Raw genomic sequence first — 102,601 nt, 5'->3', positions numbered from 1 at the left:
GCTTCGAGAACCTCGATCATCAGGGTCCGTGCCCGCTTTCATCAAGACTCTGCGAAAATCACACCGGCCACGCCCCAGGCCGACAAACTCGTACCACCAGACGAGAACGCAGAAGCCCTGTCGGCGGCACTGTAGGCAAAGCCCTGCCGACGTGACCGAGGGGAACGAACCAAAACCTCGGGAGAGGATTGAAGGTCTCGGGGGTGGTGGGTTCTAGTTCGTGCCCTGATGGTTGCGGGGCACGCTGGGAGAAGCTCGGTGTGAAATTTTGTTCTGATACTGAGGGTATGAATACCCTTATGTCCTGGTCTGGGGAGATGTTGGTCGCTCGGCTGCGGGAGTTGGTCGAGCTGGAGACGCCGGTGGGTTCGGCTGCGCATCTGGTGGTGGGGGCGGAGGTGCTGGCTGAGTGGGGGGCTGGTGTTTTGGGGCGGGTGCCGGAGTGGGTGGTGGTGGACGGGTTGCCGCATCTGGTGTGGCCGGCGGTGGAGCAGCGGGTGTTGTTGCTCGGGCACTTCGACACCGTGTGGCCGGCGGGGACGTTGGGGGAGTGGCCGTTCGAGGTGGCGGGGGCGGTGGCTACTGGGCCGGGGGTCGTTGATATGAAGTCGGGGATTGTGGTGATGATGGCGGCCATGGCGCTGGTGGCGGATACGTCGCGGGTTGGGCTTCTTCTCACGTGTGATGAGGAGAGTGGGTCGGTGGGGTCGCGGGCGCTTATTGAGCGGGAGGCGCGGCGGAGTGGGGCGGTGTTGGTGGGGGAGCCGGCCAATCCTGATGGGGCGTTGAAGGTTGCGCGTAAGGGTGGGTCGGCGTATCGGCTCACGGTGCATGGGCGGGCGGCGCATGCGGGGGTGGAGCCGCATCTGGGGGTGAATGCCAGTGTGGAGGCTGCGCATCAGGTGTTGGCGGTGAAGGCGTTCGCGGATGAGGGGGCGCAGACCACGGTGACGCCTACGGCTTTGACTTCGGGTACGACGTCGAACACTGTGCCGGAGACTGCGACGTTGGCGATTGATGTCCGGGCGTGGAGTACCGCGGAGTTGGCGCGGGTGGATGGGCTCATCAGGGCCCTGTCGGCGCGGGTGGAGGGGGCTTCGTTGAGTCTGGACGGGGGCTTCAGTCGGCATCCGCTCTCGGTGGAGTCCTCTCGGGGGTTGTTCGAGGTGGCGCGGGGGGCGGCGGCGGAGTTGGGGATGGTGCTGCCGGCGGGGGCTTGGGCGCCGGGGGCTTCGGATGCGAACTTCGCCGCGGCGGTGGGGGCGCCGACGCTTGATGGGCTGGGCGGGGTCGGTGGTGGGTCGCACAGCCGGGGTGAGTATGTCGACGTGGGGCAGCTGGCTCCGCGGGCGCGGTTGGTGGCTCGCATGGTGGAGCGGTTGACGGGGGAGCCATTCGGGCGGAGTTCCGGCGCGGAGGCCGGGCTCATCAGTACCCTGTGATGACGCCGCGCGCCCGCGCGGCTGTCGTCGTTTCGGGCGCTGAGAGGCTCATCGATGAGTGTGGGATCCGGACCGCGGTTCGGTATCGAGGAAGAGTTCCTGGTGGTGGACCGGCGGAGCCGGGCGGTGGTGCCGCGGGCCGGGGTGGTGATCGGGCGGGCCAAGGAGGTGTTGGGAGAGCGGATCGGCGGGGAGATCACCAAGCTTCAGATCGAGGCGCGGACCGATCCTTGTCGGACCGTGGCGGAGGCGGTGGGGCAGCTCGAACAGGCGCGGGGGGTGCTGGCCGAGGCGGCTGACCGGGACGGGTTGGCGGTGGTGGCCACGGGGACGCCGGTGCTCGGGGACTTCGTGCCGCCGGCCATGACCACCGGGCCGCGTCAGGATCGGGGCAATGAGACGTTCCGGGGGTTGCACGACGAGCTGGCGATCTGTGCGCTGCACGTCCATGTGGAGATCCCGGATCGGGAGCAGGCGGTGCTGGCGGGCAATCATCTGCGGCCGTGGTTGCCGACTCTGATCGCGCTGGGGGCGAACTCGCCGTTCTGGGCCGAGCGGGACACCGGGTACGCGAGTTGGCGCACGATGATCTGGACCCGGTGGCCGGTCGCGGGTCCGCCGCCGTTCTTCAGTTCGGCGGAGCACTACGACCGGACTGTGGAGATGCTGCACGAGGTGGGTTCGGTCGTGGACGTTGGCACGATCTTCTGGGATCTGCGGCCCTCGGCGCATGTGCCGACGCTGGAGGTGCGGGTCAGCGACGTGCCGATGACAGCGCGGGACTCGGTGATGACGGCTGCTTTGATCAGGGCACTGACCGTGGACGCGCTGGCGAAGGTCGCGGCGGGTGATCCGGGGCCGCAGGTGGGCGCCGAGGTGCTGCGTCTGGCGTATTGGCGGGCGGCTCGGGACGGGCTCACCGGCTCCGGGATCGATCCGGTGACCGGACGGCTGGTCCCAGCAGCCGCCCTGGTCGAGTCGTTGGTGGCGGTGGCGCGTCCGGCGTTGGAGGACGGCGGGGAGGCGGACGCGGTCGCGAGCTGGCTCAAGGAGCTGATTCACGGCGGGGACGGCGCCGCGCGGCAGCGGGCCGCGGCGGCCGACCGGGGTTCGCTCGGTGACGTCGTCGATGTGCTCATCGAGCAGACCGCCGGGGCACATTGAGCATTCAGAAGTAAGTCAGCGGTATTCGTGGCATATCAGACTGGAGGTTGCCTGAGGGGAGAGAACCTTGACCGCCTCCAGTACTGATCATGTTTTCGCCGACGGCTCGGACGCGTCGGTGCGGACGGTTCCCGTGGACGCCCGGAGCTTGCCGCCGGAGGCCATGCGGGCTGCCGCGATGGATTTCGCGGAGCTGATGGCCTCCCGGCGCTCGGTGCGCGAGTTCTCCCGGGATCCGGTCCCGGACGGTGTCATCGAGCAGGCCGTGCGGACGGCGGCCAGCGCGCCGAGCGGCGCGCATGTGCAGCCGTGGCGGTTCGTCGTCATCACCGATCCGCAGCGCAAGCGGCGGCTGCGGGAGGCGGCCGAGGCCGAGGAGTACGAGTTCTACCATCGGCGGGCCTCGGCGCAGTGGCTGGACGCGATCGCCCGGTTCGGCACCGACTGGCACAAGCCGTTCCTGACCGACGCCCCGGCCGTGATCGTCGTCTTCGAGGTGCATCAGGGCCCGAACAGCCCCAAGCCCTACTACGTCAAGGAGTCCGTCGGCATCGCGGTCGGGTTCCTGCTGGCCGCGCTGCACCATGCCGGACTGGCCACGCTGACCCACACGCCGAGCCCGATGCGCTTCCTGAACGAGGTGTGCGAACGGCCGCCCGAGGAGCGGCCGTACCTGGTCGTCCCGGTGGGCTATCCCGCGGTCGGGACGCGGGTCCCGGACCTCGTCCGCAAGCCGCTGGAGGAGGTCATGGTCCGCTACTGAGCCTCGGATCCCAGCTGCTCGGCGAAGAACTCCCGCAGCGGTGTCACGTGGCGGTCGGGCCGGCGCCACTCGGCGAGCAGGTCCTCCAGCAGGTGCCGTTCGGCGAGCTGCCGGCCGCGGTGGTGGCGCCGGACCACGGGATGGATGAAGGCGCTCTCGCGGGCCCGTCCGGGTTCCGGGTGCCGTTCGATGGCGAAGACGTCGGCGTAGTCGTCGCGGCCCCAGCGCAGGGTCACGGTGTAGAGGTGGGCCTCGTCGGCGAAGCGCTGCACGGCGTAGTCCTCCGGCAGGTCCCGGTAGAGCTTGACGCGGCCGGTCGTCTCGTCGACGACGATCGCGTCGCAGAGGTATTCGAACTGGGTCCACAGGGCGGAGCTCCAGTTGACCCGGTCCAGTACCAGCGCCGTCAGTTCTTCGGGATCGGCCTTGGCCTCGCCGTACTCCAGCGGGACACCTTCATAGCGCTCCCGCAGCAGCGTGCACAGGGTCCGCAGGTTGTAGCGGAAGCCGTCGATGAAGGCCGAGGACGCCCGCTTGAAATCGTGGGCCTGGGCCAGTGTCCCGGCGAAGTACAGGCCCTCCACGCCGGCCGACTGCCAGTCCGGGCCGGTCGAGGGCAGGCGGCCGTCGCGCTCGGTCGGCGGGACGCAGCCCTCGGCGTAGATGGAGGTGTCCATGCGGAAGCCGGTGCAGCGCAGGACGGATTCGTATTCCAGCGTCGCGGTCTCGCCGTCGGCGTGCGTGTAGGTGATGTCGACTTCGAAGCCTGAGCCGGTCTTGCGGATCCGGTCGATCGTGCAGTCCAGGACCGAGTGCAGGGTCTTGAACTGATAGCTGTCCAGGATGGCGCCGTACTGGCCGCGCACGTCGCCGGGGTGCTTGCTGGTCCAGGTCAGCCGCAGCGGCCGGCGGCTGGCCAGGTGCACCATCGCGGCGTGGCCGAGCATGGCGTGGGCGGTCTCGAACGCCGAGTTGCCCTTGCCGATCACCAGGACCCGCTGGTCGGTGTAGGCGGCCGGGTCCACGTCCATGTCCTCGTACCCGGTCGCGTGTTCGATGCCCGGGATGTCCGGGACGAAGGGCGCGGCCCAGCCGGTCGCGGCGATGACGCACTCGGCGCGCACGGCGCCGCGCGAGGTGCGGACGAGGAATCCGGTGCCGTCGCGCTCGACGCCGACGACCTCGGTGCCGTACTCGACGGTGAGGTCGTGGCGCTGCTGGAAGGCGGCGAGGTAGCGCACCATGTCGTCCGCAGAGGGCAGATACTCCTGGCTGAAGCGCGGGAACAGCATCTCCGGGTCGTCGTTGAGCAGCGTGTTCCAGTCCCAGCGCAGGCGGATCTCCGGGTCCTCGGACCGGACGTGCACCTTGTTCAGGGAGATGAGACGGCGGTGGCGCGGGAAGCGGCGGAAGAAGCTGCCCGGGGCCGCGTGCCGTTCCAGGGTCAGATAGTCGGAGCCGGCCTGCTGGAGGTAGTAGCTCAGTTGCAGGCCGGCCGGTCCTGCGCCGATGACGAGGTACCGGATGCTGCGGGGCTCTGCTTCGGACACAGGCCGGCTCCCTATTGTGTTAGCGGACCGCTGCCTGCGCCTGGTGTGCGCGGGCAGCGGCGACGGTGGGCAGATAACCCTCGGCGACCAGGGCTTTGGCACGTTCCGCCAGTCCGCTGAGATCGTCCGGCATGACGGTCGCCAGGCCGTCCACGTACCGGTTGAACATGCAGAACGCGGCGGCTATCAGGACCGTGTCATGGATCTCCGGGTCGTCGGCCCCGGCCGCGCGCGCCGCGTCGACCAGCTCCGTGGTGACCTGCCGTCCGCCGCGCTGCACCGCGGCGGCGACGTCCAGCAGGGCTTTGAGCTTGTCGCTGATCGGCGCGGAGCCGACGTCGGCCCGGATGACGTCCAGCTCCAACCCCTCGGGCAGCTGCGCGGCGGTGAACGCGGCGTGGGTGGTGGTGCAGAACCGGCACTCGTTGAGCCCGGAGACGTGAGTGGCGATCAGTTCGCGTTCCCAGCGCTCCAGGGTGCTGGGACCGCGCAGCAGGATCTCGGCCAGCTCGCTCAGCGGTGCGGCGGTCTCGGGGCGGTAGAAGAACAGGGAACGTATACCGGGCTGGTCGTTGCCCAGGTCGATGTGCGGCAAGGTGTCACACTCCCAGCTGTTCCGCGGCGAGCGCGGTGCCCTCGACGCGGGCGCGGATCTTGGCGAAAGCGGTGTCGCGCGAGGTGGAGACGTCGTCGGCGAACGGCGAGAAGCCGCAGTCGTCGCAGGTGCCGAGCCGGTCCACCGGCAGGTGGCGGGCGGCGGCGAGCACCCGGTCGCGGACCTGTTCGGGGGTCTCCACCGCGGGGTCGATCGGGTCGGTGACGCCGACGAAGACCCGGGCGGTCGCCGGCAGGTGGTCGGCGGCCACGCCCAGGACCCGGTCCGGGTCGGACTCGCTGGCCAGCTGGAGGTAGAAGGCGCCGGCGTTGAGGCGGAACAGCTGGGGCAGCAGCTGGGCGTAGTCGACATCGAGGCTGTGGGTGGAGTCCTGGTCGCCGCCGGGGCAGGTGTGCACGCCGATCCGGGCGCGCTCGGCGTCGCTGAACCGGTCGAGCACCTGGTTGTTCAGGGCGATGAAGTCGTCCAGGACGCCGCCGCTGGGGTCGAGCTTGAGCGACAGGCGGCCTTCGGTGAAGTCCAGCTGCACGCTGTGGGCGCCGGCGTCCAGGCAGCCGCGGATGTCGGCCTCGGCCTGGTCGGCCAGGTCGGCGAGGAACTGCTCGCGGGGGTAGCCGTCGATGCCGCCGGCCGGGTAGAGCAGGCTCAGCGCCGAGGGGGCGATGACCGCCTGCTTGACCGGGACCTTGGCGTGCGGCAGCGCGGCCTTCAGATAGCTGTCGGCGTTCCGCCGGTACCGGAAGGGCCCGGCGTTGAGCGAGGGCAGCGTGCGCTGATGCCCGTCCGCGAACGGGATGGCCACGCCGTCCGGGTTCAGATGGTCGAGTCCGGCGATCGGGTAGGTCGCGAAGCTCGGCTTGCCCTGCTCGCCGTCGGTGACGACCGGCGAGCCGGCGGCCTCCATGGCCTCGATGGTCTCGGCGACCGCCCGGCTGACGGCGTCGGCGAGCGCCGCGGCGTCCAGCCGTCCTTCGTCGTGGGCTGATAACGCGGCGAGCAGCTCGGGGGAACGCGGAACGGAGCCGATCGGCTCGGTGGGGATAGGCATGGGCCGCAACCTAATAATGGCCGGAGCAGATCGTCAATGACACATAGTAGCCAATTGGTGACGCCATGTGCTGGTCGGCGACCCGTTGAAGTCAGTTTGCCTCAGGTTTCCACCTCTGCCGATGCCCGGAATTGAGCATTCTCGAAGACGCCGTCCGGGCCGCGGGCGAAGACGATGTCCGCGTCGAATGCCCGCCTTCCGCGACCCGAGCCGGACCCCTTTGGAGGAGACCGCCTTGAGCGCTGCCACGCTCGCATCGTCCGACGCCCCGGAACGTACCTCGCTGTTCGTCGACGGCCGCTTCCCGCGCCGCCGTCTCCTGGTCCTGCTGCTGAGCCTGATCGGCGGCCTGTTCCTCACCTACGGCTGGAAGGCGAGCACCGCCGACGACGCCATCGGCTTCAACACCGCCAACGCCCTGCTGGGCCACGACGCGCACAGGACGCCGATCGCCGGCGTCGGCGCCGGGATCCTCTTCGCCTTCGTCACCGGCCTGGCCGGCTCCTTCACCGCCTGCAACGTGGCCGTGTTCGGCGCGGTCGGGCCGCTGGTCGGCCGGGCGGCGAGCCGCCGGGAGAAGCTGCGCGCGGCAGCCGCCCCACTCGGCTGGCTCGCGCTGGGCATGATCCCGGTCTCGGCGGCGTACGGAGCGGTCGTCGGCATCGTCGGCACCCGCATGCCGCAGTATTCGACGGCGCCGGCCAAGGGCATCTCGCCGCGCACCGCGCAGTCGATGATCACCTTCGGAAGCATCGGCCTGATCATGCTCCTGCTCGGGCTGGCGGCGCTGGGCCTGATCCCCGATCCGCTGGCCGCGGTCTCCCGCCGCTTCCCGCACGCGCCGCTGATCCTGATGGGCGCGCTGGTCGGCGCCTTCCTCATCGGCCGGCCCTACCCGCTGTTCCGCGACATGTTCCGGCACGCCGCCGGCACCCACAACCCGTTCTACGGCGCGCTCGCGTTCTCGTTGCAGTCGATCGGCAACATCATCGCGATGTCCGTGCTGTTCCTGCTGCTGTCCTGGGGCCTGGGCGGCCGGGTCCAGCGTTGGCTGGCGGCCCGGCCCGGCCGCACCGCGATCGTGACCGGCGCGGCCTTCGTCACGGCCGGCATGTTCATGCTCGGGTACTGGGAACTCCGGGTGCTGGGCCGCCTGGGCTACCTCTGGTTCCCGACCGCGCCCTGGGCCTGACGGCCGTAACCGGGCAGGTCGGAGTGGTCGACGCCGTGCGCGGTCCAGCTGTACAGGTGCACCTGGATGCCGTCGGGGTCGTCGAACACCAGCAGCCAGCCGATCGACGCCTCGATCACCGGCGAGTGCTCGACACCGGCGGTGTCGAGGTGGTCGGCCCAGGACTGGACGGCGGCCTGGTCGGCGACGGCGAAGCTGACCGGGTCGAAGCCGCGGCAGCCCTCGGCCGCCGCCGGGTTGACGCGCAGCGTCAGCAGCGTGTCGCCGAGGCCGGGCACCTCGCCGGCCACGCCGCGCACGACGCCGTCGGAGTCCGGGAACTCCATCGTCACGGCGAAGCCGAAGACCCGGCCGTACCAGTCGACGCTGCGAGCCAAGTCGGTGACCGGGATCTTCACGTGGTGGACGCCGGCCAAGATCGGGCGGTTCATGAGAGCCTCCAATTTAGCCGCAGTCTTACTGCGGTGAATACTTGTAGAATGCCCCTCATGGGCGACACAGTCAAGCGGAGCTACCGGTCACCGGCGCGCGCCGCCGCCGCGGCCGCCACGCGGGCGCGGATCCGGGCGGCGGCAGAGCGCTTGTTCGTCGAGCAGGGCTACGTCGCGACGACGGTGCGGCAGGTCGCGGCGGCGGCCGGGGTGGGGGAGCGGACCCTCTACGACGCCTTCCCGACCAAGGCGGCGCTGTTCGGCCACACGCTCGGCGTGGCGACGGTCGGCGACGAGGAACCGGTGCGCGTCCGGCAGCGGCCGGAGATCGCGGCGGCCTGCGCGCAGGCGGACCCGGTCGTGGCGGTGGGGCTGCTGGTGGACTACACGGCGGGGCTGCTGGAGCGGGCCGGAGATCTGATCATGGTCAGCATCGAGGCGGCCGGTGCCGATGCCGACATGCGCGCGGCGACGGCGGCGGGAGCGGCCGGGACGCATGAGGTCTATCTGGCTTTCACCGAGGGGTTGGCCGCGCACGGCACTTTGAGCCCGGAGCTGGATCCGGTCGGCGCGGCGGACATTCTCTATGTGCTCGGTTCACCGCACACGCATCAGTTGCTGCGTCGGCATCGGGGATGGAGCGTCGAGCGGTACCGCTCGTGGCTGTGCGGGGCGATTCTGCGCGAACTGACGAGAGAGAGCTCTGGGGGCTGAAAGCCCGCCTCAGCCGCGCCGCTCCAGCCAGGCCACGATGGCGCCGACGTACCCGTCGACACTCGCCAGCGGCTCGTTGCTGAACACCGCGTGCAGGTGCTCGACGCCGACGGCGTCGTCCCAGGCCCGGGCGCGTCGCCTCGTTCCGTCGCCGGCGTCGCGGAGCACGTCCCAGCCGTGCCAGGTCGCGACCAGGGCCGCGTCGATCGCCGGATCGGACAGGATCGCCAGGTCCCAGTCGAGGACGCCGACCGGTTCGCCGTCCGCGCCGAAGTGGACGTTGCCGCCGCCGAGGTCGCCGTGGACGAGCCGGGGCCGGACCTCGTCGAGCGCCAGCAGCGCGTCCAGGCGGCGGCGGACGTCGTCGCGCCACCGCGCGGGCAGGCGCGGAACGACCTCGCCGGTCAGGATCTCGGCCCAGCCCAGGCCGTCGGCGTAGCGGCGCGGCGTGCGCAGGACGGCCTTCAGTTCTGGCGAGACTTCGACCTGGCTAAGGGCCTCGAAGACCCGGCCGAACGCCGCCGGGTCCCCGACCCCTTCGGGCAGCGACTCGCCGTCGATCCACGAGATCGCCACCGCCGCGCGCTCCCCGAACGCGGTCACCGCGCTCAACGGCTCCGGCACGGCGAAGGGCAGGCCGGCCGCCGCGACGGCGCGGAGGATCCCGACCCGGCGGGGCAGCTCGGCGGCGGCGCTGGGGCGCTTGGAGATCCGGACCGCGGCGACGCCGGGGAGCAGGACGACGTGGTGCATGTTCCCCTGCGCGGCGAGGCGCGCGGTGCGGAGCGGGGCGTCGGGGACGAGCGCCTCGGTGATCTCCAACAGGTCGGCGGGGACGGCATGATCCATTTCGCCATTCTGCCGCACCCGCGCGGCCCTGCCTGGCCCTGTCCGGACCGGTCCGGGATGGCACCGATCAGCCGCATGGCCCACGATGGGGGAAAGCCGATCTTGGCGGGGCCGCGCCGGAGTTGCAGCTGGAGTCGCAGACGTGAACAGCGAGGACGGGACCTCGGTCTGGTCCGGGCCGCGGCTGGCGGTGTCCCGGCTGAACTGGGAAAGTCGCCACTCGGAGGCGATCGCCCTCGCGGACCGGCTGCTGGCCGACCTGCACGATCCTCAGGAGCGCCTCGGCGTCCTGCTCGCCAAGCTGTCCGCGCTGCTGAACACCGACCGGCTGCGCGAATGCCCGGCGGTCGTCGACGCGGCGTGGCACCTCGCGCAGGAGCACGGCGCCACCCCGGCCGACCTCGGCGAGTTCCACGCGCTGGCCGCGTTCTTCGCCCACCGCGAGGGCTCGCTGGAGCGCTGCGTCACCAACCTGGTCCGGGGCGCCCGCGCGCTGGAGGCGACGACGATCGACGTCCGTGCGCTGCGGCCGTGGCTGGCGATGGCCGTCACCTACTCCTACGTCGGCTTCCACCGGCACGCCGTGGTCGCGCAGGGCCAGGCCGTGAAGATCAGCAAGCACGGCACCGCGACCGACCGCAAGATCGCGGCGCACCCGGAGATCCCGCTGCGGTACGCGGTGTGGCTGGACCAGCGCGGCGAGACCGAGGCCGCGAAGGTCATGCTGCGCGACCTGCTGGCCGGGGTGAAGGCCGAGGACCTGATCGACCTGGAGCGCGGCTACCTCGGCTACGCGGCGGCCCGCTATGCCTCGATCGGCGGTCCCGGTTACTACGAGACCCGTGAGCTGCTGGCCGGCGGCTCGGACCCGTTCCCGGAGAACGTGGAGCTGCGCCGGCTGGGCCACGCCGCCATCGCGATCGCCGAGCACCGCCCGGCGGCGGCCCTGGACCTGCTGCGCGAGGCCGCCGCCACCCACACCCGCCTGGGCCTCGGCGAGGTGCCGCGGCTCAGGGCCCTGGCATACGCCGTCCAGGGCGACTACGCCGCGGCCTACGCCTGCGCGCGCGAGGTCACCAGCTGCATAGCCCGCGCCGCCGACCCGGTCTACGACCTGTTCGTCGACGGCATCACCGTCCGCCTGGACCTCGACGAGCTGCGCCGCACCGTCAGCCGCTACACCGACGAGGCCCACACCGACTCCCTCACCGGCCTGCCGAACCGCCGCCATCTCGAACGCCACGTCGGCGAGTTCGTCGAGGCCGGCGGCTCGGCGATGCTCGGGGTCGGCGACCTCGACCGGTTCAAGGACGTCAACACCGTGCACGGCCACCTCGTCGGCGACCAGGTCCTGGAACAGGTGGCCGCGATCCTGTCCCGCACCATGCGCGTCGACGACTTCCTGGCCCGCTACGGCGGCGACGAGTTCGTGATCGTCGTCCCCAACGTCACCCCGGCCGAGGCGCACGAGATCGGCGAGCGCCTCAGCGCGGCCGTCGAGGCCCATGACTGGAGCGACCTGGCGCCGGGGACGCCGGTGAGCCTGACGCTGGGCTTCGCGCCGCTGGACCCGGTCGGAGGGCTGGCGGCGGCCTTCCGGACGGCGGACCTGTCGATGCTGCGGGCGAAGCGGCAGAGCTCCTGAGGCCCGCGGGATTCCACGGGCCCTGAGACAGCGCGATGACTGTGCCGGGCAGGGGATGTCGGCTCATTCGGCGGTGCCGGGTTCGCGGGCTTCGCGTTCGGCGGAGGCGGAGGCGGTGTCCGTGGCCGGCGCGGTACCCGAATCCGTGCCCTGCGCGCGCAACGCCCGGACGGCGTGGCCGCGGCTGTAGCCGAAGTAGACGACCAGGCCGACCAGCATCCACAGGCCGAACCGGATCCAGGTCTCGGTCGGCAGGTTCAGCATCAGCCACAGGCTGGCCAGGATCGCCGCCGCCGGCACGTACGGCACGCCCGGGGTGCGGAAGGCCCGGGGCAGGTCCGGCCGGGTGCGTCGCAGGATCACGACACCGAGGGAGACCACGACGAACGCCGCCAGCGTGCCGATGTTCACCAGCTCGGCCAGCGCCTTGAGCGGGATGACGGCCGCGAACACCGCGACGACCAGGCCGAGCAGGATGGTGGCGCGGTAGGGGGTGCCGAACCGGGGGTGCACCCGGGAGAAGGAGCGCGGCAGCAGGCCGTCGCGGCTCATCGCGAAGAACACCCGGGACTGCGCCATGAGCAGCAGCAGCGTGACGGAGGTCAGGCCGGCGACCGCGCCGGCGCTGATGAAGCCGCTGAGCCAGTGCGCGCCGACGGACTGGAAGGCGTCGGCCAGCGGCGCCTTCTCGGACAGGTCGGTGTACTTCTGCATGCCGGTCACGACCAGCGTCACGCTCACGTACAGCACGGTGCACACCGCCAGCGAGGCCAGGATGCCGCGCGGCAGGTCGCGCTGCGGCTTCTTCACCTCCTCGGCGGCGGTGGCCACGACGTCGAAGCCGATGAAGGCGAAGAACACGACCGCGGCGGCGGTGAAGATGCCCATCACGCCGAACGCGCCCGGGGCGAACCCGAGGTGCTGGATGAGCGGCTGGGCCGCGCCGGACTTCGCCATCGACGGCTGATCGGTCTTCGGCGGGATGAACGGCTTGTAGTTCGAGGCCTTGACGAAGAACAGCCCGGCGCCGATGACCAGCAGCACCACCGTCACCTTGATCGCGACTATGACCGAGGTGAACCGCGCCGACAGCTTCACGCCGACCACCAGCAGCGTGGTCATCGCCAGCACCAGCAAAGCGGCCGGCAGGTTGACGCCCCAGTGCGCGTCGGTCCCGCCGCCGAGCGAGGTCGGGAAGTGGATGCCGACATCGGCCAGCAGGCTCTGGATGTAGCCGGACCAGCCGACCGCGACCACCGCCGCGCCCAGGGCCAGCTCCAGGATCAGGTCCCAGCCGATGAGCCACGCCGGGAACTCGCCGAGCGCCGCGTAGGAGAACGTGTACGCCGATCCCGCGACCGGCACGGTCGAGGCGAACTCGGCGTAGCAGAGTGCTGCCAGCGCGCAGACCACGCCGGCGGCCGCGAACGACAGCGCGACCGCCGGCCCGGCGTACTGCTTGGCGGCCGTTCCCGTCAGAACGAAGATCCCGGTCCCGATGATCACACCGATGCCGTAGACCGTGAGGTCCAGGGCCGACAACTCCCGCTTCAGGCGGTGCCGTGACGCGGTGGTGTCACGAATGGTGTCTTCGATGGTTTTCGTCCGGAACAGACTTTTCGTGTTGGTCTGCGTACCCATGACGCCCGGCTACCCCGAATTCTGGCGGACTATCACCCAGGAGTCCGGATCGGGAAGGCCGGTCGGTGTCGAGCGACAAGCACGGGGGCGCCGGTCCCAGCTCGACGCGCGGCCGGCTACCCGCCGCGGGATCCACGGCGGAGGCGATCATGGTGGAGGTGACGGCGGCCGCTCCGACCGCCAGGGCGATGGTGCGACGCCGCATGGCTGTCCCCGTCATGATCCTGCGAATTCATGTCCTGGGAACTCATAGTCCTGCGAAAGCGCCCGCCGGGACACAGGGCTGCCTGCGCTTTCGAGGTGGGGTTATCCACACCCCGGCGCCGATCCGCGACGCCGCTGTGTCGCCGATGAGACCTCGCGAAAAGCGCACGCCGACCTGCGATTCCGCTGCGCGGCCCAAGAGTCTTTTGCGAGGACCGCCGAATCGGTTCTCGGTCCTGGGCTGCTGGCCGACCGGTGCATAGCAGCGCTCGCATATGCGTACCCTGCGCATCAAGCAGCCCGGCCGCCGAAGCGCCCGGGCTGCCTGTCCGATCTGTCCCGCCACTACACTCCCAGCACCTTGGCCTTCGCCGCGGCGAATTCCTGGTCCGTCAGCATTCCGCTGTCCTTGAGCGCCGCCAGCTCCTTGATCTTCGCCACCGGGTCGTCCGCCGCCTGTCCGGCCGCTGCCTGCCCGGCCACCGCGCGGTTCGCCGCCGCGTCCATCGCCGCCTGCTGTTGGGCCTCCGCTTGCTGCTGCTCGGCCATCGCGGCCTGCTCGCGTTCCGCTTCGCGGTTGGCCTGTCGTCGCTGCATCCCGCCGGACACGGCGGTCGCGGTGCCGGCGACCACGGCGGTGCGCGCCACCGTGCCCAGCAGTCCCGGCCGTCCTGCACGCCTACGCAACATCTGTCCGCTCCTCAGCCCTGGTCCAGGGCTTTGATCGCCCGGATGACGTTCTCGCGGGGCACCCGCTCCATGAACATGACGCTCCCGCCGGAGTCCCGGATCGCCCCGGACACGCGGGCCGCCCAGGTGTGCTCCCAGGCGATCACCAGCGCCGAGGAGTCGCGGTCCAGGCCTTCGGCGACCATCGTCACGTCCTCGTCGCTGAGCAGGTCGAACTCCTGGCCGGTGAGATGCTCGAAGGAGTCGGCGATCGCGGAGTCGGCGATCTCCAGGACCGAGATCTCCCCGGCGGCGTCCTTCAGGACGAGCGTGGCGTCCAGGATCCGGATCGTTCCGGCGCGTTGCAGATCCGCCAGGGCCGGCGCCACGTCGCCGTTGAAGCGGTTCCCGTCGAAGGCGAAGACCGCCACGTCGACCGGGCCGACGGTGTCGGCCGTCAGACCACTCGGCACGACATCACCTCATCTCGTGCGAACGGATATTAGGTGCTTAACACGCTAACGGGCGCCGGGGGATTCGGCCTGCGGAGCGGTCCGGATGCCGCCGGCCGCCGCCGATTCCCGTCCGGATGCCGCTGACCTGCGGTGACCATATGCTTGGGCAATGTCGTCCCGGCGCCCGGATCAGGCGGTATGGCTGTTCGCCGGGCCCATGGTGGCGTTGGACGTCGTCTATCTGTTCGTCCCGTCGACCCACGACCCCATCCTGATCGTCCTGCCGGCGCTCGCCGCCGTCGCGGCGCTGATCGGCGTGCTGCGGCAGCGTCCGCGCCCGGGCTGGCCCTGGTGGCTGGTGGTCGGCGCGCTCGGCACCGCCGCGTTGTCCGGCTTGCTGCACATCGTGGGAGACGGCTGGTTCCTGCGCGGGCGGGCCTCGCCCGACCCCTACGGCGTCACTGTGCTCGCCACGCTGCTGCTGGCCGTCGCCGCGCTGGCGGCGTTCGCGTATCTGCGCCAGCCCGGCGCCCGGACCTGGATCATCGACACGGTGCTGATCGGCGGCATCGCGCTGCTGCTCGGCTGGCTGATCGTGGTCGTCCCGACGTTCGGCGCGGGCTTCACCGCCTGGCAGAAGACCATGCAGGTGGTGCTCCCGTTCTGCGGCGCGGTGCTGATCGCGCTGGCCGCCCCGCTGGTGCGGCGCCGGGGGACGGTGTCCGCCTCGGCCGTGCTGCTCGCCGCCGGGGCGGTGGCGGCGCTGGTGACGATCGCGTTGTTCGTGGTCGGCCAGGTCCGCGACATCTCGGCGGTGTCCCGGCCCTACTTCTGGTGGCACCTGTTCTGCATCGCCTGGGCGGCCGCGGCCCTGGACGGGTCCATGAAGGCGGTGGCCGTGCCGCTGCCGGCCCCGTCCCGGCAGCGGCATCCGATGCTGTGGGCCCTGGCCGTCGTGGTGCTGGGCTTCGCCGGGCCGATCATCGCCATCGCGCAGTACCTCCAGGAGGAGCCCGAGGACTACAACAACTGGCTGCTGCTGATCACCGTGGTGCTGTTCGTGCTGGTCCTGGGCCGGTTCGGGGCCACCGTGGCCAGTACCGCCCGGGAGCGGCACAGCCGCGTGGAGCGGGAGCTGGCCCGCGACGCCCGGGACGCGGTCCTGGTCGCCGACACCGCCGGGTTCATCGTCAGCGCCAGCGGTCCGGCCGCGCGGCTGCTCGGCGTCGAGGACCTGGTCGGCCATGTGGTCAGCGAGTTCCTGGAGCCCGGGCAGTCCAGCCGGGTGCTGGCCGCCATCCGGCGCACCTCGGCCGGCACCGACCTGGACGACTGGCCGATGCGGCTGCGGCTCACCGCGCCCGCCGCCGCGAACCCGCATCCGGACGTCGACGCGCTGTGCCGGATCCTGCCGCACCGCTCGCCGGTGCCCGGCGCGGTCGTGCTGACCCTGCGCGACGTCAGCGACGAGGCGCGCAGCGAGCAGGACCTCCGGCTGCTCAGCCGCTACGACCCGCTGACCGGCCTGTCCAACCTCAGCACCCTGCGGGACCGGCTGGACCGGGCCCTGCGCGAGGCCGGGACCGGCCCGGTCACGCTGGCGCTGCTGGAGGTGGAGGGGATGCGCGCGGTCAACGCCGGCCGGGGCCGGGCCGTGGGGGACCAGGTGCTGCGGGCCGTGGCCCGGCGCCTGGAGGTGGCCGCGCCCGGCGCGGCGGTGGCCCGGGTCGGCGGCGACGAGTTCGCGGTGCTGTGGGCGCCGCCGCTGCGCCGGACCGCGCCGGACGCCGTGTTGCCGGCCGTGCGCGCGGTCCTGACCCAGACCGTGCCGACCGACGGCGGCCCGGTCGACGTGCGGCTGTCCCTGGGCACCGCCTCCACCGAGCACGGGCCGGCCGACGGCGCCTACGCCCTGCTGGCCCGCGCCGACCAGGCGCTGGAGTCGGCGCGCGGCGCCGCCCGGCACCCGGCCGCCGCCGGGACAGCGCCCGGGCCGCCCACGGACCTGCGCTCGCGGCTGGACGCCGTGCTGGCCTCCGGCGAACTGGAGGTGCGCTACCAGCCGGTGGTGGACCTGCGGACCCGGCAGGTCCGCAGCTTCGAGGCGCTGGTGCGCTGGCCGGAGTCGGCCGGCGGCCCGATCGGCCCGGACGTGCTGATCCCGTTCGCCGAGGAGACCGGCCAGATCGTACAGATCGGCGCCTACATGCTGCGCGCGGCGCTGGCCAGCGTCACCGGGTGGAACCGGGACCGGGCCGCCGCCGACCGGGTCGGGGTGGCGGTGAACGTCTCGGCCCAGCAGCTCGGCGCCGGCTTCCCGGCGCTGGTCGAGAAGGCCCTGGCGGACAGCGGCGCCGAGCCGTCGGACCTGGTGCTGGAGGTCACCGAGAGCACGGTGGTCAGCCGGACCGACCTGGCCGCGCGCGAGAGCCTGGTCCGGATCCGGCAGGCCGGGGTGCGGGTGGCCATCGACGACTTCGGCACCGGCTACTCGGCGCTGCGCTATCTGGCCGAGCTGCCCGCCGACATCGTCAAGATCGACAAGTCGTTCACCGACCGGCTCCCGGAGTCCGCCCGGATGGCGGCGCTGGTGCAGGGCATCGTCCAGATCGCCGACCGGCTCGGACTGGACACGGTGGCCGAGGGGGTGGAGACCTCGGCGCAGGCCGCCGAGCTGCACCGCCTGGGCTGCCGCAAGGGGCAGGGGTACCTGTTCGCCAGGCCGCTGGTCCTTGATGCGGCCGTGGCGTTGCTGGCCGAGGCGTCCTGAGCGGACGGCGGCGGCGGACGGCAGGCGGCGACCGGCGCGGCGGTGACGGTGCGCGGCGACCGGCACGGCGGACGGCGCGTCGACTGGCGCGGCGCCCGGCGCGGCGCCCGTGGTGCGGGCCTGCCGCCGATCTCGGACAATTAGGGCATGGCAGGCACACGGCCGGTCGGCGATCCCCGGCTCCGCATGGAGCGCCGGATCGAGCACATCGAGGCGCTCGCCGCCGATATCGCCACCCAACAGCGGGTCGCCTTGAAGCTGCTCAGCTCCACGGTGCGGGTGTTCTACACCTTCTTCGTCCTGGCATGCCTGACGATCGGCGTCGCGGCGTTCCTCCGGGGCAACCACAACACCGCCGTGACCTGGGGCGGGACCGGGATCATCCTGGGGTTCGTCTGGGTCGTGGTCTTCGCCGGGAACAAGGTCTCCCGGCGCGCGTTCCGGCAGCTGAAGGCCGAGCTGACCGGGGACCCGTCGGATGCGTCGGATGCGGCGGATACCGAGGGCTCGGAGGAGCCGGTGGACTCCGAGTCCGAGCCCCAGCCCGAGCCGGTGGGCGCCGCGCCTACCAAGTAGGCACGTACCCGCCGTCGATCCGGAAGTCCGAGCCCGTGACGTTCCCGACCCGGTCCGCCGAGGCCAGCAGCACCACCAGGTTCGCCACCTCCTCCGGCCGCGAGAACCGGCCGGTCACCAGGGCGGCCGCGGCGCCGTTGACGACGTCCTCCGGACGGCCGCCGCTCGCCGCGCCGACGGTGTCGGCGAACCCTCCGGCCCCGAGCCAGATGTCGGTGGCGACCGGCCCCGGGCTGATCGTGTTCACCCGCACCCCGGCCGGTCCGACCTCCTTGGACAGGCCCTTGCTGAACGCGTGCAGCGCGGCCTTGGCGGCGCTGTAGTCCAGGACCAGCGCATCCGGGTGGACGGCGTTCACCGAGCCGATGTTCACGATCGACCCGCCGCCGCCGGCCAGCAGCGCCGGCAGCGCGGCCCGGGTGGTGCGGACCGCGGCGAGGAAGTTGAGGGTGAGGCTGTCGGCCCACTGCTCGTCGGTGATGCCGAGGAAGCCGTCGGTGCGGGCGTGGACGCCGCCGACGTTGTTGACCAGGACGTCGAGCCGGTCCCCGGCCGCCGCGACCAGCCGGTCCGGGGCGTCCGGCGCGGTCAGGTCCAGCGCCACCGGGACCACGCGGCCGTCAGCCGCGAGCGCCTCCAGGACGGCGCCGGGTCGGCGGGCGGCGGCCACCACCCGGGCGCCCTCGGCCACCAGGGCCTGCACGACGGCCAGGCCGATGCCGCGGCTGGCGCCGGTGACGATCGCGACGCGTCCTTCGAGGCCGAGATCCATGAGCTGCTCCATGTCTGTGAGAGGGGTGGGAGAAGAGGCTGGCTCGTCTTTCACGCTAGGGACCCCTGGGCTGGCCGGCCTTGGGTCAGCCGACTGCGGCGCGCAGCGGCCGTCCGCGCGGCAGTCGACTGACCCAAGAGCCGGGCCGGTCCGCGTTCCTACCGTTTCGGTGTCGGTCGCTGCGGCCGATCCGGCGACCGGCCGCCGCGCGGCCCGCCGACCAAGCACCCTTCCGAGATGAGCAGACATGTCCGAGCACCTGTCCGAGAACCTGTCCGAAACCCCCAGGTCCCAGCGGTGGCGCCGGCTCGGCGTCGTGACCGTCGTCGCGGCGTCCACGGTCGCCTCGGTCGGCGTGACGGCGGCCTCCGGTGCGGTTCCGGCCGCGTCGTCGTCCGCGTCGCCGGCGTCCCGGCCCGCGCCGGCCAAGCCCACGATCGTCTTCGTCCACGGCGCCTTCGCCGACTCCAGCGGTTTCGACAGCGAGATCAGGACCCTGCGCCGCCTCGGCTACCCGGTGCTCGCCGCGCCGGATCCGCTGCGCACCGTCTCCGGCGACGCGGACTCGGTGCGCGCGCTGCTGGCCACCGTCGCCGGACCGGTCGTCCTGGTCGGCCACTCCTACGGCGGGGCGGTCATCACGAACGCCGCGGTCGGCGCGCCCAATGTCAAGGCCCTGGTCTACCTCGGCGCCTTCATCCCCGACGCCGGGCAGAGCATCAACGACATCCAGGTGGCCACGCCCGGCTCGCTGCTCGGCCCGGCCACCACCCGGATCGTGCCGTTCGCGGACCCGTCGATGCCCGGCGGCCAGAACGCCGACATCTATGTCCAGGCCGACCAGTACCGCGCGGTGATCGCCGCCGACGTCGACGCCCGGACGGCGGCCGACATGGCGGTGACCCAGCGGCCGCTGGCCCTGAGCGCGCAGCTGGGGCCGTCGGGGCCGCCGGCGTGGAAGACCGTCCCCAGCTGGGACCTGATCACGCTGGACGACCGCGCGATCCCGGCCGCCGCGCAGCGGGCGATGGCCGCCCGGGCGGGTGCGCACGTGGAGACCGTGCACTCCTCGCACGCGGTGATGGTGTCGCACCCCAAGGCCGTGGTCGACATCATCCTCGACGCGGCGAAGGCAGCGGCCGGGCATTAAGTCACCGGCCGGGAATCGGCCCCGTCTGGTTCAGTCACCCGACGCAGGCGACGCCTTCACCGGCCTGAATACAGTCTCAGGAGTGACGAGCAGTACTGCGGGCCCGGCCCGCGCGGACGCCGCGGAGCCGCCGATCGGGCGGGCCGCCGAGGCCGCGCGGATCGCCGGGCACCTGCGCACCGTCGGACATCCGAGCACCGCCGGGCATCCGCGCACGACGCCGCCGGCGGAGCGCGGCCTCCTGGTCTCCGGCGCTGCCGGGATCGGCAAGTCCGTAGTGCTCCGCCACGCGGCCGACCAGGCCCGCGAGCGGTTCCGCGTGGTGGAGGCGGCGGGCTCGCCGGCCGAGCAGGCGATGCCGTTCGCCGGGCTGAACCAGGTGCTCCGCCCGCTGATGATGTCCGGGCTGCCGATCCCCGCCGCGCCGTCCGCCGCGCTGGCCGAACTGTTCGGCGAGAGCGACGGGACCGCGGACGGCGCGTCGTGCGTCCGCGCCGCCGACGCGACCGTCCGGGTCCTGGCCGGCGTCGCGGCGGCGCGGCCCGTCCTGCTGCTGATCGACGACGTCCACTGGCTGGACGAGGCGTCGCAGCGGGTGCTGATCGCGGCCTCGCGCGCCCTGACCGCCGAGCCGGTGGCGCTGATCGCGGCGGGCCGCACCGGCCGCGGCGGGCCGTTCTTCGAGGCGGGGCTGGCGCGGATCTGCCTGGAACCGCTGACGGAGACCGCATCACGCGCCGTCCTCCAGCAGGACGGCGGACTGCCCGCCGGGGCCCGGCTGGAGCGGGTCATCCGGATGGCGGCGGGCAATCCGCTGGCGCTCGTCGAGTTGGCGCGCGCCTGGGCCGCGCGGCCCGATCCGCTCGGGGGTCCGGCCGCCGCCGATCCGCTGACCGCGCGACTGCGCGCGGCCTTCGCCGACCGGCTCGCGGGCTTGTCCGGCCGGGCCCGGGACCTCTTGCTCGTCGCCGCTGTGCACGACGACGACCGGATCCCGGTGCTGGCCGAGATGGCGGCCGCACTGGCTTCGGGCGGAGACGATCGCGATCGGATCGGCGAGGCGGCCGGCGAGGCGATCGGTGACGTGATCAGTGAAATGATCGGCGACGCGATCAGGCCCGCCGAGGATCGCAGGATCTTGATCCGACTGACGGGTTCGCCGACGGCGAGTGGACCCGCTGCCGCTGCTCCGGAGCGGATCGTCTTCGCCGAGCCACTCCTCCGTTCGGTCGTTCTGGACTCCGAGCCGCTGGTCCGGATCCAGACCGCACATGCCGCCGTCGCCGCCTGCCTCGGTCCGGACGACGATCGCACCCTGTGGCATCACGCCCATGCCGTCGTCGGGCCCGACGAACCCGTGGCCGCCGCACTGGAGAGCGCGGCCGCCGAAGCCGCCGCCGGAATGGACTTCGCCGCCGCGGCCGTGCTGGCCGAACGTGCCGCCGAGCTCACCGCCGACCACAATGTGCGAGCCTCCAGGCTTCTGGCCGCCGCCGCGCACTGCGAGGAACTGGGCCGTCGTGACGTCGTCGGGCGGTTGCTCGCCGAGGCCGCGCGCGGGCCGTTGGGACTCGTGGATCGAGCGCGTGCGGAACTGCTGACCCTCGACCTCGGCGACGGCGCGGACGATCCCGCGGTCATCGGCCATCTCAGGGCCCTGGCCCTGGCGACGGCCTCGGTCGGCGAGGACGCCCTCGGCTGGGAGCTGCTGGCCGCGGCTGCCCTGCGCGCCTGGCGGGCCGACCCCGGGCCGGCCGAGCGCGGCCGGATCGTCGAGACCGCCGACCAGCTGAGCGTGCCCACGGGCGACCGGTCGCGGCCCGACCCGCGCCGGCTGTTCGTCATGGCCATGGCCGATCCGGTCGGACACGGCGCCGAGGTCCTCTCCGCCCTGGCCGCAATCAGCGCCGAGGACTTGGCGGCGGCCGAACCCCGCGCCGTGGCGGCGTGGGGGATGGCGGCGCGCGCCGTCGGCGACCATGCCCGTGCGGCAGAGCTGCTCGGCCGGGCCGGGGACGGACTCAGGGCCCAAGGCCGCCACGGAAGGCTCGCCCTGGTCTCCGCGATGCAGGCCGGCGCCCTGGTCGCCGACGGCGAATTCGTGCGGGCGCGGGCGGTCGCGGAGGAGACCTTGCGGCTCTCGGAAAGCACGGGTCAGCCGATGTGGCAGGCCGGGGCGCTGACCGTGCTGGGCCTCGTGGACGCCGTGCGCGGCGACTTCGCGGGCGCGACCAGGATTGCGGACGAACTCGCCCAGGATCCCGTCGCGTTCGGTCCGAGCCTGGTGCGCTCGTTGATCTGCCAGATTCGCGGCGTCGCGCTGATGGCTGCCGGACGGCATGCCGAGGCGTATCCGATCCTGCGTCAGGCCTTCGACACCGAATCCGCCGCCTACCACGTCAGTGGTCGGATATCAGCCCTGGGACACCTGGCCGAGACGGCCGTCCATTGCGGCGCGGTCCCCGACGCCCGGGCCGTGGTCGCGGCGATGGCAGAGGTCCACCGGTCGGCGCCGGCGCCTTCGCTGCGCGCGCAGATAGCGGTCGCCGAGGCGTTCCTGGCCGAGGAGGCACAGGGTGCGCAGGTCTGCGAAGCGGCCTTGGCCGTGACCGGCCTGCCGGTGTTCGCCCGGGCCCGGATCGAGCTGGTCCACGGCCGCTGGTCGCGGCGCAACCGCCTCGTGGCGGCCTCCCGGGAGCCGCTGGCGTCCGCGGCGGCGGCCTTCGACCGGCTCGGGGCCCGGTACTGGGCCGAGCGGGCGCTCGCGGAGCTCGGGGCGGCGGGCGAACGGGGTGCGGACGGCAGGCCGGTGTCGGGGCCGGGGACCGGGGCCGTGCGGAACGCCGCCCTGGAGTCGTTGTCGCCCCAGGAACGCCAGGTCGCGCTGCTGGCCGCGCAGGGGCTGACCAATCCGCAGATCGGCCGCCGCCTGAGCATCGCGCACCGCACGGTGAGCTCGCATCTGGCGCGGATCTTTCCCAAGCTGGGAATCACGTCGCGGGGCCAGTTGGCCGGCCGGATCGGCGGCGACGGGATGGACGGCGCCGCCGACCCGGCCGAGGTCGAGCCCTGACTCACCCCTGACTCACCCCGGACTCACCCTTGGCGCGCCACTCCGGCCTCGTCCGCGTGGTCGGCCAGGCCCGCCTCGTTCGCGGACAACCCGGCCTGGCGCAGCGTCACCGTGCGCTCCGCGCGGCCCCGGCCGACGAAGCTCACTGCCCAGTGCATCAGCACGCTGAGCCGGTTCCGGAAGCCGATCAGATACATCAGGTGCACGACCAGCCACAGGATCCAGGCCCAGAAGCCGGTGGTGCGGATCGGGCCGACGGAGGCCACGGCCCGGAAGCGGGAGATGGTCGCCAGCATCCCCTTGTCGTGGTAGCGGAAGGTGTCCGCGCCCGACCGGCCCCGCAGCCGGTCGCTGATCCGGCGGGCCGCGAACCGGCCGCCCTGGATCGCGACCTGCGCGACCGCCGGCTTGCCGGGCAGCTGCATCATGTCGCCGACGACGAAGACCTCCGGGTGGCCGCGCAGCGACAGGTCGGGCTCGACCGGCAGCTGGCCGGAGCGGTTCGTGCCCAGGCCGGTGGCGCCGGCGAGCAGGCCGCCCAGCGGCGAGGCCGCGACGCCCGCCGCCCACACCTTGGTCGCCGCCCGGACCCGCTCCGGGCTGCCGTCCGGCCGGTGCAGATCCACCCCGGCGGCGTCGACGCCGACCACCTTGGTGTCCAGCCGGACCTCCACGCCGAGCTTCTCCAAGGACTGCTTCGTCCGCGCCGACAGGCGCTCGCCGAAGCCGTTGAGCAGCGCCGGTCCGGCCTCGACGAGCAGGACGCGCGCGGACGCCGAGTCGAAGGACCGGAACTCGCCGCGCAGCCCGCGCCGCGCCAGCTCGGCCAGCTGCCCGGCCATCTCCACCCCGGTGGGGCCGCCGCCGACCACGACGAACGTCAGCAGCGCCGTGCGGGCGGCCTCATCCTCCTCCAGCTCGGCGAGTTCGTAGGCCCCGAAGATGCGGGCCCGCAGCCGCAGCGCGTCGTCGATGGACTTCATGCTGGGGGCGTACTCGGCGAAGCCGTCGTTGCCGAAGTAGGACTGCCCCGATCCGGCCGCGACGACCAGGCTGTCGTAGGGGGTCGTCCGGCTCCGGCCGAGCACCCGCGAGGTCACGGTCCGCGCGTCCAGGTCGATCCCGGTCACCTCCCCGACCAGCACCCGCGCGTTCTTCTGCCGGCGCAGCACCTCCCGCGTCGGCGGCGCTATCTCCCCCTCGGACAGGATCCCGGTGGCCAGCTGGTAGAGCAGCGGCTGGAACAGGTGGTGGCTCGTCCGGTCGATCAGCGTGACCTGGACGGGCGCCCGGCGCAGCGTCTTGGTCGCGAACAGGCCGCCGAAACCGGATCCGATGACGACGACGCGGTGTGGGGTGGTGGGCTCGGTCATGACCGCAATAGTGGACCCGACCGTGGCCGGCGCGCCTGCGTCACCCGACTGAATGTGGAACCGACTGCACGAGCGTCCTCAGTCGACTGACAGGCGAGCCGGCGGCCCCGGTGCGGCGAGCCTGGACAGGACCGACTTCGCACTGCGTTGTGCCGGAATCCCAAGGAGCCGTCCATGAAAGCCGTCCGCATCCACGAGCCCGGAGGACCGGAGACGCTGGTGGTGGAGGAGGTGCCGGACCCGTTCGCGGCGACCGGCGACGTCGTCGTCCGGGTCCGCGCCGCCGGGATCGTCCCCGACGAGCTGAGCTGGCCCGCCACCTGGACCACCCGGGCCGGGGCGGACCGCACCCCGGTCATCCCGACGCACGAGGTGGCCGGGACGGTCGCCGAGATCCGTTACGGCACCACGGGATTCGCGGTCGGGGACCGGGTCGTCGGGCTGACGGACTGGCACCGGGACGGCGCGGCGGCGGAGCTGGTGGCGGTCGAGGCCCGCAACCTGGTGCCGATCCCGGCCGGGCTCGACGATCTGACCGCGGCGGCGCTGCCGGTCTCCGGGCTGACCGCGTGGCAGGGCCTGTTCACCCACGGCGGGCTGCGCGCCGGCCAGACCGTGCTGGTGCACGGCGCGGTCGGGGCCACCGGCTCGATCGCCGTCCAGCTCGCCCGGTCCGCCGGGGCGCGGGTGCTCGGCACCGGCCTGCCCGCCGACGAGGAGCCGGCCCGCAAGGCCGGGGTCGACGTCTTCGTCGACGTCACCACGACCGCGCTGTCCGACCTCGACGAGCGCCCCGACCTGGTCTTCGACACGGTCGGCGGCGACGCGCTCGCCGCGTCGGCCGCGGTCGTCGCCGACGGGGGCGCGATCGTCTCGATCATCGCGCCGCCGCCGGATCCGCCGGCCGGCGGCCGGGCGGTGGTGTTCATCGTCGAGCCGGACCGCGCTCAGCTCGCCGAGCTGGTGCGGCTCGCGGCGGCCGGGGAGATCGGGACCAGGGTCGGCGCGGTCTTTCCGCTCGACGAGGCCCGGGACGCCTTCACCGCGAAGAAGCGGGGGATCGGCGGGAAGATCCTGCTCGTGCCCTGAGACCTCGTGCCCTGAGACCTCGGGTCCTGAGACCTCGGGTCCTGAGAGATCATTCGCCCTGCTCGCTCGGCGGCAGCAGGGCGTGGAGCTGCGACCGTGACGTGATGCCCAGCTTCGGGAAGATGCGATACAGGTGCGAACCGACAGTGCGGTGCGACAAGTACAGCTGTTGCCCGATGTCCCGGTTGCTCAAGCCCTTCGCGGCGAGCCGGGCGATCTGGAGCTCCTGGGGTGACAGCGAGGTGAGCTCGGAGATGACGGTGACCTGGTCCTTGACCCCGGCGGCGCGGAGTTCGCGCGCGGCGCGCTCCGCCCAGGCCACCGCCCCGAGGCTCTCGAAAACGGCATGCGCGGCTTGCAGCGGTATGCGCGCGCCCGTTCCCTTCCGCTTCCGGCGCAGCCAGGCCCCGTAGGCGAGGTCCAGGCGCGCGCGGTACCACGGGGGCGCGGTCCAGGCGAGTTCGTGGGCTGCCTCGTACGCGGCCTCGGCCTCGGCGTCCTCGGCCAGCAGCGCCTGCGCGAACCGCATCGCGCGCTGGTTGCCGATGCCCGGGGCGAGCGCCAGGGCCGGTTCCAGGGCCGTCACGAGTTCGCGGGCCCGGTCCACCTCCCCGGCGCCGACCGCCGCCTCGGCGAGGTAGTCCACGGCCCAGAGCTGCTGCACGGCGTGGTAGGCGTGGTCCCGCGGATCCAGCATGCGGCGCAGCTGCCAGAACGCCTCGGCCGGATTCTCGCGGCCCAGCTCGCGCAGCCCCTTGGAGAGTTGCGCGCCGTTCATCACGGACTCGTTGCCGGTGCTGACGGCCACGCGCTCGGGAACCGCCAGCAGCTCCGCTGACAGCCGGGCGGCGCCGCGCAGCCCGGCCAGGTTGGCCTTGGCCAGCCCGGAACAGGCCTCCCACACCGGTTGGCGGGTCTCCGAGCTGAGCCGCAGCGCCTCGTCGGCGGCGGTCTCCATCAGGTCCCAGCGGCCCAGGTACAGGGCGGCGAAGGTCCGCAGGACGAGGACGTTCGCCAGGACGCCGAGGCGGCCCTGGCGGCGCAGGCCGTCGGCGGCCGGGCGGCTGAACGTCAGGGTCCGTTCGAACTCGCCGCAGACGAAGGCGGCGCGGGCCAGCAGGGCGCCGGCGGCCGGATCGAGGTCGGGGGCGGAGCCGGGACCGGCGTCGGGGTCGGCGTCCCCGCCCGAGCGCTCGCTCCAGCGGGCCAGGGCCGCCACGACGTGCCGGTGCCGCTCCAGCCCGCCGCCGACCGCCCAGCCGGCGAGCAGGCGCGGGTCGTCCTGGGGCAGCGGCAGGCTGTCCGCCACCGCCAGCAGGCCGTCCCGGATCGGCTGGCCGGGGTCGCCCCACCAGCAGCGGATGGCCGCGCCCACCAGCAGGTTCGCCGCGACCTCGGGCTCGCCGTCGTCGCGGGCCCGGGCCGCGGAGTCGACGAGGCGCTGCACGCCCTGCGCGTCGCCGGGCGTGCCGTCGTCGAAGGCCCCTTCCAGGAACGCGAACAGGCCGCGCTCGGTCGGGTCGAGCTGGAGCGGCCGGGCCCGGGCCATGAAGCGGTGCACGTCGGCGGGATTGCCGATCTGGAACGCGACCTCGGCGGCGCGGAGCAGGCGGCGGCCCCGGGTGCCGTCGTGCTCCGACAGCTCGGCCGCCTTCTCGAACCAGGTCTCGGCCGACGACGGGGCGCCGTGCTCCAGCGCGCGGTCCGCGGCCTCCTCCACGATCCGGGCCACCGCCTCGTCCGGGCCCGGCGCGGCGGCGGCCCGGTGCCAGGCGTGCCGGTCGGGGTGGTCGGCCAGGGCGGCGGCCAGGGCCCGATGGGCGGAGCGGCGGGTCTCGGCGCCGGCGGACTGGAGCACGGCCGAGCGGACCAGCGGGTGGCGGAAGGTCAGCACGTCGCCGTCGGTCTTCAGCAGCGCCAGCTCGACCGCGCCGTCGATCTCGTCGGCCCGGACCGGACGCCCGACGGCGATGCCCGCGGCCCGCACCACCTCGGCCAGGCTCTGGCTGTCGTTGAGCGCGGCGAGCAGCACCAGCAGGCGCGGCAGCGCGCCGAGGTCGGGAAGCCGGTCGGCGAACGCGCGCTCCAGCCGGGTGGTGAGCGGCGCGATGTCCGGATGCGCGGCCGCGGGGGAGGAGCGCGGAGCGGCCAGCGGCAGTTCGAGCAGGGCCAGCGGATTGCCGGCGGCCTCGGTGAGGACGCGATCGCGATCGGCGGGCGAGATCTCCGGCGCGCGCCGCCGCAGGAGATCGTGCGAGGCGGCGTCGTCGAGCGCCCCGAGCGTCTCGACGACGACCCCCGGGGCGTTGCCGAGGTCCCACGACCGGCCGGGATCCGGCCGCGTCGCGACCACCAGCACGGCCGGCTCGGACGCCAGCCGGCGGCCGATGAACTCGATCACGTCGCGGCTGGCCGCGTCGACCCACTGGAGGTCGTCGACGCTGAGCAGGATCGGCCGCTCGGCGCACTGGTCGGCGACGAGTTCCAGGGCGGCCAGGGCCACGAAGAACAACTCGGGCCGCGAGTCGGCGACGGTCAGGCCGAACGCCCCCGACAACGCCTCCCGATGGCCGGGGGCCAGGGCGTCCAGATGGCGCAGGAGCGGCCGGATCAGATCGTGGAGAGTGGCGAAGGAGAGATGCCGCTCCGATTCGGCGCCGCGCGCACTCAGGACCCGGATTCCACGCGCCCGCGCATCCTCGGCGACGGCGCTGAGCAACGCGCTCTTGCCGATCCCGGGCTCGCCGATGACGACGCGCGTCTGGCCCCGGCCGCCGGCGGCGTCGAGGGCGGCGTCGAGCGCGTCGGCGACGGAGCGGAGTTCGCGGCTGCGGCCGATGAGCGTTCGGCCGGGGGCGGGCGGGACATCGCTGGGGTGGGGGTGGTGGTGAGGGCGGTGGGGGCGGTCAACCGACTCAACGCGATCACGTCGGTCGGGGTGTCCGGTGCGGTCCGCCGAGCGTTCGGGGTGAGCTGGGTCGTCCATCGTTGCCCTTGCCGGTCCGGGCCGTGCGGCCGCTGTGCGACCGAGAGTATCGCGCGCGGGTCGCGGCGGAGAAGCCGGACCGATCTTGGTCGGCGCCGACGGTTTCTCAACACCGATCTGAGCCTCGAACCGGAGCGCGGGTTCATCCGTTTCCGGGCTGGTCGCGGCGGTTGTCCGTCACGGTGCTGATCGTGCGCGCCCGCGTCAGGCGGAGCCCAGGCGCGGCGGGCGCCGTGCCGCACTTGTGCGGCATGGACAGGTTCGCCCCGCCCCGGGCAGTCTTGTATCAGAGAACTGCTATGCCGGGGGGAAGCCACCGGGCATGTTGTCAGGAAGGCCATGGCCATGACCGACCCTGTAATGCCTCAGAATCAGGATCCGTATCCGTACCGCTATTCACAGTCGTACCAGCTTCCCGGGCAGCAGCCGGAGCTGTCGCAGCAGCCTTATCCAGAGGGCGGGCCGGAGGCGCCGCAGGGCGCGCCGGCGTGGCGGCCGGGCGCCGCGGACCGTCTGCGCGCGCTCGCGGTCGGAGTGCTGAATCTCAGCGGACTGGGGCTGGGATACGTGGTGACGCGCCGCTGGGTGGCGGCGGTCGTGTGCTGGGCGGCGACCGGCGCGCTGCTGCTGGCGGTGCTGCCGGCGAGCCCCAAGGCGCCGCCGGCCTGGCTGCTGATCGGCTATCTGGGGTTCCTGGTGGTCGTCGCCGTGCACGGCGCCGTGCGGGCGCTGTTGCGGCCGTTGAAGTGGCCCCGGCAGACGTGGATCGCCGCCGCGATGGCGGTGGTGCTGCTGGTCGTCCCGGTCGGCGGGGTGGTGCTGTTCAACAACGCCCGGGCGAACGCGATCCAGACCATGCTGCTGGGCCGGCTGAAGGCGGCCGACGACATCGTCGCGGCGGCGAAGGGGGAACCGTTCGGCACCGCGCAGCCGACCTACGGCACCGCGCTGGTCGGCTACCGGGATCTGCTGGTCAACCACCGCGATTCCCGGGCCGGGAAGCTGGTGCCGGACCGGCTGGCGGCGTTCTACCGGACGATCGCCGCCGCCTACGACGGCGGCCAGTACTGCGACGCCATCGAGCCGTTGACCTATCTGCGCACCGTGCCGCAGACCATCGCCACCAGCGAGCTGGGGTCACTGGCCACTTGGCCCGACGACCGCCTGGCCACGGCGCTGCTGCGCTGCGGGACGACGAGCTTCAACGTCACCGACGGCGCGACGGGCACCACCTATTTCAATGAACTGATGGCGACCTTCCCGACCTCGCCGCAGGCGGCGCAGGTGCCGGTCACCGCCTCGGACGCGGTCACCACCACGGTGTCCGGGATCAGCGGACCGGATCCCTGCGGCGTGACAACGAAGCTGCGCACCCTCGATACCAAAGTCGCCGCGCTGACCAGCAACGACACCGGAGTGGAGGCGGCGCTGGCCAAGGCCCACTCCGCGGCGGACAACGGCGTGGCGACGGGGACGTTCGCCTGCGGCGCGGCCCAGTACAAGAGCGGCGACTTCATCAGCGCTCAGACAACCATGCAGAGCTTCGCGACCGACTACCCGAACGACCCCAACGCCGGTCTGGCGGCGAAGTACGTCATCGCCGCGCAGGTCGCGCAGAAGGACGCCGACGCCGGAAAGCAGCCGCCCACAATGGCCTCGGGCGGAAACGTGACGATCACCGTCGCCAACGACAGCCCCGACGCGGTGCACATCCTCTACACCGGCTCCGCCACCGGAACGTTCGACATCGCAGCCTGCGCCAAGTGCTCGGTCTACCAGACCGCGCAGGCCGCGAAGCTGAACGCGTGCGCCAGCCTGGCGATCACCTACCCGCAGGCCTCGATCACGGTCCCGGTGGGAACGGTGTACCTGCTGGAGGCGAACCAGCGGAGCGTGCTCAACCCGCCGAAGGTGATCACCGTACCGGCGACCGCCGGGGAGAGCCACGACTACTGCGCGTACGAGACGAGCCTGCTGGGGACGTACGTCCCGCCGGTGACACCGATCACGCCGCCGACGGTCACGGGGTGAGGCGGCTTCACTGATCGGGGGCGGTGGGTTCCGGCTGGGGCCGGTCGGCTGATGGCGGGCCGACCGGCGGCTGGTTGGGCGGGGGCTGGGTCTGGAAGGTTTCAGGCTGGCCGGGCTGGGTCTGGAAGGCCTGGGTGTGGAAGGCTTGAGGCTGGAAGGCCTGAGGCTGGCCGACCTGCTCCGTCCGGCGGCGTGATCTCCGCTGGACCACCACGCCGCGGATGGCGGCGATGAAGGCGACCGCGGCGGCGAGCACGGCGACAGCGCCGCCGGCCTGCATGGAGGGCGTGAACGCGCCGCCGTCGGAAAGCAGGCTGTTGAGTTCCGCCACCGCGCCGATCGCGCCGAAGAGGGCTACCGCACTCCCCAACAGGACCAGCCAGGCCAGCCGAACGGTGGGAGCCACGAGGCGGAGCAGCGACAACACCGCCACCACCCCGGCCGCGATCGTCATGACGTGGATGCCGGTGGTGACCTGGTCGATCCGGTCCGACAGATCGGTGGGCAAGTGGGAGATGTCCGTACCGGACCAGGACAGGTCACCGCTCTCGCCGCTGTATGCGGCCCAGGGCATGACCAGCGAGACAACGGTCAGCAGCGCGCCCAGCAGAGCTGCGGCGGCGTTGCCTCGGCCGGGCACGGGGAGCGGCTCCGGCGGCGGGTGAGCATCCATGGTGTGGATGGTTACCAGAATACGAGCTCTGATACAAGGTTCATGGCTTCGACCATTTTGCTGAACGGGGATCGCTGGTGGGGACGGTGGGGCGGCCTTCCTCGGCGCGGCCGGACCAGTCGGCGTACGGTGCCGGTCGGGCTCGGCAACCCGAACCTGGGCAACCAGCTTTTCGTGGTCCAACGCGGCGACATCAAGGTCGAGGACACACTCTGATCCAGTAGCGGAGTTCCATGGCGCGTTCCACTGGACCTTGGTTCGGCGGCGGGATGTCGGAGGACTCGGCGTCCCGCTGCCAATCTCGTAAGCCCCTGCTCCGGAATTGCGGTAAAACGGGCTTGCGATCCGATTGTCGTCAGCCGGGGGGCAGCTATGGGGACGTCGTTCGAAATACTGGGACCGCTGCGGGTCACTGTCGACGAAACACCGGTTTATGTGCTGGGAGCCGGCCAGCGGACGATCCTGGCCGCGCTGCTCCTGCACGCCAACGCCTCAGTGTCCTGCGACCGCCTCACCGACCGGGTGTGGGACGTCCCGCCCACCGGGGCGCGCGCGGCCCTGCACGCGCAAGTCAAACGTCTGCGAACCACGCTGGGACCCACCGTCGGCCCGCGCCTGCTCACCGTCGGCTCCAGCTACCTGATCGAGGTCGGCCCCGGCGAACTGGACGTCGACCGGTTCCGGGCCGAGCAGCGGCGCGGCCGGGACGCCGGCGCCGTCGGACGCTGGTCGGAGGCGGTCGACGCCTACACCGCGGCCCTGGCGCTGTGGCGCGGGGAGCCGCTGGCCGACGTGCCCGGGACCGGGCGGCGGGACGAGGACACCGCGGACCTTCTGGAGCTGCGCTGGCAGACGGTCGTCGACCGTGTCAGTGCCCTGCTGGACCTGGGCCGGCCCGGCGAGACCATTGCCGAGCTGCGGTCGCTCATCGCGGCCGAGCCGCTGCGCGAGACGCCTTATCGGCTGCTGATGACCGCGCTGTACCGGACCGGCCGGGCGGCGGAGTCCCTGCGGGTGTACCAGGACCTGCGGCGGCTGCTGATCGAGGAGCTCGGCGCCGAGCCGTCCGCCGACACCCGTGAGGTGCACGCGCGGATTCTGGACGGCGAGCCCCTGCCGCCGACTCAGCACCCGGAGACCGCGCTCGCGCTCGGCCACGCGACCGAGGCGCCGGCCCCCGCGCCCCGACAGCTCCCGGCCAAAGCCCGCAACTTCGTCGGCCGGCGACAGGAACTGGACCAGCTGCTCGAACTCGCGCACGCGGCCGCCGCCGAGGCCGCGAACAACGGCACCGTGGTGATCTCCGCGATCGACGGCATGGCCGGGGTCGGGAAGTCCACGCTCGCCGTGCACAGCACCCACGCCGCCGCCGAGCTGTTCCCCGACGGCCAGCTGTACCTGGACCTGCGCGGGCACACGCCCGGCGTCGAGCCGCTGGACGCCGAGACCGCCCTGGAACACCTGCTGCGCTCGCTCGGCGTCCCGCACTCCGGCATCCCCGGGGGCGCGGACGCGCGGGCCGCGCTGTTCCGCGAGCGGCTGGCCGGTACCAGGACCCTGATCCTCCTCGACGACGCCCGCAACTCCGCGCAGGTAAGGCCCCTGATTCCGGGCCACGCCGGCTGCCTGCTGCTGGTCACCAGCCGGCGCCGGCTGACCGGCCTGGACGACGCCCACCAGGTGGAGGTGGCCATCCTGCCCGAGGCGGAGGCCGTGGCACTGGTCCGCCAGGTGGCCGGCCCCGGCCGGATCGCCGAGGACCACCCCGGGCTGGCCGAGACGATCGCGCTGTGCGGGCGGCTGCCGTTGGCGCTGCGCATCATCGGCGCGCGCCTGCGGCACCATCCGCTGCTCGAACTCGACGACGTTCTTGCCGACCTGCGGAACGAGCGTGATCGGCTGGGCTTCCTGCACGACGACGACCGCGACATCCGGAGCGTCTTCCACTCCTCGTTCCGCTGGATGCCCGCCGCCGAGCAGCGCATGTTCACTCTGCTCGGCCTGGTTCCGGGGGTCGATGCCGACGCCTACGCGGCGGCGTCGCTCGCGGGCCTCGCGCTGCCCGCCGCGAGGGCGCTGCTGTGCTCCCTGGCGGAGTACAACCTGGTTGCTGAGGCGGCGCCGGGCCGGTTCCGCTTTCACGACTTGCTGGCCTTGCATGCGCGGGAGCTGGCGGAGGCGCTGGAGCCTGGCGAGCGGGACGATGCCGTGGATCGGCTGTTCGCGTATTACCGCACTGCGGCGCTCGGCGCCGATCAGCATGTGACGCGGAAGCGGCGTTCTATGGGTGTCGATGGCGCTGGGTCGTTGATGGGGGAGACGGCCTCGGCCGTTGGCCCGCGAGCTGCCTCGGTGCCGGTGCCGCTGCCGAGAGTCTCAGGGGTCACCGAAGCCATCGAATGGCTCCGTAAGGAACGGGTGAACCTGCTGGCCGCGGTCGACTACGCCGCCGAGCATTCGCGCACCCGCGACGTTGTCGCCCTGACCGCGGGCCTGGCCGGCCTGCTGCGCCGGGACGGCCCGCGCGAAATGGGGATGACCAGGCATCTGGCCGCCGCGCAGGCCGCCCACGACGACGGCGACCAGGCCGGCGAGGCCGACGCGCTCCTGGAGGCCTCGAAATCGGGCCAGCTGGCCGGCGACTTCGCCCGGTCGCAGCTGGTCGGGAGCCAGGCGCTGGCGCTGTACCGGGCGCTCGGCGACCCGTACGGCCAACTGGCCGCGCTGGCGCAGATCGGCAGGGCGGAGATCGTCAGCGGACGCGTGCGGCTGGCGGCCCACACGCTGCGGACCGCGCTGGCCGGCTTCGAGAAGCTGGGCGACGCCCAGGGCCAGGCCGACGCCCTGTGGAACCTCGCGCGGATCGGCCGCCTGTCGGGAACCTTCGCCGAGGCCGAACAACTCTGCCGCCGGGCGCTGGCATTATACGGCGAGGTCGGCGACCTCAACGGCAAGGCCCAGGCGACCCTCGAACTGGGACGCATCCGCGAATGCTTCGGCGACCTCGCCACCGCCGCCGAGCACTATCAGACGGCGGCGTCAGCCTTCCACGATACCGGCAGCCACAACACCGAGTCCTCAGCCCTGTTCGAACTCGGACGAATGCGCCGCGCCGCAGGCCGACGCGGCGAGGCCCGCGAGTACATGGAACGCGCGGTAACCCTGGCCCGGACCTACTGCACCCCGGTGAACGTATCCACCGCCCTGCGCGAACTCGCCGACCTGAGCCTGGCCGAGAACTCCATCCCGGAAGCAATCGGACTGCTGGAGCAGGCACTGTCGATCTGCCTCACCGCCCGCTACCCCAACGGCGAGGCCAACACCAGGCACGTCCTCGGCCGCGCCCTGATGGCAGCCGGAGAGATCCGAGCAGCCGACAGCCACCTGCGACAAGCACTCACCCTGGCCCGAAAAGTCGGATCCGCCTTCCTCGAAGCAGAGGTGCTGACCACACTCGGCACCCTCGCCATGACGACCGGCGACAACGACGAAGGACTGCGCCAGCTCAACGAATCCCTGACCATCGCGCGCGGGATGAACGCTCCGCATGTGGAGGCACGCGCACTGGAGGCACGCGGCGGCAGCCTGCTGAACAGCGGCGCCGCCGACGACCGCGCCGAAGGACTGGCCGACCTGCGGCAGGCAGTCGAGATCTTTCGACGGATCGGCTTTGTCGAGCGGGAACAGGCTGTTGACGCGCTGATCCGAGCTGCGGGCGGGGGAACAGCGGGCTAGCACCAGCACCAGCACAAAGACCAGCACCAAGACCAAGTCCAAGATCAAGACCAGGGTCAAGGCAGGGCCAGGACCCGGACCAGGACCCGGGCCCGGGCTGGGCCTGAATCTGGGCCTGAACCTGGCTTTGACCTGGGCTTGGGCCTTGACCAGAGCGAAAGTTTTCGGGGCGGTCACCTGCCCCGTCGGCTTGGTCAGGCTGGTGCTGGTGCTGCTTGGCCTAGCCCGGGCTCAGCGCCAGCACCGAGCGCCGATCCCCGATCAGCCCCGCGAGCGGCGGAGCCAAGAGAACCGGCGCTTCCCAACCGGCGAAGCCTGGTGTTCGTGTCCGGATATCGTCGGTGCGCTCGGCGGTTTCGGCGTCGGGGCAGCCACCGGCGTTGGCGGCGTCGGTGTGGCTGTCGGCACCGTCCCGTCTTCTTTTTCAGGCTCCTGATCCCAGAGCGTCGGCAGGCCCAGCGCCGCCCGCACCACGTCCTCGCGGGCGCGCGATCGTTCGACGTTCGCATGGTCGGCGCCCTGGACGCGGACCATCTCCGCGGTGGCGTGCATGTGGAGCTCCAGGGCGTGGGCCAGGTTTCCGGCTTTTTCGTGGACCTGGGCGACGCGGACTCGCATCACGAGGGTTCCGAATGCGTCCGGCTCCAGGAGGCGTTCGTGGTCGGCCAGTAGTTGTTCCAGTTCCGGCACGGCTGCGGAGAAGTCGGCTGTGGAGGTCAGTAGCAGGCAGGAGACGGCGTTGCGGGCGGCTGTGAGTCGGCGTTCGTCGTCGGTGCCGTGGAGGGTGGCGTGCAGTTCGGCTTCGCGGCGGTAGAGCGCGGCTGCTCGTTCCGGGTCGGGGAGGTTGTCGTGGGCCTTCGCCGCGCCGTTCAGGGAGGTGGCCAGCAGCGGGCTGTCGAGCGGCAGGGCCCGGTCGCAGTCGGCGACGCAGCGTTCCCATTCCTCGGCGGCGCCCTTTGCGTCCCCGACGCCGGTCAGGGCCGAGGCGAGGAGGACGCGGGTGGCGATCGTCTCGGGGTCGTCCGCGCTGCGCAGGCGGGTGCTGTCGGCCAGGCAGCGGCGGAACAGTTCCACGGCCGGGCCGGGCTCGCCGGTCCGGAGGTGGGCGGTGGCCAGCGCGGTTCGTGCCGCGGTCAGGTTCAGGGGATCGAAGTCGTCCCGGTGGTCGACGCGGTCGATCGCGTCGCGGAGCACGGGGATCGCGTCGGCGTGCCGCTCGCGGCCGGAATAGGCGACGGCCAGGTTGACGCGCATACGGAAGGCCGAGGCGTCCTCCACCTCGACGCGTTCCAGGACCGGCAGGTTGGCCTCGAAGGTCTGGATCGCCTCGTCCCATCGGCCGGCCCGCATGTGGGCGATGCCCAAGTCGTTCTGCGCGGTCAGGGTACGAATGCTGTCCGATCCCATGGACTCCGCCGACAAGGCTGACGCCTCTTCCAGCAGGGCGGCGGCGCGCTCGTGGTCGCCGGCCTTCGAATGCGCGTCCGCCAGGGATTGCAGGATCATCACCGTGTAGGCGTGGCCGGGGCCGAACTGGTCGTGGGAGAGCTGGTGGATCGGCTCCAGCAGAGTGATCGCCTCCGCCGCCTGCCCGGTGGCCGACAGCAACCGAGCCAGGGACCTGACACTGCCCCAGGTGGTCGGGTTGTTCTCGCCGAGGTTCTTGCGGTTGGTCTCGACCGCCGCCGTCAGGGCCCGGGTGGCGTCCTCGTTCCGGCCCATTTCGATATACGCGGTGCCGAGAGCGGTCTGCACGGCGAGGACGTCGCGGTGCTCCGAGCCGAGGTTCGGCTCGGCCCGGGCCACTGTGGCCTCCAGCAAGGCGATCGCGTCGACGACGTTGCCGCTCTGCATGTGCGCCTGGGCCAGTGCGAGGCTGATGCGGGTGTGCTCGGCGTGGTACTCCGGGTTGTCGGCGGTGTCGGTCTCGACGAAGATCAGGGCCCTGCGCAAGTAGGTGGTGGATTCGGTGCCGGCGCCTTGGAGGAGATGGAAGGAACCGATGATGCTGTAGAGCTCCGCCGCCGCGCGGTTGTCGTCGGCCGGCGTGGTCGCCGCCACCAGGGCATGGGCGTGGGGGAGTTGTCGGCGCAGGTTCGGCCAGTGCTCGAAGTCGACCGACGTGAGCAGCGGCGCCGTGCCGCGCAGGGCGGTCGCGGCGCGACGAGCGGCCTCGCGGGTGGCGCTTTCACGGGTGACGGTTTCGCGAGTGGCGGTTTCGCGAGTGCCGACCTCGCCGCCGACGTCATCGGCACCATCGCCACTCTCACCCCGCGCGGACGCCGTCCGTCCGACCAGCTGCACGAGTCGGTGAACACTGACATCGGTCCCGTTGCGCGAGACCAGGCTGTAGGCGCCGAGCCGGCCGACCGCCTCGTCGACCTCTTGCTGCCCGAGCCCGTCCCAGGCCAGCAGGTCCAGCGGAATCGCGTCCGGGGCGAGCCAACTCAGGACCCGCAGGATCCGGCCGGGCAGCGGCCCGTGGTCCTCGGTGATCCGGTCCAGGCTCACCTGCCACACCCGCGCGATGGTCTCGCGCGGATCGGCGCCGTCGGCCGTCCAGCCGAGCACGCCGCCGGTCAGGCGTTCGCGATAGACGGCGGCGGAGACCTGGTTCTGCTCCAGATATGCTCCGGCCTGCCGCAGCGCCAGCGGCAGATGGCCCAGGTCCTGGCACAGCTCCGGACCGCCGTCCGCGGTCAGGGCGCTCCCGGCGAACCCGGTGAGCACGGTCAGCGACTGGTCCGGGGACAGGACGTCCAGCCGGGTCGACTCCGCGATCGGCCCCCATCCGGTCGTGCGCCGGGTGGTGATGAGGAAGCGCCCGCGCGGCAGCGAGCCGCACAGGTCGGCGATGTCGTCGAGGGCTGAGACGTCGTCCAGGACGAGGAGCCAGTCGTCGTGGGTCGCGAGCCAGGCCCGGGCCCACTGCGCGGCCGCGGGGTCCGGGACCAGCGTGGTCTCGGCGAGCAGGCTGTGCGCCAGCGCGGCCAGCCCGGCCGCCAGACGCTCGGCGTTCTCCGCCGTGATCCACCAGACCAGGGCGCCGCTCGCGGCGTGCCGGCGGGCGTGCCGGTCGGCCAGCGAGGACTTGCCGATGCCGCCCAGGCCGGCCAGGACGTAGGCGTTGCCCGAGGTGTTCGGGACGTCCGAGGCTTCCGAGGAGTCAGGGGAGTCCGGGCCCAGGGCGCGGGCGATCGCCGCGAGTTCCTCCTCGCGGCCGATGAATCCTCGGCCGGCGCCTCCGCCGGGGGCGAACCGCGCGGTGCCCGGCGGACAGGGGGTTTCGGCGGCGGGCCGCAGGTCGTGGGTCAGGGCCGGGTAGATGGTGTTGACCGCGTTCGGGCCGGTGGAGATGATCCCGCGGTTCTCATGGACGAGGAGTTCCGGTGCGGTGGTCCTCGTCTCGTCGCTCACCAGCGGTCTCTCTCCCTCGGACGCTTCCCGGTCCGCGGCGGCGGGTCCGCGACCATCCTAGGGACTCCGGCAGTGTCTTAATACGAGTCCGTATTGGGGTTTCCACCGATGGAACACCGAATGCGGGTACGTACACAGGATCCTTATGATCTTTTGACGCGGGGTTCCCCGCGCCCGGGTGAAGGGGATCACATGGACTCCGAACTGCTCAGCTCGGTGATGGCGCAGCTGACGGCTGCGTTGTCGGCCGTCGGCCACAAGCTGCTGTCCACCGCCGGGGAGAAGACCGCCGACGAGAGCGTGCGGCTGGGCCGCCGCCTGCTCGACCGGCTGCGCCGCTCCAAGGACGGCACCCCGCGGCCCCGGCTGGAGGAGGCCGTCGGCGACCTCGCCGACAACCCGGAGGACGACGACTTCCGCGCGGCCCTGCGCGCGCAGCTCAAGCGTGCCCTGTCCGGCGCCGACAAGATCGACGACCCCGACCTGGCGGCGGACCTGGCCGGCCTGCTCCAGAGCGCGGGCATGACGGTGGAGGCCTCGGGCCAGGGCTCGATCGCGGTCGGCCGCAACGACGGGATCATCTCGATGGGTGACCGCGCCACAAACACGATCAACCACAACCGCTGACCGCGAACCGCCGATCACGTACCGGCCGACCGCGAACCACCAACCGCACCCGGCCGCGAAACGTCCTGCCTCGCGGCCGACCAAGCCGCCGCGCTCACAACAACCCGAAGTGCGGACCGAGCACCTGCGCCAGCAGCCGGGCCCGGTCCCACATCCCCAGCGTCACCGCGAGCCGCCGCACCGCGACGAAGTTGCCGAGTTCGGTCTCCAACAGGCGCTGGGCGTGCGCCGGGTCCTTGGCCCGCTTCACCGGTCTGGTTTCGAGCCCTGAATACGTTTCCGTGTGCTGCGATACCGTACCGGCGCCGTTGGCGGCCCCGTCGCCGGTGAGCGCCGCGCACCACTGGATCGCGCAGCGCAGGAAGTGGTCCACGAGCCGCTCGGTGGCGTCGACCTGGTCCTCGGCCTGGCCGTGCGCGGTCTGCAACTCGGCGGCGCAGTCGTGGACGAGGTCGTGCAGGTGGTAGCGGCCCGGCGAGCGCTCCTGGAGCAGGTTGGCCTCGAAGAGGTGTTCCAGCGCCGATTCGGCGTCGGGCAGCGGGGTCTGGCTCAGGGCGGCGGCGGTGTGGGCGTCGAAATCAGGGCCCGGATGCAGGCTCAGCAGCCGGAACAGGTGCTTCTCCGGCGCCGCCAGGTGGTGGTAGGACCAGGCCAGGATCGCGGTGACGTCGCGGTCCCCGGCCACCAGGAACCGGGTGCGGTGGTCGGACAGCTGGCTGGTGACGCGCTCCACCGGCCAGGTGGCGCGGTCGCGCAGCCGTGCGGCGGCCACCTGGATCGCCAGCGGCAGCCGTCCGCACAGCTCCACCGCCGAGGCCACGGCCTCCGGTTCGGCGTCCGCCCGCGCGGTGCCGATGATGCGGCTGAACAGCGCGATCGCCGAGTCCGGCCCCATCACCTCCAGCGGTACCGGCACCGCGCCTTCCAGTGACGGCATGCGCTTGCGGCTGGTGATCAGGACGAACGTCTCGCCGGTGCCCGGCAGCAGAGGCCTGATCTGCGCGGCGTCGCGCGCGTTGTCCAGCAGCACCAACGCGCGCCGGCCGGCCAGCCGGGCCCGCCACAGCGCGCTGCGCTCGTCCAGCCCCTCCGGTAGCGAGTCCGGATCAAGCCCGCTGGCCCGCAGCAGTGCCTCCAACGCCTGCGTGGGCTCGACCGGTTCGGTGACGGCGCAGAAGCCTGACAGGTCGACGAAGTAGTGGCCGTCGGGGAACCGCGGGGCGAGGCGGTGCGCGACGTGCACGGCCAGCGTCGATTTGCCCACGCCGCCCATGCCGTCGATCACCGCGACCTGCGGTGCCGGACCGCCGAGGCCGGCCTGCGCGACGAGCGCGCGGATGTGGTGCTCGCGGCCGATGAACTCGGTGAGGTCGCGAGGGAGGAAAGAGCGGTCGATACGGGGTGCGGGGACGACGCCGGGAGTGGTGAAGGCCGGTTCGGTCAAGGTCAGCGTCGGGGCGACGGTACCCGGCCGGCCCGGCGGGTGGTTGACGAGGCGGGCGTTCTGCGCCCGGGTCATCGAGGCGGCCGCGGCGGCCGGCAGCGCGTAGCGCTCGGGCTTCTCAGGTTTCTGCTGCGCGGGGGTGGGAGGGGCGGCGATCGGGTCTTGGGATGCGGTGGTTTCGGGCGCCGGGTCGATTGGCGGAGCCGCATTCGGAGTCGTATTCGGACTTTTTATCGGATTAGTCGGGTCGGTTGGTTCCGTCGGTTCCGTCAAAGGCGTCGGGGCCGATGCCTGAGCCGCTGCCGGGATGACGCCCTCGCCACGGAGCACTCCCTCATGCGCTTTTCGTAACTGGGGACCCGGATCCAGGCCCAGCTCGTCGGCGAGCAGCCGCCGTCCCTCCTCGTACGCGGCCAGCGCGTCCGCCTGCCGGCCCGCCGCCAGCAGCGCGCGCATCAGCAGGGCTCGCAGCGACTCGCGGAACGGATGCTCGGCGACCAGCGCACCCAGCTCGCCGAGGGTCGCGGCGGCCGCGCCGAGCCGCAGGCGGATGCCGGTGGCCGCCTCGACCGCGTCCAGCCGCTGCTCGTCGAGCACCGCGGCGGCGTTGGCCAGCCGGGAGTCGCGCAGCCCGGACAGGGCCGGGCCGCGCCAGAGCGTCAGGCCTTTGTTGAGGACGGCGAGCGCCTGTTCGTCGTGGCCGTCGGCCAGTGCCTGTCGAGCACTGCCCGCCGCGGCCTGGAACCGGTACGCGTCCACCGCCGCCAGCGGCACCGCCAGCCGGTAGCCCGGGCCCTCGGTGACCACCAGGGTGGTGCCGTCGGGGCGGGCCAGCGCCCGGCGCAGCGCGCCCACGACGTTGTGGACCTGCTGGCGGGCCGACTCCGGCGGGTCGTCCCACAGCACGTCGACGATGCGCTCGTAGGGGACCACCGCGTCGGCGTTCACGCTGAGCAGGGCCGCCAACCGGGCGATGCGCGTGCCGCGCAGCGCCGCCTCCCGGCCGCCGACGCTGATGCGCAGCGGACCCAGGATCCAGATGTCGATGTCGGATGGTGCGGGCTCGGGTCCACGCCGCCGCGGCTGATGGACGTACACGCCCACGCTTCCCCCTCATATCGATAGACATTCTAGACATTCACCGGCTACCACGGGCCTCGGGAGAGCCGGCTTCCGATTATCCAGGGTAGCCGAGGAGTAGCGCTGTGGCAGGAGCCCTTTCGTCCGGCGGGCGCGCGGGGGTAGCCGCGAGGTCGTGGCGTGGTAGTCCGAGCCCTGACGATCTCTCTGGAGCGATTCACCAAATGGACGCCGGCCGGGGAGGCAGCGATGTGGGAGACCGGGATCAGCGGTCGGCGGGACGACACCGTCGCGGTCGTCGACGGGGCACGCTCGTGGAGCTATGCCGACCTTGCCGAGCGGGTTGCGCTGCATCGCGACGGGTTCGAGCGGGACGGCGTGCGCCCCGGCCACACGGTCGCGCTGCTGGCCGAGAAGTCGGCGCAGGCGATCGCCGCGACGCTGGCCCTGGCCGAGATCGGGGCGACGGTCTTCATCCCGCCGCGCGCCCTCGGCGCGGAGCTGCGGGCCGATCTGCTGGCCCGGGCCGCCGCCGACTACACGGTCGAGGCGGACGCCGTGGCTCAGGACCCTGTGGCGCTGCGGGCCACGGCGGTCGAGCCGGTGCATCCCGCGTACGCGGCGTCCCGGGCCGGCAGCGCGCCGGAGAACCGGGCCGCGCTGGTGCTGAGTACCTCCGGCTCCACCGGCGTCCCGAAACTGGTCCCGCTGCCCTCGCCGCTCCTGGAGCGTTTCGCGGGCTGGGCGGCCGACGCCTTCGGGATCGGCCCCGGTGTCCGGGTGCTGAGCTACGCCCCGCTGAACTTCGACCTGTCGCTGCTCGATGTGTGGGGCACCCTCAGCCACGGCGGCACCACCGTTCTGGTCCCGCCGGACGACGCCGCGCGCCCCGAGCGGATCGCCCGGATCCTGGTGAATCAAAGCCCGGACATCATCCAGGCCGTGCCGCTGCTGATCCGGCTGCTGGCCTCGCAGCCGATCCCGCCTCAGCCAGGAGTCAGGCATCTGATTCTGACCGGCGAGGCGTTCCCGGTGGAGCACTGGCCGTGGCTGCGCTGCACCTTTCCCGAGGCCGAGATCTGGAACCTCTACGGCTGCACCGAGACCAACGACAGCTTCCGCCACCGGGTGGAGCCCGCGGACATCGCCGCCGGCCGAGTGCCGATCGGCCGACCGCTGCCGGGGGTCGAGGTGCGGATCGACAGTGGTGCCCGCGCCGGGGCCGGTGACAGTTTTGGCAGCGGTGAAGCGAGTGGCGCCGAGAGCGGCGGAGCTACCGCCTCCGACGCCGACGAAGTGGGCGAGCTCATCGTCAGCACCCCGTTCCAGACCCCCGGCTACCTCCGCCAGGGTCCCGCCGACGCCTCCGACCCCCAGCCCTCCGACCCCCAGCCCTTCGTCCGGCTGCCCGGCTCCGACCGCGTCTTCTACCGGACCGGGGACATCGTCCGCCGCGCCCCCGACGGCGCCTATCACCTCGTCGACCGGATCAGCCGGATCGTGAAGGTGAACGGTGTGCGGACCAGCCTCGCGGAGGTGGAGCGGGCGTTGGCCGACCATCCGGACGTGGCCGAGGCCGTGGTCTTCACCGTGCCGGATCCGGTGGCCGGGCAGGTGCTGCACGCCGCCGTGCGGCCGCGCCCGGACCTGGCGCCCGCCCCGTTCGACACTCTCGCGCTGCGCGGCCACTGTCGCCGGCGGCTGGCCGCCGCCGCGGTGCCCAGCCGCTACCACCTGCTGGCCGAGGACCTGCCGCGCACCTCGACCGGCAAGCCCGACCGGGCCAAGATCCGCGCCCTGCTCACCGAAGGAGCCGTCCCGTGACCACCGCCGCCGGAGCCGCCGCGACCGCCGCCGCCCTGCACGACCACATCGTCACCGCCCACGCCCCCGACGCCGGCACCATCCCGCCCGACTACGACCTGATCGAGGGCGGCGTGCTCGACAGCCTCGCCCTGGTCTCGCTGCTGTCCTGGATCGGCCGCCGCTTCGAGCTGCCGGTCGAGGAGCTGGACCTGGACCCCCGGCGGCTGCGCAGCATCGCGGCGCTCGCCGAGTTCGTCGAGGCCAACCGGGCCCACGCCGTCCCCTGAACCCGCCTCCCCTGAACCCGTGTCTCCCGAACCCGTGTCTCCTGAACCCGTGACTCCTGAACCCGCAATGCCCTTATATCCCACCGTCCCCATATCCAGAAAGCAGCGACCATGATCATCCGTGAGAAGGGCTCCGTGGACTCCGTCGACTGGGGCAACGGCCACAGCCACCGCCTGCTGATCGAGGCCGACGGCGTCGGATTCGCGCTGGCCCACACCGTGGTTCGGGCCGGCTCCGAGTCGCGCTTGCAGTACCGCAACCACATCGAGGCCTGCTACTGCATCTCGGGGGAGGGCGAGGTGGTCAGCGCCGACGGCGCGGTCCGCTACAAGCTCGTGCCCGGCGTGCTCTACGCGCTCGACCGGCACGACGCGCACATTCTGCGCGCCGCCGAACACGGCGACATGGAACTGATCAGCGTCTTCAACCCCCCGATCCGCGGCGACGAGCAGCACCGGCTGAGCCCGGACGGCTTCTCCGCCTACTGACCCACTGACTGACCCACTGCCCTACCGCCCTACCGCCTTCCGACCCACCGGCCGCCGCCCCGCCCGGCGGCGGCCGGGAGAAGGGACTTCCCATGACGGCGACCACGCAAGAGCGCACCGCGTTCGCCGACCTGCTGGTCCGGCTCGGCCCCGAGCTGAGCGACGGCCACCTCGACGACGACCGCGACCACCGCTTCCGCCGCGACAAGTGGCGGCGGCTGGCCGAGGTCGGCCTGCTCGGCCTGCCGTTCCCGGCCGAGTACGGCGGCGCCGCGCTGGACGTCGCCGACACCGTCGGCATTCTGCGCGCCCTCGGCGAGCACTGCCTGGACCAGGGCCTGGTCTTCAGCGCCACCACCCAGCTGGCCAGCACCGGCACCCCGCTGGCCCGGTTCGGGTCGGAGCCGCTGAAGGCCCGCTACCTGCCCGGGGTGTGCGCCGGGGAGCTGATCGGCGCGCACGCCATCACCGAGAGCGGCGGCGGCTCCGACGCCCTCGCCATGCGGACCACGGCGCGCCACGACGGCGACGCCTACGTGCTCTCCGGCGCGAAGGCGTACGTCTCCAACGGGCCCGTCGCCGACCTGATCGTCGTCTACGCCCGGACCGGCACCGGCGCGACCGCGCTGACGCCGTTCCTGGTCCGCACTGACAGCCCGGGCGTCGTGCGCGGCGCCCCGATCGAGAAGATGGGCCTGCGCACCTCGCCGATGTGCGAGCTGTTCCTCGACGACGTCCGCGTCCCGGACGACCACGTGCTCGGCTACGAGGGCGGCGGCCTGCTCGTGCTGGACTACGTGATGAAGCGCGAGATCCTCTACTCCTTCGCCGCCACCGTCGGCCGCATGGCCGGCCGCCTGGAGCGGCTGATCGGGCACGCGAACACCCGCGAGAGCTTCGGCGCGCCGATCGCGGCGTACCAGGCGGTGTCGCACCGGATCGCCGACCTGAAGATCGGCTACGAGACCAGCCGGCTGTGGCTGGAGCACACCGCCGCGGCGCTGGCCGCGCACCGCGACGTCGCCGAGGACATCGCCATCACCAAGCTGGTCGCCAGCGAGGCGGCGGTGGCCTCGGCGCAGGCCGCGGTGCAGCTGTTCGGCGGCGCCGGGTACATGAGCGAGTACGGCCTGGAGAAGGAGCTGCGGGACAACGTCGCGGCCACGATCTACTCCGGCAGCAGCGAGATCCAGCGCGACCGGCTGGCCGCGCTGGTGGGGCTGCGCACCCGGAAGGCGGGCCGATGAGCACCCGGGCGCAGGCCGCGTTCGCGGTGCGGCCGACCGGGGTCCTGGACCATGACAGGCCGGAGATCGCGCGGTTCGTCGCCGAGGCGGCGCCGGCTGGTGCTACCGACACCGACACCGTCGCCGAGCTGCGCCGACGCTGCCGAGATCTGTTCTACGCCGTCCGCGACCAGGTCGACTACGAGGTCTTCGACACCGGCCTGGCCGATGCCGACCTGACCGGTAGCGCCGTGCTCGCCGCCGGGCGCGGGTTCTGCCTGCACAAGTCGATCCTCTACGCCACCGCCGTCCGGCACCTCGGGGTGCCCTCGCGCCTGGTGTCCGGCCTGGTCCGCAACCACCTGTCCTCGCCCGAGCTGCGGGAGCTGGTCGGCGGCGAGGTGTTCCTGCACTGGTACACCGAGATCCGGATCGCCGACCGCTGGATCAAGGTCACACCGGTCTTCAACCGGCTGCTGTGCCGGATGTACGGGATCGCGCCGCTGGAGTTCGACGGCGAGCACGACGCCGTCTACCAGCCCTTCGACCTCCAGGGCCGGGAGCATATGGAGTTCCTGGGCGATGTGCGGCGGCACCCCGACCCCGCGCCGGGCCGCATCAGGGAACTGATTCAGGCCTCGCACCCCGCCATGATCACGCCGTCGCGGCGGGTGCCGGGACGGGTCCGCCAGGCCGTCCCGGCACCGGGGCCTGCGCGCTGATAGTCCGCCCCGCCTCGAAACCACCCAGAACCCCGCCCTGAACCCGAACCCGCCCCGAACCGAACCCCCGAAGGGATCGCCCTCATGTCCCGGTTCACCCTCAGCCCGGAAGTCGCCGACGCGGTGGGCCGCCGCCCGGTGCTCGCCCTGGAGACCTCGGTCGTCGCCGGCGGACTGCCCTACCCCGCCAACCTCGAACTCGCCCGAGCCGTCGACGCCGCGGCCCGCGCCGCCGGCGCCGTCCCGGCCCGGGTCGCGGTCCTCGACGGCGCGCTGCACGTCGGCCTCACCCCCGCGCAGTTGGAGCGGATCGCCGAGGACCCGGCGGCGGTCAAGGCCTCGATCCGCGACATCGGCCGGGTGGTGGCCGAGCGCCGGATCGGGGCCCTGACGGTCTCCGGCGCGGTGCACGGCGCCCGCCTGGCCGGGATCGAGGCGCTGGCCGTGGCGGGCATCGGCGGCGTGCACCGCGGCGCACCGTCGAGCTTCGACGTCTCCGCCGACCTGCCGGCCTTCGCCCGCAACCGGGTGGTGGTGGTGTGCGCGGGCGTGAAGTCGATCCTCGACGCCGGACTGACGCTGGAATGGCTGGAGACCCACTCGATCCCGGTGGTCGGTTACCGCTGCGACGAGTTCCCCGGCTACGTGAGCGTCTCCTCCGGGCAGCGCAACCCGCACCGCCTCGACGACCTCGGCCTGCTGGCCCGCGCGGTCGCCGACCATTGGGACGCCGGCATCGACAGCGGCTTCCTGGTGACGCACCCGATCGCCGCCGAGCACGGCATCCCGCACGACGAGCTGGAGGCGCGCATCGCCGAGGCCGAGGAGGCGGCCCGCCAGGCGCAGGTCACAGGGCCCGCCATCACCCCCTTCCTCCTGAAGGAACTCGCGCGCTCCTCCGGCGGCCAGACGTCAGCCGCGAACCGCGAAGTGCTGATATCCACGACCCGCCTGGGCGCCGAGTTCGCGGTCCGGCTGCACGAGGTGCGGACCGAGCGCGCCAGCGCCGGGACCGGAGCCGGAACCACCTTCGAAGGCGGCGGCGCCAGGGCCGAAGCCGTCTCGGGAGCCCTCCGATGACCGCCGTCCTGTTCGATCTCGACGGCACGCTGGCCGACACCCCCGGCGCCATCACCGCCATCCTCCGCCGCATGTGCCCGCTGGCCCCCCCGGACCGAGTCGCCGCCAGCGTCGGCCGTCCCCTCGCCGACGTCTTCGCCGAGCTGCTGGTCACGCCCAGGGACTCGCCGATCGTCGTCGCCGCCTCGGCCGAGTTCCGTGCGCTGTTCGCGTCCGACGTCGTGCCCCGGGCCGCCGAGCTGGTCTTCCCCGCCGTCCGCGAACTGCTCGACCGTCTCGCCGACGCCGGGCGGCCGCTCGCGGTGGTCACCAGCAAGTCGCCGGCCGGCGCCGCCGAGTTCCTGGCCGCCGCGCGGCTCGATCAGTATTTCCCCGTCACCGTCGGCTACGTTCCCGAGGTTCCCGGCAAGCCCGCGCCGCACCAGGCGCTGGCCGCCGCGCGGGCGCTCGGCGTGGACCCGGCGGAGTGCGTCGTGGTCGGCGACAGCACCGACGACATGAAGATGGCCGACGCCGCCGGGATCCCCGGGATCGGCGTCGGGTACGGCGTCGCGACGCTCGCAGAGCTGCGCGCCGCCGGTGCGCAGCACATAGCGGGGACCCCTGAGGAGCTGTTCGAGCTGCTTCTGCCCGAGCTCTCCCTTTCATCCGCTACCGTTCCCTCCCTCCCCGAGGTGTCCACGTGACCACATATGAGAAGACTGATGTCAGCGTCCGTAAAGCGGACGTGTCAGCCAAGACCGCCGGGCTGTTGCTGTTGTCGCTGGCGCAGTTCCTGATCGCCCTCGACTACTCCGTCATCTACGTCGCGCTGCCCAGTATCGGCAGCAGCCTGAAGCTCGGCCCCGACACCCTGCAGTGGGTCGTGTCCGCCTACGCCGTCCTGTTCGCGGGCTTCCTGCTGGTCAGCGGCCGGGCCGGGGACCGGTTCGGCGCGCGCCGGATCCTGATCGCGGCGCTGGTGCTGTTCGGCCTGGCCGCGACCGCCGGCGGGGTCGCGGACTCCGGCGCGCTGCTGCTGGCCGCGCGCGGCGCGCAGGGGCTCGGCGCGGCGCTGATGCAGCCCGCCATCATCGCCCTGATCAACCGCACCTTCGAGGCCGGACCGGAGCGGGAGCGCGCGCTGTCGGTGTGGGGCACGATCGGCGCGTCGGGCCTGGCCGCCGGCGCGCTGCTCGGCGGGGTGCTGACCACGGCCTCGTGGCGCTGGACGATGCTGGTCAACCTGCCGGTGGCGCTGCTGTGCGCGCTGGCCGCGCCGCGCCTGCTGCCCGCCGACGGCCGCCGGGGCGACCGGCGGGCGCTGAGCGCGGTCGGGGCGGTGCTGGCGACGGCGGCCTCGCTGGCCGTCGTCAGTGCCCTGACGTTCGCCGCGGTGCACGGCTGGGGCGACGGCCGCACGGTCGGCCTGGCGGTCGGCGGCGTGCTGCTGGCCGTCGGCTTCGCCTGGCACGAGCGGGTCTCGGCCGCGCCGCTGATCGACCGCGCCCTGCGGTCGAACGCCATGCTGCGCCTCGGGGCCGTCTCGACCGCGCTCTACATGGCCAGCGTCGGCGCCGAGTTCTATGTCGTGACCCTGATTCTCCAGAACCGCTACGGCTACAGCCCGCTGCGCGCCGGGCTCGGGTTCCTGCCGCTGGCGCTGTGCATCGTGCTGGGCAACATCCTCGCCGGGCGCTTCATCGCCAAGGTGGGCTCGGTGCGGCTGCTGACGGTCGCGTTCGTTCTCGACGCGGCGGGTCTGGTGCTCCTCGCGCTGTCGGCGAGCGGCACCGGATACGCCACGCACATGCTGCCCGGCGTCATCGTGTCCGGCATCGGCCACGGCCTGACCTACACCTCGATGTTCGTCACCGGGACCGGCGGTCTGCGCGACGAGGACCAGGGCACCGCGGGCGCCGTGCTCACCACCTCGCAGTACATGAGCGCGGCGGCGTCGCTGGCGATTCTGGTGCTGGTGATGGGTGCGCCGACGGCGGCCGGGACATATCGCGACGCGTTCCTGACCACGGCGGCCTTCGCCGCGGCCGGGGCGGTCGTTGCCGGAGCGGTGACGGTGCTGCGCGGGCCGCGAGGTGCGCGATGAGTGGGAGTGAGCGGCACCCCTCACGCCGCCTCGGCCTCCTCGTCGTCCACAACGACTCGGTCCCCGAATCGGAGATCTGGCGCGCCGCACCCCCCGGCCTCGAAGTCATCACCGGGCGCTTCGCCCTCCACCGCGCCCCGGGCCAGGAGTACGTCGGCGAGAGCGTCGAAGCCTTCCTGACCCCCGCCGTCCGGCGCACCGTCGCCGACCTCGTCGACGCCGGCGCCGACGCGCTGGCCCTGTGTTTCGTCTCGGCCAGCGTGTTCGGCGGCTCGGCGTTCGACGCCGCGTTCGCCGAGGCGCTGTGGGAGTCCGCCGGCGTCCCCGCCTTCACCGCCGGCCACGCCCTCCGCCGCCGGCTGCGGACCCTGGCCCCGGCCGAGCCGCTGCTGGTCGCGCCGCCGTGGTTCACCGACCGTACTGTCGGCGCCACCGCGTCCTACCTGGGCCTGCCCGCAGCGACCCGGGTCCACCGCTACGACCTCGGCCCGGCCTGGGACACCGGCAGCCGCCAGGACCTGTTCGATCGCGGCGCCAAGGGCCACATCCCGCACCGCGCCCTGCGCGAGCAGATTCTCGCCGCCGTCACCCCGGTCACCGACGCCGTCCTCATTCCCGGCAGCGGCTTCCGGACCCTGGACGCCGCCGCCGAGGTGGCGCGCGAGTCGGGCCTGCCGGTGCTGAGTGCCAACTCCGCGGTGCTGGAGTACTACCACCGGGAGCTGCTGCCGGAAGGAGAACGAGAAGAAGCGCAAGGACCACAAGGAGCCACCGGTCTGGTCACGGTCTAACCCCGCAGTCTGCCCGAGAGCGGACCGGCCGGAGCGCCGGTGACGGAAGCAGCATCCCCGTCACCGGCGCCATCCTCATGCGCCGCTACCCCCTGTGCGCCTTCCGCCAGATCTCGCGACACCCGCCGCGCGCAGGCGGAACCGCCCCCGAAACGGCTCGGCATCATGGCTTTCGACGCCGACCGCCCTCGCCTCCCCGGCCCAGCGACCCGTAGAAATCGGTTGATTCCCCCGACCCGGTCCCGAAGCTTTCACGCCAAACCCGCCCGCCGACGTCGCTCCCGCCGAACCGCGCCGCGGACCGCGGCGTGTCGGACCCGCCAGGGCGCCGTCCGCGTGGGATGGCGCAGGAGACATCTGATCGATCGGAGGATCGGGCAGGATGAAGAAGCTGAGAAAGCTTGGTGCCCTAGCCGTGTCCATAGTCGGGTTCAGCCTCGCCGCGGCGCTGGCCTGGAATCCGGCGACGGCGCAGGCGGCGGGAGCCGACACCACGTTCACCGCGATCCCGCCGGTCGACACCGGCACGGTGAACCTCACGGCGGTCTCGATGAAGTCCGCGACCGACGCCTGGACCGTCGGCGTCAAGTATCTGAACGCGAACACGGTCATCGCCACCTTGGCCGAGCGGTGGAACGGGACCCGGTGGCAGGTCACGCCGACGCCCAGCCCGACCGGGAACGCCGACGTCCTGAACGGCGTCGCCGACGTCTCCCCGGCCAACGCCTGGTCGGTCGGCTACAGCGAGAACACCGCCGGGACCTACACGGCGCTGATCGAGCACTGGAACGGCACCCGCTGGAGCCAGGTGCCCGGCGGCACCGCCGCCACCAGCAGCAACGAGACGCTGAACGCCGTCACCGCCGTGTCCGCCACCGACGTCTGGGCCGTGGGCGAGCACTTCGACAGCACCGTCGGCGGCTTCGTCGGCCTGCTGGAGCACTTCGACGGCACCGCCTGGCACATCGTGCCGAGCCCGATCACCTACACCTCGAACGGGATCGACCACGGCATCCCGTCGTTCAACGCCGTCGTGGCCACGTCCTCCTCGGACGTGTGGACGGCGTCGAACTCCGGCGTGCAGACCGCCGTCGTCGAGCACTGGAACGGCACCGCGTGGAGCGTGGTCCCCACGCCCCCGCTCGCCGTCCTCAACGGCCAGGCCGTGAACACCGTGGCCGTCGTCGGCCTGGCCGCGACCTCGGCCGGCGACGTGTGGGCCGTCGGCGGCACCACCGGCTTCGGCCGGCACGCGCCGCACAACCAGCTCGTCGAGCACTGGGACGGCGCCTCCTGGAGCCTGGTGCCCGCCCCGGCCGACGCCGCGACGCCGCTGGGGCTCTCGGGCGTGGCGGCGCTGTCGGCCGGCGACGCCTGGGCGCTCGGGTTCCAGCCCGGCACCGCCAACCCGGCGTTCGAGCACTGGGACGGCACGGCGTGGAGCAACGTCGCCGAGCCCGGTGTGAGCGGCGTCCTGTCCGAGCTGGTCTCGGCTCCGGGCGGCGCGCTGCTCGCGCTGGGCAGCACTCAGGCGTTCCTCAGCACCAACGGCTGAACCAGGCACAGGGACAGGGACAGGGACAGGGATCGGTCGCGGCGGGCCGCGACCGATCGCTATCACCCGGCGGCCGTGCTCATGACGCCGTGTAGCGCAGCAGCAGGAGCACGTCCGCCACCTTCGCCGGGTCGATCCGCCCCGCCGTGACCGTCACCGTCCACGTGGCCGACGCCGGGCCTGTCACAGGCACGTCGCTGGTCACGAGGTCGGTCCCGGCCGGCGTGTGCCAGGCGCTCCCCGTTGTTCCGTCGATGGCGATCGTCAGTCCCGTGGTGTCGACCGGGGCCGACCCGGTCGGCTGGAGATACACGCCGACGTCGGTGCGCGTCAGGGTCCGGCCGGACAGGAAGTACGGGAACATCTGCGCCGTCACCGCGAACGACGTCGTCGCCGCGCCGCCTCCTGCGCCGCCGCCCGCGCCCGCCCCCGGACCCGTCAGCTGCTGCCACGCCGCCGGGAAGTCGTGCCGCAGGCTCAGCGTGCGGAACAGTCCCGTCGTGCTCGCATACTGGCTCAGCCTGCTGACGATGTCGTTCTCGACCGTGGTACGGAACGCGCCGTCGTCCAGCGCGGTATAGCCGATCTGGAGCACGACGTCGGAGATCGTGTCGTAGTCGAACGCGCGCAGCTGCGACGGCAGCTCCAGCGTCCAGCTGCTGTCCACCGCGCCCGCGCCCTCGAACGGCAGGAACCGGTCGTCGCGGAAGGAGAGCTCGAACAGTCCCGCGTCGTTCAGCCCGGTGCTGGTCGCGATGGCGGCGGCGATGTTCGCCTGCGGCGGCACCGGCACCTTCGCCGCCGCGCCGGAGGACGCCGCGACCCGCACCGCGCTGCCGGTCAGCGACAGCTTCGCCCCGATGTTGGTGTAGGGGCCGGTGACCCCCGGGACCGTCACCCGCACCGACTTCACCAGCCGCTTGTACTGGCCCGGGTAGACCAGGTCGAACAGCAGCTCGGGCACGGTGAACGTGCACGAGCCGGTGGCCCGCAGCGTCTGGAGCGCCGCCGGGTCCACCAGGCTCAGCGGGAAGTTCTGGCTGACCTCGTACCGCCGCGTGTTCTTGCTCAGATACGCGTTCTCCAACTGCTGGAGCTGGAGTTGCAGCCGCTCGCCGCCGAGCAGCCCGGCGTTGCCGCTCTCCCAGTTGTCCGGCGCGATGAACGCCGTGGTGTCGTCGAGCTCGTAGGCGTACGCGTGCTGCGCCGCCAGCGCCAGCTGGTACGCCGCGTCGAACGCCTGCCGGTGCAGCCGCGTGAGCGTGCGCGCCAGGTACGTGTACAGCCCCAGGCCGCTGAACTTGCCCCGGAAGAAGTCGTCGACCTCCTGGGCCTGGTCCATCTGCGTCTGGTGGATGTCCAGCTCCCGCTGCGCGTCCGCGGCCCGCGCGTCGGCCGCCAGCCGCTGCTGCTCGACCTGCTTCAGCTCCTGCTGCGCGAGCGTGAGCTGCTGCTTCCACTCCTGCGCCCGCCGGTCGTGGCCGGCCCCGACCGCCGTGGCCGTCGCGATGGACTCCGCGGTGCCGGCCAGCGAGGCCACCGCCTGCGTGGCCAGCGCCGCGCTCGGGCCGACGTCCTTGCCGCCGAACACCATCGCGAACGGGCTGCCCGCGCTGGGGATCAGGTGCAGGATCGAGGCCAGGACGAACAGCGCTGACTCGGTGCCGCGCAACGCCGCCGCGGTGGTCCGCGAGATCGTCTCGGCCTGCTCCCAGCCGTTGAGCCCGCCGTCGAGCAGGCCCTGGTAGTAGCCGATCCGGTTCTGGACGTTGGCCTCCTGCTCGACCAGCGCCTGGAGCTGGAACTGCGCCTCCTTCAGCTGCCCGGCCTTCACCTCGTCGGTCAGCCGCAGCACGGCGCGTTCGTGGACCGACCGCAGCAGCGTCAGCTCCTCGGTGTCCTTCTTCTCCAGCGCCGCCAGCAGCGCGCCCCCGAACGAGGCCACCGTCTGCGCGGACTGCCGGGCCCGGTCGATCAGCGCGGTGAACCGGTACGCCGGGGCCGACGGCGCCCCGGCCGCGGCCACCGCCTCCTCGATGCTCAGCCCGGCGGCGCGCGCCCGGACCAGGTCCATCGGGTTGATCGGCGGGGCGAACAGCGCCAGCTGCCGGCGCACGCCGCTGAGGTTCAGGCAGTTGCGGATCTTGGTGAGGCGGTCCTCCACCTTGTCCCAGTAGCCGAGCTGGACCTCGTCCGGCGGGACGCAGAACACCAGGTCGGTCTGGGTCACGATCTGTGTCGCGGGCGGGACGTGGTAGGGCAGGACCTTCCACAGCGAGGCCAGGGAGCGGTGCTGGTCGACCAGGTCGGAGGCGTAGGCGTAGGGCAGCAGCGAGGCGGTCGCGGCGGTCGGGCGCGGGACCGCGGCGGCCGGAGCGGTGGCGACGTCCGAAGCGGTGGCGGCAACCGAAGCGGCCGGAGCGGCGGAAGCGGCTGCGGCAGCCTCGGCCTTCAGCAGGCTCGCCGAGCCGTGGTAGGTCGCGCCGGCCCGGGCCAGCGAGCTCTGATACGAGAAGTTCTCCAACGTGACCAGGAAGTCCGACACGTCGGTCAGCCCGGGCCCGATCTTCTCGTAGGTCAGCTCCTCCGCCGGGACCACCGCGCAGTCGCCGAGCTCGGCCGGCCGCGGCCCGAGGATCTCCGAGGCCAGCACGTACAGCATCGTGGCCTCGTTGATGGACTCCGTGGTGTCCTGCGCGAACAGCGAGTCGCCCCAGTCGATCAGGTTGTCCACGAACTGCATCACGACCGCCTTCTGGAAGGCGACCGGGCGCAGCCGGGCGATGGCGTAGGGGTTGAACGGGTCGTTCCGGTACGCGTCCAGCGCCGCCGAGTCGGTCAGGACAGCTTTCAGCGACGGCACGCTCAGCCCCCGGAACCCGGCGTAGCGCCAGACCCGGTCGGCGCCGGTGTCGGTGGTCATCGGGTCGAACAGCCGCCGGTACCACCACATCGCGTCCTCGTAGCGCCCGGCCGCGTTCAGCTGGTGCGCCATCATCCACGGCAGGTGCAGGAACAGCTCCTGGAAGTACGTGCCGTAGGCCGCGCTGTTCCGGATGTCGACGTGCCGCGGGTCGTCGTCCGGCGGCATCAGCTCCCAGGGGTCGGTGATGCCGAACCCGATCGGGTACTCGTAGCCCCACGTGTACTGCGACGGCAGCGCGAGCAGCCCCTCCACCCCGCTGTCGGCGTCGATCCGCAGCAGGTCGTCGACGACGGACGTGGTCAGCCGGACCAGCTGCCGCGACGACCACCACCAGGTGACCGGCTGGACGCTGAGATGCGTCACCGCCGCCGGGAGCGCGGCTGTCATCAGCGGGAACGCCGTCGTCGGCGTCGCGGTCCTCAAACTGGCGGCCCTCAGGTCGGTGGCCCTCACCGTGGCCGCCTGCGGCACCATCGCCCCGACCAGGTCGGTGATCCGGCGGAAGTCCAGGACGTGCCGTTCGTGGACGAGGTACTGCTGGTTCTTGTAGGCGACCGCGAGCACGGACTCGGGGAAGCCGTTGTTCACCGCCTGGATCGGCACGGTGTAGGCCGTGTCGCCCTTCGTGCTCACCGAGTACGGCCGGAACGCCATCCCGGTGGTGATCAGGTCGGAGGTGGAGCCGCCGGCGCTCGGATCGGTGTGGTAGGTGTCGCGGCGCAGGTCGAACCAGGGCTGGACCTTGTCGTTCGACCGCTGCACGCCGAGATACGCCAGCGGCGTGCTGAACGACCGGTACAGCACCACCGCCGACCCCGTGGGGATGCCCTTCGGCGCGGAGGGGGCCGGCACCAGCTGGTTGTGGAACAGGTCCAGCCTGCTGTCCCACACGGTCTCGTCCGGGTAGCCCGCGTAGCGGTTCAGGTATCGCAGGGTGATGTTCTCGCCGTCGGACACCGGATAGGCGGTGGTGGCGACCTTGTCCCGCGGCATTTCGACGAGGTTGCCAGCCTGCCAGTACCAGATCGCGTTCTTCGCGTCGTTCGGGTAGAGCCAGTCGAGTTTCTGCGGCGGCTGCCACCGGCCGTCCGGCCGCAGCACCGAATAGGAGGCCCCGACCTTCGTGGTCGTCGGGTCGTCGTGCGAGGCGCCGTTACTGAAGCTCGTGTGCTCGGCGAACTTGATGCTCGTCCAGAACAAGAACAGCCGGCCGTGATGCTTGACCGCCGAGACCCACGGCGCGTCGATCGTCAGGTCGATCTTTACCCACGGGGTCCACGTCGAGGTGTCCCAGGTCCGGTAATAGAAGACCGGCGGATCGGCCTGCGTGCGCGCGAAGAAGTAGTACTTCACCTCGGAGTCGTCGTAGTAGCTTCCGCAGATCCGCAGGTGCGCCACCTCCGCCAGCCGCGTCAGGTAGCGATGGAACGCCTCCTCGCCGGTGTCCGCGGTCAACGGCTGCTGGAGCAGGTCCGCCTCCAGGTCCGAGAAGATCGGGGTCTTGTCGTCCCGCAGATCGGGGTCCATGTACGACTCGGGATACAGGAACACCTTCCGGTTGGCCTGCCAGACCCGGAAGTGCTTGCGCCACTCCCACTGCTTCGCCGCCACGTCGGGCACGACCACCCGGACCTGCGGCACGGCGGTGACGGCCGGGTCGGACTGCTCCAACGCCGTCAGACAGCGCTGCACATACAGCTGGAGGCTCGACAACGCGGCGACCACCCACGAGGTCCGGGCGCAGCCGCTCATGTCCACGTCGAGCAGGAAGTAGCTGTAGATCTCCTCATGGTTGAGGAAGTTCAACGCCGGCACGCCGTCGATCAGGTACCCGCACAGCGCGTCCCGCTTCAGGGTGTTGATCCGGTCCCGGTACGGCTCCAGCGCCTTGTCCCGCGCCGCGTCGTCCTTGTACTGCGCCCCGACCGCGCCGACCGCCACCGCGGCGGCGTCGGTCAGCTGCGCGAAGGTGCCGTCCAGCCCCAGCTTCTCCAGCGAGTACGCGTTCACCGACAGCGTGCGGCACAGCGCGAACACCTCGTCGAGCCGGTCGAGCGCGTCGATCGCCACCGGCGGCAGCGCCACGGCCGCGACGATCGAGTCGATCAGGCTCGGGTCCACCTGGCGCAGGTTCGCCAGCTTCACGCGCGCCGCCGCGTCGAACGACCCGGCCGCGGCGTAGCCGCTGAGCAGCTGTTGCACCGTCGTCTCCGCGTCGGCGGCCTGCGTCGCCTGCCGGGCCGTGACGACCTGCGCGGCATAGGCGGTCACCGCCTGCAGATCGTGCAGCGTGAGGGCCTTGAGATCGGCGATGCCCAGCACCCCGGCGTTCGCGGTCAGATACCCGATCCCCGCGTCCTTGAGCTTCAGCACACTGAAGACCAGCGCGACCCGCTCCAGCCGGTGAAGCAGCTCCAGCAGCGGCAGCAGCGTCGCCGGGTTGTCCGGCACCGCCCCGGTGAACGGCGCGTCCAACGCCGCCTGGACGTCCGCCGCCGTGATGTCGTGCGCCACCCAGGCGAGCATCTCCTCCAACAGCCCGGACCCGACGTTGAACGCGGTGGCCAGCTTGGTCCGCAGCACGTCCAACCGGGGCTGGAGCCCGGACTTCTGGATGTCCAGCACCAGCGCCGCGACCGTCGCGGGGGACTGGGCGAACGGCGCCGCGGCCCCCGCCACTCCAGTCAGTACCAGCTGGAGCTGCGGGATGCCGAACGCCGCCCCGGTCTGCCACCGGTGGAAGTCCAGCAGCGCGTCGATCCCGTCGAGCGTCACCACCGGCTCGGCGGCCGGCGTCGGGAACACCAGGGCGAGCGCGGCGACCAGGTCCGGCACGCTGTACCCGAGCGTCCGCGCCAGCAGGACGTGCCGATACAGCAGCGACAGCGTGTGCCGGCTCAGCGCCGCGTGCCCGGCCGCGTCGAACGGCATCTCGTTCTTCAGCAGCGCGAACAGCAGGAGCAGATCGGTCTCGCTGACGCCCAGCCCGGCCAGCAGCAGCGGCGTCTTCGGGTCGATCACCGGCGGATTCGGCCCGAGCGTGGTGTCCAGCGCGTAGTGGTAGTAGTCCGCGGTCGGGGCCAACGGCTGCGCCGGATCCGCGGGCCCGAAGATCGCCCGCAGGTCGAACACCGTCTCGTACAGCATCCGGTCGGTCAGCACCGCCGGCGCGGACGGGAACGCCGTGGACACCGGCAGGTCCGTGACCAGCGCGCACACCTGCTGGACCGTCACCCCGAGGTCCTTCTGGAGCCGCAGCAGCCGGCCCACGAGCTCGACCGCGGCCTGGTCCAGGTCGCCGCCGATCAACCCGGCCTGCTTCAGCGAGAACAGCACCAGGTCCAGCTCGGCCGGCGACCACGGCAGCGGACGCCACAGCCGGACCAGCCGGTGGACGACGTCGGCGCGCGCCGCGGTGAGGTTCTGCAACGCTTCCTGGAAGTTCTGGATCTCCGGCGATCCGGGCTTCGTCACCTTGACGACGAGTACGTTCGCCAGGTCGGTGGCGTAGCGGGAGGCGAGGATCGTCGTGAGCTGGTCGCGGCTGATCGCCAGGCGGCGCAGGAAGGTCTGGACCGGCAGCAGGTCCAACGTGGCCGGGTCGCCGAGGCGGTGCCCGATCTCGGCCGGGTCGGGGACGGCCACCACGGCGGCCTCGTCCGGGGACAGGCCGGTGGCGGCCCGGCGGATCATGGCGTCCGGCCGGCGCAGCACGCGATAGACGTCGGCGGCGGTGAGCGAGAAGTACCCGAGGTAGAGCTCGATCTCGGCGAACGGAAGGCTGAACGGCACCTGGCAGGAGAACTTCCGCGCCGGATCGCTGAGCACCGCGTAGACGTCGGTCTGTCCGGCCAGCAGCGCGTGGGCGTCGATCCAGTCCTCCAGGACCTTGTCGACGATCGTCAGATAGGGCACCAGGGTATTGGTGTTGTCGCAGGTGAGTCGCAGCTTCCACAGGTCCGCGCGGCGGTTCTTCAGATACAGCGGATGCGTGGTCTGATTCGGGCCGACGAACGTCGGCTGGGACACGTACTTGTCGACGAAGTGCATCAGGTCGACGAAGTACGCCGCCGGGCTCAGCACGGACTGGCAGTCGTCGCAGGTGCAGTAGTCCTGCGAGCCGAACAGGTCCGACAGGCCCTGGATGCGCAGCAGGTCGTTGGTGAAGGTCTTCCCGGCGTCGCCGAACAGGCCGGCGAACGGCGACTTGAAGATGTCGTGCACGGACCCGTAGAGGTGCGCCACGTTGAGGGCGAGGTCGTGGGCGCGGGCGTAGATCATGCGGCCGACGCCGTCGTCCAGGCCGGTGGCGGTGAGGAACGCGTCTTCGGTCTGGGTGGTGATCCGCAGCGCCGAGTCGAGGCCGGCGTGCGCCAGCGCCGCGCGGGTGTCGGTGTCGTGGCCGAGCACCAGCAGCCGTTGGTGGGCCGAGAGCCGGCCGGTGACGGCGGGCCGTTCGGTGTCGGGGATCCCGTCCCAGTTCAGGGCGTCCAGGCCGGTGGCGGTGGCGAGGTCCAGGGAGCGCAGGTCCAGGGCGGGGTTGTTCTGGTAGAACGTCGCCAGGTGCGGGTCGCCTTGGTCGATCCGGGCGGCGAGCGCCTGGGTGGGGTGGGTGTGTTCGAGGTTGGCGACCAGGTTCGCGGCGTAGTCGGTCAGGCTCTGCCCGGGCGGCGGCTGCACCTGGGCCGCGGACAGCGTGTCGGTCCAGCGCCGCTGGTCCCAAGCCGCCAGTTCGTGCGGCGTGGTCGTGCCCTGCGTCACCAGGGCCTGCAACACGGTCGCGTGGTGGTCGGTGAGGTTGCCCAGGTCGAGCAGCCTGCCCAGGGTCGTGGCCTCGGCGTCGGTCAGGGCGTTCGAGGACCGCAGCACGGCGAGCGTGTTCTCCGGAGCGTCGAACAGACCGTCGCTGAGGGTGGCGACGGCGCTGGTGGCGTCGGCCGACAGGCCGCCGAGACCGGCCAGGTGCACCGCGACGCCCTGCCGCAGGTCGGCTTGCAGCAGCGGGTTGTCGCGTACCGGGTCGGTGAGGTGCAGGGTGTCGGCGACCGAGGCGGCCGGGCCGTTCTGGGCCGGGCTCTGGGTGCCGGCCTGCGCGATGGTCAGGGCGATGGCCTGCGACAGGGCCGCGGCCTCGGCGGCCAGCGCGGGGCTCGTGCCGATCCGGGCCAGCAGCATGCGGGCGACGTCCGCGACGGTCTTGTCGGCGACGTCCTGCCAGCGCAGGGTGCTGAGCGCGGCGGTGAGGGCCGCCGTCAGGGCGGCGCTCGGCCGGGCGGCCGCGTCGACCTCGGCCTGGGTCGCTGTCGCGGTGATCGGGGTGGGGACGACCGGGGCGCCGGGGATCGCGGCGCCGGCCGCGTTCTGGGCGGCGGCGGCGTTCACCGTCGCCAGGACCGCTTCGCCGAGAGCGGCGTTCAGGCGGGTGTCGACGAGCGGATCGTCCGCGTCGCCGGTCCGGCTGTAGCGCAGGGCCGGTGCGGCCAGCGGCGCGGTCCGGCTGACGGCGGCGCCCTGGGCGCGCGCGGCCGCTCGCCGGATCGCCTCGACGAGGGCGGCGATCCGGGGCGCCAGCGCCGCCGGGCTGAACCCGTCCGGGCTCACGGCCTTGGTCAGCGCGGCGGTGAGGTCGTCGGCGGTCTGCGCGGCCAGCCCGGTCCAGTCCGCGGGCAGGCCCTCGCGGAGCAGGCCGTAGAACGCCGGGGGCGGGACCGCGATGTCCCAGCCTCGGGCGTCGCGGCTCAGCCCGACGGCCCCGATCAGGGCGCTGAGCCGGTCCCGGCCGATACCGGTCTCCCCGGCCAGGAACTCCAGGTCCGATGGCCGGAGCACGTCGAGCCGCCCCGGGGTGGGATCGTCGACGACCTGCTGGACGATCGGGACGATCCGCTCCCACTCCGAGGGCCGCCCCGGCACCGCGCCGTCGACGACGAGGTCGATGGTGGCCGCGTCGGGCGCGTTGTAGAGCGTGGGGGACGCGGCGGCCGGCCGGCCGTCGGCGCCGAGGACCCGCACGACCAGGTCGGCGGTGCCGAACTCGGCGCGGGTGAACTGCTCGCGGTGGTACTCGATGGAGTAGTCGCCGCAGTCGTCGGTCAGGGTCTCCTCGCGGAAGTCCGGCGCGTAGGGGCCGAGCGGCTGCTCGCCGCGCAGGTCCAGGTCCACGGCGCGGACCACGACGCCGGCCAGCGGGGTGCCGTCGGACCAGGTGACGCGGCCGGAGACGGTGTAGTCGCAGTCGACGGTGGTCGGCGGGGGCTGGGGGTCCTGCCGGTGGTCCGGTCGCTGGTCCGGTCGCTGGTCCTGCTCTTGCCGGCTGTCCGCTGCGGTGTCTGCTCCGGTGTCTGCGGTGTCTGCGGTGTTTTCGGTGTCTGCGGTGTTTTCGGTGTCTTCGGCCTCGGAGTCCTCTGAGTCCTCGGAGGTCCCGGAGTCCTCGCTGTCCTCGTCGTCCTCCTGGAGCTCCAGGACACTCATCGTGCTGGTCGCGTCCAGGTCCGGCTCGTCGGCCGGGACTTCGAGCTCGACGTCGACCCCCGCCGGCAGCGTGGTCAGCTCGCGCGAGGCGGCGAGGATCCGGCCGCTCGGGTCCACCACGCACACCGCGAGTCGTCCCAGGCCCGCCGTCTCGTCGTAGCCGATCTCGAACCGGCCGTTCCGGTCGGTGAACGCCTGCGCCAGCAGCTGGGAGCTGGAACTGCGCGGCGCCCAGGTCACCACCGCCACCCGGCGTCCGCGCAGCGGCGCACCCTGGCCGGAGACGGCGCCCCTTACGATCGCTGACATGTGAACCCCACTATCGATGCTGCGCGGATGCTGTGCGAATGGTGTGTCGGTGTCGGTGTCGGTGTCGGTGTCGGTGCCGGTGCCGGTGCCGGTGCCGGTGGGCCGGCGGCCGGACGCGGCCCCGGTCAGAGCGGCATCGGCTTGCCGGGCCAGTGTTTGCGGACCTCCGGCCGCATCTTTTCGAGCAGATCCGGATCGATCGCCTTCGGCGACTGCCCAGGCTTGTTCGGGCTCTGGTATCCCTTGCCGGGATTGACGACGACCGGCAGGCCCCGCAGCTCCCGGTTCAGCAGGGTGTGCAGCCGCGAGTGCGAGACCTGGTCCATCAGCATCAGGTTCCCCGGCAGGTTCGGGTACTCCTCAAGGAGGTGCGCGTACTCCAGCGGCACGATGTGGTGGACCTGGTAGTTCTCGCCGGGCTGCGGCCCCTTGCCCTTCGTCGCCTGCCGCCACATCCAGCGGGCCTCCGAGCGCAGCTGGTCCTTCTGCTCGGCGGTCAGCGGCTTGTGGTTCTTGACCTGCTGCATGATGTCGAAGCGCTCGAACACCGTGAGCTGCCGGTCGTAGGCCGGCGAGCCCCCGGCCTCCAGGGCCTCCTCCGGGTCCCGGGTGCCCGGCAGCGAGGCGCCGCCCGGCGTGCCGTCGGCGGCCGGCGCGTTCGCCGGGCTCTTGTCGGCCTCCGGATCCTTCGCCACGTCCCCGGCCGGCCGGGCGCCGGGCGCCGAGACCGGGCCGCCGGGATTCGGCTGTCCGGGCGCGTCCTTGCGCTGGGCGGCCTCGGCCTGGAGCCGCGCCTTCAGCGCCGGCAGCTGGTCGACGTCGTGCAGGTGGTAGCTGGTCCCGGTCGCCGGGTCGGTGTAGTCGAACGTGTAGTTCGTGGTCGAGTTGCTGGGCGTCAGCATGATGGCCACGAAGACCCCGATCCCGGTCAGCCGGGCCCCCAGACTGCGCGTCAGCCAGCGGCCGGGCCCGGTCGGCGGTTCCAGGCCCGGGGCTCCGGGCGTCGGCGTGGGCGTGGGGGTCGGTGTCGGGGTCGGCGTCGGCGCCAACGGCCTGGGCAGCAGTGTCGGCGGGATCTGTGTCGGTGGGATCTGCGTCGGCGGCGACGGCACCACCCCCAGCCCTTCCCGACCGTCCGGATCGACCATGACGGTCGGCCGGTTCGAGCAGTAGCTGTAGCCGTTGGTCCCGGCGCCCTTGGGATCGCAGCTGGTCCAGCGGCCGAGCCACGACGCGTAGTACCGGGCGCCGTGGTAGTACAGCCCGCTCTCCTCGTCCTTCTCCTTGCCGATATAGCGGTACCGCTTCATGCTGACCTCGGCCCGGCCCGCCGCCAGCCACAGCGCGGTCGAACCGAACGGGTGGTACTCCTCGTAGGAGATCACCTGTCCGGCGTCGGTCACCTCCAGGACGCTGGACCCCAGCAGGTTCCCCAGCTGGAGCCGGACCGCCGGCGTCCCGTCGAAGCCCGGATGGTCGGCGTCGACGGTCACCGTCTCCACCAGCGCGACCCGGCCCGAGCCGTCCTCGATGTGCACCGTCGCGCGCTCGAAGACCAGCACGCCGGTCCGGTACCGCCGGAACACCTCGTAACCGCCGAGATAGACGTGCTCCTCGACCAGCCCGCCGATCCGCGTGACGACCTTGCGCACCCGTTCGCCCGAGGAGTTGTACGCGTACGCCGCCGAACCCCCGCCGCCCAGGTCCACCGAGGCCAGCCGGTCGGTGTGGTCCCAGGCCAGCGGGCCCGGCAGATGCGGCATCGCGGTCATCCGGCCGTTGGCGTCGTGCCCGAACACCGCCGAGCCCGCGCCGCCCGGCACGTCCTGCGGCCGGCTGTGGTTCAGCAATCGGTTGGAATCCGGCGCGTAGGCGTAGCGGCGCGTGAAGCTGCCCGTCGGGCCCGACGCGTGGGCCAGTGTCAGGATGTTGCCGGCCTGGTCGTAGGCGTAGGTCTGGGTGTAGGCGCGGAGCGCGTCGGTCTCGTTGGGGTGCGGCAGCGCCGCATACGTGGGCTCGGCGCTGTCCGGCTGCACGCCGAGACTGGCGTGCTCCCGGCCGGACGCCGACCGCAGCCGGTACACCGCGTCGTACGCGTACTGCGTCACCGGCGCTACGACCGCGCCGGCGAAGAACACCGTCTGCTGCGCGGCGTCCCCGATCTCGGTCACGTTCCGCACCGAGTCGTAGGTGTAGGTCAGGTCCTGCACGATCCGCGTCGCGGCTCCGGACCCGGTCGTCGTCCGCAGGTTCCGCAGCGCGAAGGAGTACGGATCGTAGCTGTACTCGGTCACCGTGCCGCCCGCGTAACTGATCTTCTGCCGGCGACGCTTCGCGTCGTGCTCGATGTCGGTGACGAACACCGTGTTCGCTGCCGACGACCCCAGGGCCGCGCCCACCGCCGTGAGCAGCCCCGCCGGGCTGTATCGCGGCTGCACCCGGGTCCCGTCCGGAAGAACCTGCGTGACCGGCCGGTTCAGCGCATCGTACGCGGTGCTGGAATCGAAGGTGTCCGCCGGATCGAGCAGCCCGACGGCCAGCCCGTCCAGCGCGCCGAGCGGCTGGCCGTGCAGCACGGCCCAGTCCGGCGGCGCGCCGCGCCGGGCCAGCACCCGCGACCCGCTCAGCAAGTTGCCCTTGAAATCGTGCCGGTCGGAGACCGCCAGCCCGGCCTGGTCGTACCGGCGATGCGCCCGGCCCAGCAGATTGCGGTCGGCCGCCTGCGGATGCGCCTCGCCGTAGACCGTCAGGTCGACCAGCGTCTCGGCGGCCGCCCCCGGGTTCCGCACCCACGTCTCGACCGGCCGCCGCAGCGCATCGAAGCCGGAGCGGACGACCGTGCCGACCCCGTCCCAGACCCGCAGCCCCGCGCCGCCGCAGTCGGCGACCAGGCGGCGCTCGCCGGCGTCCGCGCTGACGACGCGCAGCACCCGGCTGTGCAGGTCCGTGATCTGCGTCAGGACCTCGACTCCCCGAGGGTCGGTCACCGACCGGGTCGTGCCCTCGATGTCGAGTTCGAGGCGGGTCTCGTACACCCCCTCCGGCCCGTTGTCCTCCCGCAGGCGCACGGTCCGCCCGAGCGTGTCGAACACCGCGACCGCCGGAGTGTTCGCGTAGGCCGCCGCCAGGTTCGCGGCCCGCTGGTCGGCGGCCGGCGCGCCGGGCGTGGTGCGCTCCAGATACCAGCGGCTCTCCAGAACGGTGTCGCCGGTGTCGAACGCCGCCCGCCGCCAGGGATCGAACTCGGTGCGTTCGAGCGTGCCGTCGGGCAGGTCGACGCGGACCGGGCGGCCGAGCGGATCGTAGTGCGTACGCGCGGCGACGCCCTGCTTGACCAGCGCGTCGGCGGACTCGAACACGAGGGTCGCGCTGAAGTAGGGCTCGTACTGCTCCGCCGGCAGCCCCTTGTCGGTGTAGACGGTGCGGCCGCTGCCGATCCAGCGCACCTCCGGGGTGGTGTCGACCAGCACCGGCTGACCGGTCGCGTCCAGCTCCCAGGCCGGGCCCGGCTCGGCCTGCGCCTTGGTCATGGCGGTCCGGCCCAGGCCGTCGGTGTAGACGCGGGTGCGCTGCCAGGGGCTCGCCGGGTCGCCATGCCGCTCGCGGACCTCCGCGTGCGCCCACGCCGGGCCCTTTCCCGCGCTCCAGGAATGGACGTCGTAGGTGAACACCGCACCGGGCAGACCGTCCGGGTCGCCATCGGTGCCCGAGGCCTTGCCCCGCACCCACGACGCGGTCACCAGGCCCAGCGGGTCGAAGGCGACCGTGCTCCGGTTGCCGTTGGCCTCCGTCACCTGGCGCGGCGCCAGGACCCGGTAGTCGTGCTCGATCCGGGTGACGAGCAGATCGTAGGGAGCCGTCTGGGAGGTGTGGCCGACGGTCGGCAGCAGCCGGTACGCGTCGTACTCGACGGTCGCGACGTTCCCGAACGGCGACGTGAACGACTGCGGCAGGTAGAACGCGCCGGCGTCGAACCCCGTCGTGCCCGACGGCGCCCACCACAGGCCGTCTTCGAGGACGTATCCGCCCTCCGTCTCCAGCAACGCGGAGTCGACCAGCGCGCCGAAGGCCGCGGTCAACAGGCCCGGCGTGAACGCCGCGCGGGAGACGCGATGGGGCAGGCCGCGGCTCCCGACCTGGCCGAGCGGGAGATCGGTGGTGAGGTCGTCCGACCAGTAGCGAGTCCGGCTGTGCTCGACGCAGCGGCGTTGCACGACACCGGGGGACGGGGCCGCCTCATAAGGGATCTCGGCAGCGGCCGCCGCCGCGAGCGCGTCGCGCACCGCCTCGAACGAGTAGCGGCCGGTGCCCGGGTCCGCGAGCCCGGTGACCTCGAAGATCCGAGCCTCGGTCGGCACCCCCAGGAGCAGCGTGTCCGGGGTGTCGGTGTTGACGGCGTCCAGCAGCGTCCAGGTGACGAGCGTCGCCTGCTGCTCGGGGATCTCCGGGGACCGACGGCGATAGCCGACAGCAGCGCTGGAGCGGGTCGTGCCGTAGGGATCCACTTCGAGCGTGAGCGCGTGGCTGACCCGGGGATCGGCCGGATCGCGCTCGTAGTGATGGACCACGGATTCGAGATCGTGCTTGGTGAAGGCGGCCCACTGCGCCCACGGGATCTCCGGCGCGCGCTGGTCCTGGCTCTGCGGGTCCGATGCGGGCTGCTGACGCAGGACTCGATATCGGTGTTCGGCGACGCTATAAGGGTGCTGCGCCCGATCGGTGCCGTCGTCGGCGTAGACCTCGGTCCGCAGCGGGGCGCCGGTCAGGGCGCGGAGCGCCTGGCGGTAGTCCTCGCCGCCGGCCAGGCCGTCCAGGACCGGCGGCGGGAGCGGCACGGCGAGCGGATCGCCGGAGTAGCAGCCGGTCAGGACCGACGCGTAGCCGCCGGTGTGGAACCAGCCGCGCGTGCGCACCGGCGGGGTGCTCGTCGCGCCGGACGGCGAGACCGGGAAGTCCTCGGTGTCCCAGCTGTCGACCAGGCCGAAGCCGCGGAACTCGCGCTCGACGCCGTCGAAGTGGCCGTGGCGGTAGCGATAGCGGCAGCCGTGGGAGGTGCCGGAGACCGCGTCGACGACGCGGGTCGTCGCGACGACCTGGACCGGGAACGGGAGGCGGGTGACCCAGGCGTCCTCGGGGCGTCCGGAGTCGCGGTCGGCCAGGTAGAAGCGGGTGGAGGCGGCGTAGTCGACGGAGGTCTGGGCGCCGAGGTTGTTGCGGAAGCCGGTGAGGAGGCGGGGTTTGCGGGCGGTAGGGTCGGGGCCAGGACTGGAGCCAGTGCCAGTGCCAGTGCCAGTGCCAGTGCCAGTGCCAGTGCCGGACCCGGAGCCACTGCCGGACCCGGTGCCGGACCCGGTGTCGGTGCCGCGCGACAGGTCCAGGCAGCGCGCCCCGTCTCGGTCCAAGGGCGACGTCCACACCAGGCAGGCCGTACCGGTGCCGAACAGGTCCACGAGGTCGGCGCGCGCCACCGCGTCCACCGGCGGCGCGGCGTCCAGGACCCGCGCCGGGCCGAAGCCGTTCCCGGCCAGGTTGGGCCACCACCGCACGTCCTGGCGCCCGAGGTAGACCAGGTCCGCGGGCCCGGAGCCGTCGACGTCGCCGATCCGGATCCGGCGCGGGTCGAAGGTGTCGCAGTGGTCGAACACCGGCGCGCCGTCCATCAGCACCTTGGCGCCGAACCGGCCGTGTCCCAGGCCCGGCCAGTAGCAGATCTCGCCGTCGCGGATCCGGACCACGTCGGCCAGTCCGTCGCCGGACATGTCGGCCAGGAAGACCGAGCGCGTGGCGTCGACGTGGGCGAGCTGCGGGCCCCGCTCCTCGTCGCGCGGGAGCGCCACCTCGCGGCGCGGACCGTAGCCGTCGGCGCCCAGGCTGCGGTGCCACCACAGCCCGCCGCCGGCACCGCTGCCGGTGCCGATCAGCAGGTCGGGCAGGCCGTCGCCGTCGAGGTCGGCGGCTTGCAGGCCGGGGTCGGCGAAGTCCAGCACCGGGGCGGAACGGAAGGGGCGGAACGGGCCCCACGTGCCGTCGGCCTCCCGGGACATCGAGCCGGTGAGTGTGGGGCCGTGGTGGACGACGCACAGGCGGCCGTCGCCGTCGAGGTCCGCGAGATGGAGCCGGTCGGGGGAGGGGGCCGAAGCGGGGGAGGAGCCCAGGCCGGGGGACGGGATCGCGGCCACCGCCTCGGGCACGTCGAGGCGTCCGCCGCCGAGGTTCCGCTGGTACCACCAGCCGTCGGCGGCGCGGCTCAGGGCGCCGGGAAGCCCTTCGCCGTCCAGGTCGACCCAGTAGGGACCGTCGTCTTCGGGGACGGGCACCGCCTCGATCCGTCGGGCGACGGTGTCGGGGGCGGTGGTGGAGTAGGTGAGCTCCGTCGGCGGAAGGCTCGCGGTGCGGTAGGCGCTCGCCGCAGGGTCCCAGTCGTAGCCCGTGGACGTCGCCGACGTCAGCATCACCGCGACCGGATCGCTGTCGTGGACCAGGTCGAGGGAGCGGACCAGGCGGGGGTTCGGGCCGGTCCGGAACTCCTCCGGGAAGTCGTGGAACATCAGGACCCGTCGGCACAGGCGCCATACCCGGGTCTCGAACCCGTAGCGGTACTGGGAGTACGGGTCCGGGCGGACCGGCCACGGCCGCACTTCCTGCGGGCTTTGATCGTGCTCGCCGTAGTCGAGGACGAGCAGGAAGCAGGTTTGGTCGGGTTCGCCAGGGGTGCGGTTCCCGTAGCGCACCCGCTTCAGGTAGCGGGTGGCCGGAGGTGGGCCGTCGAGGCGGTGCTGTTCGCAGAGCGCTGTGCGATCCACGCCGGTGAGGTCTTCGGCTTTGTATTCGTAGGTGGTGATGTTGCCGCGGTCGTCGCGGACTTCCTCCAGCAGCCATTCGGCGATGCGGCGCGCGTCGGTGGGGTCCGCGACGCGGGCGGTCGGGCCGCGGCCATAAACGCTGGTGACGTTGCTGCGAGAGATCGACCGCCAGAAGACCTCGCCGGTGTCGAGCCGTTCGCAGCGCTCGATGCGGCTGAAGGCGGTGTCGACGCGTGGGCGATAGCGCTGGACGCGGCAGGCGACGCCGTCGACCGGCTCGGTCCGGACGTCCGGCTGCCAGGTGCCGTCCGGCTGCGGGAGGAGGAACGGCACCAGGTCTTCGGCGTCGGAGAGGAGGTAGACGTCGGAGTCGTCATAGTGCGGCACGCCCTTGCCGGTCTTGCGGGCGACGCGCGGCATGGCGATGTCGAATCCGAGCCCGAAGGGGCTGCTGCCGGCGGCGGATTCGTAGGCGAGGGCCAGGGGCGGGGTGAAACCCGCCCGGCCGGGGCTCAGGGGCAGGGGGATGGTCAGGGAGCAGGTGCCGCGGGCCGGGTTGACTTGGAACTTCTCGCCCATGCCGTGGATCGCGCCGCCGCCGGTGGGGAGGGTGGGCGCGGGGAGGAAGGGCTCGGGGGAGTCCGAGGCGGTCGGTGCGGTGGTCTCGCCGAGAGCTGATTCCCCCATGAACGCTCCTTGGTAATGAACTGCGTTCGACACTAGTGGCTCATGGGGGGTCGCAGGAGTGGAAGAAACCCGGAGACCGTGGGATCGACGCTGATCAGAACCCTCGGTCCCGCTCTGCCCCGATGGTCGTGTCCTCGCCGTGCCCGGTGTGCACGACCGTCTCCGCCGGCAGCGCGAACAGCTTCTCGCGGATCGACGCCTCCAGTGTCCCCCGGTCGCTGAACGACCGGCCGGTCGCGCCGGGGCCGCCGTGGAACAGCGTGTCACCGGTGAACACGCAGCCGAGGTCCGGCGCGTACAGGCACACCGCGCCGGGCGCGTGGCCCGGCGTGTGCAGCACCCGCAGCGTGGTGCCCGCCACTGGCAGCTCCTGGCCGTCGGCCAGGTCGACGTCCCACAGCGTGGCCCCGGGGTCCTCGGGTCCGCCGTGGACGAGTTCCCACAGCGGCTTGTCGGCCGGGTGCAGCAGGATCGGGGCCAGCGCGCGCTCGCGCAGTTCGGGGGCGACGCGGACGTGGTCGTCGTGCGCGTGGGTGCACACGACGGCCTTGATCCGGCGGTCGCCGACGACGGCCAGGATGGCGTCCACCGAGTGCGGGGCGTCGACGACCACGCATTCGGTGTCGTCGCCGACCACCCAGATGTTGTTGTCGACGTCGAACGTCTCGCCGTCCAGGGAGAAGGTGCCGGAGGCCACGGCGTGGTCGACGCGGACCGGCATCAGAGGATCACCACCGAGCGCAAGACCTCGCCCCGGCCCATGCGATCGAAGGCGGCCTCGACGTCGTCCAGGCCGATCTCCTCGCTGACGAAGGCGTCGAGGTCGAGCTTGCCGCGCAGGTAGAGGTCGACGAGCATCGGGAAGTCGCGGCTGGGCAGGCAGTCGCCGTACCAGCTGGACTTCAGCGCGCCGCCGCGGCCGAAGACGTCGATCAGCGGGAGGTCCGGGACGCGCATGTCGGGCGTCGGCACGCCCACCAGGACCACGGTGCCGGCCAGGTCGCGGGCGTAGAAGGCCTGCTCCCAGGTGTCCGGGCGGCCGACCGCCTCGATCACCACGTCGGCACCGAAGCCGCCGGTCAGCTCCCGGATCGCGGCCACCGGGTCGGTCGCGGAGGAGTCGACCGTGTGGGTGGCGCCCAGGCGCGTGGCGGCGGCGAGCTTCTTGGCGTCGATGTCGACGGCGATCACCGGGTTGGCGCCGGCCAGCACCGAGCCGGCGATCGCGGCCACGCCCACGCCGCCGCAGCCGATCACCGCGACCGACGTGCCGCGGGTGACCCCGCCGGTGTTGATGGCGGCGCCGATGCCAGCCATCACGCCGCAGCCGAGCAGGCCGACGGCGGCGGGACGGGCGTCCACGCTGACCTTCGTGCACTGACCCGCGGCGACCAGGGTCTTCTCGGCGAAGGCGCCGATACCCAGGGCCGGGCTCAGTTCGGTGCCGTCCTCGAGCGTCATCTTCTGCTTGGCGTTGTGCGTCGCGAAGCAGTACCACGGCTCGCCGCGCTTGCAGGCCCGGCACTGGCCGCACACGGCGCGCCAGTTCAGCACGACGAAGTCGCCGGGTTCCACCTCGGTCACGCCCGGGCCGACGGCCTCGACGATCCCGGAGGCCTCGTGGCCGAGCAGGAAGGGGAACGCGTCGTTGATCCCGCCTTCGCGGTAGTGCAGGTCGGTGTGGCAGACCCCGCAGGTCAGGACCTTGACCACGGCCTCGCCGGGACCGGGGTCGGGGACGTTGACGGTGACGATCTCGACCGGGGCGCCCTCGGCGCGCGCGATGACGGCCTTCACCTGCTGCATGTCACTCCTTCGGGATTGCCCTGCCGGAGTTCCATTCTTGCTCACCGGGCGGCGGAAACCGGGGCGGATCGCGGAGCCCGGCGCGGCTGTGCGACCGCCTCGATCACTGCGAACCCTGCTGGGGCCGGGTCCCGGTGGCCAGCGGCAGGAAGAGGTCGTCGACGATCGCCAGGATCCGCTCCGGCGGGATCGGCTCGTACGTCATCAGCATGTCGTGGCGCATCAGGTCGAACGGCATGGTCAGGACCGCCGGCGGGATGGTGTCCAGGTCGATCTCCCCGCGCTCGTGGGCGTGGGCGAAGACCTCGTCGGACAGCCGCGGACGGTCGCCCAGGATCTGCTCGCGGACCTCGGCCGGCGTCAGCCCGCTGCTGGCCAGCAGGCCGGAGAAGGCGGCGGTGATGCTGGCGGCGAAGCCGACGCGGCCGGAGCTGGCGCTGCCGAGCAGCGCGATCATGTCGTCGCGCAGGTTCCCGGTGTCCGGGACCTCGATCGGGTTGGTCGTGCCGAAGTGCCGGATGGCGGCCAGGACCAGGTCGTCCTTGTTGGGCCAGCGGCGGTAGAGCACTGCCACGCCGGTCCTCGCCCGCGCCGCGACCGACTCCATCGTCATCTTGGGGAAGCCGACCTCGACCACTTCCTGCCACGCGGCGTCCAGCAGGGCGGCCTCCAGCTCGTCCCCGCGCCGGCGTTGCCGCGGCTGCCGCGCCTGTTCCGTCACGACGACCAGCATAGTCGTCCTCCGTCGATAAGAGAGGCTTCCATTTCTTATCTTCGCGGCCTACTCTCTTTTAAGAGATGAGTTCGTCTCTTATCGCGGAGGGGTGGTCATGGCACTGACACGCGTATCGAAGGACAGAGGTGGGGCTCCGCCGTCGGGGTCGGGGTCGGGGTCGGTCGGGGCCGGGGCCGGGGGCGAGAAGGGTGAGGTCGCGGTGCTGGACCCCGCGGCGGTCAAGACCGCGCTGATCCTGATCGTCGGGGTCATGGCGGTCATCTTCGACACCACGATCGTCAGCGTCGCCCTGCACACGCTCGCGGCCGACCTGGACACCTCGGTCAGCACGATCCAGTGGGTGACCACCGGCTACCTGCTGGCCCTGGGCATCGCCGTGCCGCTGAGCACCTGGGGCCAGCAGCGGTTCGGCGGCAAACGGCTGTGGATCTTCGCCCTGAGCCTGTTCCTGGCCGGTTCGGTCGGCGCCAGCCTGGCGTGGAACGTCGGCGCGCTGATCGGCTGGCGGGTCGTCCAGGGCGTCGGCGGGGGCCTCATGCTGCCGCTGATGACGACGCTGATCTTCCAGGCGGCCGGCGGCAAGGCCCTCGGCAAGCTGGTCACCTACGTCGCGCTGCCGCCGCTGCTCGGACCGATCCTCGGCCCGGTCCTCGGCGGCCTCATCCTGACCCATCTGAACTGGCGGTACATGTTCTGGGTGAACGTGCCGTTCTGCGCGGCCGGGCTGTTCCTCGCGGTGCGGGGTCTGACGGACGACACCCCTGCCAGCCCCGCCGGCCCGGTCCGTCCGCGGCTCGACGTCCCCGGCCTGCTGCTGCTCGCGCCGGGCACCGCCGTCGTCCTGCTCGGCCTGGCCAACGCCGGCAGCTCCGCCGGGTTCTCGCACGCGGACGTCGTCGTCCCGCTGGTCCTCGGCGTCGTGCTGCTCGCCGCCTTCACCGTCTACGCGCTGCGCCGCAGCCGTCCGCTGGTCGAACTCCGCCTGCTGGCCAAACGATCGGTGGCCTCGTCCACGACGGTGCTGTTCTTCTCAGGCTTCTCGCTCTACGGCGCCATGCTGCTGATGCCGCTGTACTACCAGGACATCCGCGGCGCCACGGCCCTGAGCGCGGGCCTCATGATCGTCCCGCAGGGCCTGGGCACGCTGCTGTCCCGGGTCGCCGTCGGCGGCACCATCGACCGCTTCGGACCCCGCGTCATCGCCCTGTCCGGCTTCGCCGTCGTCGCGGTGGCCACCATCCCGTTCGCGCGATCCGGCCCGCACACCGACGAGTGGCAGCTGGCCGCCTGGATGGTGCTGCGCGGCTTCGGCCTCGGGGCCGTCACCATGCCGGTGATGGTCGCGGGCTACATCGGCCTGGAGAAGCACGAGATCCCCCACTCCAGCGTCCTGACGAGGACCGCGCAGCAGGTCGGCGGCTCATTCGGCACCGCGGTTCTGGCCGTGATCCTCCAGAACGGCCTGGCCGACCGGACCGCCGAACCCTCGGCCGCGTTCCGGACGGCGTTCTGGTGGTCGGTCGGCTTCTCGGCGGTGGCGGTGCTGCTCTCGCTGTGGCTGCCCGGCGCTCAGAAGCCTGCGAAGCCTGCGAAGCCTGCGAAGCCGGCGGATCCGGTCAGCCGGTAGGGTGCCCGCGGTAGGAGCCGAACGACCAGCGGTTGCCCTCCGGGTCGCGGGCCTGGAAGTCCCGGGAGCCGTAGTCGGTGTCGAAGGGCTCCTTGACGATCTCGGCCCCGGCGGCCCGGGCCCGCGCGCAGACGCCGTCGGCGTCGTCGGTGACGACGTAGGCGCCGAACGACCCGGGCTCGATCGCCCACGCGTCGTCCCGCACACTGCCGAGCATGACGCCGCCGCCCTCGGGCCAGGCCAGCTCGGCGTGGTTCACGACCTTGCCCTCGGCGTAGACCACGGTCTCCACGAAGCCGAACGCCTCGGTGAGGAAACCGATCAGCGCGTGGGCATCGCGGGCCCGCAGCGTGGGCCAGACCTGCGGGGGCGGGGTGGTGTCGGCGGCGCTGGTGGTGTCGGCAGCGGCGGTCGGGTCCGCGGTCGTCGGCGCGGCGCTGGTGTCGGTGTTGGTTTCGGTATTGGTGTCGGTCATCGGGATCGGCCTCCTCGGAATCGGGATCTGATCCCACCCTCACCCGCCGGCGTGCCGCTGGGCTTGGATGTTTCGGAACTCCTCGGCCACCCAGGCGACCGGCGCGCACCCGGCCAGCGCCCGGAACTCCCGGTCCAGATGCGCCTGGTCGAAGTAGCCGTGCTCGACCGCGAGGTCGGCCAGGCCCAGCCCCCGCGACGGCGCTAAGTACCCCGCCTCCCGCACCCGCGCCGCCAGCGTCCGCCGCGCCCGATCGAACCGCACCACCCGCGCCGCCGCTTTCGGCGTCAGTCCGATCTCCCGCCCGAACCGCCCCGCCAGATGCCGCGTGCTCCACCCCACCTCGGCGGCCAGCGCTGGCACCTGGACCGCGCCGCCGGAGGCCACCAGCATCCGCCACGCCCGCGTCACCTCCGGCGACACCGGCCGTCGCGCGTCGACCGCGGCCCGCCGCCGCATCAGCCAAGCGTCCACCGCCGCGAACCGGGCCGGCCAGTCCGGAGCCTCTCGCAGTCGCTCCCGCACCTCTAGCACGTCCCGCCCCAGCGCCTCGTCGGCGAACACATCGATCCCGGCCACCGCCCCGGCCGGCATTCCCAACAGCTCCCGCGCCGCCAGCGGGCTCATCATGATCTGCACTCCCGACTGCCGACCCTCGTGCACGATCAGCGCCGGCGACGTGTGCAGGCCGCCGAGCAGCGTGTCGAAATCGCCCGGCGCCTGGCCCGGATCCGGGTGCGCGGCGATGCTCAACGGCTCGTCGATGGTGAGGATCAGTGTCAGATAGGGGGAGGGCAGCCCGCGGTGCTGGGCCGGCGCGATCCCCGCCTGCCGATACCCGGAGTAGAAGGCGACGTCCCGGCTCAGCGCGGCATGCGGCGTGCCGCGCGCGGACTCGTCGATGAGGGCCACGCCTTCATTCTCGGCGAACCGCGGCCGCCTCGCCGCCGGAGTCCGAGCGCCGGGGCCGGACGTCGAGCGACGGCCGCCGGTTCAGCTCCTCGGCGTCCGTTCCCGTCGTGGCGCGCAGCGCCTGGTCGATCAGCGCCACCTCCGCCGGATCCAGCACGTCCTCGATCGCGGCGAACCCGCGCGGCGCCCGGTCGGCGACCAGGTCGAGCACCGGATCCATCGGGAAAGCGCGGTTCGCCAGCACGATCGCTGACGTCGGCGGACGCCGCACCGCCTCGTAGGCCGCGAGTCCCGCGGCGGGATCCTCGGCGCGGTCCTTGGCACGCGCCAGCTCGTACGCCAGGTGGCGCGCGTCGAGAACGGCCTGCGACCCGCCGTTGGAGCCGATCGGATACATCGGGTGCGCCGCGTCGCCGAGCAGCGTGACGCGGCCTCGGCCCCAGAACGGCAGCGGATCCCGGTCGGTCATCGGGTATTCGAGGATCTTCGGACTGGCCGCCATGAGCGCGCACACGTCGACCCCGGCCAGGCTCCAGCCCTCGAAGTGCGGGGCGACGTCCTCCAGCCGGCCGCCTCGGTTCCAGTCCGGCGCCTGGGCGACGGCGTCGGCGACGCGGACCTCGGCGACCCAGTTGATCAGGGCCCTGCCGCTTCCGGCCCGGGGCGCCGAGACCGGATAGACGACGAACTTGGCCTTGCTGTTGCTGCCGGCCCACATCATCGACCGGCCGGTCAGGAAGGGCTCCGCCTCGGTGCAGCCGCGCCACATCGTGACGCCGCTCCAGCGGGGCGGGCCCTCGTCCGGGTGGAACTGCGCCCGGACCGCCGAGTTGAGCCCGTCCGCGCCGATGACGATGTCCGACGCGATCGTCTCGACGTCGCCGGTCCGGCGGTCGACGACCTGGCTGCGGACCGGGCCAAGGACTTCGTCCTCCACCGCCCCGACGAACGAGCACCCGGTCCGGACGCTGTCCGCCCCGAGCCGCTCGCGCACCGCCGCCAGCAGCAGCGCCTGAAGCTCGCCCCGGTGCACCGAGTACTGCGGCCAGTCGTAGCCCGCCCCCAGCCCGCGCTCCCCGCGCCAGATCCGGTTGCCGAACACGTCCATGACGACCACCTCGGCCGTCGGCACCGCGATCCGCGCCAACTCCGGCCCCAGGCCCAGCTCGATCAGCTCCCGCGTCGCGTGCGGCAGCAGGTTGATCCCCACCCCCAGCGGCAGCAGCTCGGCCGCCGCGTCGATGACCTGGATCTCCCGCGCCAGTCCCGCCGCGTCCAGGCTCAGGGCCGCCGTGAGCCCCCCGATACCGGCGCCGACAATCAGTACCTTCACAATGACCCCCGCGACCCCCGCATCAGTACCCTGCCTTCCCTATTGTGCACCGGCCCGCGCGGCGGCCGGCCCGGAGGCCGACCCAAAGGCCGACACCATGGAAAGCTCGTCGCAGGCCGACGAAGGGAGCCGTTGATGCGCACGATCGGGTTGCTGGGCGGGATGAGCTGGGAATCGACCGTCTTCTACTACCAGGGCCTCAACCGGGGCGTGCGGGACCGCCTCGGCGGCCTGCACTCCGCGCCGCTGCTGCTGGCGTCCGTCGACTTCGCGGACGTCGAGCGCATGCAGGCCGAGGGACGCTGGGACGACGCCGGCCGCCACCTCGCCGACTGGGCCCGGCGTCTGGAGGCCGGCGGCGCCGAAGCGCTGGTGCTGTGCACGAACACCATGCACCGCGTCATCGACGCCGTCGCCGCCGCGATCGGCATCCCGGTGCTGCACATCGCCGACGGGACCGCCGACGCCCTGCTCGCCGACGGCGTCCGGACGGTAGGGCTGCTCGGTACCCGTTATACGATGGAGCAGGAGTTCTACTCCTCGGTGCTGCGGCGACGCGGCCTGGAGGTCCTGATCCCCGAGGAGCCGGGCCGGACCGCCGTGCATGACATCATCTACGACGAGCTGTGCCTCGGCGTGGTCCGCGAGGAGTCCCGCAAGGCGTACCAGGCCGTCGTCGAAGGACTGCGGGAAGCCGGGGCGCAGGCCGTCATCCTGGGCTGCACCGAGATCGGCATGCTGCTCGACGCCGGCAACTGTCCGCTACCGGTCTACGACACCACGCTACTGCACGTCGAGGCGGCACTGGACTGGGCCCTGAACCCCGAGTGAGCTGCGTCTCAGCCGGGCTCCGCCGACTTTGCGAAACGAACTCGTTCCGATACGATTTAGTTTCGAAACGGGTTCGTTCAGTATCAGACCGGTCGGCGGCCGGCGGTCGGCCGAGGACGGGAAGGGGTGAGCACCGATGATCCAGACGAGTCAGACCGACGAGTCCGTCCACGCCCCCGGGCGCAAGCGCGACGCCTCCCGCGACGCGGCACTGTGCCAGGCCGCGCTCGAAGTGCTCGCCGAGGTCGGCTACGACCGCATGACCGTCGACGCCGTGGCGGCGCGCGCCGGAGCGGGCAAGGCCACGCTCTACCGCCGCTGGGCCGACAAGGCCGAGCTGGTCGTCGACGCCATCGGCCGGATGAAGGCCCGTCCGGTGCTGCCGGACACCGGCACGCTGCGCGGCGACCTGATCGCGCTGGCCTGCCACGTCCACGACGCGGACGACACCTTCCGCACCGACGTCCAGGCCGGCCTGGTCTCCGGACTGGTCCGCGACGCCAAGCTCCGCGCGGTGTTCGCCGAGCAGTTCGTCGCCCCGCGCAAGGCCGTGTTCCGCACCCTGTTCGACCGCGCGGTCGGCCGCGGGGAGATCGCGCCGGTGCCGAACTTCGTCCTGTTGTCGGACATCGTCCCGTCCATGATCTTCCACCAGCTGATCCTCACCGGCCGACCACCGGACGCCGCGTTCGTCATCACGGTGATCGACCAGATCGTGCTGCCGCTCGTCGGCGCGCCGGTCCCGGACCCGCTCCGCGAGCTCTCCTGAACCAGCCCAGCATTCCGAACCACCCCGAGCACTCCCTGAACCACCCCCGCAGTTCCGAACCACCCCCGAGCACTCCTGAACCACCCTCCCAGCACCAGACAAGGACCCCTCCCGTCATGACCGAGTCGATAACCCCTGCCCTCGACCCGAGGCGGTGGCGGGCCCTGGCCTTCATCGCCCTGGCCCAGCTGATGGTCGTCCTCGACGGCACCATCGTGAACATCGCCCTCCCCTCGGCGCAGGCCGACCTGGGCATCTCCGACGCCAACCGGCAGTGGGTGGTCACCGCCTACGCGCTGTCCTTCGGCGGACTGCTGCTGTTCGGCGGCCGCATCGCCGACCGCTGGGGCCGGCGCCCGGCCTTCATCACCGGCCTGATCGGCTTCGCCGCGGCCTCCGCGCTCGGCGGCGCCGCCGTCAACACCGGCATGCTGCTGGCGGCCCGCGCCCTCCAGGGCGCCTTCGGCGCGCTGCTCGCCCCGGCCGCGCTGTCGCTGCTGACCGTCATGTTCACCCAGCCCAAGGAGCGCGCCAAGGCCTTCGGCATCTACGGTGCGATCTCCGGCGGCGGCGCCGCCATCGGCCTGCTGCTCGGCGGCCTGCTCACCGAGTACGCGAACTGGCGCTGGACGCTCTACGTCAACGTCATCATCGCGGTGATCGCCGTCCTCGGCGCGGTCTTCGAGATCAAGGAGCCCGCGGGCAGCCGCAACCACAACCGCCTGGACATCCCCGGCATCGTGCTGGCCGGCGCCGGCCTGGCCTCCCTGGTCTACGGCTTCAACAAGGCCGAGACCGACGGCTGGGGCTCGGCGACCACCCTCGGCTTCATCGTCGCCTCGCTGGTCCTGCTGGCCGCCTTCGTCGTCGTCCAGTCCCGGACCGCCGCCCCGCTGCTGCCGCTGCGCGTGGTCCTGGACCGCAACCGCGGCGGCGCGTACCTGACCATCGGCATCGCCGTGGTCGGCATGTTCGGCGCCTTCCTGTTCCTGACCTACTACCTCCAGGTCGTGCTGGGCTACAGCCCGCTCAAGAGCGGCCTGGCGTTCCTGCCGATGGTCGTCGGCATGATGGCCGGCGCCACCCAGGTCGCCGTCCGGCTGCTGCCCAAGGTCCCGACCAAGCTGCTGATGGTCCCCGGCGCCCTGATCGCCGCCTCGGCGATGCTGATCCTGACCCAGATCACGGTCGGCGGCTCCTACTTCACCCACGTCCTGCCGGCGCTGCTGCTGCTCGGCTTCGGCATGGGCCTGGTGTTCATGCCGGCCATGAACCTGGCCACCCACGGCGTGCGCCCGCAGGACGCCGGCGTCGCCTCGGCCATGGTCAGCACCTCCCAGCAGGTCGGCGGCGCCATCGGCACCTCGCTGCTGAGCACCATCGCCAACAGCGCGACCAGCAACTACGCCAAGGGCCACGCCGCGGGCGTCCACTCCGCGGCCGACCGCACCGCGCTGGGCCTGTCGGCCATGGTCCACGGCTTCTCGGTCGCCTACTGGATCGCCGGGGGCCTGCTGGCCCTGGCCGCCCTGGCCGCCGGGGTCCTGATCAACGCCAAGCCGCAGCGTGGCGGGCACGGCGAGGGCGAGAACATCACCGGCGGGGTCGAGGACGCGGTCCCGGTGCTCGCGCACTGACCGACCGTTTCCGGCCGACGGACCTGCCAAGGCCCGGAGCCAGTAAAAAGGCTGACCGCCCGGCCGCGACAATCCCCTTGTCGCGCCCGGGCGGTTCGCTTGTTCCGGTTATAACGTCCTTGGGAGACGGCTACGCGTCTATCCGGCTACAACTCAGCCGCCGATACGGAACTTTTGCGCGGCGGTGCCGTTGCAGTCGTAGATCTCCAGCTGGTCCCCGGCCTTCTCGGCGTTGTTCGGATCGTCCAGACAGCGCCCTGACTGCGGGTTGAGCAGCGACCCGTCGGACCGGCTGGTCCAGGCCTGCGACCCGGTGCCGTTGCAGTCGTACAGCTGGATCGCCGTGCCGTTCGCGGTCGCGCCGGAGCGCACGTCCAGGCACTTGCCGAACACCCGGATCGTGCCGTCGCCCGGCGTGGACCAGCGCTGGGCGTCGGTCTGGTTGCACGACCACAGCTGCACGCCGGTCGCCGAGGCCGGATCGGCGTTCGCCACGTCCGCGCACAGACCGCCGGGGCCGGTGAGCGGGCCCGGCGGCAGCTTCCAGACCTGCGCCGCCCCGGCGCCGCAGTCCTGGAGCTGGAGCTGTACCGCGCCGGGCGTGGTGTTGCCGCCGGGGACGGTCAGGCACCGTCCCGACTGCGGATTCACCAACTGGCCGTTGGCCTGCGCCACCCAGGCCTGCGACCCGGTGCCGTTGCAGTCCCAGAGCTGGACGAGCGTGCCGTTCGCGGTGCCGGCGTTGGCGGCGTCCGCGCACTTGCCGAGCACCTGGACCGTGTTGGCAGCGGTGTAAGTGGCCTGCTGCGCGGTGCTGTGGTTGCAGGTGTACAGCTGCAACGCCGTGCCGTTGGCTGTTCCACTGCCTCGCACGTCCAGACACAGGCCGCCGTCGCCCAGGACCTCGCCACCGGTCGGATTGGCGGTCGCGCTGCCGCTCAACCGGATTGTGTGCTGCGCGCTGACCGACAACGCGCCGGTGACCACCGTCGTGACGCGCTCGTTCGGGTTGTAGCTCCACGCGGTCTCGGGCACCTGCACGCCGTCGACCAGAACAGCGGTCGGCGCGGTGGCGTTCGACAGGCGGAGCGTGTACGAACGCTGCGTCGCCGCACCGCTGAACGTTCCGGTGTCCGGGCCGACGGTCACCGTGCGCGCGGCGTCGCTCCAGGCGATCGGCGTGCTGGTCGACTGGCCGGTCTTGTAGCCGTTGCCCTCGCCGGCATCCTGGTAGAGCGAGAACGAACCGTCCGCGCCGGCCGCGACCGAAAGCGTGACCTGCGTGAGCGGCGACTGCGCGGCGTCGCCCACGAAGTCCGTGCGCGTCGGCATGATCCCGCCGCTCTTGATCAGCACCGGCATCGCGGACAGCGGATCGGTGATGGTGACGGTGCTCGGGCCGGTGTAGCTGGTGCCCGTGAAGTAGTCGGTCCAGGTGCCCGGCGGGATCCACGCCGAGACCGAGCCGTTGCCGTTGGCGTCGCTGGGGGACGTGATCGGGGCGACGAGCACGTTGTCGCCGTAGAGATACTCCTGCTTCGACGTGTAGGCCTCATTGTTGGCCGGATAGTCCAGATACAGGGGCCTGATGATCGGGACGCCGGTGGCGCTCGCCTGCGCGGCCAGCGTGTACGTGTACGGCACCAGCGCCTCGCGCAGGCGCAGGAACCGCTCGGCGCTCGCGTCCGCCGCCGCGCCGTAGTTCCAGGGCAGGCGGTCGCCGTGGTCGGAGTGCAGGCGCAGGACCGGCTGGAAAGCGCCCAGCTGCACCCAGCGTGCGTACATGTCGTCGGCGAGGTGGTTGCCGTGGAAGCTGCCGATGTCGTGGCTGACGTTGGAGATGCCCGCCGCGGCCTCGTCGCCGTCGAACTGCGCCTCCAGCGCCATCATCGCCCAGGTGGCCTCGGTGTCGCCGGTGAACTGCATGGTGTTGCGGCGCTCGGACCAGGGGCCCAGGGCGTAGTTCCCGTCGTCGCCGGCCTGGGCCGAGGAGCCGATGCGGCCGAAGGAGAAGCCGCGCAGGCCGCGGGCCGTGCCGTCCTGGGCGTAGGCCTGGTTGATGAAGTTGCCCGGGGCGACGTGCGGGTCACTGGCCGTGGAGTTGCCGCATCCGCAGTAGTCCAGCCACCATTCGCGGACGCCCTGCTGCTCGAAGGGCTTGTGGAGGTTGAAGTAGGCGGCGAGCTGGTTCGGGTTGGACCAGTCGAACTCGTAGTCGCCGGAGCGGGTGGGGTCGGGGGCGAGACCGCCGGCGGTCGTGTTGGCGGCGGGGAACTGCGGGTCCGAGCCCGAGATGCCGACGTGGATGTTGAGGGAGGTCTGGAGGCCCTGCTGTTTCGTCCAGGCCAGGAAGGCGTTCGGATCGGGGAACAGGGAACTGTTCCAGTTCCAGCCGTTCCACTGGTTCGGCGCTTTCCAGTCGGTGTCGATGACCAGCCAGTCGAGCGGGGTGAAGGTGCTGCGGAAGGTCGGTAGGAGAGTGTTCTCGTAGTCCGCGGTGGAGTAGGCGTAGTAGCGGGAGTACCAGACGCCGTACGCGGATTGGGGGAGGAGGTTCGTGGCACCGGTCAGGGCATTGAGATCCGAGAGGCCCTGTTTGTAGTTCGTTCCGTAGCCGAAGAGGTAGCCGTCTTCGTACGGCTGACCGCTGTGGCCGGGACGGTCGGTCACGGTGTTGTTCGCGTTCAGGAGCGCCGAACGGGAATCGTCGAGGAGATACCAGCCGTCGCGGTCCAGGATCCCGGGGCGCTCGGTCGCGGTGGCGGGGTTCTGGTTGTCCAGCGAGCTGGCCCAGCCGCCCAGGGTGTCGGTGGGGCCGGCGCCGTAGGCAGTGGTCAGCAGCGCGGCGGGGGCGCCGGGGGCTGGGTAGGCGGCCCCGGAAGAGGTCACGGCGAGGCTGTCGAGGTTGACGTTTCCGCTGTCGGAGGCGTTCTGGACGACGCCGACGGTGTTGACGCCCGCGGCGAGGGTCACCGGGACGGAGACCGAGGACCACGTGTCCCAGGAGCCGGTGACGGGGAGCGACAGCGTCGGGCCGGGTGCACCGTTGACGGTCGTCGACAGGGTGCGGGTGACGTTCTTGCCGTCGCCACCGGTCGCGTTGGCATAGCGGACGCTGAGTTGGTACGTGCCGCTCGCGGGCACCGATGAGACATCCTGCTGGACCGCGCTGTGGACCTGCCCGAAGCCGGCGACGAACCCGGAACCGGTGTGGTTGGCATGGTCGTAGGCCGTCATCGCGCCCCAGCTGAGCAGGCCGTTCTCCGCCTCGCACGCGGTGGCGAAGGGACAGTGGGACGGGAAGGACGGCGCCGCGGTCACACCCGTGCCCGACACCGTGACCGACGTGTTCGCCGCGGTGAACGGTCCGCTGTTCTCCTGCCAGCGCAAAGTCACCGACCCGGTGTCGATGACCCGATACGCGACCCCGCCGACGGTGCTCACCGAGGACGTGAAGGACACGGCCGGAAAGGAACGGTTCACCGCGTTGAACGTCGCAGCGTCCTGAAACTTGCCGTCGCCGGCATACTCCATGCGGACCAACGTGGGCGTGAGCACTTCGAACCTTGCGTTGCCGTCGACGACGGGGCCGGTGACGGTGGGGGCGGCGGCGGTGAGGGCGGGGGCGGCGGCGGTCGCGTCGCCGGGGGCGTAGAGCGCCGAGGTCGTCAGGGCGAGCAGTGCGGCGGCAGCGGCCAGACGCACCGAGCGTCCACGACCGCGCGTTCTGCCTCTGCCGGGAGCGCGCGGATCCATCCCATCCATTCCTGATTCAGCTCCATCCAGGTGGGTCTGTAATCAATGCAACGTTGGAAAATTCGGCCGCGTGGAAGCGTTTCCGGTGAGGTCGGGCGGCTCGAAGAACGTTGTAATAGGCATTTAACAGACCGTCAGCCAATGAGCAAGGTCTCGAAATCAGGATTCTGTGACAGGGGGTGAGGTGCAGGTCTGGAATCACCTCTTGCGGACCTGGCGCGCCGCTCTCTCAAAATACTTACAAACAGGTACAAATTGCGCATGGAAATCTTTGTCACGACGGTCGCCGGCGCGACCATGACCCTGGACGTGGAGAACGCCGACCTGATCGAGTCCATCAAGGATCAGATCAACGTCAAGATCGGAGTGCCCGTCGACAGCCAGGTTCTCGTCTACAACGGCACGGTGCTGGAGAACGGCAGGACGCTGCAGGACTACAACATCCAACGGGGAGCGACGCTCAACCTGTTCGTGCAGGCCACGGTCACCAACGTCCGGGCCGACAAGGTGGAGCCCACGGCGCTGCACCTGAGCTGGACTCTCGCCACCGGCGACATTCCGCCGGGCTACGTCGTCTTCCAGTCGACCACCGGGCAGGCGCCGTGGACGGTGCTGCCGCCGGTGACCGGCACCGCCATCGACGTGTCCGGCCTGACGCCGGCGACGACCTACTGGTTCGCGGTCTCTGCCCGATACAGCGGCGACATCACCGTGCTGTCGGCACCTCCGCCGGCCATCAGCGTTACCACTGCGGCCGTCGAGACTCCCACCACGCCACCACCGGCGACGTCTACTATGCCGCCGCCGATTACCTCTACGCTGCCGCCCGCCGCCTCCACCACCACACCCGCAGCGATCCCCGTCCCCATCGTGCCGAAGACTGTCGGCCAATCCAGACACGTAACCGCCGGGGAATCACTACCGCTGACCGGCGCAAGCGCCGCACCCCCACTGCTGACCGGAACTCTCCTCCTGGCCATCGGCATGGCGCTCGTCGCCGCCGCGCGTCGACGCTGGACCAAGGTTTCCCGCCATCATCTAGGGTGAAGCCGTGACCAGTGAGATGCCGACCTTCGCGCTCAGCTACGCCACGGCCTTCTACGGCACCGATCCGGACCGGCTGGTGACGGCGGCGCGGCTGGCCGAGGAGTGCGGGTTCGAGGCGCTGTATGTGCCTGAGCATGTCGCGCTCTACCCCGGTGCCAAGATCGGGGAGTGGGAGGTGCCGGCGGATCTCGAATTCCTCGATCCGCTGGATGTGCTGACCTTCGTCGCGGCCCACACCGAGCGGTTGCTGCTGGGTACGGCGGTGCTGCTGCTTCCGTATCACAACCCTGTCACGCTGGCGAAGCGGCTGGCGACGATCGACGTGCTGTCGCGGGGCCGGATGCGGTTGCTCGGCATCGGGGTCGGCGGGCTGCCCGGCGAGGCGGCGGCGGTCGGGGTCGACTTCCGGACGCGGGGTCGGCGCGCTGATGAGGCGATCGAGGTCATGCGGCGGTTGTGGGCGGACGAGGCGTCCGGGGCGACGTTCGAGGGCGAGTTCTTCCACCTCGACCGTGTCTTCAGCTATCCGAAGCCGTTGGCCGGCGCCGGCCTGCCGATCCACGTGGGCGGGTCGAGCGAGGCGGCGGCGCGGCGCGCGGGTCGGGTCGGCGACGGGTGGTTCCCGGGCGGGGCCTTGAACGACGCCGAGCGACAGACGTTGTGGGATCTGGTCCGGGCCACGGCCGAGAAGGCCGGGCGCGATCCCGACAGCATTGCCTACATGCGGACGGGATCGCTGGAGATGTCCACGGAGTACGCCGAGAGATTGGCGGCTCAGGGCGTGACGCGCGTGGTCGTGGGGGCGCCCGCAGGTGAGGCGGACGAGCAGCGCGCGCAGTTGGTGGAGTTCGCGGAGCGGTTCGGGCTGGGGGACCGGTGAGGTTCCTACCAGGGCACGACTCCGGAATCATCAAAGAACTGACCGGTCGGGCCGCCGTCGGGCAGGGTCGCGAGCTTGATCGCGATCGCCGCGCCCTGTTCCGGGGTGCGGAAGCCGCGGAACCCGTTGAGGTCGGTCGCGACGTAGCCCGGGCAGCCGACGTTGATCAGGATGTTCGTGCCGCTCAGCTCTCGGACATATTGCAGCGTCACGGCGTTCAGGAACGTCTTCGACGGTGCGTACGCCACGGCCACCGGGCCGGCCGTCTCGTCGGCGGCGGGCCCCGACTGTCGGGCGAGCGACCCGACGCTGCTGGACATGTTCACGATCCGCGGCGAGGCTGAACGGCGCAGCAGCGGCAGCATCGCGTTGGTGACGCGGATGACGCCGATCACGTTGGTCTCCACCACCGTCCGGACGGTGGCGGGGTCGATGCGCGAAGGCAGCTGCGGCATGTCGCCGGCGATCGCGGCGTTGTTGACGAGCACGTCGAGGCGCCCGGCCTGCTCCTCGATCAGCCGCGCGGCGGTGGTCGCGCTTGCGTCGTCGGTCACGTCCAGCGGGACGCCGAAGGCGTCGACCCCGTCCGCGCGCAGTCGCTCCACCGCGCTCTCGCGGCGCTTCTCGTCGCGAGCACCGACGCCGACCCGCCATCCCAGGGCGCCCAGGCCCGCGGCGATCTCGTAGCCGATTCCCTTGTTCGCGCCGGTGACCAGCGCGGTCGTTCGTTCGTTCATGAGGACCATGCTGCCCTCGGACTCCGGCGCGGGTCCAAGACCGATTGGGTGGGCAACGATACCGTCAGGGTATGGATTCGGAGTACTGTGGCCGGATGGAGACCCGGGAACTGCGCTACTTCGTCGCCGTCGCTGAAGAGTTGCACTTCGGCCGCGCCGCGCAGCGGCTCGGAATCGCGCAGCCGCCGCTGTCCCGGGCGATCCAGCAGCTGGAACGCCGACTCGGGGCCGTGCTGCTGGACCGGACCAGCCGCACCGTCGCGCTGACCGAGGCCGGCGCGGTGCTGCTGACCGAGGGCCGGGCGGCTCTCGACGCGGTCGACGCCGCCGAGCGCCGGACCCGGCGCGCCGCCCTCTCCGCGACCGGCCGGACCGGCGGCCCGGGCCATCCCGGCCTGGTCCTGGCCACCAAGGCCAGCGCGTCCAACGAGCTGCTCGCCAAACTGCTCGACGCCTACGCCGCCGAACCCGTCGCGGTCCCCGTCGAAGTCATCCTGTGCGGCCCGGCCGAACAGGAGCGCCTGTTGCGCGACGGCCGCGCCGACGTGGCGCTGCTGCACCGGCCGTTCGACTCGACGGCCAGGCTCCACACCGAGGAGCTCAGTACCGAGGGCCAAGTCGTGGTCCTGCCGGCCGGGCATCCGCTCACCGCGCGGGCCCACGTCCACATGGCCGACATCGCCGACCTGCCGGGCCTGCCCCTGCCGCGCTGGCCCAAGCCCGACGGCACCTACCCGCCCGGCCCCGGCCCCCAGGTCCGCGACCACGGGCAGCTGATGCAGCTCGTCGCGCTCGGCCGGGCCTGCGCGGTCTCCCCGGAGTCCTGCCGGTCCCGGCTCCCCGACGACCTCGCCGCCGTCCCCGTGCTGGACGCGCCGAAGGTCACCACCGTGATCGCCTGGCCGCCGCACAGCCGGTCCAGGGCCGTCGCCGACCTGGTCCGGACCGCGGCCCGCCTGTGATCAGAACGGCCTGCGCAGGTCGTGACGATCGAGAGCATCGGTATAGCGCAGCAGGATCGCGTCCAGGTCCGCGAGGAGGAACTCCGCCAGCTCCAGCGCCTCGGCCGCGCCCTCGGCCCGGCACGCGTCCCGGATGCCGGCGACGTCGGACCGGATGACCGACAGGCTGTCGCCTTGGACGAGCACGCCCGGGAAGCTGCGACCGGGCATGCGGACGACGGCGTTGTTGCTGCCGTCGGTGAACAGCTCGACCTCGACTCGTTCCATGGACCGCATTGCATCACCTTTGGCGATCGCCGGCCACGGAGTTGAGGTTCGCAGCCATCACCTTCAGATAACAGGCCCCACGCTTCCCACAGCCTAGAATCATCACCCATGCCCACCCTTATCCGCCGCGCGGACCTCGACCACGAAGCCAACGAGATCGCCGACCTCCTCGTGGACTACATGACCACCGCGCTCCAGCAGCTCCAGGACATCTTCGGCATCACCGATTCGCCGACCGACGTCGCGAGCCTCCGTGATTCGGTGCGGGAGTATCGCGATCCGTCCAAAGCGCTGTTCGTCGTCCAGCACGACGACCGCTTGGTGGGTCTGGCCGGGCTGCGGACCTTGGAGCCTGGCGTCGTCGAGGTGAAGCGGATGTATGTGGATCCGGGGCATCGCGGCCATCGCTTCGGTGCGGGGCTTCTGGAGGTCCTGCTCGAAGAGGCGCCGGCCATGGGGGCGGCGACCGTGCGGCTCGACACGGCGCGCTTCATGGCCGACGCCCAGCGGCTGTACCGCTCGCGCGGGTTCGAGGAGCGGGATCCCTATCCGGGGACGGAGATCCCGCCGCACCTCCAGAAGTACTGGATCTTCTTCGAGAAGCAGCTCTCAGGACTCCCTCTTACTTCCAGGTGTCGTTGAACGTCACCGACCCGGAAGCTCCCGTGGAAGCAGTCCGGTTGCCACCGCTCTCCCACTCGATCGTGCCGTTGGGGTCCTTCTTGATGTACTTGTACTCGAACGACGTGTTCGGGGGCAGCGTCACCGTCGCCGCCCACACCGGGTACGCCGCCGACGAAAGCGCGATCGCGCTCCCCGTGTTCCAGCTGCCGAGGGCCGGTATCGAACCGACGACGTAGACGTTCTGGCCGTACCACGTAGTCACCGTCGCGTCGAAGGTGGCGCTGACGTTGGACGTCGCTCCGTGCCACGTGTCGTTCAACGTCCCGGCGGCGCTCCCGGTGCTGGCGCTGTGGTTGGGATCGAGCTCCCAGGTGACGTTCCCGCTGCTGTCCTTGGTGATGTACTTGTACTGGAACGCCGTGCCGGCCGGCAGGTTCACCGTTCCCGACCAGACGCTGCCCGCGTGCGTCAGCGCGATGGCCGAGCCGGTGTTCCACGACCCGAGCGCCGTCAGCGAACCGACCAGGTAGACCGGCGCCCCGGCCGGGGCCCCGCTGACCGAGAAGGTCTCGGCGACCTGCCCGCTCGGCGGCGTGGAAGGCGTGGTCGAAGGGCTCGTGGACGGAGTCGTCGACGGAGTGGTCGACGGACTGGTCGACGGTGTCGTGGTCGGCGTCCCGCCGCCCGATCCGACCACCGCGTTCACGTCGATGGCGACGGCGTCCTTCGCGGCGGTGCTCACCGTGGCGTTGCCCGAGCCGTCGACCGTCACGGTCGGCCCGGTACAGGCGCCGTTCGCGAAGTCGCCGTGGATGACGTCGCAGTAGGTGCCCGCCGGCAGACCGGTCTGGTAGGTGGCGTTGACCGTCGAGTTCTCGTTGTTCACCGAGATCCACCCGACGGCCCCGCGGCTGAAGGCGATGGCGTTGTTGTTGTCGCTCCACCAGTGCGCCACCGGCTGCCCGGCCGTCGCGTTGTGGAAGCCGACCATGTTGGCCACGCCCCGCTGCCGGTCCAGGCACTCCCACACGCCGGTCCCGCAGACGGTGTCGGTGACGTAGCCGTTGCCGTCGGCCGGCGGGGACTGGTCGTTGTCGCTGTAGTCGAACCCTGAGTAGACCTGCGGCGTGCTGCCCCAGCCGTAGGCGAGCTCGAACTCGGTGGCCAGGTTGAAGGTAGTGCCGTTCTTGTAGCTCAGCGCCGAGCCGTTGCGCTCCAGGTCGTGGTTGGTCACCATCACGGCGTCCGAGCCGGAGGGCTCGAAGCCCTGGCCGAACGTGCTCAGCCCGGTGATCGACCCCAGGAAGGCGCTGCGCAGCCCGTAGGCGTAGTCGAACCCGAGCACGTTGCCGTTGCCCTCGAAGGCCGCGGGCGCGAGCTGTCCGCCGCTGCCCGGGTAGACCTCCTGCATCAGGTAGGGCCGGGCCCCGGCGGCGGTGTTGTTGACCTTGCCCAGGATCGCTGCCATGTCCGCCTGCGCGATGTGCTTGGCGGCGTCCACGCGGAACCCGTCCACGCCGTAGCCTTCGAGCTTGTTGAGGTAGCCGGCGATCTTCGACCGGACCGAGTCCTGCTCGGTGTAGAGGTCGGAGAGCGACAGCAGCTGGCATTCCTGGACCTGCGTGACGCTGTTCCAGTCCTTGATGGTGAGGTCGGAGTTCGGGCACGGCGGATCGAAGTGGAAGCTCGACGTGTCGTACCCGATCGACGGATACGAGTAGGTCGCGGGGTTGAAGGTGGCGCCGCCGTAGGAGTCGGTCGAGGTCTGGTTCGATCCGGCCGTGTGGTTGATCACCACGTCCGTGTAGACCTTGACCCCGGCGGCGTGGCACGCCGCCACCATCGCGGAGAACTGAGTCTCAGAACCCATCCGGCTGTTGAGGTCGTAGCCGGCCGGCTGGTAGACGTCCCACCACGGATGCGACCCGACCAGCCGGATCGAGTCCTCCGGCGGCGCGACCTGCACCGCGCCGTAGCCCTTGGGGCCCAGCACGTTCGAGCACTCGCGGCCCACCGACGGCCAGTTCCACTCGAACAGGTTCGCGACGACGTCGCGCGGGGCGCCGCCGGAGGCGGCGTGGGCGGCCGGCGAGCCGAGGGTCCCGGCGACGGTGACGGTGAGGGCGGCGGCGACCAGCGAGCCGGCCGCGGCCACGGCGGCGGCTCCGGCCGAGCGGGCACGCAGCCGCGTTCTGAAGGATGGACGCATGAGAGATGCCTTCCGAGGCGACGTTCAGATGGTGGGAAGGTCGCGGCCGCCGACCTGGATGTGCACCGGAAGAGTGTCGCGCGCCAGGGCATGAGTCAATGCTTTTCGCAAACTTTCTGAAACTTGCAAGAACCCTGCGATCAGCCTCCTGGTCAGGGCTTTGTCGCAGCTCCGGATCGGTTCGGTGCTGCAAGGGACGGCCGCTCTGCCAGGGCGTTGACCGCATGGAAATTTCTGCAAACTTGCAGTCACGGCTTCCGGAGCGGGCCCAGGCTTGCTAGCTTTCGGCCCCATGGCCGACGATGACTCGCTCCGCACCGGTCCGCATGTCGGGTCCGGGCCCCGCATCCGCTCGCGCGCCGTTCCCTTCGCCGGTCCGGGCGCCGGGGCCGGACCGCTGACGTGGGGACAGCAGCACATCTGGGAAGTGATGCAGGACACTGACAGTTCGCGCGCGATGGGCGCGGTCGTGCCGCTGACGGACGGCAAGGACGTCGACGAACTCGCCTCCGAGCTGGCCTTCTTCATGGCGCGGTACGAGTCGATGCGGACCAGGTTGCGGATCGCCGCCGACGGGACGCCGGTCCAGGAGGTGGCGGCGGCCGGCGAGGCCGAACTCCGGGTGGTCGAGGTGCCCGACGACGCCGATCCGGCGGCCGTGGCCGAGGCGCTGTCCGAGGATTGGCAGGCCACGAAGTTCGACTACGAGGGGGAGTGGCCGATGCGGATGGCGGCCGTCCGGCACCGGGGTGCGGCGACGCACGTCGTGGTGTGCCTTTCGCACCTCGCGGCGGACGGCGCGGGTGTCGGCGTGATGATGCGCGAGCTCGGTGAGCGGAACATGGAGACCGGCGAGGCCCGCAACGCGCAGACCGCCATCAGTCCGATCGAGCTCGCCGAGTGGCAGTCCGGTCCGGCGGGGCAGCGGGCCAGCGGTGCGTCGCTGCGCCATTGGGAGCGGGTGCTGCGCGAGGTCCCGTTGGCGCGGTTCGCGGGGCCGCCGAATGCTGATCGTCCCGAGCCGCGTTTCCGCCAGGCGACGTTCACGTCGGCCGCGCTGCGGACGGCGTCGCGGATTGTCGCGGCGGCGTTGGGGACGGCCGTGGACTCAGTGATTCTGGGCGCCTATGCCTATGTCCTGGCGGGGATCAGCGGTGTCGAACCGGTCGTGATCCAGGGCGTGGTGGACAACCGGTTCCGCCCGGGGCTGGCCGACGCTTCGCATCCCTTGTGCCAGAACGGGATCTTCGCCGTGGAGGTCGGCGACGCGTCGCTGGCCGAGGTGGTGGAGCGGACGCGGCGGGCGTCGATGCAGGCAGCGAAATACGCCTACTTCGATCCGAAGCGGCAGAAGGAGTTGCTGGCGCGGGTGGCCGGCGAGCGGGGCGGGGCGGTCGGCATCGGGTGTCTGTTCAACGCGCGCAGCCGGTCCGGTCCGCTTGATGCCGAGGCGCTTGGCGCCGAGCGGTCGGCGGCTGCCGGGGTGGCTGCGGGGGCGGCAGTGGCGCGGCTGCGCGAGGCGGCGGCCGAGCGCGTGCTGACCTGGGGGCCGCCGCTGGCCGACTTCCAGGACGTGATGATCACGTTCGACGAATTCGATGACGCCGCGGCGTTGCTCGTGGAGGCCGACACCTGGCGGGTGTCCGTTCAGCAGATGGAGGAACTGGTGCGGGGGATCGAGGAGGTCGTTATCGAGGCGGTGGCCTCAGAGCTCTGAGTTCCGCGAGGACTCAGAGAGCTGATCGCCGGTCCGCGCCGGGGCGGGTCTCGGGATCCGCCGTCCGTGTGGCCCGGAAGCCGTCGAGGCCCGCACCACCAGCTCCGGCGCGAAAACGAACTCGGTGTGCGGCGCCGATCCGCCGCCGATCTCCTCCATCAGCGCCCGCACCGCCGCCGCGCCCATGGCCGCGACCGGCTGTCGGATCGTGGTCAGTGGCGGATCGGTGTAGGCCATCAGCGAGGAGTCGTCGTAACCGACGACCGAGACGTCGGCCGGCACCGCCAGGCCGCGGGCCCGGGCCTCGGTGATGGCGCCGAGCGCCATGATGTCGGAGGCGCAGACGATGCCGGTGCAGCCCTTGTCCAGCAGCTTGGCGGCGGCGTCCCGGCCGCCCTCGAAACCGTAGAGGGAGTGGGCGACGTACTGCTGCGGGTCCGCGATCCCCAGCAGGTCCCGCAGGGCGGCCGTGAACCCCTCGATCTTCCGGATCGCCGGCACGTAGCGGGTCTGCCCGACCGCCAGGCCGATCTTCTCGTGTCCGAGGTCGGCCAGGTGGTTGACCGCGAGCCGGGCGGCCAGCGCGTCGTCGGGGGAGATGAACGGCGCGGCTATGCCGGGGGCGTAGCCGTTGATCAGGACGAAGGGCAGGCCGCGGTCGGACAGCCGGCGGTACCGCTCGTGCGAGGCGGTGGTGTCGGCGTGCCGGCCGGAGACGAAGACGATGCCGGCCACGCCGTGCTCGACGAGCAGCTCGACCAGGTCGTCCTCGGTGGCGCCGCCCGGGTACTGGGTGCACAGCACCGGGGTGTGGCCGTGGCGGTTGAGGGTGCGCTCCACCGCCTGCGCGATCGCCGGGAAGATGGGGTTGTCCAGCTCGGGAATGACCAGCCCGATCAGGGTCGCGGTGCGCTGGCGCAGCCGCTGCGGCCGGGCGTACCCCATGGCGTCCAGGGCGGTCAGCACTGCCTGGCGGGTCCCGGCCGCGACCCCGGCCTTGCCGTTGAGCACGCGGCTCACCGTGGCCTCCGACACCTTGGCCCGGGCGGCGATGTCCGCCAGTCGGAGGGGCGGGGCGGCGGGCGCCGGGGTGTCGTCAGTCATGGGGAGCATTCTTCCGTCTCCCGCGGCTTTTCGTGATCGCTATTGTGATCGTTATCGCGATCGCTATGGTGAACGCGGCGGCTGGACGGTCGGGAGGCGGCTGAGGAAGCCGCGGATCTCGGCGGCGAGGCGGACCGGCTGATCGAGCGGGATGAGCGTGAAGGAGTCCGCGATCTCGACCAGTCGGGCGTCCGGCAGCAACTCGGCGAGGCGGCGACCGTGCTCCGGCGGCATGACGCGGTCGTCGGCGGCCCAGACGACGAGGGCCGGGCGGTCGAACTTCGGCAGGTGTTCGGCGGCCTCGGCGAGGACGTTGCGGTTGGCCGAGGCGGCGCGGAGCAGCCGGACGGTGTCCCGGCGGATTTCCTTTTGTCGCCATATGGGACGCATCGACCGTTTGACGACGGCGTCGCCGCGTTTGGTCAGCCAGCCGAAGGCGATCGGCAGGCGGCGGACGGACTTCAGCCGCATTTGCTGCATGAACAGGCCGAACAGGGACGGCGACAGCTTGCCGGTGAGGAACAGCGTCCGACCGGTCAGGCCGGGTGGGAAGTTGTCGAAGGCGTCGCAGGAGGTGAGGACGACGTGGCTGATCCAGTCGGTGGAGGCGCCGTCGGCGGCCATGAGGAGCTGGAGGAGCGCGCCGCCGGTGTCGTTGCCTATGAGGGTGACGTGGTCGAGGTCGAGAGCGACCAAGAACTCTGCGACGAGTGCCGCAATGCCCTGCGGTGAGAGGTCGGCCTCCGGGCGAATGGGCTTCCGGTGGGAGCCGAGCGGCAGGACCGGGACCACGCAGCGGTGGTCGGCGGCCAGTTCGTCGACGACGTCGGACCACAGCGTCTCGTCGGTCAGCAGGCCGTGGAGGAAGACGAGGGTCGGGCCGGTGCCGCGGTCGAGGTATTCGACGACGCCTGCCGAGAGTTCGACCTCTGCTGAGGGTTCGACCTCTGCTGGGGGTTCGGCCTCGTTCATCGCGCGGCCGTGGCGAGGGCCAGATGGCGGTCGAGGAAGTCGAGCTGAGCGGCGACGGCCTGCTCGTGGACTGCCAGGAACGGGGCGTAGTGCCCGCCGGGCAGGTGGACCAGCTCGGCGTTGGGGACGCGGCTCGCGGCGGCGACGGCCGACGGCGGGTGCGCGGTCTGGTCGTCGTCGCAGACCATGACGAGCAGCGGGCAGGCGATGGCGGACGAGACGCGGCGACGGCCTGGACGGTAGACGGCCATGCGCAGTACCGAACGCGCGGCGGCTTGCTGAAGCCAGGTGGTGTCGTAGCGGCCGCCGGGGTTGAGGGCGGCTTGGGTGTCGGCGACGTCCGGAGTGGTCAGCAGCGCGATCTCGCCGGGCGCGCCGCCGAGGGGGAGCAGCAACGGTTCGCGGCCGAGCAGGCCCCTGAACGCGTCGCGGACGGCACGTGTGAGGACCCTTATAGACGCGCCAGTGGTCTGATACCGCATGACGGCCCGGCCCGCCGCGAGACCTCCGACGTTGGGCGTCTGGGCGATGGCCGCCGCCAACCGCGGACTGCGCGCGGCGACTTCGAAGATGTGGCCGCCGGAGGCGGAGAAGCCCCAGGCCGCGACGCGGGTGGGATCGACGCCGGGCAGCGTCGCGGCGTGGGCGATCGCGGTCTGCCAGTCGGTGAGCTGCTCGTGGACGCGCATGATCTGGCGCGGTCGGCCGTCCGACTCGCCGAGGCGTCGGTAGTCGAAGGCCAGGACGCTGTAGCCGGCGGCGTGGAAGCGGGCGGCGAACTGGTCGGTGGCGGGTTCTTTGGTGACGGCGAGGCCGCCGGCCATGACGACGCAGGCGCCGTTGGTGCCGGGGTAGTGCCAGGCGGCGATTTCGTGGCCTGCGGTGGCGGTGGCGGCGCTGGCTGTAGCTGCGGCGGCTTCGGCGCTTGTGCCGGGGACGGAGAAACGGACGGGACGGCGTGGCGGCGTCGAGGGTGCCGAGGATGCCAGGGGTGCCGGGGATGCCGAGGATGCCGTCTGGAGATCGAGATCGAGTTCGAGATCGAGGTCGGGGCTGCTGGTCATGGTGCCTCCGTACGGGGGCGTGGGGCGGAACCCGCGCCGCCCGGTACCGCGCCCCCGTTAAAAGTGAACCATGTGGTTCACAACTCTGTCCACGCGGAGGCGGACCCGCTGTCGATCTCCGAGCCGGCGCACTCGATCCCGCCCCGCCTCACCCCACCGCCTCCTCCCGCTCCAGCATCCGCACCAACGCCGCGAACCCGATCTCCCCACCCACATCCCCGGCGACCCCACCCGTCCGCCGCTGCACCAAGAACCCCCGAAGCGCCGCGAACACCAACTCCGCGACCTCGTCCTTCCGCTCATCACTCCACCCCGCCGGACACATAGCCCGCAACGGCGGCAAAAACCGATCCGCCGCATCCACCGCGAGCGCCGCATGCCGCTCCGGGTCGTACATAGCAAGCCCCAACGCCTGATCCAACGCCCGCTGCCCCTCACCCGACCCCGTCAGCACAGGCCACAACGCCCGCACCCGCTCAGCCAACGACTGCCCATGCCCAGGATCAAAAGCCGCAGCCAGCGACGACGTCACCCGCCGCTCCCGCAACACCTCCACCGCCTCCCGAAGCAGGTCCTCAGCCCCAGCGAAGTGATAAAGCAGCACCTTGTGAGTAGTCCCCGCCGCCTTAGCCGCCCGCCGCAACGAGAAATCGACCAACCCATGCGCCGCGAGGTCATCGGTGACGAGCTCAAGCAAGTCGCGCCGACGCGCCTGGGCACGTGGTGTGCCGACCGAGCGACGGTACCCAGGCGAGGTGGCGGGGTCGGGGTCGCTGCTGCGGGTGCTGTCAGCACTGCCACCGGTGCCGAGACTGCCGCCACTATCACCGCTACCGCCACTGTCACCGCCGCCCCCGCCGCCACTGTTGCCGCTGCGGCTACTGTCAGCTCCGCGTTTGCCGCCGCCGCTGCCCCTGCCGCCCCCGCCGCCCCTGTCGCTGCCCCTGCTGCCGCTGCCCGTGCCGTTGCCGTCGCTGGCGCTGGCGCTGGCGCTGGTGCTGTTAGTGCTGCCGTCGCCGTCGCTGCCGGTTCTGTTCCTGGCAGTCCTGCCGGCGCTGCTCGTGCTGTCAGTGCTGCCCGCACTGCGGGCGCGGTCGGCGCGGTCGGTGCTGTCGTCCTCGTTCACACTCCCAGCTTCCCCGATCTCGGCCCGGTGATCCGCCAACCCGGCCCGGTTGGGCTCGTCTGCCTGTTCAGGCGAGCTCGGCCCATGCGGAGCATGGCGCGTCCGTGGCGCGTTTGCGGGGTCGAGGTCGTCGCGGGCCGCCGATCAGGTGCTGTCGGTGTCACCGCCCGATCTCCGTCTTGTCTATAACAGAGTCCTTATATTGGCGCGCCTTCCGCCCCTATGCTCTCGCCCATGCGGCTACTGGCGCGCCTGCGCTCGCTCTCCACCGTGGTCATCTGTGCGGCGACCGCCCTCGCGGGCTTCGGCCTCGCGGCCGCCCCGGCCCACGCCGATCCTCCCGCTCCGCCGCAGGTCGGCGACATCGGCGTCTTCTACGCCGACCACGGACTCGGCAACAGTGCGGTGTTCGGCCCGGACGGCAACATCTGGGGCGAGACGACCTACTTCGACTACTCCGCCGGCATCGGGCCGAACGGCATTGAGGTGTTCTCCCCGACTACCCGGAGCGTCGTCGCGCGGTATGAGGTCAGCGGCATCGTCACGGCGCTCGTCTCCGGTCCGGACTCCAGCGTGTGGTTCACCCAGACCAGGATCGGCCCGAACGGGGCGCAGTCCGAGCTCGGCGAGATCAGCATGTCCGGCGTCATCACCGAGCACGCGCTGCCGCCGTCCGCGGGCAACCAGCTGCTCGGCATCGCCCCGGACGCCGCCGGCAACGTGTGGTTCCTCGCCGGGGCCAACTACACCGCCAACAGCCTGGGCTACGTCGGCTTCATCGCCCCCGGCGGCGCGGTGACGATGTACGGCCTGCCGGCGGAGCTCGGCTCCACCAGCGTGGGCAACGAACTGATCGCCGGCGCGAACGGCGACATGTGGTTCACCGGCTCCTTCTTGGTCGACAACACGGTGCAGGTGAAGGTCGCGATGGTGACGCCGGCCGGGGCCGTCACGGCGTACGACATCCCCGGGCTGGCCACCATCGGGGGCCCGTCCGGGATCGTCATGGGCTCCGACGGCGATCCGTGGTTCACCTTCTCCGGCGGCGTGCATGCGGGCGGCCCCCAGGACGGCCACTATGTCGGCACCCTCACCTCGGAGGGCATGCGCTACTACGCCATGCCCGCCGGCTTCAACCAGTACGGCCTCGCCGAGGCCACCGACGGCAACGTCTACGTGGCCGGATACCTGAACGGATCGGACAAGGTGGCGGCCGTCGCCGTGACGCCGACCGGCCAGGAGTTCGAATTCTCGGGCACCGACACCCTCCTCCCGATGACCACGTTCGCGGCGCCCGACGGCAACATCTGGATGGCCGACGGCGACACCTTCGGCGAGCTGACCATCACCAAGCCGTACAGCACGACCCTGACACTCGTCCCCGACGTGAACCCCTCCGCCTACGGCCAGGACGGCAACCTCGTCGCCCATCTGGCCCCGGTGCAGCCCGGCGCGCCGCCGGCCACCGGCACCGTGACCTTCACGCTGACCACCGACGGCAGCGTGCTCGGCACCGAGCCGGTCGTCGACAACGCCGCCGCGCTCCCGCTCGCCGCTCTCCCGTTCGAGTCGATAGGCATAGGCGTCTTCGACGACCGCGTCGTCGCCACCTACAACGGCGACGCCGACTACGGCCCGGAGACCACGACGCAGCAGACGCAGACCGTCACCATCAACGCCGCCAAGCTGAGCCTGGCCTCGACGGCGAACCCGTCGGCCACCGGCCAGGACGTGCACATCACCGCCACGCTGGCGGGGCAGGGCGGCGGGCAGCCCGCAACCGGCTGCTGCGCCATCGCCTTCACCGTCGACGGCGGCAACTACAACGTCCCGCTGACCAACGGCACGGCTGTCCTGGATCTGCCCTCGCTGAGCACGGGATCGCACGCCGTTACCGCGACCTTCCACGGCTTCTACGGCTTCGGCTCCGACAGCGCCTCCATGACCCAGACAGTGCGGGTCGTCGACCCGTGTCCGTGCACTGTCTTCCCCGACACCTCGACCCCGGCCGCGGTGGACGCCGGTGACGGATCAGCGGTCGAACTCGGGGTGAAGGTCCGCGTGGCGGCGGCGGGGAATATCAGTGGCGTGCGGTTCTACAAGTCCGCCGCCAACACCGGTAGCCACATCGGATCACTCTGGGCGTCCAACGGAACGCTATTGGCGACCGGCACCTTCGCCAACGAGACCGCCACCGGCTGGCAGACCCTGACGTTCGCGAACCCGGTCCCGGTCAAGCCCGGCACCACGTACATCGCCTCCTACTACGCACCGAACGGCCACTACTCCGCCGACGGCGCGTACTTCGCCACCAGCGGAGCGGGTACCGGGCCGATCACCGCCCTGGCCGACTCCGACAGCGGCGGCGGCGCGGGCAGCGGCGACGGCGTCTACGCCTACGGACCGGCCTCGGCCTTCCCGGCCTTCACCTGGAACGCCACCAACTACTGGGTCGACGCGGTGTTCGACACCGCCGGGGTCCCCTCGTCCCCGCCGACCGTCACCGCCACCACGCCGGCCGCCTCGGCCACCGGCGTGGCGAGCACCTCGGCCGTCAGCGCGAAGTTCTCCGGCCCGATCGACCCGGCGACGCTGAACTTCACGCTCATGGACGCCTCCGGCGCCGCCGTCCCGGCCACCGCCGCCTATGACGCCGCGACGACCACCGCCACGCTGACGCCGTCGACCCAGCTGCCGTTCAACACCGGCTTCACCGCCTCGGTCCAGGCCGCCGACCCCTGGGGCCAGGCGATGAGCGCGGCGGTCACGTGGAGCTTCACCACCGGCACCACGCCACCCTCGTATACGTGCCCTTGCTCGCTGTTCGCGCCGACCGACACCCCGGCCGTGGCGAACTCCGGCGACGGCAACTCCGTCGAACTCGGCACGCGCTTCACCTCGGCGGTCAACGGCACCATCACCGGCGTCCGGTTCTACAAGGGGTCACAGAACACTGGTACGCATACCGGCTCCCTGTGGACCGAGGACGGAAACCAGCTGGCCACCGGCACCTTCACCGACGAGACCGCCGACGGCTGGCAGACCCTGACGTTCGCGAACCCGGTCGCCATCACCGCCGGGATCACGTACGTCGCCTCGTATCACGCTCCGAACGGCAACTACTCCTACAACCTCCGGTACTTCGCCTATCCGCACACCACCTATCCGCTCACCGCGCCGTTCGGGAACCAGCCGCCGGGCAACGGCGTGTACGCGTACGGCAGCGCGAGCGCCTACCCGGGGCAGTTCAGCGGCGGCTCCAACTACTGGGTCGACGTGATCTTCCAAGCGAGCTGACCACCGAACGGGTCCCGGGGACACGCCACGATTGGGCGAGGTTCCCCGGGACTCGGCACGGGACCCGGTATTCGTAATGCATGATCAAGAACCGAGTAAGGTCCCTGCCTGCCTTCGTCGCGGTGGTGCTCTCCCTGGCGATCGTCCCGCAGGTGGCGGCCGGCGGGGCCCACGCGGCCGCCCTGACGCCGATGCAGATGTGTCCGGTCCCGGCCGACCACCTGTACGGCGCGGCCGAGCGCGACATCCCCTTGGAGCGGATCGCCCCCGTCCCGTCCTGGCGTTCCAACTGCGACGAGGTCTACCGCGCCGACGGCCGCGGTCCCGAGATCATCTTCATGGAGGGCTTCCACCCGAAGGATGTCGCGACCGGCCAGTACGACCTGGAGGCCTACGTCCTGAAGAACCAGGCCTCGCCGTTCGTCAGCACCAGCTACGACCACGACCTCTACAAGCAGTGGAAGTCGGGGTGGAACTACTACATCGACGCTCCCGGCGGCATCGATGTGAACGCCACCATCGGCTACACCCACCGGTGGGCCGGCCAGAAGGAAGTCGCCTACCCGGGTGGCATCGCCACGCGGTTCATCGTCGGCGTCTGCCCGGTGGACACGACGACGAAGACCGAGGTCCTGGCCGGCTGCGTGCGCAATCCGAACTACGTGCCGTGGCGTGGGATCCTGGGCGGGTTCCCAGTGTCCTAGCCAGCCGCTGGTGCGGTCCGTTCGGCGGAATCGCAGAGCTCTTGTAACTCAGAGCTCACCGCTCACAGGAACTCGAACGAGTTCGTCCAGGCCCAGTCGCCCTCGTTCGTCGGCGCCGTCTCGTTGGTGAACCGGCCCTCCAGCACCGCCGTGGACACCGGACTGATCGCGCTCGGCGACAGCCCGGGGTCCACGGCGTCCGGTGCCGGGCGGAAGTCCCGGATCCCGGCCAGGCAGGTGGCGCCGGCGGTGAGCGTCATCGTGCCCGACGCCGAGCCGAGGCCCGCGTCGTCGGCCGCCGCCTGGTAGCCGCTGCCGCGGTAGACGATCGTCTGGCCGCCCTGGGGCGCCATCCACAGGAACGACTGCGCGTTGTCGTGGTAGTGATCGTGACCGGCGCCGAAGGCGCCCCAGGTGTGCCAGATGTAGGGCCGGATGTCGGCGACGCCGCCGTGGACCGAGCTGTGGTCGCTCGGCGCGGTCGCCTTCACGACGGTCACCGGTACGTAGTCGTCGAGGTTGGCCTTGGCCAACGTCGCGGCGAGCGTGCTCAGGGCCGACAGCAGCGGGCTCAGCTGCGCCACGAAATCGCCCGCCGAGCCGAACGGTGCCACGGCGTCCACCGGCAGCGGCGCGCTCAACAGCGAGACGGCCGACTCGACCGTTCGCAGGACACTGCCGACCGTCGAGCTCACCGAGTCCAGCCCGGACAGCGGGGAGTCCGCCGGAAGCATGAGCAACAGCGAGTCCTGATTCGGATTCGATCGGTCGACCGCCGGCTGGGTTCCGTACAGCGGCCAGGTGAACAGGCCCAGCAGCCGGGGGATCGCGATGCCCGGGAACTGCACGGTGACCGAGCGGGAGAGCTCCGAGGAGGCCGTGATCCCGGCGACCGGATCCTGCACCGTGACCGTGCCGGTGACCCCGATCGTCATCGTCAGCTCGGTGCCCGCACCCAGGTCCACGAACTCCAGCGGCGGGACGATGCCGAGCGCGGCGGTGCGCCGGGCCTCGACCATGGTCGTCCGGTCGCCGACGGCGAACGTCCAGTCGAGCCTGACCGACAACGGCAACTGCGCACTGCCTGACTCGACAACACCGACGATGCCCGGCACCCCGGACAGAACGTCGTCCACGGAGTGTCCGGCCCCGGTCCCCGCATCGGACTTCTTGCCAAGCGCCGGTTGCTGCGGCAACGAACCGTCAGCGGCCTTGGGGACATCCTCGTTGACGGTGAGGCCGTTCAGGTTCACCACGGTGCCGGGACCGGCCGTCCCCTGATTGCTGAGCTCCTTCACGGGAATCCGGGCCCCCGGCAGCGCCGGCCCGGGCATCTCGACCGAGATCGCCGGCATGGCCTGACCCCCGAGAACCTGCCCGGCCACCCCGAGGAAGTCGGCGATCGAGATGCCCGGCCCGGGCAGCGCCGCGTCCCCGAAGCGCAGCATCTTCAGCAGGAACGTGGTGCGCGTCAGACCGGCCACCTCGTCCAGCAGGCCGGTGGTGAGCGGATCCGGGACCAGTGCGGCGGTGATCAGTGCCCCGGGGCTCGCGCCCGGCGTCGCCACCAGGTTGATCTTCGAGACGAACGCGTCGAGTTGCTCCTGAAGCCCCACGGTTTCCCCTCCAGCGCGGTTGAGCTTGTTCAGCTGGATCATTGGCGTGCGGGGCCTCCGCCAATCGTGGAGACACAGTGATGTGACAAGGGGTGGCTTGTTTTTGACCCTTTCTGGTGATGGTGATGCCGATGGGGCGTCGCGGTGGTCTGCTGCGACGCCCCATCGGGTACGTGATCAATCGCTCAGATGTGCAGTGCTGGCGAGCGTATGCAGCGCGAGCGGATCTTCGTCTTGAATCACCCGCTCTCGATTCACCCGCTCGCGGGCCGCACGTTCTCGAATCACACGTTCTCAAATCACACGTTCGCGAAGTTCGCGTTCCCGGCGCCCATCTGGTCGCGTCCGAAGCCGTTGCCGCGATAGACCTGGATCGCCTCGCCGCTGCCGAGCGCCGCGACCCATCCGCCGCGCAGCGGGCGGGCCGGGGCGGTGATCGCGTACCAGCCGTTGGTGCCGTCCAGCGCGGTGAAGCCGGTCCAGGGACCGGTCTGCGAGGTGCGGGAGTCGACGTAGACGGTGCCGTCGGCGCCGCGGGCGTAGACCATCGGCTGGTCGTTCGCCGGGTTCTGCGACGCGACCGGCGGGCTGTACGCGCCGTCGCTGCCGGGGCCCAGGACCGACGAGCCGAAGCCGCTCCAGGCGCCGTAGCCGTCCTCGATGTCGACGGATATGCCGCCGGCCCGGTTGTCGACGAACACTGCGACGTAGGCCGAGCTGACGATGACGTTGGAGACGGTGACACTCGGCGTCCCGGAGAAGCCGGAGTTCCCCGCGCCCAGCGGTACCGCGCTGAAGCCGCTCCACGTGTTCGGCCCGGTCTGCTGGTCCACGTAGAGGGCGCCGAACGAACCGGTCATGAAGATCTGCGGGTATCCGGTCGCCGGATTGTTCGCGACCGCGGGAGCGAAGCCCAACGCATGATTGCCAGACCCGAGCCGCCCCGCGTCGAAGCCACTCCACACCCCGGGCGCCGTCTCAGTGTCCATGGCCACACTCAGACTCCCCGAACTCTCGAACACCTCGATCGTCCCGAACGCGTCATACACCACCGGCGACGACTGCCACCCACCCACCGAGTCCGCCAACCGCGTGAACCCGGTCCACACCCCGGCAGCAGTCTCCTGATCGAGGTAGACGAACCCATCGGTGTAGCTCAACACGAACAGATCCAACCGATGCGTCTCGGAGTCATAGATAGCCGCCGGCATCCCGGTGAACCCATACTGCGGCGCACCACTCCCGAGCACCGCGCCACTGAACCCGGACCACGGCACCGAGTAGAGATCGCTCTGCTGCTGATCGACCAGCACCTGCCCACCGAACGCGACCGCGAACACATCCAGATGCCCGGTGTAAGGATCGACGACCGACGCCTGCTGCCCGTCGGAGTTGACGGGCTGAACCCCGGCACGAGCCGCGGCCGGGAAGAAGAGAAGCGCGGCAAGCGCGGACAGGACGGTAAGGAGCGCTGCTACCGGGCGAAGCGGACGCCTCGGAAGCTTCGGAAGCTTCGGATATGCCATGTGGACTCCCCGTTCACGAAGGAATCAGAGCACTGGCTCTGCTGAGGACGCGAACGTAACGGGCCGGCGCGGGCGGTGGCGTGGTGGTGTCGTGAACGAGGGATGAAGGCCGGACATCGCTGGTTGAGCGGCTGGTCAGAAGAGTGTGCGGGATTGGCGGCTCAGCATCCTGATGGTCTACCTCCTACGGTTCGTAGCCGACATGTACCCGGGGGTTACTGAGGTGGAAGGGCGTTCTGTACACTCGTCCTCCGTTGCATATCAGAATGCTGTTTTAGCTGCGCACGGGGGGCTTTACTGATGGCGCGTCCGTCTGGTTGGGACATTCTGGGGTTGGATGGGGATCCGACTCCGGGTGTGGTGGAGTCGGTGCAGGCGTTGGCCAAGGAGTTCGGGGATTTCGCTCATGATGTGGAGTCGGCGTATCGGAATTTGAGCAGCTTTGGTGGT

69 protein-coding genes are annotated in these 102,601 nt (G+C 71.7%); 37 read left to right on the top strand and 32 right to left on the bottom strand.

Annotated features, from left to right (window positions below; all coding sequences use genetic code 11):
* Nucleotides 1–287: 287 nt before the first annotated feature.
* The 3 genes from ABD481_RS32125 (at nucleotide 288) to ABD481_RS32115 (ending at nucleotide 3,369) form a co-directional block, all read left to right on the top strand.
* Entirely contained in the window at nucleotides 288–1,442 is a 1,155-nt protein-coding gene (locus ABD481_RS32125) for a M20/M25/M40 family metallo-hydrolase (RefSeq protein ID WP_344669576.1), read from the top strand.
* Nucleotides 1,443–1,496: 54 nt separating this feature from the next.
* Entirely contained in the window at nucleotides 1,497–2,606 is a 1,110-nt protein-coding gene (locus ABD481_RS32120; RefSeq protein ID WP_344669575.1) for a carboxylate-amine ligase, read from the top strand.
* 163 nt (nucleotides 2,607–2,769) lie between these two features.
* Nucleotides 2,770–3,369 carry a nitroreductase family protein gene (locus tag ABD481_RS32115; RefSeq protein ID WP_344669578.1) on the top strand — a complete coding sequence of 200 codons (600 nt, stop codon included), beginning with the start codon at nucleotides 2,770–2,772 and terminating at the stop codon, nucleotides 3,367–3,369.
* Here ABD481_RS32115 and ABD481_RS32110 read toward each other — a convergent pair.
* From ABD481_RS32110 to ABD481_RS32100, 3 genes are read right to left on the bottom strand one after another with little or no spacing between them, the layout of a single operon-like run.
* Entirely contained in the window at nucleotides 3,363–4,919 is a 1,557-nt protein-coding gene (locus ABD481_RS32110; RefSeq protein WP_344669574.1) for an NAD(P)-binding domain-containing protein, read from the bottom strand. The two genes, ABD481_RS32115 and ABD481_RS32110, sit on opposite strands and share 7 nt — an antisense overlap.
* Nucleotides 4,920–4,938: 19 nt before the next feature.
* Nucleotides 4,939–5,514, bottom strand: coding sequence for a carboxymuconolactone decarboxylase family protein (locus tag ABD481_RS32105; protein ID WP_344669573.1), 576 nt, complete (start codon nucleotides 5,512–5,514; stop codon nucleotides 4,939–4,941).
* 4 nt (nucleotides 5,515–5,518) lie between these two features.
* The gene (locus tag ABD481_RS32100) at nucleotides 5,519–6,583 is read right to left on the bottom strand and encodes a cobalamin-independent methionine synthase II family protein (protein ID WP_344669572.1); all 1,065 of its coding nucleotides are present in this window, start codon (nucleotides 6,581–6,583) and stop codon (nucleotides 5,519–5,521) included.
* Nucleotides 6,584–6,818: 235 nt separating this feature from the next.
* Between ABD481_RS32100 and ABD481_RS32095 the strand changes: the two genes are divergently transcribed.
* Nucleotides 6,819–7,775, top strand: a complete 957-nt coding sequence (locus ABD481_RS32095; protein ID WP_344669571.1) for a hypothetical protein — start codon at nucleotides 6,819–6,821, stop codon at nucleotides 7,773–7,775.
* Here ABD481_RS32095 and ABD481_RS32090 read toward each other — a convergent pair.
* Nucleotides 7,742–8,206, bottom strand: coding sequence for a VOC family protein (locus tag ABD481_RS32090; RefSeq protein ID WP_344669570.1), 465 nt, complete (start codon nucleotides 8,204–8,206; stop codon nucleotides 7,742–7,744). The genes ABD481_RS32095 and ABD481_RS32090 overlap by 34 nt on opposite strands.
* Before the next feature lie 57 nt (nucleotides 8,207–8,263).
* On the opposite strand from ABD481_RS32090, the gene ABD481_RS32085 reads away from it, so the two are divergent.
* Nucleotides 8,264–8,920, top strand: a complete 657-nt coding sequence (locus ABD481_RS32085) for a TetR/AcrR family transcriptional regulator (protein ID WP_344669569.1) — start codon at nucleotides 8,264–8,266, stop codon at nucleotides 8,918–8,920.
* A 9-nt stretch (nucleotides 8,921–8,929) separates the two neighbouring features.
* Here ABD481_RS32085 and ABD481_RS32080 read toward each other — a convergent pair whose 3' ends face one another.
* A complete protein-coding gene (locus tag ABD481_RS32080) occupies nucleotides 8,930–9,769 on the bottom strand; it encodes a phosphotransferase family protein (protein ID WP_344669568.1) in 840 nt (279 codons plus the stop codon).
* A gap of 142 nt (nucleotides 9,770–9,911) precedes the next feature.
* Between ABD481_RS32080 and ABD481_RS32075 the strand changes: the two genes are divergently transcribed.
* Nucleotides 9,912–11,414 (top strand): GGDEF domain-containing protein, encoded by a 1,503-nt coding sequence (locus ABD481_RS32075; protein WP_344669567.1) that lies wholly within the window; start codon nucleotides 9,912–9,914, stop codon nucleotides 11,412–11,414.
* Between the two features lie 63 nt (nucleotides 11,415–11,477).
* Here the strand turns inward: ABD481_RS32075 and ABD481_RS32070 are convergent, their stop codons facing one another.
* The 3 genes from ABD481_RS32070 to ABD481_RS32060 form a co-directional block, all read right to left on the bottom strand.
* Nucleotides 11,478–13,055, bottom strand: a complete 1,578-nt coding sequence (locus tag ABD481_RS32070) for an amino acid permease (protein ID WP_344669566.1) — start codon at nucleotides 13,053–13,055, stop codon at nucleotides 11,478–11,480.
* Nucleotides 13,056–13,604: 549 nt separating this feature from the next.
* On the bottom strand, nucleotides 13,605–13,949 hold the full coding sequence (locus ABD481_RS32065; protein ID WP_344669565.1) for an SHOCT domain-containing protein: 345 nt from the start codon (nucleotides 13,947–13,949) through the stop codon (nucleotides 13,605–13,607).
* Nucleotides 13,950–13,960: 11 nt separating this feature from the next.
* Nucleotides 13,961–14,401, bottom strand: a complete 441-nt coding sequence (locus ABD481_RS32060; protein ID WP_344669564.1) for a DUF6325 family protein — start codon at nucleotides 14,399–14,401, stop codon at nucleotides 13,961–13,963.
* Between the two features lie 151 nt (nucleotides 14,402–14,552).
* Between ABD481_RS32060 and ABD481_RS32055 the strand changes: the two genes are divergently transcribed.
* Both ABD481_RS32055 and ABD481_RS32050 read left to right on the top strand, forming a co-directional pair.
* Complete coding sequence (locus tag ABD481_RS32055) at nucleotides 14,553–17,153, top strand: putative bifunctional diguanylate cyclase/phosphodiesterase (RefSeq protein WP_344669563.1); 2,601 nt, start codon at nucleotides 14,553–14,555, stop codon at nucleotides 17,151–17,153.
* 147 nt (nucleotides 17,154–17,300) lie between these two features.
* On the top strand, nucleotides 17,301–17,729 hold the full coding sequence (locus ABD481_RS32050) for a hypothetical protein (RefSeq protein ID WP_344669562.1): 429 nt from the start codon (nucleotides 17,301–17,303) through the stop codon (nucleotides 17,727–17,729).
* Here ABD481_RS32050 and ABD481_RS32045 read toward each other — a convergent pair.
* Nucleotides 17,719–18,501: an SDR family NAD(P)-dependent oxidoreductase gene (locus ABD481_RS32045; RefSeq protein ID WP_344669561.1), complete on the bottom strand. Its 783-nt coding sequence runs from the start codon at nucleotides 18,499–18,501 to the stop codon at nucleotides 17,719–17,721. The genes ABD481_RS32050 and ABD481_RS32045 overlap by 11 nt on opposite strands.
* Before the next feature lie 247 nt (nucleotides 18,502–18,748).
* Between ABD481_RS32045 and ABD481_RS32040 the strand changes: the two genes are divergently transcribed.
* Together ABD481_RS32040 and ABD481_RS32035 are read left to right on the top strand one after the other, a co-directional pair.
* Nucleotides 18,749–19,651, top strand: a complete 903-nt coding sequence (locus ABD481_RS32040) for an alpha/beta fold hydrolase (protein ID WP_344669560.1) — start codon at nucleotides 18,749–18,751, stop codon at nucleotides 19,649–19,651.
* 82 nt (nucleotides 19,652–19,733) lie between these two features.
* Entirely contained in the window at nucleotides 19,734–22,724 is a 2,991-nt protein-coding gene (locus tag ABD481_RS32035) for a helix-turn-helix transcriptional regulator (RefSeq protein ID WP_344669559.1), read from the top strand.
* Nucleotides 22,725–22,747: 23 nt separating this feature from the next.
* Here the strand turns inward: ABD481_RS32035 and ABD481_RS32030 are convergent, their stop codons facing one another.
* Nucleotides 22,748–24,097, bottom strand: coding sequence for an NAD(P)/FAD-dependent oxidoreductase (locus ABD481_RS32030; RefSeq protein WP_344669558.1), 1,350 nt, complete (start codon nucleotides 24,095–24,097; stop codon nucleotides 22,748–22,750).
* Between the two features lie 174 nt (nucleotides 24,098–24,271).
* Here ABD481_RS32030 and ABD481_RS32025 point away from each other — a divergent pair, with 174 nt between their 5' ends.
* On the top strand, nucleotides 24,272–25,186 hold the full coding sequence (locus ABD481_RS32025) for an NADP-dependent oxidoreductase (RefSeq protein WP_344669557.1): 915 nt from the start codon (nucleotides 24,272–24,274) through the stop codon (nucleotides 25,184–25,186).
* Nucleotides 25,187–25,235: 49 nt separating this feature from the next.
* Here ABD481_RS32025 and ABD481_RS32020 read toward each other — a convergent pair whose 3' ends face one another.
* Complete coding sequence (locus tag ABD481_RS32020; protein ID WP_344669556.1) at nucleotides 25,236–28,172, bottom strand: helix-turn-helix transcriptional regulator; 2,937 nt, start codon at nucleotides 28,170–28,172, stop codon at nucleotides 25,236–25,238.
* A 345-nt stretch (nucleotides 28,173–28,517) separates the two neighbouring features.
* Between ABD481_RS32020 and ABD481_RS32015 the strand changes: the two genes are divergently transcribed.
* The gene (locus ABD481_RS32015) at nucleotides 28,518–30,203 is read left to right on the top strand and encodes a hypothetical protein (protein ID WP_344669555.1); all 1,686 of its coding nucleotides are present in this window, start codon (nucleotides 28,518–28,520) and stop codon (nucleotides 30,201–30,203) included.
* A gap of 7 nt (nucleotides 30,204–30,210) precedes the next feature.
* Here the strand turns inward: ABD481_RS32015 and ABD481_RS32010 are convergent, their stop codons facing one another.
* Nucleotides 30,211–30,876: a hypothetical protein gene (locus ABD481_RS32010; protein ID WP_344669554.1), complete on the bottom strand. Its 666-nt coding sequence runs from the start codon at nucleotides 30,874–30,876 to the stop codon at nucleotides 30,211–30,213.
* Nucleotides 30,877–30,918: 42 nt separating this feature from the next.
* Here ABD481_RS32010 and ABD481_RS32005 point away from each other — a divergent pair, with 42 nt between their 5' ends.
* Nucleotides 30,919–31,092: a hypothetical protein gene (locus ABD481_RS32005; RefSeq protein ID WP_344669553.1), complete on the top strand. Its 174-nt coding sequence runs from the start codon at nucleotides 30,919–30,921 to the stop codon at nucleotides 31,090–31,092.
* Between the two features lie 156 nt (nucleotides 31,093–31,248).
* Nucleotides 31,249–34,611 (top strand): BTAD domain-containing putative transcriptional regulator, encoded by a 3,363-nt coding sequence (locus ABD481_RS32000; protein WP_344669552.1) that lies wholly within the window; start codon nucleotides 31,249–31,251, stop codon nucleotides 34,609–34,611.
* A 261-nt stretch (nucleotides 34,612–34,872) separates the two neighbouring features.
* Here ABD481_RS32000 and ABD481_RS31995 read toward each other — a convergent pair whose 3' ends face one another.
* Entirely contained in the window at nucleotides 34,873–38,028 is a 3,156-nt protein-coding gene (locus ABD481_RS31995; protein WP_344669551.1) for a tetratricopeptide repeat protein, read from the bottom strand.
* A 192-nt stretch (nucleotides 38,029–38,220) separates the two neighbouring features.
* Between ABD481_RS31995 and ABD481_RS31990 the strand changes: the two genes are divergently transcribed.
* On the top strand, nucleotides 38,221–38,655 hold the full coding sequence (locus ABD481_RS31990) for a hypothetical protein (RefSeq protein ID WP_344669550.1): 435 nt from the start codon (nucleotides 38,221–38,223) through the stop codon (nucleotides 38,653–38,655).
* Nucleotides 38,656–38,749: 94 nt separating this feature from the next.
* Here the strand turns inward: ABD481_RS31990 and ABD481_RS31985 are convergent, their stop codons facing one another.
* Entirely contained in the window at nucleotides 38,750–41,203 is a 2,454-nt protein-coding gene (locus ABD481_RS31985) for an AfsR/SARP family transcriptional regulator (protein ID WP_344669549.1), read from the bottom strand.
* A gap of 225 nt (nucleotides 41,204–41,428) precedes the next feature.
* Between ABD481_RS31985 and ABD481_RS31980 the strand changes: the two genes are divergently transcribed.
* The 10 genes from ABD481_RS31980 (at nucleotide 41,429) to ABD481_RS31935 (ending at nucleotide 51,221) form a co-directional block, all read left to right on the top strand.
* A complete protein-coding gene (locus tag ABD481_RS31980; RefSeq protein WP_344669548.1) occupies nucleotides 41,429–43,003 on the top strand; it encodes an AMP-binding protein in 1,575 nt (524 codons plus the stop codon).
* The gene (locus ABD481_RS31975; RefSeq protein ID WP_344669547.1) at nucleotides 43,000–43,272 is read left to right on the top strand and encodes a phosphopantetheine-binding protein; all 273 of its coding nucleotides are present in this window, start codon (nucleotides 43,000–43,002) and stop codon (nucleotides 43,270–43,272) included. Before ABD481_RS31980 ends, ABD481_RS31975 begins: the two co-directional genes overlap by 4 nt.
* 111 nt (nucleotides 43,273–43,383) lie before the next feature.
* On the top strand, nucleotides 43,384–43,761 hold the full coding sequence (locus ABD481_RS31970; RefSeq protein ID WP_344669546.1) for an ectoine synthase: 378 nt from the start codon (nucleotides 43,384–43,386) through the stop codon (nucleotides 43,759–43,761).
* Between the two features lie 92 nt (nucleotides 43,762–43,853).
* Nucleotides 43,854–45,008 (top strand): acyl-CoA dehydrogenase family protein, encoded by a 1,155-nt coding sequence (locus ABD481_RS31965; RefSeq protein ID WP_344669545.1) that lies wholly within the window; start codon nucleotides 43,854–43,856, stop codon nucleotides 45,006–45,008.
* Nucleotides 45,005–45,709, top strand: a complete 705-nt coding sequence (locus ABD481_RS31960) for a transglutaminase-like domain-containing protein (RefSeq protein WP_344669544.1) — start codon at nucleotides 45,005–45,007, stop codon at nucleotides 45,707–45,709. The genes ABD481_RS31965 and ABD481_RS31960 overlap by 4 nt, the downstream gene beginning before the upstream one ends.
* Nucleotides 45,710–45,793: 84 nt before the next feature.
* The gene (locus tag ABD481_RS31955; protein ID WP_344669543.1) at nucleotides 45,794–46,789 is read left to right on the top strand and encodes a pseudouridine-5'-phosphate glycosidase; all 996 of its coding nucleotides are present in this window, start codon (nucleotides 45,794–45,796) and stop codon (nucleotides 46,787–46,789) included.
* Nucleotides 46,786–47,475 carry an HAD family hydrolase gene (locus ABD481_RS31950; RefSeq protein WP_344669542.1) on the top strand — a complete coding sequence of 230 codons (690 nt, stop codon included), beginning with the start codon at nucleotides 46,786–46,788 and terminating at the stop codon, nucleotides 47,473–47,475. Before ABD481_RS31955 ends, ABD481_RS31950 begins: the two co-directional genes overlap by 4 nt.
* Entirely contained in the window at nucleotides 47,472–48,875 is a 1,404-nt protein-coding gene (locus ABD481_RS31945) for an MFS transporter (RefSeq protein WP_344669541.1), read from the top strand. The genes ABD481_RS31950 and ABD481_RS31945 overlap by 4 nt, the downstream gene beginning before the upstream one ends.
* Nucleotides 48,872–49,666: a hypothetical protein gene (locus ABD481_RS31940; RefSeq protein ID WP_344669540.1), complete on the top strand. Its 795-nt coding sequence runs from the start codon at nucleotides 48,872–48,874 to the stop codon at nucleotides 49,664–49,666. The genes ABD481_RS31945 and ABD481_RS31940 overlap by 4 nt, the downstream gene beginning before the upstream one ends.
* 382 nt (nucleotides 49,667–50,048) lie before the next feature.
* A complete protein-coding gene (locus ABD481_RS31935; RefSeq protein ID WP_344669539.1) occupies nucleotides 50,049–51,221 on the top strand; it encodes a hypothetical protein in 1,173 nt (390 codons plus the stop codon).
* Nucleotides 51,222–51,300: 79 nt separating this feature from the next.
* Here the strand turns inward: ABD481_RS31935 and ABD481_RS31930 are convergent, their stop codons facing one another.
* From ABD481_RS31930 to ABD481_RS31910, 5 genes are all read right to left on the bottom strand, one after another.
* On the bottom strand, nucleotides 51,301–60,927 hold the full coding sequence (locus tag ABD481_RS31930) for a Tc toxin subunit A-related protein (RefSeq protein ID WP_344669538.1): 9,627 nt from the start codon (nucleotides 60,925–60,927) through the stop codon (nucleotides 51,301–51,303).
* A gap of 125 nt (nucleotides 60,928–61,052) precedes the next feature.
* On the bottom strand, nucleotides 61,053–68,417 hold the full coding sequence (locus tag ABD481_RS31925; protein ID WP_344669537.1) for a SpvB/TcaC N-terminal domain-containing protein: 7,365 nt from the start codon (nucleotides 68,415–68,417) through the stop codon (nucleotides 61,053–61,055).
* A gap of 94 nt (nucleotides 68,418–68,511) precedes the next feature.
* Complete coding sequence (locus ABD481_RS31920; RefSeq protein WP_344669536.1) at nucleotides 68,512–69,138, bottom strand: MBL fold metallo-hydrolase; 627 nt, start codon at nucleotides 69,136–69,138, stop codon at nucleotides 68,512–68,514.
* Entirely contained in the window at nucleotides 69,138–70,223 is a 1,086-nt protein-coding gene (locus ABD481_RS31915) for an S-(hydroxymethyl)mycothiol dehydrogenase (RefSeq protein WP_344669535.1), read from the bottom strand. Before ABD481_RS31915 ends, ABD481_RS31920 begins: the two co-directional genes overlap by 1 nt.
* Before the next feature lie 103 nt (nucleotides 70,224–70,326).
* Nucleotides 70,327–70,944, bottom strand: a complete 618-nt coding sequence (locus ABD481_RS31910; RefSeq protein WP_344669534.1) for a TetR/AcrR family transcriptional regulator — start codon at nucleotides 70,942–70,944, stop codon at nucleotides 70,327–70,329.
* A gap of 109 nt (nucleotides 70,945–71,053) precedes the next feature.
* Here ABD481_RS31910 and ABD481_RS31905 point away from each other — a divergent pair, with 109 nt between their 5' ends.
* Nucleotides 71,054–72,586 (top strand): MDR family MFS transporter, encoded by a 1,533-nt coding sequence (locus tag ABD481_RS31905; protein WP_344669533.1) that lies wholly within the window; start codon nucleotides 71,054–71,056, stop codon nucleotides 72,584–72,586.
* On the opposite strand, the gene ABD481_RS31900 is transcribed toward ABD481_RS31905, so the two are convergent.
* Genes ABD481_RS31900 through ABD481_RS31890 form a run of 3 tightly spaced genes read right to left on the bottom strand, consistent with a single transcriptional unit; the run spans nucleotide 72,576 to nucleotide 75,306 of the window.
* On the bottom strand, nucleotides 72,576–73,061 hold the full coding sequence (locus ABD481_RS31900; RefSeq protein ID WP_344669532.1) for a VOC family protein: 486 nt from the start codon (nucleotides 73,059–73,061) through the stop codon (nucleotides 72,576–72,578). The genes ABD481_RS31905 and ABD481_RS31900 overlap by 11 nt on opposite strands.
* A 39-nt stretch (nucleotides 73,062–73,100) precedes the next feature.
* On the bottom strand, nucleotides 73,101–73,973 hold the full coding sequence (locus ABD481_RS31895; protein ID WP_344669531.1) for an AraC family transcriptional regulator: 873 nt from the start codon (nucleotides 73,971–73,973) through the stop codon (nucleotides 73,101–73,103).
* Nucleotides 73,974–73,977: 4 nt separating this feature from the next.
* Nucleotides 73,978–75,306 (bottom strand): flavin-dependent oxidoreductase, encoded by a 1,329-nt coding sequence (locus tag ABD481_RS31890; protein WP_344669530.1) that lies wholly within the window; start codon nucleotides 75,304–75,306, stop codon nucleotides 73,978–73,980.
* A gap of 135 nt (nucleotides 75,307–75,441) precedes the next feature.
* On the opposite strand from ABD481_RS31890, the gene ABD481_RS31885 reads away from it, so the two are divergent.
* From ABD481_RS31885 to ABD481_RS31875, 3 genes are all read left to right on the top strand, one after another.
* Nucleotides 75,442–76,137: an aspartate/glutamate racemase family protein gene (locus ABD481_RS31885; RefSeq protein ID WP_344669529.1), complete on the top strand. Its 696-nt coding sequence runs from the start codon at nucleotides 75,442–75,444 to the stop codon at nucleotides 76,135–76,137.
* A gap of 136 nt (nucleotides 76,138–76,273) precedes the next feature.
* Nucleotides 76,274–76,906 (top strand): TetR/AcrR family transcriptional regulator, encoded by a 633-nt coding sequence (locus ABD481_RS31880; protein WP_344669528.1) that lies wholly within the window; start codon nucleotides 76,274–76,276, stop codon nucleotides 76,904–76,906.
* Between the two features lie 116 nt (nucleotides 76,907–77,022).
* Nucleotides 77,023–78,543, top strand: a complete 1,521-nt coding sequence (locus ABD481_RS31875) for an MFS transporter (RefSeq protein WP_344669527.1) — start codon at nucleotides 77,023–77,025, stop codon at nucleotides 78,541–78,543.
* 153 nt (nucleotides 78,544–78,696) lie between these two features.
* Here the strand turns inward: ABD481_RS31875 and ABD481_RS31870 are convergent, their stop codons facing one another.
* Entirely contained in the window at nucleotides 78,697–82,248 is a 3,552-nt protein-coding gene (locus tag ABD481_RS31870; protein WP_344669526.1) for a ricin-type beta-trefoil lectin domain protein, read from the bottom strand.
* A 312-nt stretch (nucleotides 82,249–82,560) separates the two neighbouring features.
* Between ABD481_RS31870 and ABD481_RS31865 the strand changes: the two genes are divergently transcribed.
* Together ABD481_RS31865 and ABD481_RS31860 are read left to right on the top strand one after the other, a co-directional pair.
* Nucleotides 82,561–83,346, top strand: coding sequence for a ubiquitin-like protein (locus ABD481_RS31865; protein WP_344669525.1), 786 nt, complete (start codon nucleotides 82,561–82,563; stop codon nucleotides 83,344–83,346).
* 16 nt (nucleotides 83,347–83,362) lie between these two features.
* Complete coding sequence (locus ABD481_RS31860; RefSeq protein WP_344669577.1) at nucleotides 83,363–84,226, top strand: TIGR03619 family F420-dependent LLM class oxidoreductase; 864 nt, start codon at nucleotides 83,363–83,365, stop codon at nucleotides 84,224–84,226.
* A 5-nt stretch (nucleotides 84,227–84,231) separates the two neighbouring features.
* On the opposite strand, the gene ABD481_RS31855 is transcribed toward ABD481_RS31860, so the two are convergent.
* Nucleotides 84,232–84,963, bottom strand: a complete 732-nt coding sequence (locus tag ABD481_RS31855; RefSeq protein WP_344669524.1) for an SDR family oxidoreductase — start codon at nucleotides 84,961–84,963, stop codon at nucleotides 84,232–84,234.
* 95 nt (nucleotides 84,964–85,058) lie between these two features.
* Between ABD481_RS31855 and ABD481_RS31850 the strand changes: the two genes are divergently transcribed.
* On the top strand, nucleotides 85,059–85,925 hold the full coding sequence (locus ABD481_RS31850) for a LysR family transcriptional regulator (protein WP_344669523.1): 867 nt from the start codon (nucleotides 85,059–85,061) through the stop codon (nucleotides 85,923–85,925).
* On the opposite strand, the gene ABD481_RS31845 is transcribed toward ABD481_RS31850, so the two are convergent.
* Nucleotides 85,926–86,192 carry a DUF6959 family protein gene (locus tag ABD481_RS31845; protein ID WP_344669522.1) on the bottom strand — a complete coding sequence of 89 codons (267 nt, stop codon included), beginning with the start codon at nucleotides 86,190–86,192 and terminating at the stop codon, nucleotides 85,926–85,928. It abuts the gene before it with no gap.
* 108 nt (nucleotides 86,193–86,300) lie between these two features.
* On the opposite strand from ABD481_RS31845, the gene ABD481_RS31840 reads away from it, so the two are divergent.
* A complete protein-coding gene (locus ABD481_RS31840; protein ID WP_344669521.1) occupies nucleotides 86,301–86,834 on the top strand; it encodes a GNAT family N-acetyltransferase in 534 nt (177 codons plus the stop codon).
* On the opposite strand, the gene ABD481_RS31835 is transcribed toward ABD481_RS31840, so the two are convergent.
* Complete coding sequence (locus tag ABD481_RS31835; protein ID WP_344669520.1) at nucleotides 86,815–89,025, bottom strand: carbohydrate-binding module family 20 domain-containing protein; 2,211 nt, start codon at nucleotides 89,023–89,025, stop codon at nucleotides 86,815–86,817. The genes ABD481_RS31840 and ABD481_RS31835 overlap by 20 nt on opposite strands.
* Before the next feature lie 292 nt (nucleotides 89,026–89,317).
* On the opposite strand from ABD481_RS31835, the gene ABD481_RS31830 reads away from it, so the two are divergent.
* A complete protein-coding gene (locus ABD481_RS31830) occupies nucleotides 89,318–90,742 on the top strand; it encodes a condensation domain-containing protein (protein ID WP_344669519.1) in 1,425 nt (474 codons plus the stop codon).
* Here the strand turns inward: ABD481_RS31830 and ABD481_RS31825 are convergent.
* The 4 genes from ABD481_RS31825 to ABD481_RS31810 form a co-directional block, all read right to left on the bottom strand.
* On the bottom strand, nucleotides 90,731–91,855 hold the full coding sequence (locus ABD481_RS31825; RefSeq protein ID WP_344669518.1) for a LacI family DNA-binding transcriptional regulator: 1,125 nt from the start codon (nucleotides 91,853–91,855) through the stop codon (nucleotides 90,731–90,733). The two genes, ABD481_RS31830 and ABD481_RS31825, sit on opposite strands and share 12 nt — an antisense overlap.
* A gap of 54 nt (nucleotides 91,856–91,909) precedes the next feature.
* Nucleotides 91,910–92,818, bottom strand: a complete 909-nt coding sequence (locus ABD481_RS31820) for an alpha/beta fold hydrolase (RefSeq protein ID WP_344669517.1) — start codon at nucleotides 92,816–92,818, stop codon at nucleotides 91,910–91,912.
* On the bottom strand, nucleotides 92,815–93,882 hold the full coding sequence (locus tag ABD481_RS31815; protein WP_344669516.1) for an alpha/beta hydrolase: 1,068 nt from the start codon (nucleotides 93,880–93,882) through the stop codon (nucleotides 92,815–92,817). Before ABD481_RS31815 ends, ABD481_RS31820 begins: the two co-directional genes overlap by 4 nt.
* A 148-nt stretch (nucleotides 93,883–94,030) precedes the next feature.
* Nucleotides 94,031–94,486 (bottom strand): TetR/AcrR family transcriptional regulator, encoded by a 456-nt coding sequence (locus tag ABD481_RS31810; RefSeq protein WP_344669515.1) that lies wholly within the window; start codon nucleotides 94,484–94,486, stop codon nucleotides 94,031–94,033.
* 292 nt (nucleotides 94,487–94,778) lie between these two features.
* Between ABD481_RS31810 and ABD481_RS31805 the strand changes: the two genes are divergently transcribed.
* From ABD481_RS31805 to ABD481_RS31795, 3 genes are all read left to right on the top strand, one after another.
* Nucleotides 94,779–95,039, top strand: a complete 261-nt coding sequence (locus ABD481_RS31805; protein ID WP_344669514.1) for a hypothetical protein — start codon at nucleotides 94,779–94,781, stop codon at nucleotides 95,037–95,039.
* Nucleotides 95,040–95,242: 203 nt separating this feature from the next.
* Entirely contained in the window at nucleotides 95,243–98,305 is a 3,063-nt protein-coding gene (locus ABD481_RS31800; protein ID WP_344669513.1) for a DUF4082 domain-containing protein, read from the top strand.
* Between the two features lie 80 nt (nucleotides 98,306–98,385).
* Nucleotides 98,386–99,009: an ADP-ribosyltransferase gene (locus ABD481_RS31795; protein ID WP_344669512.1), complete on the top strand. Its 624-nt coding sequence runs from the start codon at nucleotides 98,386–98,388 to the stop codon at nucleotides 99,007–99,009.
* A gap of 62 nt (nucleotides 99,010–99,071) precedes the next feature.
* Here the strand turns inward: ABD481_RS31795 and ABD481_RS31790 are convergent, their stop codons facing one another.
* Both ABD481_RS31790 and ABD481_RS31785 read right to left on the bottom strand, forming a co-directional pair.
* Nucleotides 99,072–100,625 (bottom strand): hypothetical protein, encoded by a 1,554-nt coding sequence (locus ABD481_RS31790; RefSeq protein WP_344669511.1) that lies wholly within the window; start codon nucleotides 100,623–100,625, stop codon nucleotides 99,072–99,074.
* Nucleotides 100,626–100,924: 299 nt separating this feature from the next.
* Nucleotides 100,925–102,151, bottom strand: coding sequence for a DUF8189 domain-containing protein (locus ABD481_RS31785; protein WP_344669510.1), 1,227 nt, complete (start codon nucleotides 102,149–102,151; stop codon nucleotides 100,925–100,927).
* Nucleotides 102,152–102,601 lie beyond the last annotated feature (450 nt).

It is taken from the genome of Catenulispora yoronensis (assembly GCF_039531695.1).
GTDB lineage: Bacteria > Actinomycetota > Actinomycetes > Streptomycetales > Catenulisporaceae > Catenulispora > Catenulispora yoronensis.
This window is presented reverse-complemented; position numbering and strand designations above follow the sequence as displayed.

Coding starts and splice junctions, on each gene's coding strand:
- ABD481_RS32125 (WP_344669576.1), top strand. CDS start 288: ATGAATACCCTTATGTCCTGGTCTGGGGAGATGTTGGTCGCTCGGCTG.
- ABD481_RS32120 (WP_344669575.1), top strand. CDS start 1,497: ATGAGTGTGGGATCCGGACCGCGGTTCGGTATCGAGGAAGAGTTCCTG.
- ABD481_RS32115 (WP_344669578.1), top strand. CDS start 2,770: ATGCGGGCTGCCGCGATGGATTTCGCGGAGCTGATGGCCTCCCGGCGC.
- ABD481_RS32100 (WP_344669572.1), bottom strand. CDS start 6,583: ATGCCTATCCCCACCGAGCCGATCGGCTCCGTTCCGCGTTCCCCCGAG.
- ABD481_RS32090 (WP_344669570.1), bottom strand. CDS start 8,206: ATGAACCGCCCGATCTTGGCCGGCGTCCACCACGTGAAGATCCCGGTC.
- ABD481_RS32085 (WP_344669569.1), top strand. CDS start 8,264: ATGGGCGACACAGTCAAGCGGAGCTACCGGTCACCGGCGCGCGCCGCC.
- ABD481_RS32080 (WP_344669568.1), bottom strand. CDS start 9,769: ATGGATCATGCCGTCCCCGCCGACCTGTTGGAGATCACCGAGGCGCTC.
- ABD481_RS32070 (WP_344669566.1), bottom strand. CDS start 13,055: ATGGGTACGCAGACCAACACGAAAAGTCTGTTCCGGACGAAAACCATC.
- ABD481_RS32065 (WP_344669565.1), bottom strand. CDS start 13,949: ATGTTGCGTAGGCGTGCAGGACGGCCGGGACTGCTGGGCACGGTGGCG.
- ABD481_RS32055 (WP_344669563.1), top strand. CDS start 14,553: ATGTCGTCCCGGCGCCCGGATCAGGCGGTATGGCTGTTCGCCGGGCCC.
- ABD481_RS32050 (WP_344669562.1), top strand. CDS start 17,301: ATGGCAGGCACACGGCCGGTCGGCGATCCCCGGCTCCGCATGGAGCGC.
- ABD481_RS32045 (WP_344669561.1), bottom strand. CDS start 18,501: ATGGATCTCGGCCTCGAAGGACGCGTCGCGATCGTCACCGGCGCCAGC.
- ABD481_RS32040 (WP_344669560.1), top strand. CDS start 18,749: ATGTCCGAGCACCTGTCCGAGAACCTGTCCGAAACCCCCAGGTCCCAG.
- ABD481_RS32030 (WP_344669558.1), bottom strand. CDS start 24,097: ATGACCGAGCCCACCACCCCACACCGCGTCGTCGTCATCGGATCCGGT.
- ABD481_RS32025 (WP_344669557.1), top strand. CDS start 24,272: ATGAAAGCCGTCCGCATCCACGAGCCCGGAGGACCGGAGACGCTGGTG.
- ABD481_RS32020 (WP_344669556.1), bottom strand. CDS start 28,172: ATGGACGACCCAGCTCACCCCGAACGCTCGGCGGACCGCACCGGACAC.
- ABD481_RS32015 (WP_344669555.1), top strand. CDS start 28,518: ATGACCGACCCTGTAATGCCTCAGAATCAGGATCCGTATCCGTACCGC.
- ABD481_RS32010 (WP_344669554.1), bottom strand. CDS start 30,876: ATGGATGCTCACCCGCCGCCGGAGCCGCTCCCCGTGCCCGGCCGAGGC.
- ABD481_RS32005 (WP_344669553.1), top strand. CDS start 30,919: ATGGCTTCGACCATTTTGCTGAACGGGGATCGCTGGTGGGGACGGTGG.
- ABD481_RS32000 (WP_344669552.1), top strand. CDS start 31,249: ATGGGGACGTCGTTCGAAATACTGGGACCGCTGCGGGTCACTGTCGAC.
- ABD481_RS31990 (WP_344669550.1), top strand. CDS start 38,221: ATGGACTCCGAACTGCTCAGCTCGGTGATGGCGCAGCTGACGGCTGCG.
- ABD481_RS31980 (WP_344669548.1), top strand. CDS start 41,429: ATGTGGGAGACCGGGATCAGCGGTCGGCGGGACGACACCGTCGCGGTC.
- ABD481_RS31970 (WP_344669546.1), top strand. CDS start 43,384: ATGATCATCCGTGAGAAGGGCTCCGTGGACTCCGTCGACTGGGGCAAC.
- ABD481_RS31965 (WP_344669545.1), top strand. CDS start 43,854: ATGACGGCGACCACGCAAGAGCGCACCGCGTTCGCCGACCTGCTGGTC.
- ABD481_RS31960 (WP_344669544.1), top strand. CDS start 45,005: ATGAGCACCCGGGCGCAGGCCGCGTTCGCGGTGCGGCCGACCGGGGTC.
- ABD481_RS31955 (WP_344669543.1), top strand. CDS start 45,794: ATGTCCCGGTTCACCCTCAGCCCGGAAGTCGCCGACGCGGTGGGCCGC.
- ABD481_RS31950 (WP_344669542.1), top strand. CDS start 46,786: ATGACCGCCGTCCTGTTCGATCTCGACGGCACGCTGGCCGACACCCCC.
- ABD481_RS31940 (WP_344669540.1), top strand. CDS start 48,872: ATGAGTGGGAGTGAGCGGCACCCCTCACGCCGCCTCGGCCTCCTCGTC.
- ABD481_RS31935 (WP_344669539.1), top strand. CDS start 50,049: ATGAAGAAGCTGAGAAAGCTTGGTGCCCTAGCCGTGTCCATAGTCGGG.
- ABD481_RS31930 (WP_344669538.1), bottom strand. CDS start 60,927: ATGTCAGCGATCGTAAGGGGCGCCGTCTCCGGCCAGGGTGCGCCGCTG.
- ABD481_RS31925 (WP_344669537.1), bottom strand. CDS start 68,417: ATGGGGGAATCAGCTCTCGGCGAGACCACCGCACCGACCGCCTCGGAC.
- ABD481_RS31920 (WP_344669536.1), bottom strand. CDS start 69,138: ATGCCGGTCCGCGTCGACCACGCCGTGGCCTCCGGCACCTTCTCCCTG.
- ABD481_RS31915 (WP_344669535.1), bottom strand. CDS start 70,223: ATGCAGCAGGTGAAGGCCGTCATCGCGCGCGCCGAGGGCGCCCCGGTC.
- ABD481_RS31905 (WP_344669533.1), top strand. CDS start 71,054: ATGGCACTGACACGCGTATCGAAGGACAGAGGTGGGGCTCCGCCGTCG.
- ABD481_RS31900 (WP_344669532.1), bottom strand. CDS start 73,061: ATGACCGACACCAATACCGAAACCAACACCGACACCAGCGCCGCGCCG.
- ABD481_RS31885 (WP_344669529.1), top strand. CDS start 75,442: ATGCGCACGATCGGGTTGCTGGGCGGGATGAGCTGGGAATCGACCGTC.
- ABD481_RS31880 (WP_344669528.1), top strand. CDS start 76,274: ATGATCCAGACGAGTCAGACCGACGAGTCCGTCCACGCCCCCGGGCGC.
- ABD481_RS31875 (WP_344669527.1), top strand. CDS start 77,023: ATGACCGAGTCGATAACCCCTGCCCTCGACCCGAGGCGGTGGCGGGCC.
- ABD481_RS31865 (WP_344669525.1), top strand. CDS start 82,561: ATGGAAATCTTTGTCACGACGGTCGCCGGCGCGACCATGACCCTGGAC.
- ABD481_RS31860 (WP_344669577.1), top strand. CDS start 83,363: ATGCCGACCTTCGCGCTCAGCTACGCCACGGCCTTCTACGGCACCGAT.
- ABD481_RS31855 (WP_344669524.1), bottom strand. CDS start 84,963: ATGAACGAACGAACGACCGCGCTGGTCACCGGCGCGAACAAGGGAATC.
- ABD481_RS31850 (WP_344669523.1), top strand. CDS start 85,059: ATGGAGACCCGGGAACTGCGCTACTTCGTCGCCGTCGCTGAAGAGTTG.
- ABD481_RS31845 (WP_344669522.1), bottom strand. CDS start 86,192: ATGGAACGAGTCGAGGTCGAGCTGTTCACCGACGGCAGCAACAACGCC.
- ABD481_RS31840 (WP_344669521.1), top strand. CDS start 86,301: ATGCCCACCCTTATCCGCCGCGCGGACCTCGACCACGAAGCCAACGAG.
- ABD481_RS31835 (WP_344669520.1), bottom strand. CDS start 89,025: ATGCGTCCATCCTTCAGAACGCGGCTGCGTGCCCGCTCGGCCGGAGCC.
- ABD481_RS31830 (WP_344669519.1), top strand. CDS start 89,318: ATGGCCGACGATGACTCGCTCCGCACCGGTCCGCATGTCGGGTCCGGG.
- ABD481_RS31825 (WP_344669518.1), bottom strand. CDS start 91,855: ATGCTCCCCATGACTGACGACACCCCGGCGCCCGCCGCCCCGCCCCTC.
- ABD481_RS31820 (WP_344669517.1), bottom strand. CDS start 92,818: ATGAACGAGGCCGAACCCCCAGCAGAGGTCGAACCCTCAGCAGAGGTC.
- ABD481_RS31815 (WP_344669516.1), bottom strand. CDS start 93,882: ATGACCAGCAGCCCCGACCTCGATCTCGAACTCGATCTCGATCTCCAG.
- ABD481_RS31800 (WP_344669513.1), top strand. CDS start 95,243: ATGCGGCTACTGGCGCGCCTGCGCTCGCTCTCCACCGTGGTCATCTGT.
- ABD481_RS31795 (WP_344669512.1), top strand. CDS start 98,386: ATGATCAAGAACCGAGTAAGGTCCCTGCCTGCCTTCGTCGCGGTGGTG.
- ABD481_RS31785 (WP_344669510.1), bottom strand. CDS start 102,151: ATGGCATATCCGAAGCTTCCGAAGCTTCCGAGGCGTCCGCTTCGCCCG.